The 115,343-nt window shown below is 68.3% G+C and carries 105 protein-coding genes, 4 tRNA genes and 1 pseudogene (1 of these 110 running past the window's edge); 52 read left to right on the top strand and 58 right to left on the bottom strand.

The annotated features are described in order from the left end of the window. The first annotated feature begins 118 nt into the window (after positions 1–118). Complete coding sequence (locus tag BOX37_RS20870) at positions 119–1,264, top strand: DUF4192 domain-containing protein (RefSeq protein ID WP_084759909.1); 1,146 nt, start codon at positions 119–121, stop codon at positions 1,262–1,264. Between the two features lie 10 nt (positions 1,265–1,274). Here BOX37_RS20870 and galE read toward each other — a convergent pair whose 3' ends face one another. Together galE and BOX37_RS20860 are read right to left on the bottom strand one after the other, a co-directional pair. Beyond that, positions 1,275–2,255: a UDP-glucose 4-epimerase GalE gene (galE, locus tag BOX37_RS20865; RefSeq protein ID WP_071929126.1), complete on the bottom strand. Its 981-nt coding sequence runs from the start codon at positions 2,253–2,255 to the stop codon at positions 1,275–1,277. A 3-nt stretch (positions 2,256–2,258) separates the two neighbouring features. After that, positions 2,259–2,945: an iron-dependent transcriptional repressor DtxR gene (locus BOX37_RS20860; RefSeq protein ID WP_071929125.1), complete on the bottom strand. Its 687-nt coding sequence runs from the start codon at positions 2,943–2,945 to the stop codon at positions 2,259–2,261. Positions 2,946–3,074: 129 nt separating this feature from the next. Here BOX37_RS20860 and BOX37_RS20855 point away from each other — a divergent pair, with 129 nt between their 5' ends. Further along, complete coding sequence (locus tag BOX37_RS20855) at positions 3,075–4,316, top strand: acetoin utilization protein AcuC (RefSeq protein WP_071931722.1); 1,242 nt, start codon at positions 3,075–3,077, stop codon at positions 4,314–4,316. After that, positions 4,309–7,053 (top strand): bifunctional acetate--CoA ligase family protein/GNAT family N-acetyltransferase, encoded by a 2,745-nt coding sequence (locus tag BOX37_RS20850; protein WP_071929124.1) that lies wholly within the window; start codon positions 4,309–4,311, stop codon positions 7,051–7,053. Before BOX37_RS20855 ends, BOX37_RS20850 begins: the two co-directional genes overlap by 8 nt. 108 nt (positions 7,054–7,161) lie before the next feature. Here BOX37_RS20850 and BOX37_RS20845 read toward each other — a convergent pair whose 3' ends face one another. The 3 genes from BOX37_RS20845 to BOX37_RS20835 all read right to left on the bottom strand — a co-directional run bounded on the left by BOX37_RS20845 (position 7,162) and on the right by BOX37_RS20835 (position 10,255). Beyond that, positions 7,162–8,130 carry a sigma-70 family RNA polymerase sigma factor gene (locus BOX37_RS20845; RefSeq protein ID WP_071929123.1) on the bottom strand — a complete coding sequence of 323 codons (969 nt, stop codon included), beginning with the start codon at positions 8,128–8,130 and terminating at the stop codon, positions 7,162–7,164. Between the two features lie 168 nt (positions 8,131–8,298). Further along, positions 8,299–9,816, bottom strand: coding sequence for a DUF7782 domain-containing protein (locus BOX37_RS20840; protein WP_071929122.1), 1,518 nt, complete (start codon positions 9,814–9,816; stop codon positions 8,299–8,301). Positions 9,817–9,895: 79 nt separating this feature from the next. Then, entirely contained in the window at positions 9,896–10,255 is a 360-nt protein-coding gene (locus tag BOX37_RS20835) for a DUF3099 domain-containing protein (protein ID WP_071931721.1), read from the bottom strand. 144 nt (positions 10,256–10,399) lie between these two features. Between BOX37_RS20835 and BOX37_RS20830 the strand changes: the two genes are divergently transcribed. Beyond that, positions 10,400–10,636, top strand: coding sequence for a DUF3039 domain-containing protein (locus tag BOX37_RS20830; protein WP_071931720.1), 237 nt, complete (start codon positions 10,400–10,402; stop codon positions 10,634–10,636). Here BOX37_RS20830 and BOX37_RS20825 read toward each other — a convergent pair. Beyond that, complete coding sequence (locus BOX37_RS20825; RefSeq protein ID WP_084759905.1) at positions 10,609–11,739, bottom strand: YihY/virulence factor BrkB family protein; 1,131 nt, start codon at positions 11,737–11,739, stop codon at positions 10,609–10,611. The two genes, BOX37_RS20830 and BOX37_RS20825, sit on opposite strands and share 28 nt — an antisense overlap. Positions 11,740–11,990: 251 nt before the next feature. On the opposite strand from BOX37_RS20825, the gene BOX37_RS20820 reads away from it, so the two are divergent. After that, the gene (locus tag BOX37_RS20820; RefSeq protein WP_071931719.1) at positions 11,991–13,670 is read left to right on the top strand and encodes a DEAD/DEAH box helicase; all 1,680 of its coding nucleotides are present in this window, start codon (positions 11,991–11,993) and stop codon (positions 13,668–13,670) included. Here the strand turns inward: BOX37_RS20820 and BOX37_RS20815 are convergent. Further along, on the bottom strand, positions 13,667–14,269 hold the full coding sequence (locus BOX37_RS20815; protein ID WP_071929120.1) for a TetR/AcrR family transcriptional regulator: 603 nt from the start codon (positions 14,267–14,269) through the stop codon (positions 13,667–13,669). The genes BOX37_RS20820 and BOX37_RS20815 overlap by 4 nt on opposite strands. A 149-nt stretch (positions 14,270–14,418) precedes the next feature. On the opposite strand from BOX37_RS20815, the gene BOX37_RS20810 reads away from it, so the two are divergent. Continuing rightward, on the top strand, positions 14,419–15,156 hold the full coding sequence (locus tag BOX37_RS20810; RefSeq protein ID WP_071929119.1) for an SDR family NAD(P)-dependent oxidoreductase: 738 nt from the start codon (positions 14,419–14,421) through the stop codon (positions 15,154–15,156). A gap of 63 nt (positions 15,157–15,219) precedes the next feature. On the opposite strand, the gene BOX37_RS20805 is transcribed toward BOX37_RS20810, so the two are convergent. Continuing rightward, a complete protein-coding gene (locus tag BOX37_RS20805) occupies positions 15,220–15,768 on the bottom strand; it encodes an SWIM zinc finger family protein (protein ID WP_071929118.1) in 549 nt (182 codons plus the stop codon). Further along, complete coding sequence (locus BOX37_RS20800) at positions 15,768–17,621, bottom strand: DEAD/DEAH box helicase (RefSeq protein ID WP_071931718.1); 1,854 nt, start codon at positions 17,619–17,621, stop codon at positions 15,768–15,770. The genes BOX37_RS20805 and BOX37_RS20800 overlap by 1 nt, the downstream gene beginning before the upstream one ends. Positions 17,622–17,745: 124 nt before the next feature. On the opposite strand from BOX37_RS20800, the gene BOX37_RS20795 reads away from it, so the two are divergent. Then, positions 17,746–18,501, top strand: a complete 756-nt coding sequence (locus BOX37_RS20795; RefSeq protein WP_071931717.1) for a TetR/AcrR family transcriptional regulator — start codon at positions 17,746–17,748, stop codon at positions 18,499–18,501. A 160-nt stretch (positions 18,502–18,661) separates the two neighbouring features. Here the strand turns inward: BOX37_RS20795 and BOX37_RS35465 are convergent, their stop codons facing one another. Beyond that, the gene (locus tag BOX37_RS35465; protein WP_029903635.1) at positions 18,662–18,856 is read right to left on the bottom strand and encodes a DUF7455 domain-containing protein; all 195 of its coding nucleotides are present in this window, start codon (positions 18,854–18,856) and stop codon (positions 18,662–18,664) included. 403 nt (positions 18,857–19,259) lie between these two features. Between BOX37_RS35465 and BOX37_RS20785 the strand changes: the two genes are divergently transcribed. Further along, positions 19,260–19,631 carry a DUF952 domain-containing protein gene (locus BOX37_RS20785; RefSeq protein ID WP_071929117.1) on the top strand — a complete coding sequence of 124 codons (372 nt, stop codon included), beginning with the start codon at positions 19,260–19,262 and terminating at the stop codon, positions 19,629–19,631. Here the strand turns inward: BOX37_RS20785 and BOX37_RS20780 are convergent. The 3 genes from BOX37_RS20780 to ppgK all read right to left on the bottom strand — a co-directional run bounded on the left by BOX37_RS20780 (position 19,621) and on the right by ppgK (position 23,080). Beyond that, a complete protein-coding gene (locus BOX37_RS20780) occupies positions 19,621–20,505 on the bottom strand; it encodes an MHYT domain-containing protein (RefSeq protein WP_084759903.1) in 885 nt (294 codons plus the stop codon). The genes BOX37_RS20785 and BOX37_RS20780 overlap by 11 nt on opposite strands. Positions 20,506–20,704: 199 nt before the next feature. Further along, entirely contained in the window at positions 20,705–22,075 is a 1,371-nt protein-coding gene (locus BOX37_RS20775; RefSeq protein ID WP_071929116.1) for an RNA polymerase sigma factor, read from the bottom strand. A 246-nt stretch (positions 22,076–22,321) separates the two neighbouring features. Continuing rightward, on the bottom strand, positions 22,322–23,080 hold the full coding sequence (gene ppgK, locus BOX37_RS20770) for a polyphosphate--glucose phosphotransferase (protein WP_071929115.1): 759 nt from the start codon (positions 23,078–23,080) through the stop codon (positions 22,322–22,324). Positions 23,081–23,177: 97 nt separating this feature from the next. Between ppgK and BOX37_RS20765 the strand changes: the two genes are divergently transcribed. Then, complete coding sequence (locus tag BOX37_RS20765) at positions 23,178–24,077, top strand: inositol monophosphatase family protein (protein ID WP_071929114.1); 900 nt, start codon at positions 23,178–23,180, stop codon at positions 24,075–24,077. A gap of 159 nt (positions 24,078–24,236) precedes the next feature. Here the strand turns inward: BOX37_RS20765 and cei are convergent, their stop codons facing one another. Further along, positions 24,237–24,920, bottom strand: a complete 684-nt coding sequence (gene cei, locus BOX37_RS20760; RefSeq protein WP_071929113.1) for an envelope integrity protein Cei — start codon at positions 24,918–24,920, stop codon at positions 24,237–24,239. 376 nt (positions 24,921–25,296) lie between these two features. On the opposite strand from cei, the gene BOX37_RS20755 reads away from it, so the two are divergent. Next, positions 25,297–25,599, top strand: coding sequence for a DUF4193 domain-containing protein (locus tag BOX37_RS20755; protein WP_071929112.1), 303 nt, complete (start codon positions 25,297–25,299; stop codon positions 25,597–25,599). An 18-nt stretch (positions 25,600–25,617) separates the two neighbouring features. On the opposite strand, the gene BOX37_RS20750 is transcribed toward BOX37_RS20755, so the two are convergent. Further along, a complete protein-coding gene (locus tag BOX37_RS20750; protein WP_071929111.1) occupies positions 25,618–26,154 on the bottom strand; it encodes a DUF3093 domain-containing protein in 537 nt (178 codons plus the stop codon). A 73-nt stretch (positions 26,155–26,227) separates the two neighbouring features. On the opposite strand from BOX37_RS20750, the gene dut reads away from it, so the two are divergent. Then, a complete protein-coding gene (gene dut, locus BOX37_RS20745; protein ID WP_071929110.1) occupies positions 26,228–26,698 on the top strand; it encodes a dUTP diphosphatase in 471 nt (156 codons plus the stop codon). A 5-nt stretch (positions 26,699–26,703) separates the two neighbouring features. After that, a complete protein-coding gene (locus tag BOX37_RS20740) occupies positions 26,704–27,600 on the top strand; it encodes a DUF3710 domain-containing protein (RefSeq protein WP_071931716.1) in 897 nt (298 codons plus the stop codon). Between the two features lie 176 nt (positions 27,601–27,776). Here BOX37_RS20740 and BOX37_RS20735 read toward each other — a convergent pair whose 3' ends face one another. From BOX37_RS20735 to BOX37_RS20725, 3 genes are all read right to left on the bottom strand, one after another. Beyond that, on the bottom strand, positions 27,777–28,505 hold the full coding sequence (locus BOX37_RS20735) for a serine aminopeptidase domain-containing protein (RefSeq protein ID WP_071929109.1): 729 nt from the start codon (positions 28,503–28,505) through the stop codon (positions 27,777–27,779). 108 nt (positions 28,506–28,613) lie between these two features. Next, positions 28,614–29,795 (bottom strand): tyrosine-type recombinase/integrase, encoded by a 1,182-nt coding sequence (locus BOX37_RS20730; protein WP_071931715.1) that lies wholly within the window; start codon positions 29,793–29,795, stop codon positions 28,614–28,616. Then, complete coding sequence (locus tag BOX37_RS20725; RefSeq protein ID WP_071929108.1) at positions 29,788–30,408, bottom strand: helix-turn-helix domain-containing protein; 621 nt, start codon at positions 30,406–30,408, stop codon at positions 29,788–29,790. Before BOX37_RS20725 ends, BOX37_RS20730 begins: the two co-directional genes overlap by 8 nt. A gap of 111 nt (positions 30,409–30,519) precedes the next feature. Here BOX37_RS20725 and BOX37_RS20720 point away from each other — a divergent pair, with 111 nt between their 5' ends. The 12 genes from BOX37_RS20720 (at position 30,520) to BOX37_RS36185 (ending at position 41,185) form a co-directional block, all read left to right on the top strand. Continuing rightward, positions 30,520–30,708, top strand: a complete 189-nt coding sequence (locus BOX37_RS20720; protein ID WP_071929107.1) for a helix-turn-helix transcriptional regulator — start codon at positions 30,520–30,522, stop codon at positions 30,706–30,708. Positions 30,709–30,750: 42 nt separating this feature from the next. Further along, positions 30,751–31,572, top strand: coding sequence for a hypothetical protein (locus BOX37_RS20715; RefSeq protein WP_156910473.1), 822 nt, complete (start codon positions 30,751–30,753; stop codon positions 31,570–31,572). Between the two features lie 17 nt (positions 31,573–31,589). Beyond that, positions 31,590–31,916, top strand: a complete 327-nt coding sequence (locus BOX37_RS20710; protein WP_156910472.1) for a hypothetical protein — start codon at positions 31,590–31,592, stop codon at positions 31,914–31,916. After that, positions 31,913–32,173 carry a hypothetical protein gene (locus tag BOX37_RS20705; protein ID WP_071929104.1) on the top strand — a complete coding sequence of 87 codons (261 nt, stop codon included), beginning with the start codon at positions 31,913–31,915 and terminating at the stop codon, positions 32,171–32,173. The genes BOX37_RS20710 and BOX37_RS20705 overlap by 4 nt, the downstream gene beginning before the upstream one ends. A gap of 49 nt (positions 32,174–32,222) precedes the next feature. Continuing rightward, positions 32,223–32,570 (top strand): hypothetical protein, encoded by a 348-nt coding sequence (locus BOX37_RS20700; protein WP_071929103.1) that lies wholly within the window; start codon positions 32,223–32,225, stop codon positions 32,568–32,570. Continuing rightward, positions 32,567–33,970 (top strand): hypothetical protein, encoded by a 1,404-nt coding sequence (locus BOX37_RS20695; RefSeq protein WP_240504963.1) that lies wholly within the window; start codon positions 32,567–32,569, stop codon positions 33,968–33,970. Before BOX37_RS20700 ends, BOX37_RS20695 begins: the two co-directional genes overlap by 4 nt. A gap of 270 nt (positions 33,971–34,240) precedes the next feature. Next, positions 34,241–34,534, top strand: coding sequence for a WhiB family transcriptional regulator (locus tag BOX37_RS20690; protein ID WP_167659969.1), 294 nt, complete (start codon positions 34,241–34,243; stop codon positions 34,532–34,534). 31 nt (positions 34,535–34,565) lie between these two features. Continuing rightward, on the top strand, positions 34,566–34,883 hold the full coding sequence (locus tag BOX37_RS20685) for a hypothetical protein (protein WP_071929102.1): 318 nt from the start codon (positions 34,566–34,568) through the stop codon (positions 34,881–34,883). Next, complete coding sequence (locus BOX37_RS20680; RefSeq protein ID WP_071929101.1) at positions 34,880–35,212, top strand: MerR family transcriptional regulator; 333 nt, start codon at positions 34,880–34,882, stop codon at positions 35,210–35,212. Before BOX37_RS20685 ends, BOX37_RS20680 begins: the two co-directional genes overlap by 4 nt. Positions 35,213–35,270: 58 nt before the next feature. After that, positions 35,271–39,962 (top strand): tape measure protein, encoded by a 4,692-nt coding sequence (locus BOX37_RS20675; protein ID WP_071929100.1) that lies wholly within the window; start codon positions 35,271–35,273, stop codon positions 39,960–39,962. Between the two features lie 42 nt (positions 39,963–40,004). Continuing rightward, positions 40,005–40,796 (top strand): hypothetical protein, encoded by a 792-nt coding sequence (locus tag BOX37_RS20670; protein ID WP_071929099.1) that lies wholly within the window; start codon positions 40,005–40,007, stop codon positions 40,794–40,796. Continuing rightward, positions 40,796–41,185, top strand: a complete 390-nt coding sequence (locus BOX37_RS36185) for an HNH endonuclease (protein WP_071929098.1) — start codon at positions 40,796–40,798, stop codon at positions 41,183–41,185. The genes BOX37_RS20670 and BOX37_RS36185 overlap by 1 nt, the downstream gene beginning before the upstream one ends. A 697-nt stretch (positions 41,186–41,882) precedes the next feature. Here BOX37_RS36185 and BOX37_RS20660 read toward each other — a convergent pair. Beyond that, positions 41,883–42,152 carry a hypothetical protein gene (locus tag BOX37_RS20660; protein WP_071929097.1) on the bottom strand — a complete coding sequence of 90 codons (270 nt, stop codon included), beginning with the start codon at positions 42,150–42,152 and terminating at the stop codon, positions 41,883–41,885. A gap of 166 nt (positions 42,153–42,318) precedes the next feature. On the opposite strand from BOX37_RS20660, the gene BOX37_RS20655 reads away from it, so the two are divergent. The 4 genes from BOX37_RS20655 to BOX37_RS20640 all read left to right on the top strand — a co-directional run bounded on the left by BOX37_RS20655 (position 42,319) and on the right by BOX37_RS20640 (position 45,582). Beyond that, on the top strand, positions 42,319–43,479 hold the full coding sequence (locus tag BOX37_RS20655) for a helix-turn-helix domain-containing protein (RefSeq protein WP_071929096.1): 1,161 nt from the start codon (positions 42,319–42,321) through the stop codon (positions 43,477–43,479). Positions 43,480–43,686: 207 nt separating this feature from the next. Then, entirely contained in the window at positions 43,687–44,094 is a 408-nt protein-coding gene (locus tag BOX37_RS20650) for an OB-fold nucleic acid binding domain-containing protein (RefSeq protein ID WP_071929095.1), read from the top strand. A gap of 3 nt (positions 44,095–44,097) precedes the next feature. Beyond that, positions 44,098–44,850: a DUF3159 domain-containing protein gene (locus BOX37_RS20645; RefSeq protein WP_084759895.1), complete on the top strand. Its 753-nt coding sequence runs from the start codon at positions 44,098–44,100 to the stop codon at positions 44,848–44,850. A 111-nt stretch (positions 44,851–44,961) separates the two neighbouring features. Further along, positions 44,962–45,582, top strand: a complete 621-nt coding sequence (locus BOX37_RS20640; protein ID WP_084760935.1) for a sigma-70 family RNA polymerase sigma factor — start codon at positions 44,962–44,964, stop codon at positions 45,580–45,582. A gap of 39 nt (positions 45,583–45,621) precedes the next feature. Here BOX37_RS20640 and BOX37_RS20635 read toward each other — a convergent pair whose 3' ends face one another. Then, entirely contained in the window at positions 45,622–46,293 is a 672-nt protein-coding gene (locus BOX37_RS20635; RefSeq protein ID WP_071929094.1) for a potassium channel family protein, read from the bottom strand. 5 nt (positions 46,294–46,298) lie between these two features. After that, positions 46,299–46,964 carry a potassium channel family protein gene (locus BOX37_RS20630; protein ID WP_071929093.1) on the bottom strand — a complete coding sequence of 222 codons (666 nt, stop codon included), beginning with the start codon at positions 46,962–46,964 and terminating at the stop codon, positions 46,299–46,301. Between the two features lie 172 nt (positions 46,965–47,136). Here BOX37_RS20630 and BOX37_RS20625 point away from each other — a divergent pair, with 172 nt between their 5' ends. After that, on the top strand, positions 47,137–49,134 hold the full coding sequence (locus BOX37_RS20625; RefSeq protein ID WP_071931710.1) for an APC family permease: 1,998 nt from the start codon (positions 47,137–47,139) through the stop codon (positions 49,132–49,134). Between the two features lie 27 nt (positions 49,135–49,161). Next, positions 49,162–50,529: a class I SAM-dependent RNA methyltransferase gene (locus tag BOX37_RS20620; RefSeq protein WP_071931709.1), complete on the top strand. Its 1,368-nt coding sequence runs from the start codon at positions 49,162–49,164 to the stop codon at positions 50,527–50,529. 149 nt (positions 50,530–50,678) lie between these two features. Here the strand turns inward: BOX37_RS20620 and BOX37_RS20615 are convergent, their stop codons facing one another. After that, positions 50,679–51,344, bottom strand: coding sequence for an SIMPL domain-containing protein (locus tag BOX37_RS20615; RefSeq protein ID WP_071929092.1), 666 nt, complete (start codon positions 51,342–51,344; stop codon positions 50,679–50,681). A gap of 69 nt (positions 51,345–51,413) precedes the next feature. Further along, positions 51,414–53,222: a glutaminase A gene (gene glsA / locus BOX37_RS20610; protein WP_071931708.1), complete on the bottom strand. Its 1,809-nt coding sequence runs from the start codon at positions 53,220–53,222 to the stop codon at positions 51,414–51,416. A 329-nt stretch (positions 53,223–53,551) separates the two neighbouring features. Between glsA and dxs the strand changes: the two genes are divergently transcribed. Beyond that, the gene (gene dxs / locus BOX37_RS20605; protein ID WP_071929091.1) at positions 53,552–55,450 is read left to right on the top strand and encodes a 1-deoxy-D-xylulose-5-phosphate synthase; all 1,899 of its coding nucleotides are present in this window, start codon (positions 53,552–53,554) and stop codon (positions 55,448–55,450) included. Between the two features lie 177 nt (positions 55,451–55,627). Here dxs and BOX37_RS20600 read toward each other — a convergent pair whose 3' ends face one another. The 3 genes from BOX37_RS20600 to BOX37_RS20590 form a co-directional block, all read right to left on the bottom strand. Then, positions 55,628–56,494: a class I SAM-dependent methyltransferase gene (locus BOX37_RS20600; RefSeq protein ID WP_071929090.1), complete on the bottom strand. Its 867-nt coding sequence runs from the start codon at positions 56,492–56,494 to the stop codon at positions 55,628–55,630. 285 nt (positions 56,495–56,779) lie between these two features. Then, positions 56,780–58,030: a ribonuclease D gene (locus BOX37_RS20595; protein WP_071929089.1), complete on the bottom strand. Its 1,251-nt coding sequence runs from the start codon at positions 58,028–58,030 to the stop codon at positions 56,780–56,782. 22 nt (positions 58,031–58,052) lie between these two features. Next, positions 58,053–58,604: a DUF3000 domain-containing protein gene (locus BOX37_RS20590; protein ID WP_240505435.1), complete on the bottom strand. Its 552-nt coding sequence runs from the start codon at positions 58,602–58,604 to the stop codon at positions 58,053–58,055. A gap of 371 nt (positions 58,605–58,975) precedes the next feature. Here BOX37_RS20590 and hemE point away from each other — a divergent pair, with 371 nt between their 5' ends. Continuing rightward, the gene (gene hemE / locus BOX37_RS20585; RefSeq protein WP_071929087.1) at positions 58,976–60,031 is read left to right on the top strand and encodes a uroporphyrinogen decarboxylase; all 1,056 of its coding nucleotides are present in this window, start codon (positions 58,976–58,978) and stop codon (positions 60,029–60,031) included. A 318-nt stretch (positions 60,032–60,349) separates the two neighbouring features. After that, on the top strand, positions 60,350–61,708 hold the full coding sequence (locus BOX37_RS20580; protein WP_071929086.1) for a protoporphyrinogen oxidase: 1,359 nt from the start codon (positions 60,350–60,352) through the stop codon (positions 61,706–61,708). Positions 61,709–61,887: 179 nt separating this feature from the next. On the opposite strand, the gene BOX37_RS20575 is transcribed toward BOX37_RS20580, so the two are convergent. After that, positions 61,888–62,295, bottom strand: a complete 408-nt coding sequence (locus tag BOX37_RS20575) for a MerR family transcriptional regulator (protein ID WP_071929085.1) — start codon at positions 62,293–62,295, stop codon at positions 61,888–61,890. 54 nt (positions 62,296–62,349) lie between these two features. On the opposite strand from BOX37_RS20575, the gene BOX37_RS20570 reads away from it, so the two are divergent. From BOX37_RS20570 to hemQ, 3 genes are read left to right on the top strand one after another with little or no spacing between them, the layout of a single operon-like run. Next, a complete protein-coding gene (locus BOX37_RS20570; protein WP_071929084.1) occupies positions 62,350–63,330 on the top strand; it encodes an oxidoreductase in 981 nt (326 codons plus the stop codon). Positions 63,331–63,339: 9 nt separating this feature from the next. Continuing rightward, the gene (locus BOX37_RS34160; RefSeq protein WP_156910470.1) at positions 63,340–63,495 is read left to right on the top strand and encodes a hypothetical protein; all 156 of its coding nucleotides are present in this window, start codon (positions 63,340–63,342) and stop codon (positions 63,493–63,495) included. Between the two features lie 58 nt (positions 63,496–63,553). Further along, positions 63,554–64,249 (top strand): hydrogen peroxide-dependent heme synthase, encoded by a 696-nt coding sequence (gene hemQ / locus BOX37_RS20565; RefSeq protein WP_071929083.1) that lies wholly within the window; start codon positions 63,554–63,556, stop codon positions 64,247–64,249. A gap of 45 nt (positions 64,250–64,294) precedes the next feature. Here hemQ and msrB read toward each other — a convergent pair whose 3' ends face one another. From msrB to BOX37_RS20545, 4 genes are all read right to left on the bottom strand, one after another. Continuing rightward, positions 64,295–64,723 (bottom strand): peptide-methionine (R)-S-oxide reductase MsrB, encoded by a 429-nt coding sequence (gene msrB / locus BOX37_RS20560; RefSeq protein ID WP_071929082.1) that lies wholly within the window; start codon positions 64,721–64,723, stop codon positions 64,295–64,297. 65 nt (positions 64,724–64,788) lie between these two features. Continuing rightward, positions 64,789–66,129, bottom strand: coding sequence for a glycosyltransferase family 87 protein (locus BOX37_RS20555; protein WP_420811545.1), 1,341 nt, complete (start codon positions 66,127–66,129; stop codon positions 64,789–64,791). Positions 66,130–66,212: 83 nt separating this feature from the next. Next, positions 66,213–67,766 carry an alpha/beta hydrolase gene (locus tag BOX37_RS20550; protein WP_071929080.1) on the bottom strand — a complete coding sequence of 518 codons (1,554 nt, stop codon included), beginning with the start codon at positions 67,764–67,766 and terminating at the stop codon, positions 66,213–66,215. Between the two features lie 32 nt (positions 67,767–67,798). Further along, positions 67,799–68,560 carry a pyrimidine reductase family protein gene (locus BOX37_RS20545; RefSeq protein ID WP_071929079.1) on the bottom strand — a complete coding sequence of 254 codons (762 nt, stop codon included), beginning with the start codon at positions 68,558–68,560 and terminating at the stop codon, positions 67,799–67,801. 35 nt (positions 68,561–68,595) lie between these two features. Between BOX37_RS20545 and zapE the strand changes: the two genes are divergently transcribed. Both zapE and BOX37_RS20535 read left to right on the top strand, forming a co-directional pair. Next, positions 68,596–69,615, top strand: coding sequence for a cell division protein ZapE (gene zapE, locus BOX37_RS20540; RefSeq protein WP_071929078.1), 1,020 nt, complete (start codon positions 68,596–68,598; stop codon positions 69,613–69,615). 62 nt (positions 69,616–69,677) lie between these two features. Then, a complete protein-coding gene (locus BOX37_RS20535; RefSeq protein WP_071929077.1) occupies positions 69,678–70,472 on the top strand; it encodes a tyrosine-protein phosphatase in 795 nt (264 codons plus the stop codon). Here the strand turns inward: BOX37_RS20535 and BOX37_RS20530 are convergent. After that, the gene (locus tag BOX37_RS20530) at positions 70,465–71,007 is read right to left on the bottom strand and encodes a GNAT family N-acetyltransferase (RefSeq protein WP_071929076.1); all 543 of its coding nucleotides are present in this window, start codon (positions 71,005–71,007) and stop codon (positions 70,465–70,467) included. The genes BOX37_RS20535 and BOX37_RS20530 overlap by 8 nt on opposite strands. A gap of 71 nt (positions 71,008–71,078) precedes the next feature. Between BOX37_RS20530 and BOX37_RS20525 the strand changes: the two genes are divergently transcribed. Together BOX37_RS20525 and BOX37_RS20520 are read left to right on the top strand one after the other, a co-directional pair. Beyond that, positions 71,079–72,584 (top strand): flavin-containing monooxygenase, encoded by a 1,506-nt coding sequence (locus BOX37_RS20525; protein WP_071931707.1) that lies wholly within the window; start codon positions 71,079–71,081, stop codon positions 72,582–72,584. Between the two features lie 67 nt (positions 72,585–72,651). Then, on the top strand, positions 72,652–73,587 hold the full coding sequence (locus BOX37_RS20520; protein ID WP_071929075.1) for a LysR family transcriptional regulator: 936 nt from the start codon (positions 72,652–72,654) through the stop codon (positions 73,585–73,587). Positions 73,588–73,613: 26 nt separating this feature from the next. Here BOX37_RS20520 and BOX37_RS20515 read toward each other — a convergent pair whose 3' ends face one another. Next, a complete protein-coding gene (locus tag BOX37_RS20515; protein ID WP_071929074.1) occupies positions 73,614–76,019 on the bottom strand; it encodes a hypothetical protein in 2,406 nt (801 codons plus the stop codon). 384 nt (positions 76,020–76,403) lie between these two features. Here BOX37_RS20515 and BOX37_RS20510 point away from each other — a divergent pair, with 384 nt between their 5' ends. After that, positions 76,404–77,357, top strand: coding sequence for a hypothetical protein (locus BOX37_RS20510; RefSeq protein WP_240504962.1), 954 nt, complete (start codon positions 76,404–76,406; stop codon positions 77,355–77,357). Here the strand turns inward: BOX37_RS20510 and BOX37_RS20505 are convergent. The 5 genes from BOX37_RS20505 to BOX37_RS20485 form a co-directional block, all read right to left on the bottom strand. After that, positions 77,329–78,519: a sigma-70 family RNA polymerase sigma factor gene (locus BOX37_RS20505; RefSeq protein WP_240504961.1), complete on the bottom strand. Its 1,191-nt coding sequence runs from the start codon at positions 78,517–78,519 to the stop codon at positions 77,329–77,331. The two genes, BOX37_RS20510 and BOX37_RS20505, sit on opposite strands and share 29 nt — an antisense overlap. 58 nt (positions 78,520–78,577) lie before the next feature. Next, positions 78,578–79,651: a phospho-N-acetylmuramoyl-pentapeptide-transferase gene (gene mraY / locus BOX37_RS20500; protein ID WP_071929072.1), complete on the bottom strand. Its 1,074-nt coding sequence runs from the start codon at positions 79,649–79,651 to the stop codon at positions 78,578–78,580. A 183-nt stretch (positions 79,652–79,834) separates the two neighbouring features. Then, a tRNA-Val gene (locus BOX37_RS20495) sits at positions 79,835–79,909 on the bottom strand. A 1-nt stretch (position 79,910) separates the two neighbouring features. After that, positions 79,911–79,981: transfer RNA gene (locus BOX37_RS20490), tRNA-Cys, on the bottom strand. Between the two features lie 39 nt (positions 79,982–80,020). Then, positions 80,021–80,092: transfer RNA gene (locus tag BOX37_RS20485), tRNA-Gly, on the bottom strand. 479 nt (positions 80,093–80,571) lie between these two features. On the opposite strand from BOX37_RS20485, the gene BOX37_RS20480 reads away from it, so the two are divergent. Beyond that, positions 80,572–80,643: transfer RNA gene (locus tag BOX37_RS20480), tRNA-Val, on the top strand. A gap of 590 nt (positions 80,644–81,233) precedes the next feature. Here BOX37_RS20480 and BOX37_RS20475 read toward each other — a convergent pair. The 14 genes from BOX37_RS20475 to BOX37_RS20410 form a co-directional block, all read right to left on the bottom strand. Next, on the bottom strand, positions 81,234–82,286 hold the full coding sequence (locus BOX37_RS20475; protein ID WP_071929071.1) for a C45 family autoproteolytic acyltransferase/hydrolase: 1,053 nt from the start codon (positions 82,284–82,286) through the stop codon (positions 81,234–81,236). Next, positions 82,283–82,897 (bottom strand): GNAT family N-acetyltransferase, encoded by a 615-nt coding sequence (locus tag BOX37_RS20470; RefSeq protein ID WP_071929070.1) that lies wholly within the window; start codon positions 82,895–82,897, stop codon positions 82,283–82,285. The genes BOX37_RS20475 and BOX37_RS20470 overlap by 4 nt, the downstream gene beginning before the upstream one ends. Positions 82,898–82,967: 70 nt before the next feature. Then, a complete protein-coding gene (locus BOX37_RS20465) occupies positions 82,968–83,237 on the bottom strand; it encodes a phosphopantetheine-binding protein (RefSeq protein ID WP_071929069.1) in 270 nt (89 codons plus the stop codon). After that, positions 83,227–84,744: an AMP-binding protein gene (locus BOX37_RS20460; protein WP_206045693.1), complete on the bottom strand. Its 1,518-nt coding sequence runs from the start codon at positions 84,742–84,744 to the stop codon at positions 83,227–83,229. The genes BOX37_RS20465 and BOX37_RS20460 overlap by 11 nt, the downstream gene beginning before the upstream one ends. After that, entirely contained in the window at positions 84,741–86,756 is a 2,016-nt protein-coding gene (locus tag BOX37_RS20455) for a class I tRNA ligase family protein (protein ID WP_071929068.1), read from the bottom strand. The genes BOX37_RS20460 and BOX37_RS20455 overlap by 4 nt, the downstream gene beginning before the upstream one ends. Next, positions 86,753–87,811, bottom strand: coding sequence for an NAD(P)/FAD-dependent oxidoreductase (locus BOX37_RS20450; protein ID WP_206045692.1), 1,059 nt, complete (start codon positions 87,809–87,811; stop codon positions 86,753–86,755). The genes BOX37_RS20455 and BOX37_RS20450 overlap by 4 nt, the downstream gene beginning before the upstream one ends. Next, a complete protein-coding gene (locus BOX37_RS20445) occupies positions 87,808–89,148 on the bottom strand; it encodes a lysine N(6)-hydroxylase/L-ornithine N(5)-oxygenase family protein (protein WP_206045691.1) in 1,341 nt (446 codons plus the stop codon). Before BOX37_RS20445 ends, BOX37_RS20450 begins: the two co-directional genes overlap by 4 nt. After that, positions 89,099–90,334, bottom strand: coding sequence for an acyl-CoA dehydrogenase family protein (locus BOX37_RS20440; RefSeq protein ID WP_071929065.1), 1,236 nt, complete (start codon positions 90,332–90,334; stop codon positions 89,099–89,101). Before BOX37_RS20440 ends, BOX37_RS20445 begins: the two co-directional genes overlap by 50 nt. Beyond that, positions 90,324–92,483: an iron-containing redox enzyme family protein gene (locus tag BOX37_RS20435; protein WP_071931704.1), complete on the bottom strand. Its 2,160-nt coding sequence runs from the start codon at positions 92,481–92,483 to the stop codon at positions 90,324–90,326. Before BOX37_RS20435 ends, BOX37_RS20440 begins: the two co-directional genes overlap by 11 nt. 32 nt (positions 92,484–92,515) lie before the next feature. Next, positions 92,516–93,199: an SGNH/GDSL hydrolase family protein gene (locus BOX37_RS20430; RefSeq protein ID WP_156910469.1), complete on the bottom strand. Its 684-nt coding sequence runs from the start codon at positions 93,197–93,199 to the stop codon at positions 92,516–92,518. Then, positions 93,196–94,308, bottom strand: coding sequence for a diiron oxygenase (locus BOX37_RS20425; RefSeq protein ID WP_071929064.1), 1,113 nt, complete (start codon positions 94,306–94,308; stop codon positions 93,196–93,198). Before BOX37_RS20425 ends, BOX37_RS20430 begins: the two co-directional genes overlap by 4 nt. After that, entirely contained in the window at positions 94,308–95,267 is a 960-nt protein-coding gene (locus BOX37_RS20420; protein WP_071929063.1) for a transglutaminase-like domain-containing protein, read from the bottom strand. The genes BOX37_RS20425 and BOX37_RS20420 overlap by 1 nt, the downstream gene beginning before the upstream one ends. After that, complete coding sequence (locus tag BOX37_RS20415; RefSeq protein ID WP_071929062.1) at positions 95,264–95,503, bottom strand: acyl carrier protein; 240 nt, start codon at positions 95,501–95,503, stop codon at positions 95,264–95,266. The genes BOX37_RS20420 and BOX37_RS20415 overlap by 4 nt, the downstream gene beginning before the upstream one ends. Further along, entirely contained in the window at positions 95,500–97,344 is a 1,845-nt protein-coding gene (locus BOX37_RS20410; RefSeq protein WP_206045690.1) for an AMP-binding protein, read from the bottom strand. The genes BOX37_RS20415 and BOX37_RS20410 overlap by 4 nt, the downstream gene beginning before the upstream one ends. A gap of 64 nt (positions 97,345–97,408) precedes the next feature. On the opposite strand from BOX37_RS20410, the gene BOX37_RS20405 reads away from it, so the two are divergent. Further along, entirely contained in the window at positions 97,409–97,741 is a 333-nt protein-coding gene (locus BOX37_RS20405; protein ID WP_206045689.1) for a DUF4442 domain-containing protein, read from the top strand. Positions 97,742–98,476: 735 nt separating this feature from the next. On the opposite strand, the gene BOX37_RS20400 is transcribed toward BOX37_RS20405, so the two are convergent. Beyond that, positions 98,477–99,409, bottom strand: coding sequence for a LysR family transcriptional regulator (locus BOX37_RS20400; RefSeq protein ID WP_071929060.1), 933 nt, complete (start codon positions 99,407–99,409; stop codon positions 98,477–98,479). 777 nt (positions 99,410–100,186) lie between these two features. Beyond that, positions 100,187–100,456 carry a hypothetical protein gene (locus BOX37_RS34155; RefSeq protein ID WP_156910468.1) on the bottom strand — a complete coding sequence of 90 codons (270 nt, stop codon included), beginning with the start codon at positions 100,454–100,456 and terminating at the stop codon, positions 100,187–100,189. 54 nt (positions 100,457–100,510) lie between these two features. Between BOX37_RS34155 and BOX37_RS20395 the strand changes: the two genes are divergently transcribed. Then, entirely contained in the window at positions 100,511–101,086 is a 576-nt protein-coding gene (locus tag BOX37_RS20395) for a TetR/AcrR family transcriptional regulator (protein WP_071929059.1), read from the top strand. Positions 101,087–101,109: 23 nt separating this feature from the next. Here BOX37_RS20395 and BOX37_RS20390 read toward each other — a convergent pair whose 3' ends face one another. Next, positions 101,110–103,596 (bottom strand): ABC transporter permease, encoded by a 2,487-nt coding sequence (locus BOX37_RS20390; RefSeq protein ID WP_071929058.1) that lies wholly within the window; start codon positions 103,594–103,596, stop codon positions 101,110–101,112. Continuing rightward, entirely contained in the window at positions 103,593–104,300 is a 708-nt protein-coding gene (locus tag BOX37_RS20385; RefSeq protein ID WP_071929057.1) for an ABC transporter ATP-binding protein, read from the bottom strand. Before BOX37_RS20385 ends, BOX37_RS20390 begins: the two co-directional genes overlap by 4 nt. Before the next feature lie 403 nt (positions 104,301–104,703). On the opposite strand from BOX37_RS20385, the gene BOX37_RS20375 reads away from it, so the two are divergent. From BOX37_RS20375 to BOX37_RS20335, 8 genes and pseudogenes are all read left to right on the top strand, one after another. After that, positions 104,704–105,300: a TetR/AcrR family transcriptional regulator gene (locus BOX37_RS20375; RefSeq protein WP_071929055.1), complete on the top strand. Its 597-nt coding sequence runs from the start codon at positions 104,704–104,706 to the stop codon at positions 105,298–105,300. A 458-nt stretch (positions 105,301–105,758) separates the two neighbouring features. Then, positions 105,759–106,857: pseudogene (locus tag BOX37_RS20365) on the top strand (MFS transporter); the annotation flags it as partial. Between the two features lie 359 nt (positions 106,858–107,216). Continuing rightward, the gene (locus BOX37_RS35460; RefSeq protein ID WP_071929053.1) at positions 107,217–107,429 is read left to right on the top strand and encodes a DUF1775 domain-containing protein; all 213 of its coding nucleotides are present in this window, start codon (positions 107,217–107,219) and stop codon (positions 107,427–107,429) included. Between the two features lie 221 nt (positions 107,430–107,650). Continuing rightward, positions 107,651–109,123 carry a PucR family transcriptional regulator gene (locus BOX37_RS20355; RefSeq protein WP_420811544.1) on the top strand — a complete coding sequence of 491 codons (1,473 nt, stop codon included), beginning with the start codon at positions 107,651–107,653 and terminating at the stop codon, positions 109,121–109,123. Between the two features lie 163 nt (positions 109,124–109,286). Further along, complete coding sequence (lpdA, locus tag BOX37_RS20350) at positions 109,287–110,738, top strand: dihydrolipoyl dehydrogenase (RefSeq protein WP_071929052.1); 1,452 nt, start codon at positions 109,287–109,289, stop codon at positions 110,736–110,738. A gap of 10 nt (positions 110,739–110,748) precedes the next feature. Next, a complete protein-coding gene (gene pdhA / locus BOX37_RS20345; protein ID WP_084759889.1) occupies positions 110,749–111,855 on the top strand; it encodes a pyruvate dehydrogenase (acetyl-transferring) E1 component subunit alpha in 1,107 nt (368 codons plus the stop codon). A 20-nt stretch (positions 111,856–111,875) separates the two neighbouring features. Further along, complete coding sequence (locus tag BOX37_RS20340) at positions 111,876–112,868, top strand: alpha-ketoacid dehydrogenase subunit beta (RefSeq protein WP_206045688.1); 993 nt, start codon at positions 111,876–111,878, stop codon at positions 112,866–112,868. Next, the gene (locus BOX37_RS20335; RefSeq protein ID WP_206045687.1) at positions 112,861–114,105 is read left to right on the top strand and encodes a dihydrolipoamide acetyltransferase family protein; all 1,245 of its coding nucleotides are present in this window, start codon (positions 112,861–112,863) and stop codon (positions 114,103–114,105) included. Before BOX37_RS20340 ends, BOX37_RS20335 begins: the two co-directional genes overlap by 8 nt. Before the next feature lie 26 nt (positions 114,106–114,131). Here BOX37_RS20335 and BOX37_RS20330 read toward each other — a convergent pair whose 3' ends face one another. Continuing rightward, a complete protein-coding gene (locus tag BOX37_RS20330; protein WP_071929050.1) occupies positions 114,132–114,764 on the bottom strand; it encodes an MBL fold metallo-hydrolase in 633 nt (210 codons plus the stop codon). Continuing rightward, positions 114,761–115,343 carry the 3' portion of an S-(hydroxymethyl)mycothiol dehydrogenase gene (locus BOX37_RS20325; RefSeq protein WP_071929049.1) on the bottom strand. 503 nt of this gene lie beyond the right edge of the window, so 583 of the gene's 1,086 nt are visible here — the last part of the coding sequence; the start codon falls outside the window, past its right edge; the stop codon is at positions 114,761–114,763. The genes BOX37_RS20330 and BOX37_RS20325 overlap by 4 nt, the downstream gene beginning before the upstream one ends.

The raw sequence follows: 115,343 nt of genomic DNA, 5'->3' as shown, positions 1-115,343 counted from the left end.
CGGCCGTCCCGCGACACGTGGACCGGGAACGCTCCACAGCCTCGGCGCTGTCAACAGGGCAGTCGAAGGCCGAGGTCGGCGATCGAGTACCGCGGACGGGGGTGGGCATCGTGGAGCCATGACGCCTTCGACGAACCATCCCACCCGCCGGATCCACCGCACCGGGCCGTTCTTTCGAGCGCTCGCCTGCGCCGAATCCACCCCGGGCTATCCCATCGATCCGCGGCTGCGGGTCGATCAGCCCGGCGAGCTGATCGCGGCCCTGCCCGCCATGCTGGGCTTCGTTCCCGAACGTTCGTTCGTGGTCGCCGTGCTGTGCCGGCCCAGCCCTGGCGCCGCCGCGGCGATCGAGGCGGTCGTGCGCTTCGACCTGGACGCGGTGAGTGATCCGCGGCACCGCGAGCAGTTCACCGAGTGCGTGGAGTCGATCTGCGCGCGCGAACAGGCCACCGGAGTGCTCGCGGTGCTCGTCGAGGACCGGCCGATTCCGGCGCACGCCGCCGCGCTGCTCGACGCGCTCGGCGCGACCGGGATCGGGGTACGCGGCGCCTGGTCGGTGCCCGCCATCGCGGCGGGCGCGCGCTATCGCAGCCTGTTCGATCCGGCCGCCGGGGGTCGGGTGCCCGATCCGGCGTCGTCGCCGGTCGCGCTCGCCCATGTCCTCGACGGCAAACAGATTCGCCGATCCCGGCGTGAACTGACCGCGGTGCTGCGGCCCGATCGGCCGCTCGGCGCACAGGTGCATCCCAGGATCGGGCCTGCCGTGGCGCGCTATCGCGACGGTCTGTCGGCGGCGACGAGGATGGGACGGGCGACGCCCTATCAGCGCGGGGCACTGGAATGGGTGCTGTGGCAGATCGCTGACGCGGCCTCGGGTGCACCGCGGGCCGCGCGGGAACTCGCGCGACTGGCCGCGACGCTGCGTGATCGATCGGTCCGCGACGCGATGTACGGGCTGGCGCTGGGCGATCACGCCGAGGCCGCCGAACAGCTGTGGACCCAGCTGGCCAGGGCGACATCGGGTACCGACCGGGCCGAAGCGGCCGCCCTGCTCGGATTCAGCGCCTACGTGCGCGGGGACGGGCCGTTCGCCGGGGTCGCGCTCACCGCCGCGGTCGAGGCCGACGCCGACCATCCGATGGCGGTGCTGCTGGAGACCTCGTTGCAGAGCGGCCTGCGGCCCGAGCGGCTGCGCTCATTGGCCCACTGCGGTCACCAGATCGCCGCCGATCTCGGGGTCGATCTCGGCCCGATCGCGCGGTGAGTCGGCCCGATCAGCGGGCGCTGTGCGCCCGCGAGCCGAGCGAACGCAGGAAATCCCAAGCGTCGGAGACGATCTCGTCGAGATCGTTGTGCTCGGGCCGCCAGCCCAGCTCGGTGGCGGCGCGCTCGCTCGAAGCGACCAGCACCGCCGGATCGCCCGCGCGGCGCGGTGCTTCGATCGCCTCGATCGGCAGACCGGTGACCCGCTCGCACGCCGAAATCACCTCGCGCACCGAGAACCCGGTGCCCGAACCGAGATTGAAGATCCGATGAGCGCCCGGCTGCGCCGAGGCCAGCGCGAGCAGGTGCGCCTGCGCCAGATCGCGAAGGTGGATGTAGTCACGTACACACGTACCGTCCGGCGTCGGCCAGTCGTTGCCGTACACGGAGATGGCCTTGCGGTGGCCCGCGGCCACCTGCAGGACGAGGGGGATCAGATGTGTTTCCACGACCCGGTTCTCACCGAGGCCGGCATAGGCGCCCGCCACGTTGAAATAGCGCAGGCTGGTCGCGGCCAGATCGTGGGCCACCGCGTAAGAGGTGATGGCGTGATCGATGGCCAGCTTGCTCGCCCCGTAGGGGTTGGTCGGGCGTGTCGGCGCGTCTTCGGTGATCGGCACCTGTTCCGGCTCGCCGTACACCGCGGCGGTCGAGGAGAACACCAGCCGCGGGGTCCCGGTCTCCCGGATCGCCTCGAGCAACGTCAACGTCTTCACGACATTGCCGTTCCAGTACTTCTCCGGCTGCTCCACCGATTCGCCGACCAGCGACTGCGCCGCGAAATGCAGGACACCGTCGAAGGATTCGGCACGCAGCAACCGCGGCGCCGCGACGGCGATATCGCCCTCGACGAACCTGGCGCCGACGGGGACGCCGTCGGGGTTACCGGTCGAGAGGTCGTCGACCACGACCACCTCGTGGCCCTGTTCGAGCAATACCGCGGCGCAGCCGCCGCCCACGTACCCGGCTCCGCCGGTGACCAGAAGTTTCACGAATCAGACCAGCCTCACCTGGACGGCGTGCGCCATCTCGTCGGACAGTTCGAAACCGCTGTGCCCCGGCACTGTGATGATCACCGCGCCCGGCTTGGTCTCCACAGTGACGCGCGCGTCGGGCACCACGCCCGCCTCGCGCAGCCGCCCGATCACCTCGGGATCGGTCTGGATGTGCTCGGCCAGCCTGCGCACCACGACCGCGTGCAGTGCGCCGTTGGGCAGGTCGGAGAGCCGGATCAGCGTTTCCTCGGCGAGCGGCGCGGTGCCGAGACCGAGCTCGTCGAGGCCGGGGATGGGGTTGCCGTAGGGCGAGGTGGTCGGGTGGTTGAGCACCTCGATCAGGCGCCGTTCCACCTCCTCGCTCATCACGTGCTCCCACCGGCACGCCTCGGCGTGCACGTTCTCCCAGTCCAGGCCGATGATGTCGACGAGCAACCGCTCGGCGAGGCGGTGCTTGCGCATCACCGCCACGGCCATGGAGCGGCCCTTGTCGGTCAGTTCGAGATGGCGATCGCCCGCCACGAGCAGCAGGCCGTCGCGTTCCATGCGCGCGACCGTCTGGCTCACCGTCGGACCACTCTGCTCGAGGCGTTCGGCGATGCGTGCCCGCAGGGGCACCACGCCCTCCTCCTCGAGGTCATAGATGGTACGGAGATACATCTCCGTGGTGTCGACCAGATCCTTCACCTGTTACCCCTTCGTCGGCACGAATTCTACCCACGCACGAACACCGGTCCGCGTGCCGGACCAGCGGCCCTATTTCTACTGCATGTCAACGCCACACGGGGTCCACTGCTTCCGGCTAGCGTGGCGACCATGGTCACGTCGCCGCGTAGCGAACACTCCGGCACCGTCGTGTGGACCGAGCGATTCCTCGGCTACACCTGGAGCCCGGACCATCCGATGAAGCCGGCGCGGCTGCGATACACCATGTCGCTGGCCGAAAGCCTGGGCTTGCTCGATGGTATCGAGCCGCTGGCGCCCGCCGCGGCAACCCAGGCCGATCTGATGCGGGTGCACACCAGCGCCTACATCGAGGCGGTCCATCGGGCCGGTCAGGGGCCACCGACGCCGGAGGACACCGCCTACGGACTCGGTACCGCCGACAACCCCGTGTTCGAGCGCATGCACGAGGCGGCGTCGGTCATCGTGGGCGGCACGCTCGCCGCCGCCGGGGAGATCGCGGCGGGCCGGACGCTGCGCGCGGTGAGCATCGGTGGCGGAATGCACCACGCCATGCCGAATTCGGCGGCGGGGTTCTGCATCTACAACGATGCGGCGATCGCCATCTCGTGGCTGCTCGATCACGGCTATGACCGTATCGCCTACCTCGATGTCGACGTTCACCACGGTGACGGTGTGCAGCGCGCGTTCTACGCCGACCCGCGCGTGCTCACCGTCTCGCTGCACCAGCATCCGGCGACCCTGTGGCCCAACACCGGCTGGCCGGAGGAGACCGGGCTCGGCGCCGCGGAGGGCACCTCGATCAATCTGCCGCTGCTGCCCGGTACGAGAGACGCGCAGTGGCTGCGGGGTTTCCACGCGGTGGTGCCCGGTGCGGTGGCGGCGTTCCGGCCGCAGATCATCGTCAGCCAGTGCGGCGTCGACACCCACCGCGAAGACCCGCTGGCCGATCTCGAACTCACCGTCGACGGTCAGCGCGCGGCCTTCCTGGCCATGCGCGAGCTCGCCGACCGTTACGCCGAGGGGCGGTGGCTGGCGATCGGCGGCGGGGGATACGGCGTGGTGCGGGTGGTTCCGCGCGCCTGGACCCATCTGCTGGCCGCCGCGCTCGATCGGCCGCTGGCCCCGGAGACTCCGGTGCCCGAGGACTGGATCGAGCAGGTGCGCGCGTCCGCGCCTCGCGTGCAACCGCCGACGACGATGGGCGACGGTGGCGACACCGCCTACCGGCCCTGGGACGGACCCGGCGGGACGCCCGAGATCGGCGACGCGGGTCAGATCCGCGCGCAGCGGGCGGTCGACACCGCCATCACGGCCACCCGGCGGTCGACCTTCGGCCTGCTCGGGCTCGACCCGGAGGACCCCCGTGACTGAACCACTGCTGCCCGACACCCCGGACACGCCCGCGAATCCGCCTGCGCCACCGCAACAGTGGTACGGCGACGTGCTCGCCGCCGACGGCGGGGTCGTCCGGGTGCGCCCGATAGTGCCGGCCGACGCCACGGCCCTGGCGACGTTCCACGCCGGGCTCTCCGACCGCACGCGCTATCTGCGCTATTTCGGTCCGTACCCGCAGATCTCGCCCAAGGACATGTACCGCACCACGCACGTGGACTACCGCGATCGAGTCGGGCTGGTCGCGGTTCTCGGCACGGCGATCATCGGCGTCGCCCGCTACGAGCTGCTCGCCCGGCCGGGTCCGCGCGCGGCGGAGGTCGCCTTCGTGGTGGCCGACGAGCATCAGGGCCGCGGGCTCGGCTCGGTGCTGCTCGAACACCTCGCCGGCGCGGCGGCCGAGAACGAGGTGGCCGCGTTCGTCGCCGAGGTGCTAGCCGAGAACGAGGCCATGATCACGGTGTTCCGCGACGCCGGATACCAGCTGCAGCGCAGCCGCGACGGCGCCGAGGTGCATCTGGAATTCGCCATCGACCCCACCGAGGCGCTGCGCACCGTGCGCGACGCGCGCGAGGCCGCCTCCGAGGCGCGCAGTGTGGGGAACCTGCTCGCGCCCGGCTCGGTCGCGGTGATCGGGGCCTCGCCCGAGCAGACCAGGGTCGGTGGCGCGGTACTGGCCAATCTGCTCGCCGGCGGTTTCAGCGGGCCGGTGTTCCCGGTGAACCCGAACCGGCGGTCGGTGCGCGGGGTCCGTGCCTACGCCACCGTGCGCGAGATCCCCGACGAGGTCGATCTGGCCGTGGTCGCGGTGCCGCCCGCCGCGATCGGCGCGGTTCTCGACGACTGCATGGCCAAGGGCGTCAAAGGACTGGTCGTGCTCACGGCGGGTTTCGGCGAGACCGGTGCGGCAGGCTTGGCCGCCGAGCACGATCTGGTTGCCGCGGCCCGTGGGCACGGGATGCGGGTGGTCGGGCCCAGCGCGCTCGGCATCGCCAACACCGACCCGGCCGTCGGACTCAACGCCACCCTGGCCCCGGTGCTGCCCGAGCGCGGCCGCATCGGATTCTTCTGCCAGTCCGGTCCGCTCGGCGCGGCGATCCTCGGCGAGGCCGCCGCCCGCAATCTCGGCCTGTCGACCTTCGTGTCGGCGGGCAATCGCGCCGATGTCTCCGGCAACGACCTGCTGCAATTCTGGGACACCGCCGCCGACACCGAGGTGATCCTGCTCTATCTGGAGAGCTTCGGTAATCCGCGCAAGTTCTCCCGGCTGGCGCGGCGGGTGGCGCGCGGCAAGCCGATCGTCGCGGTGAGCAGTGGGCGGCTCGCGGCGGGCACCGACATGGATCGCACGGTGGTGCGGGATCTGTTCACTCAGGCCGGGATCATCCAGGTCGACTCCATCTCGGAGCTGTTCGACTGCGCGGCGTTGCTGGCCTGTCAGCCCTTGCCGCGGGGGCCACGCGTCGCGGTGATCGGCAACAGCGCCGCACTGAACTGGCTCGCCATCGATGCCGCGCACAGTGAAGGCCTGCACGTGCACCGGCCGGTGACCGCGGTGGATCGCGGACCCGGTGCCCGGCCGACCGAGCGCAACGCCCGCAGCGCCGCGGTCGACGGACCCGTGGATCTGGGGCCGGAGGCCACCCCGGCCGACTACCGGGAGGCCGTGACGGCCGCCCTGCGCAGCGACGAGGTCGACGCGGTGATCGTCGTGGTCGCGCCGCCGGTCCCCGTGCCGATGGGTGGATTCGGCGACGCGTTGCGCGCCGCCGCAACGGCATCGGATCAGGACAAGCCGGTACTGACGACCTTCGTCGCCGAAGCGGGGATCCCGCATCAGCTGGCGGACCGCAGCACCGGCGGCGCGCCCGCCCGCGGTTCCATTCCGTCCTATCCCGACCCCGAGCGGGCCGCCAGGGCACTGGCCCGGGTCGACCGCTACGCGCGATGGCGCGACCGGCCCGTCTCGCCGGTCGTACGCCCGCCTGGCATCGACACAGCGGCCGCAGCGGCATTGGTCGAGGGCTGGTTGGCCGAATCGGGTGGGCGGTGGCTCAGCGACGAGGAGGCGGCGCGTCTGCTCGAGTGCTACGGCATCGATGTGGTGGAGTTCCGGGCGGTGCGCGACGCGGACCAGGCGGTGGTCGCCGCCGAGGAACTCGGCTATCCGGTCGCGGCGAAGGCCACCGGGGAGCTGTGGCGGCGCAGGCCCGACCTGCTCGGGGTTCGCCTCGATCTGTGGGGGCCCGACGCGGTCCGCCAGGCCTACACCGACCTGGTCCGGATTTGCGGTGACCCGCTGCTGCACGTGCAGAAGATGGCGACCAAGGGCGTGGGCTGCGTCTTGCGGGTCACCGACGACCCCTCGTTCGGGTCGGTGATCCAGTTCGGGCTCTCGGGCATGATCATCGACCTGCTCGGCGACCGCGCCTACCGTGCGCTGCCGCTCACGGCCGAGGAATCCGTCGCGTTGATCGAGGCGCCACGGGCCGCACCGCTGCTCTCCGGTGGGGCGGCGGGGACCGCGGTCGACAAGGCGGCACTGGTTGAACTGGCGCAACGCATCTCGGCACTGTTCGACGACCTGCCGCAGCTGCGGGAGCTCTCGTGTGATCCGGTGCTCGCCGCGCCCGCCTCGGCCGAGATCATCTACGCCAGGGCCCGCATCGGCCCCGAACCGAGCCGTTTCGACACCGGTCCGCGCCGGTTGGCCTGACCGTGCCGACGAACAACGCCGACCGGCTCGCGACCCCGGAGGGGTGGGGTCGCGGACACCGGTCGGCGTTTCGGAAGACGACCCCGCAGGGCCGTCGGGTTCTTGGGATCAGCTGGCGTAGGCGCGCAGCCGATCGGCGCGTTCACCCTTGCGCAGCTTGGACATGACCTCGCGCTCGATCTGGCGGACCCGCTCGCGGGAGAGGCCGAACAGCTTGCCGATCTGGTCGAGGGTGCGCGGCTGGCCGTCGTCGAGGCCGAAGCGCAGGCGGATGACCTGCTGCTCGCGCTCGTCGAGGGTGGACAGGACGCTGCGCACGTCGTGGTGCAGCAGGCCCGCGATGACCGCGCTCTCGGCGGAGGTGGCCTCGGAGTCCTCGATGAAGTCACCGAGGGGGGCTTCCTCGTCGTTGCCGACGGGCATGTCCAGGCTCACCGGGTCGCGGCTGTGATCGAGCAGGTCGGCGATCTTCTCCACCGGAATACCCGACTCGTTGGCCAGCTCGGCGTCGGTGGCCTCGCGGCCCAGCTGCTGGTGCAATTCCCGCTTGATCCGGGCGAGCTTGTTGACCTGCTCGACCAAGTGCACGGGCAGGCGGATGGTGCGGCTCTGGTCGGCCATACCGCGAGTGATGGCCTGCCGGATCCACCAGGTGGCGTAGGTGGAGAACTTGAAGCCCTTGGCGTAGTCGAATTTCTCCATCGCGCGGATCAGGCCCAGGTTGCCCTCCTGGATGAGGTCGAGCAATGGCATGCCGCGGCCGGTGTAGCGCTTGGCCAGCGACACCACCAGACGCAGGTTGGCCTCGAGCAGGTGCGAGCGGGCGGCTTGCCCCTCGCGGACCAGGATCGCCAGATCGCGCTTGCGCGCCGCCGTCAACCGCTTGCCGGTCTCGAGCAGGTTCTGGGCATACAGGCCCGCCTCGATGCGCTTGGCCAGCTCGACCTCGTCGGCCGCCGTGAGCAGTGCCGTGCGACCGATTCCGTTCAGGTACACGCGTACCAGGTCGGCGGCGGGGCTCTGGGCGTCGATATCGGACTCGCTGGGGCGCACACGAGTAGTGGCGGGGCTTGTCATGACTTGCCTCCTGTCGGTGGTGTCTCACTCCGATCAACGGACCCGACATACAGAAAGTTCCCGATCCCGCGGCCGGTAAACAGCTCTGAACTGCGGGTTCTGCCTTCGACGGCTGAGAAGTTCCTGAGAAGGGCACCGTGGTGGAACTCGCCCCCACCGGGGTGCGGCTCAGACGGGTCGCACCAGTCCGTGACGCACCAGTCCGGTGACCACACCGAGTGCTTGTCCGGCGAATTCCGGGCTCACCTCCTCGGCGCCCGTGGCGAGGGCCAGGAGTTCGATCAGTTCGTACAACGGCAGGCCATCGGGGCGCATTCCCGCGACCAGCGCGATCGTCGACTCGTCGACCTCGTGCTGCCAGCGCGGTCCGTCGCCGCGGTGCAGGCGCGCCACCTGCTCGGCCCAGCCGTGCTCACCGGGCAGGTACACCCGTTCCAGCGCGGTCGCCGGGCTCGGTGCGAACCGGGAGGTCCAGGCGAGGTTCTCGTCGGCGGCCACCGCGCGCAACCAGGACGAGCGGGCGAAATAGGCCGCCGCCTCGTCGCCGAGCGGGTCGTCGAAGCCGTGGGTGAGGTCTTCGGCGAGCAGTTCGGTGGGGCCGTTGATGGCGTGCAGGTAGACGAATCCGAATCCGATGCCTTCGACACCGGCGGCGTCGAAGGCTGCCAGCCAGGCCTCGGCGCGCTCCTGGGCGGCCGGATCGCGCGGGTCGAGGCCCGCGTCGCGCAGCCAGGTGCCGACGTAGAGCGCGGGGTCGGCGACATCGCGCTGCACCACCCAGGCATCCACCCCGCGCGCGGGCAGCCACGACGACACCCGCTGGCGCCAGTCCTGCCCCTCGACATGGACCCAGGCCGCCAGCATGGCCGCCGTGCCGCCTGGGGCCAGCAGTTCGGGCGCTTGGCCGATGACCAGTTCACTGGCGCCATCGAGGGCGAGGCCGGAGTCGCGATAGGTGTGTTCGACGCGGGCCGGGCCGACCACGAACGGGGGATTGGCCACGATCTGGTCGAAGCGGCGCCCGGCCACCGGCTCGAACCACGACCCTTCCAGCAGCTCGATGTCGAGTTCGTTCAGTGCCGCCGTGGCCTGCGCCAGCCACAGTGCCCGCGCGTTGACGTCGGTGGCGGTGACCCGGCCCGCGTGGCCGGCCACGTGTACCGCCTGCACACCGCACCCGGTTCCCAGATCCAGCACAGTGCCCACCGGGACGGTCGGCGTCGCCCGCAGCAGCGACAGCGAGGCGTGGCCCACGCCGAGCACGTGGTCCTCGGTGAGCGTGCGTCGTCGCATCGAATCGTCGAGATCGGACAGGATCCAGCGGGTTCCGGCGCCGGTGTCGAGCGGGCGCAGATCCAGCGCCGCCCTGATCTCGTCGCCGTCGCGAACCAGCAGACCCGCCGCCACGGCGTCATCCACGCGCACCGGCGCCAGCGTCTGCGCCACCGCCCGCTCCGGCAGCGGGTCGCCGAGCAGCAGCAGCCGGATCAGCGTTCCCAGCTCCCCGGCACCGCGCGCGGCCCGGCGCACCGGCACCGGCTCCGACCGGCTCAGCGCCGCGTGCACATCCGGCCCGAGCGCCTCCACCAGCGTGTCGGCGGTGTAGCCGACCCGGATCAGCGCGCTGCGCAGATCCGGGCACAGGGCGGTGAGCAGGGAACCGGTGGTGGTGGGGTTCGTAGGCACCCGACTACTGTGCCAGGACCGCTCGGGCCTCGAACCACCAGCTCGGGCCGCGTGTCGCCGGAACCACCCCCCTCGGCGCTCAGCTGTCGATGGCCTTGCGGTGCCCTGATTCCAGGGCCGTCCGGTCCCCGTGCCCGTCCCAGCGGCTCGGTTCGTCCTTGGTGCGCGGCGGCCGGTCGTTGGCGATGAGCACCGCGATCCACGGCAGCGGTACCGAGGCGGCGATGATCAGAATCGAGATCAGCGGATTCTCGAAGATGGTGTAGGTGAGCGCGGCCAGGAGCAGGCACGGGATACGGAATCCCATGATGATCATGTAGCGGCGCACTCTGGCGCGATGCTGCTCGTCGAGCGAGGGCGCCGCCTCGGTGATCAGCACCGGGTGGTCGGTGGGGGCGGCGCGGAAGAACCCCCGCGTCGCGGCGGACGCGGCGGGCATCGTGACCTCCGGGTCGGGGGTCGGCTCGTCGGCGCCGGGGGTCTCGCCGTGGGACTGCATGTCAACGAGTCTCCCACTCGGCGTCCGCGCCCGCACGCGCGGCTGGTCAGCGCGGGCCGTACCGGATGCGGCATCATGGAGAGCATGAGTTCAGACACTCTGGTACGCCCGGAAACCACGACCGATGAGACGACCGGTGACGACGTCCCCAAGTTCTTCCACTACGTGAAGAAGGACCGGATCGCCGAAAGTGCCGTGATGGGCACGATGGTCGTCGCCCTGTGCGGTGAGGTCTTTCCGGTGACCCGCTCGCCCAAGCCCGGTTCGCCGGTGTGCCCGGACTGCAAGAAGGTCTACGAGGGTTTGCGCAAGGGCGACTGAGCGGGTTCCGTGGTCGACGAGGTCGGCGCCTCCGGTGAGGCGTCGGCTTTTTCGCCGTGCTCGTCGTCGGCGCGAACCTTGGCCAGCCACTTCTTGACCTGCTCGATCCTGGTGGCCCGGGCGGGCCAGAACTCCTGCACGGCGGCGTTGAACTCCGCGCCGAGGATCACCGCGAAGCCGAGGAAATAGGTGAACAGCAGGAACGCGATCGGCGTGGCGAGCGCGCCATAGCTCACTCCGGTGGCGGTGACCGAGGACAGGTAGCGGCGCAGCAGGTCGCTGGCGCCCATGAAGAACACTCCGGCCACCAGCGCGCCGCAGAACAGCCGGTGCCAGGGCAGGGTCTTGTGCAGGGCCAGCTTGTAGAGCGTGGTCAGCCCGACGATCAGCAACAGCCCGACGATCGGGTAGTAGAACGTGTCGACCAGCCGGAGTCCGGGCTCGCGCCACGTGTCGGGCAGCGCCTGCCCGATCCGCGTCGGCCCCAGCGCGATCACCGGCAGGATCAGCACCGCGGCCACCAGGAACTGCACGTACAGCAACAGCGCGAAGATCCGCTGCCAGACCGGATGCCGCGCGTCCTGCTGATCGTGGGCCTCCACGATGGCGTCGACGAAGGTCGACATGGCCGAGGACCCCGCCCACAGCGACAGCACGAAGCCCACCGACACCAGCGCGCCGCGCCCGCGGCCGAGTACATCGTCGACGGTCGGCTCGATCAGGTCCGACACCACGGAGGGACTGAAGAACTCGCGGCTGAACGCGATGATCTTGGCCTCGACGATCTCCACCGTGTCCGGCCCGAACAGCCCGCCCACATAGCCGAGGCTGCCCAGCAGCCCGAGCAGCAGCGGTGCCAGCGACAGCGTCTGCCAGAACGCGGCGGCCGCGGACTTGGTGAAGATCGAGTCGTTCCAGCACTTCTGCGCCACCCGGACCACCAGCCGCCACGCCGACGCGAGCCAGCGCACCCACCGGGCGTGTTCGCGGGGACGTTGCCCGGCTGCCCGTGGCGGTACTGCGGGCGGCACGGCAGGACCGCTGGGCGGGGACGTCTGCGGCGGGGGTGCCGCGTCGGCTGCCCGGACCTGATCGTTGCTCATCTCGCTGTCAAGCATCTCGCACGAACGCGGTCCGTGTGGCGCGGGCCGGGCATCGTGTCGTGGGGTAACAGGTAAATGGGCGGTGACCTCGGGCAGGTTTGTGATGCCGGTCGCCCGTGTCGCGTCGGTTTGGCGACACGCCGTGCCGGGCGGCTAGGGTCGTCTGCGTGACTGGGTCGGGTGGCGCCGCTGCGGCGAAGGATGCGGGTACACCGGGCGAGACGGCCGCGGGAGGTGCGTCGGGGGGTTCCCTGCGTGCCTGGCAGCGTCGCGCCCTGACGAAGTACCTGGCCACCCGACCACGCGACTTCCTCGCGGTCGCGACTCCTGGCGCGGGCAAGACCACCTTCGCGCTGCGGGTTGCCGCCGAGTTGCTGGCCGATCGCACGGTGGATCAGATCACCGTGATCGCCCCCACCGAACATCTCAAGCACCAGTGGGCCGCCTCGGCCGCCCGCTCGGGCATCCAGCTCGACTCGCGCTTCTCCAACTCCACCGGCGGTACCTCCGGGGACTATCACGGCGTGGTGGTGACCTACGCCCAGGTTGCCGCGCATCCCACCCGGCATCGGGTGCGCACCGAGAACCGTCGCACGCTGGTCATCCTCGACGAGATCCACCACGCGGGCGATGCCAAGACCTGGGGTGAGGCCACCGAGGAAGCCTTCGGTGACGCGACCCGGCGGCTCGCGCTCACCGGAACCCCGTTCCGCAGCGACGATTCGAAGATCCCGTTCGTCACCTACGAGCCCGACGAATCGGGCTTCCCGCGCTCGCGTGCCGACCACTCCTACGGCTACGCCGACGCCCTCGCCGACGGCGTTGTGCGTCCGGTGGTGTTCCTGGCCTACTCCGGTGACGCGCACTGGCGCGACAGCGCGGGCGAGGAACACACCGCCCGCCTGGGCGAACCGCTCAGCGCCGAGCAGACCGCGCGCGCCTGGCGCACCGCGCTCGACCCGGCCGGCGACTGGATCTCGGCGGTGCTGCGCGCGGCCGACACCCGGCTGCGCCAGCTGCGCGCCTCCGGTATCCCCGACGCGGGCGGCCTGGTGATCGCCACCGACCAGGAACGTGCCCGCGACTACGCCGAACTGCTCGAACACATCTCGGGCGAGCGGCCCGCGGTGGTGCTGTCCGACGACCCGCAGTCCTCCCAGCGCATCGGCGAGTTCGCCGAGGGCACCCAGCCGTGGATGGTGGCGGTGCGCATGGTGTCCGAGGGCGTCGACGTCCCGCGCCTGGCCGTCGGCGTGTACGCGACCAGTGCCTCGACCCCGTTGTACTTCGCCCAGGCGATCGGCCGGTTCGTGCGTGCCCGTAGGCCGGGCGAGACCGCGAGTGTGTTCCTGCCCTCGGTCCCGGTGTTGCTCGACCTGGCCGCCCAGCTGGAACTGCAGCGTGACCACGTCATCGGCAAGCCGCACCGCGAGAAGAACGCGCTCGACGACGAGCTGTTGATCGACGCCAACAAGACCAAGGACGAGCCCGGCGAGGAGGAGAAGTCCTTCGTTGCCCTCGCCGCCGACGCCGAACTCGACCAGGTGATCTACGACGGGTCCTCCTTCGGCACCGCCACCATCGCCGGCAGCGACGAAGAGGCCGACTACCTCGGTATCCCCGGGCTGCTCGACGCCGAGCAGATGCGCGCGCTGCTGCGTGACCGCCAGACCCGGCAGCTGACCGATCGCAGCACCCAGGTGGTCACCGCGCCCCAGCCCGCCGCGGTCGCCGAACGCGTCGCCACCGCCGACAAGCTGGGCGAGCTACGTCGTGAACTCAACAGTTTGGTCGCCATGCACCATCACCGCACCGGCAAACCGCACGGGGTGATCCACGGCGAACTGCGCAGGGAGTGCGGTGGTCCGCCGACGGCCCTGGCGACCGCCGATCAGCTCGTCGAGCGCATCGCCGCCCTGCGCAAGCACTAGCGCACCACCGCGGCCAGCACCCGCAGCGCGCTGTCGACCGCCGCGCTGAGCTCGGCCTGGCCCACGCCGTCTCTGGCCTGGATGGACAGTCCGTAGAGCACGGTGCTGTAGAACGAGGCCAGTGCGGCCGTGTCGGTGTCCGGCGCCAGATCGCCTTCGATGACCCCGCGTTCGAGCCGGGCGCGGATGTCCTCGCCGGTCTCGCGGCGCGCCTCGACGAGGAACTGCCGGATCGGCGCGGTCCGGGTGGCGTAGGTCGCGCCCGCGAGCACGACCATGCAGCCGCTCGGCCGTCCGGGGTCGGTGTAGGCGGTCACGTTGTCGCGCAGCATCGCCTCGATGGCGGCGTAGGCGGTGGGTTCCGCGCGCAAGGCACGGGCAGTGTGGCCGCCTTCGGTGCGGGAGTAGAGGTCCACTGCCGCCCGGAACAGGGCTTCCTTGTCGCCGAAGGCCGCGTAGAGGCTGGGGGAGTTGATGCCCATGGCGGTGGTGAGATCGGTCATCGACGCGCTGTCGTAGCCGCGTTCCCAGAACACCTCCATGGCGCGCCGCAGGGCGAGATCGCGGTCGAAACCGCGGGGGCGGCCGCGATCTGCCATGGGAATCCTCTCTGTGCTGATCGCTGAAACTTACCGCGCGTCGGTGCGCTCCAGCAATTCTGTGTCAAACGATAAAAAACTATTGACATGCCGACCGCCCTGCGATTCCCTATTTATGTATCGACTACTACAAAATGGGAGCATGCCTGATGACGAGCACGGACACCGTGGCACTGGTGACCGGCGGCAGCCGGGGGATCGGCGCGGCCATCGCGCGCCGCCTGGCTGCCGCGGGCGCCGACGTGGCGCTGACCTACCAGCGTGACGAAACCGCCGCGAAATCGGTCGCCGCCGACATCGAGGCCCTCGGCAGGCGCGCGCTGCCGATCCGAGCCGACAGCGCCGACGCCGCCGAGGTCGTCGCCGCCGTGGAACGGACCGCGCGGGAACTCGGCGGGCTGAACGTGCTGGTGAACAACGCGGGCATCTTCCCGGCCAAGCCTTACGCGGAGTTCACCCTCGACGAGATCGATCAGGCGCTGAACATCCACGCCCGTGCCGCGTTCGTCGCGGGCCAGGCGGCGCTGCTGCATCTGGGCGAGGGCGGGCGGATCATCTCGATCGGCACCAACCTGGCCGAGCACGCGCCCTTCGGCGGCCTGTCGCTGTACAACCTGAGCAAGTCCGCGCTCAATGGCTACACCAAAGCCCTTGCCCGGGAACTGGGTCCACGGGGAATCACCGTCAACCTGATCCAGCCCGGATCCACCGACACCGACATGAACCCCGCGGACGCCGCCGACGCGGCCGGACAACGCGACCTGACCGCGCTCGGCCGCTTCGGCACGCCCGAGGACATCGCCGAGACCGTCGCGTTCCTGGCCGGTCCGGCGGGCCGGTCGATCACCGGCGCGTTCTTCACCGTCGACGGCGGCACCAACGCGTGATCGTCCGACGGGCACCGCAAGGGTCGCGGTGCCCGTCGGGCCGATGCGCGGGTAGTGGGTGGCTCAGTGCGCGGTGGTGAAGAACTTCGACGGGTCGAGGGAGTGCAGGCTGGTCCAGCGCGCCTCGGCGACGGGGACGTCTGTGTCGGCGGTGGTGTCGAAGAAGCCCTGCAATTCCAGTGCCAGGCGTGGGTTCTCGTCCACCTGCCAGGCGATCGCGTACAGCACCGCCAGCACGTGTACACACCGGTCGGTCCGGGCCGGACACGAGCAGTCGGTGCTGACCAGAGTCGGCGCGGGGGAGTGTCCGGCGTCGAGCAGGGCCCGGTGCATCCCGTCGGTGAGCACCCGGGGATCGGGGATGGTCCGCGCGATCGCGGTGACCGCGCCGCGCGTCAGCGGGGCCACCTCCACATGGGCGATCGAAGCCTGGCCACCGCGATGCAGATGCGCGCGCACCGTCCGCGCCTCTATCTCGGTGCGCACGCCGTGATTGCGGGCGATGCTGCGAGCTCGGGGCAGCAGCGGTTCGGGGCGGGCCTGGCGGATCGGCTCGGCCAGCCGAACCCAGTCCCGGCCCCACGCGGTGTACCCGAATTCGTTGTCGGCCATCAGTGCTCTCGCTTTCGTCGCAGGATGTCGACGAGGGCGTCGTCGTCGAGGCGGGCCAGCTCGGCGATGCCCGCCGCGTCGGACAGGTCGGTGAGCGCCGACTTGCGGGTGTGCATGGCCGCGATGTGTTCCTCGACGGTCGTGGCGCTGGTCAGTGTGGTGACCGTGACCGTGCGAGTCTGCCCGATCCGGTGCACGCGATCGGAGGCCTGTGCCTCGACCGCCGGATTCCACCAGCGATCGAAATGGATCACGTCGGCGGCGCGAGTGAGGGTGAGCCCGGTGCCTGCCGCGCGCAGACTCAGGATCAGCACGGGCGGGCCGTCGACGGACTGGAACTCGGTGACGATCTCGCCGCGCCGGGTCGCGTCGAGACCGCCGTGGAAGAACGGCGCGGGCACCCCGAACTGCTCGGCGAGATGGCGGACCAGCAGTTCACCGGTCTTGCGGTACTGGGTGAAGATCAGCGTCGGGTCGCCGGTGTCGAGGTTGGTGGCGACGATATCGGTGCACAGGTCGAGTTTGCCGGAGCGGCCGGCCAGTTCGTCCAGATCGCCGGACACCAGTCCAGGGTGATTACACACCTGCTTGAGCTCGGTGAGCGCCGCGAGGACCCGTCCCTGACGTTGCAGACCGGAACCGAACCCCTCCTCGACCGCCCGCGCGAGCGCCGCGTCGTACACCCGCTCCTGCTCGGCGGACAGGTCGCAGAGCAGGTCGGTGTGGATCTTGGCGGGCAGCGCGGCCGCCACCTGAATCTTCTTGCGCCCGAGCACCACCGGCTCGACGGCATCGCGCAGCCGGGCGGCCGCCGCGGCCGACCCCTCTTCGATCGGCCGGACGAACCGCCGCCGGAACTGGGTGCGGTGCGCGAACAGCCGCGGCGCGGTGAGATTCAGCAGGGCGAACAACTCGTCGAGATGGTTCTCCACCGGTGTCCCGGTCAGCGCGACCCTGGCCGCGGCGGGCAGCGACCTGGCCGCCTTCGACACCTGGGTGCGCGGATTCTTCAATACCTGCGCCTCGTCGAACACCACGGTCGCCCACTGGTGTTGGTGCAGGCGCGCGCCGTGCAGGCGCAGCGTCGGATACCCGGTGACCAGCACCGTGCCCGCCCCGGCCACCACCTCGCCACCGCGCCAGGCATGCGCAGTCAGGCCAGGAGCGAACCGCGCGATCTCGTGCGCCCAGTTGCCGACCAGCGAGGTCGGGCACACCACCAACTGCGGTCCGTCCGCGCGCCCTTGCAGAAAACCGATGGCCTGCACCGTCTTTCCGAGGCCCATCTCGTCGGCCAGCACGGCGCCCCCGTAGGCGGCGACAGTCTCGTGCAACCAGCTCACACCCCGCACCTGATAGGGCCGCAGCGTGGCGTCCAAGACTTGCGCGAGCTCCGCGCCGATCGCCTCGGTGTCGCGCAGCACCCGCAGTGCCCGCGCGGCGGAGACGATCGCGGCGCCCACCGCGTCGGGCACGGCATGGGCGGCTGGCGGGAGCGCGCTCGACGGCGCGGACGTGTCGCGGGTGTCCACGGGCGGCGCGAGGGTGTCCGGGGGCGGCGTGGCGTCCGCCCTCTCGGGTGCGTTGAGGTGTGGTGGGCCGGAGGCAGCCGGGGTGGGCGACGACGATCCGGTCGCCGGAGCGAGCAGCGCTCGCCATGCCAGGGCCGACGGCGCCAGCTGCTCGCCCTCTAGCGTGGCGAGCTCGCGGGGAGTCACCACGGCGGTCGGCGTCTCGACCGGTTCGATGGCGCCCCGCTCGCCAACGGGCAAGGCCAGGGTCAGCGCTTCGGGGTCGCCGAGGTCGGGCGCCGGGCCCGCGCCGTGACCGGTCCAGGTCCACAGAGCGAACAGGTGCCGGTCGGGTAGGTAGGTGGCCTGGGTGGCGGGCAGAACGGTCTCCTCAGATGGGCGGCACGAACAACCGAACAACGTACACTGTACTGAGTTTGTTCCCGTGTGCCAGAAAGGCAGGTTCGTGCCCACCGACGGCGACGAGAAATCCACCGCGCAGGCCAGCCGGATCCTCGAACTCCTGTGGCGCCACCACGTGCCCGCCAAGCCGGGCGCGCGGGGTCCGAAGCCCGGTCTCACGGTCGACGCCGTGGTGGCGGCAGGCATCGCGCTGGCCGATCGCGACGGCATCGCCAAGCTCACGATCCGCGCGGTCGCCGCCCAGCTCGGCGTGCGCGCGATGAGCATCTACACCTACGTGCCGAGCAAGGAAGCCCTGGTGGTGCTCATGGTGGACGCGGTCGCCGCCGAGGACGCCCCCATCCCGGCCGAGCTCCCGATCCGCGACCGCATGATCGCTGTGGCCGAGCGGATCCGCACCGAGTTGCTCGCCCACCCGTGGCTGCTCGAGGTGTCACCGTGGCGCCAGGTCCTCGGCCCGGCCCGGATGCGCCGCTACGAGCACCAGCTGGCCGCCATCGAGGGCGCCGGCCTGAGCGACCTGACGATGGACCGCGCCATCGCGGTGCTCACCGACTTCGCCACCGGCAATGCCCGCCTCGCGGTCGCGGCGGCCGGCGCGGCCGCGCAGCTCAGCGACGCGGACTGGTGGCGGGTGCACGGTCCACTGCTCATCCAGCTCATCTCGGCCGAGGAATTCCCGCTCGCCGGGCGTGTCGGCGCGGCGGTCGGTGAGCACTACCAGGCGCCCGCCGACCCTGACGGCGCCTTCGCCTACGGCGTCGCGACACTGGTCGACGGCATCCTCGCGGACTCCTGACCGCTCGCGGGAGCGCCGGTCACCGCGCTGGTCCACGCCTGATCCGCCGCATGGATCCGCGCGCAGGCCGTGGATACGGCGACAGCGGGCGCCCTGGCCGGGTCGCCCGCTGTCGGGATGTTCTGTTGTCAGATGTTGTTGTTTCGGACGCGAGGAGTGGTCAGAGAGCGGGAGCCGATTCCGTATCGATCACGGCTTCGAGCTCGCGCAGACGATCCATGTGTTCATTCGCGTGGTGCTGGCAGAAGAGCAATTCGCCACCCGCGGGAAGAACGGCACGCACTCGGGCAGCCGCCCCGCAACGATCGCAACGATCGACCGCGGTCAGTGGGGTGCTGGTCAGGGTTCCTGGCATGACTCCTCCGTCCCGGCTCCCGGCGCTGCGTGGCCGTTCGCCTAGGTGTGGGCCCCGTGGTCACTCCACGAGGCTCGCATCCGCTACTTCCCAGCAGGGGTACGACTACTCTGTCAGACGTTCGGGGTTCAGGCTTTGTTCCCGGAAGTGAATCTTTGTGTTTTCGATAACACGACCTGCGGTTTCGCTGAAAGCGAACATCCGCTGGTCGCCGGTATCGAGTACTCGCCGAACACCTGCGGAGCCGTATCTGCCACCTCCCACATGATCTGGTCACTCATCGATATGTCGCTCGCTGCGGTGTTGCCCGTTACTCGCGGGCCTAACCACCGAATCGAGCGACCCGACCGCTGAATGACCCGATCTCGACCGTCCGAACCTGTTGTCTACCCGGAGATTACCCGTGACATACGACACTCACACGCTTGTTCACCTGTGTACTTTCCAAGAATGGGAGCAGGCGCGTCCGGCCGGTGAGCGCAGGCCCCCTTCGCTGGCCGAGAGCGGCTTCGTGCACTTGTCCACGCCGGACCAGGTCCACCTGCCCGCCAACAGGCTCTTCGCCGGCCGCACCGACCTGGTTGTGCTGTGGCTGGACCCCGCCCGGTTCACCGGCGAGGTGAAGTGGGAGCCCGGTGTGCCGAGCGATCCGGCGTCGATGCTGTTCCCGCATTTGTACGCGCCGCTGACCTGCGCGTCGGTGCTCGACGTGCGGCCCTACCTGCCGGGTCCTGACGGCATGTTCAGCACCCCGGACCGGGGAACTAGTCGATGACCCGGCGCGGCCAACTGCCCACGCCGTCGTAGACCAACTCCTCGGTGCGGTACTCGATCTCCTCGCCCCTCGGGGGAATCGGCGGCGCGGGCTGGGCTGGGCGCGGTTGCGGCCGATGCCGGGAGGTCAGCCACATCCGCGGCAGCGCCTCCTCGTTCTCGATCTCGGTGAGGCTCACGCTGACCAGTACCAGCATGGTGATGACGCTGCTCACCCCGATCAGGGGGGCCAGCAGGTCCATCGCCGCGGCGCCCGTGGGCGGTGCGGCGTGGTGATCGGTGTGCGCGTGCATGGCGGCCATGCCGGTGTAGTGCATGCCGCATACCGCCACGCCCATGATCATCGCGGCGCCGACGGTCGCGAGGAATCCCTTGACGCGCAGGGTGAACCACAGCGCCACGATCGAGGCGACGACCGCGATCACGATCGACAGCGCGACGATCGCCGGGTCGTATCCCACGGTCGCCGTCGACCGCATCGCGCGCATGCCCGAGTAGTGCATGGTGCCCACGCCGAGACCGGCGATGGTGCCGCCCGCCAGCAGTGACCGCAGCGTCGGCTGGGGCTTGTTGACCATGAACAGGCCGATGCCGACGACCACCATCGCGGTGATCGCGCTGAACAGTGTCAGGGGGACATCGAAGCGGATCTCGGTGCCGCGGATGCTGAATCCGAGCATCGCGATGAAATGCATGACCCAGATGCCGGTGCCGCCGATGGCGATCGCCGCGCCGATGAGCCAGCCGACCCGTCCCTCGACCGCGTTGCGGCCTCTGGCCGCGCATTGCAGCCCGAGCAGACAGCCGGTGACCGACATGAAATACGCGAGAACAGGAGTGATCCAGCCGTAGCTGAAGTGATAGATGTCGAGCACGCCGCGAAAACCCTCAAACCAAGTACCGCAGACCGGCGGCGGTAGAACGAAGAACTGGATGTGACGATACGGTGACAATCATGAATCCGAGTGATTCGCAGCGAATTTCAGTGGTGTGGGTTTGATCACGGAGCGATCACACGCAGCGAGGCCCGTACCACCGTGGCGGTGGTACGGGCCTCGCTGGGCGTTCTTCGATCTAGTCGAGGTAGTCCCGCAGGACCTGTGACCTGCTTGGATGGCGCAGCTTGCTCATCGTCTTCGACTCGATCTGGCGGATGCGCTCACGCGTCACGCCGTAGACCTGGCCGATCTCGTCGAGGGTGCGCGGCTGACCGTCGGTGAGGCCGAAGCGCAACCGCACCACACCCGCTTCGCGCTCGGACAGCGTCTCGAGCACCGACTGCAGCTGATCCTGCAGCAGGGTGAAGCTCACGGCGTCGACCGCGACAACCGCCTCGGAGTCTTCGATGAAGTCGCCGAGCTGGCTGTCGCCCTCGTCGCCGATGGTCTGGTCCAGCGAAATCGGCTCACGCGCGTACTGCTGGATTTCGAGGACCTTCTCCGGCGTGATGTCCATTTCCTTGGCCAGCTCCTCCGGGGTGGGCTCGCGGCCCAGATCCTGGAGCAGCTCGCGCTGGATGCGACCGAGCTTGTTGATGACCTCGACCATGTGCACCGGGATACGGATGGTGCGGGCCTGGTCGGCCATGGCGCGGGTGATGGCCTGCCGGATCCACCACGTCGCGTAGGTCGAGAACTTGTAACCCTTGGTGTAGTCGAACTTCTCGACCGCGCGGATCAGACCGAGGTTGCCCTCCTGGATCAGGTCCAGGAACGCCATACCACGGCCGGTGTAGCGCTTGGCCAACGAGACGACCAGTCGCAGGTTGGCCTCGAGCAGGTGGTTCTTGGCCCGGTTGCCGTCGCGCACGATCCAGTTGAAGTCGCGTCGGACGGTGACCGAGAGCTTCTCGCCCGCCTCGGCGAATTCGCGCATCTTCTCCGCCGCGAACAGGCCGGCCTCGATCCGCTTGGCGAGTTCGACCTCCTCCTCGGCGTTGAGCAGCGCGACCTTGCCGATCTGCTTGAGGTAGGCGCGCACCGAGTCGGCCGAGGCGGTGAGTTCGGCGTCCTTGCGTGCCTGCCGCAGCGCTTCGGACTCCTCCTCGTCCCACACGAAATCGCCGGACGCCTTGTCCTTCTCGGTGGGCTCGGCGGTGTCCGCGGCTTCGGCGGTGTCGTCGGCGACCTCCTCGACGATCACCTCGCCCTCGGTGAGCTCTTCCTCGGCGACTTCGAGGTCACCGAGATCGTCGATTTCGATCGACTCGTCCTCGAGCTGCTCCTCACCGCCTTCGCCCGAGGTCGCCTTCTTGGCTGCGGCCTTCTTGGCCGGAGCCTTCTTGGCGGCAGCCTTCTTCGCCGGAGCCTTCTTGGCAGCGGCCTTCTTCGCCGGAGCCTTCTTGGCAGCGGCCTTCTTCGCCGGAGCCTTCTTGGCCGGGGTTGCGGCGTCGTCGGCCTCGGCGTCGGCCGAGTCGGCGGTCTGACGGGTATTCGTGGCTACCACGTACGCCCTTTCGTGACGGTCTCGTGCGGCGTCACGCCAGAGTGGTTTTCCGGCGGAGCGGTCGGTCGGGTTGCACCGGCGGTGCGTCGGTCGGGAGTCTCCGGCGCACGTTCACCGGCTTGTTCGCGACCGGCTGCGGCCGGAAGGTTTCACCGGCTCACCGCCGGACGTGTTCCATTGTAACGATCCAACCAGGGTACTCATGGCACGATGCCACCAAGGCGTTGCGCCGCGAGCCGCGCCGGGCTACGGCGCGAGCCCCAGATCGATGGCCATCGCCGCGCCGACGATACCCGCCGTGTTCTTCAGGACTGCCGGAATCACCGGAGTTCGGTTGGTGAGCAACGGAATCCACTGTTCGTGGTCACGGCTGATGCCGCCGCCCGCCACGATCACCTTCGGCCAGAACAGGTCCTCGATGTGGCTGAGTACCGTGCTCACCCGCTGTGCCCACTCGGGGTAGGTGAGGGCTTCGCGGTCCTTGATCGAGGCCGCGGCCAGATGCTCGGCCTCGACGCCGGCGATGTCGAGATGACCGAGCTCGGAGTTCGGCACCAGGGTGCCGTTGTAGAGCAGGGCCGAGCCGATGCCGGTGCCGAAGGTGAGCAGCAGGGTCAGCCCGTCGAGATCGCGGGCCGCGCCGTAGACGTCCTCGGCCAGCCCGGCCGCGTCGGCGTCGTTGAGGACGGTCACCGTGCGACCACCCAGCGCCGCCGAGAACAGCGCGCTGGCGTCGGTGCCGATCCAGGAGTGGTCGATGTTGGCCGCGGTCCTGGTGCGGCCGTCGAGCACCACGGTGGGCATGGTGATGCCGACCGGGCCGTCCCACCGCGCCGCGGCGACGAGTTCGGCGACCGCCGCGGCGACCGCGGCCGGGGTCGACGGCTGTGGCGTCGCGATCTTGATGCGGTCGTGGGTGAGCAGACCGGTCGCCAGATCGACCACCGCGCCCTTCAGCCCGCTACCGCCGATATCGATACCGAATGCGTGCCCCCGAGTGGACATGGTTCAACCCCTTGCTGACGCGGTCGATGTGCAGTGACACAGAGTAGCGGTAGTCACCGCCCGGGCGAGTCGAGGCGACATGTGATGCGATGGAGCCGTGCCCGAACCCACCGCCGCCCAGAGTTCCAGCGCCCCGACCTCCACCGCCGACTACGACGACTTGCGCCGCCTCGCCGTCGAACTCGCCGAAGCGGCTGCCGCGCACGTGCGCGCCCGCAGGCCCGAAGTCTTCACCGACGGCGAGGCGGTCGACGGCGCGGTGGCCACCAAGGGTCACGCCACCGACCCGGTCACCATCGTCGACACCGAATCCGAACAGCTGATCCGTGGCCTGCTCGCCACCCGCAGGCCCGCCGACGCGATCCTCGGCGAGGAAGGCGGCGGTGATGTCGGCGCGACCGCGCCGGGCACCGTCACCTGGGTCGTCGACCCGATCGACGGCACCGTGAACTTCCTCTACGGGCTGCCCGGTTACGCGGTCTCGGTCGCCGCGGTGCGCGACGGTGAGCCGGTCGCCGGTGCGGTCGTCGACGTGGCCGCCGCGACCACCTACAGCGCCGCGCTGGGGTGTGGTTCGTATGCCGTCACCGCCGACGGCACCCGGACCCGCCTGCGCTGCTCCCGCGAAGACTCACTCTCGCTGGCGCTGGTGGCCACCGGCTTCGCCTACGGCCGCGAGCGCAGGACGCAGCAGGCCGCCGTACTCACCCGGGTCCTGCCGGAGATCCGCGACATCCGCCGGCTCGGCGCCGCCGCCATGGACCTGTGCCACGTCGCCGCGGGCCGGATCGACGCCTACTACGAGCACGGACTCAACGCCTGGGACTGGGCCGCCGGCGCGCTCATCGCCGCCGAAGCGGGTGCCGTCGTCCGAGTCCCCCCGGTCACCGTCGGCGGCGCGGCGGGCGAACTCACCGTCGTCGCCGCCCCCGGCATCGCCACCGACCTCACCGCACTCCTGGAGCGCGCAGGCGCCACCACCGCCCTGCCCGACTGAACTGCTTCCGCGGCCGGAACCCGCGGCACCACCCGCCACAGGCACGGTTCTCGGCCGCCTCGATCTGGACTGACCAGAGGGTGCGACGAAGGAGTGCCCGGCGGGAGGGAAGATCGAGGGAACAGGCCGAGAACCCGCGCGCGTCAGCGCGCCGACAATTCAGCACTTGACGGTGCGAGCTGCGTCCAGGAGGTCGGGGTCGATGGAGGACGAACTCGAGTCGGGGGCGAGGTTCCTCAGCGAGCGCAGGACCTCTTCGGCATCGGCGCCGGGGCGCAGTGATTCGCCGAAGGCCAGGCCGAGGACCAGGTCGACGGTGTCGTCGGTGCGCGGGTCTTCGATCAGCTCGGCGCACGGGGCCACCAGCTGCACCGAGGCGGCCGCCGGCCTGCCGTTGACGCCGAACCGGATCTGACCGGTGCAGGTGAGGTCGCCGTTGACGTAGACCGGATCGTTACCTACCTGGGTGTCCGGCGCGGGGGCGAAGCCGAGGTCGCCGAGTGCGGAGGCGATGTTGCCCGCCTGGCCACTCTGGCCGTTGGCGTTGAACACGCGCACTTTCGACTCCGACAGTGCCGCGGGGTCGACATCGTCGAGGCGCGAGGGTCCGACCCGGGTGCCCAGCGGGGCGGGTTGGGGTGCGTCGACTCCGGTGGGCGTGCTCGGTGCGTTGCAGGCCATCGGCTCGTTGCTGTCGTCATGGGTGCGGAACGCCGTGATCCAGACGAACAGGCTCACCAGAGCCAGCACGAGGACCAGGGCGAGCCACAGCTCGGGCCGCCGTCGCGGAAAGGGTTTGCCGTCGCGATCGGTCGCGCTGCCTTCGGTGATCAGTGAAACCACGCGCTCACTCTACGAGGCCGGTGGCGGTGCGCGAGCGCTGGAGGTCTCGGCGAGTTTCCTGGCAGGTGAAGATTCGTCGTCGGTTTCGACTCGGCCGGGTTGTGATTGCGACATTTGTCCGCTGGTCCGCTATTGTCTGGCCGCCCAGATCGAATATTTGCCGGTGAAACGGTGGTCGGTCGCGGGAACAACAAGGGCATGTCCTGCGTTAACCGAACGCTGTCGGAGTAGATCCTCGCCGATCGAACCCGATAGGCGGACGGTGTACGTGTGAGGTGCACCACCGGCGGGGCGGTACGTACGCCGTATCCCTGCGGGGGATACGGCCATCGAACCGATCCGGGATATACGGAGTAAGGACTGAGGGGAAGACGACATGGCAACCGACTATGACGCACCGCGGCGCACCGAATCCGACGAAGTGTCGGAGGATTCGCTCGAGGAGCTGAAGGCCCGCCGCAACGAGGCGCAGTCCGCCGTCGTGGACATCGACGAGTCCGATACAGCGGAATCGTTCGAGCTTCCCGGCGCGGACCTGTCCGAGGAAGTACTCAGTGTTCGGGTGATCCCGAAGCAGGCCGATGAGTTCACCTGTTCGAGCTGCTTCCTCGTGCATCACCGCAGCAGACTGGCCAACGAGAAGGGTGGCCAGCTGATCTGCATGGACTGCGCCGCCTGAGACGGACGGCGCGACGGGTCAGCCCGCGCTCGGTAGTCCGAGCGCGGCCAAGACCTGGTCCGGCCTGCGTGTACTGATCAACCAGTACGGCGTCGGGTCGTCCGGGTCATCGAGAACCAACAGTGCCAGCGGGCCGATCCAGGCCCGATGCTGCACATACGCGGCGGGGTCGAGCTGTCGGCCCAGGGCCGCGCTCTTGGCCGTCTTGCCGACGGCCGCGGCGCGCGCGACATAGCTGACCGGCAGGTGGGCGCGGTCGACGCGCAGTTCCGCGGTACCGTCGGGCGCGACGGTCACTTCCAGGCGGTGCCTGCTCATCCACAGCAGGACCCAGACCGGCACCGGCGCGAGTAGCGCGTAGGGCAACCAGGCCCGCAGCCCGGGCGCGCCCATGTGGATCTCGGCGGCGAGCAGCGCCGCGATGGCGAAGCCGATCGGCCACCACCACAGCGGTACCCACAGTCGTTCGCGATAGGGCGACGGGCTCGGCGTACGCGGTGCGGGGCGGTCGGTGTCCGCGGTGTCGGTGGCAGATGAACGTGGCTGGTCGGGCACCCGTCCAGAGTAGGCCACCGCGCCGAGACGTTGACCGCAAGGTCGTGCGGTAGAACGCGTAGTCTCGACCGATGTGAACGCACTTGCACCGATTCCGCTGCGGCGGCTCGATCCCGGCATCCCTGTGCCGACGCGTGCCCATCCGGGTGACGCGGGCGTCGACCTCTGTACCACCGAGGATGTGATCATCGAACCGGGCGAGCGGGTGCTGGTCGGCACCGGGATCGCGCTCGCGCTGCCGATCGGCACGGTCGGGCTGATCCATCCCCGCTCCGGCCTGGCCGCCAAGGCCGGCCTGTCGGTGGTGAACACGCCGGGCACGGTCGACGCGGGATACCGCGGCGAGATCAAGGTGTGCCTGATCAACCACGACCCGCGCACCGCGATCGAGCTGCGTCGCGGCGATCGCATCGCGCAGTTGCTGGTGCAGCGGGTCGAGCTGGTCGATTTCGCCGAGGTCGACGACCTCGACGACACCGCCCGCGGCACGGGCGGATACGGGTCGAGCGGCGGGCACGCGAGCCTGTCCGGCGAGGAGGCGTAATGGGTCTGTTCGGCAAGAAGAAGCGCGCGCCGCGCGAGGACGTCGACTACGACGAACCCGTCGACTTCGACGACGACGAGTACGACGAGGTGGACGGCTACGACGAAGACGACTACATCACCGACGAGTTCCACCGTCCCGACTTCGCGCACCTGGACTTCGACGACGCGCCGACCGACGAGCGCATCTACGGCAACTTCGACCACGAGCCCGATGCCGCCGCCGGTCCCTACGACATCGACGAGGTGTCCGATCAGGTTGTCGCGCAACGCCTCGACCTGGGCTCGGTGCTGATTCCGGTGCCGCAGGGCGGTCAGCTGCAGGTGGAGATGAGCCCGGACGGCACCCCGCAGGCGGTGCACCTGGCCACCGAGCACGGCAGGCTCACCGTGGCCGCCTACGCGGCGCCGAAGTCGGCGGGTCAGTGGCGCACGGTGGCCGCCGATCTGGCCGAATCGCTGCGCGGTGACGGCGCGAGCGTGGCGGTGGAGAAGGGGCCGTGGGGCCGTGAGGTCAAGGCGATCACCGAGGGTGCCGATCTGCGCTTCATCGGTGTCGACGGCCCGCGCTGGATGATCCGGCTGGTCGCCGCGGGCCCGTCGGGCGCGGTGGACGAGCGCAGTCCGCTGATCACCGCGGCCCGCGCGGTGCTCGCCGACGCCGTGGTGCGCCGTGGCAGCGAACCGCTCCCGGTGCGTGACCCGCTCCCGGTGGTGTTGCCCCAGGAACTGGCCGAACAGCTGGCGGCGGCCCACCAGCAGCAGGTGCTGGCCCAGCAGCAGGCGGCTGCCGCGCAGGCCGCCGCCGCGCAGGTGCCGCCGCCCTCGGCGCCGCCGAAGCTGCCCGACGAGCCGCGCCGCGGCGCCGACGGCTCGGCGATGCAGCAACTCGGGCTCAACTAGGACGCGGATCGGCGAATCGCAGCCGGTGTCGACATTCGGTCGACACCGGCTGCGTCGTCTCGCCGGCACTCGCGAGAACGGGGCGAGGTGGCACGCGGGGCCTCGGCGCCGACAGCTGCCTGGCCGCCGTCGTCAAATCCGGATTCGCCGCGGCCGCATCGGGTCGCGACCTCGGCTCAGGCGCGCGACGGCGCCGATGTGGACAGCAGCGCGTCGAGTTCGGCGAATCCGGCCCGGCCGAGTATCGCTGGATCGGCGCCCAACTCGGCCAGCGTGACTCGACGCAAGCCCGCCTGCGGCAAGGTGGCCGTCCACTGCTCGGCGACGGCGATCGGATGCACCGGGTCGTCCTCGGCGCCGACCACCGCGACCGGTACGTCGCTGGCCGCCAGTTGCTCGAGCGTCGGCCAGGCGTAGCCCGCCGCCTCGTCCAGCGCCTGCGGCAGGTGCGGCCACTGCCCGCGCCAGGACTGGGTGAGCGCCTCGGCCAGCCACGCCGGACTCGAGGCGCGCATCCGCCCGATGACCGCTTCCAGCCCGTCGGCACGCAGTTGCTCGGCGGTAACCGCGGCGCTCAGCGCGGCGGGGCAGGCGGCGGTTTCGGCGCCGGTCCAGGCGGGTAATGCAGTGACTACACCGACCACCGCGGTCGGGTGCGCGGCTGCCCAGTCGAGCGCGATCGCGGCACCGAGGGAGATCCCTGCGGCGAGGACCGGTCCGTGCGCCGCGGCGGCGTCCAAAGCCGCCGTACAGCTCGCAATCACGGCCTTCGGATCCGGTTCGACGGCGCGCAAACGCAGTCTGTGCGCGGCGGCGGCGGGTCCGAAGGCACGGGCGGCGAAATCGGCGTCGGAGCCGGTTCCGGGCAGGGCGACCACGGTGACCTGGGGTGGGATGCGCGACACGGACCGAGCGTAGCGGCCCCGCGTTTGCCCATCTACAGTGGCGGTGTAATTGGGGGTGCTGGTGAGCGGTGGTTTTTCCCCGCTAGTGTGCCTAAAACGTGCCATCGCCTAGACCGCGTTCCCGAACATCACCGCGGCGGCCGTCGTCAGGCCCTCGTCGTAGACGCGGTTGTAGACGTTGGTCGTCATCCGAACATCGTGGCCGTGCCACGCCGCGACGGTCGTCGGTGGCACCCCGGCGTGCAGCATCACCGACACCGAGGTGTGCCGAAGGTTCCGCAGCGTGATGTACGGCAGCCCTGCTGCCTTCCTGACGATCTGGAACAGGTCGGTGTGCGCCTCGGGGCGCAACGACTCTCCCGACTCGTCAGAGCAGACGTGAGACGCCTCGACCCACGACACCCCCAGCGCGAGGCGTTCGCGCATTTGCCGAGTCTTCAACTCCCGCAGAGCTGAGACCACATCGGCGGGCAAGGGCAGCGTTCGCCCCGACCGCTCAGTCTTCGGACCGTCGATCACGATCTCGCCGTCGCATGTCCTCACCATCGTCTCCGCGATGCTGACCGTCGCCGCGGTGAGGTCGATATCGCACCACCGCAGCCCGCACACCTCCTCGCGCCGCAGGCCGTAGCACGACAGCAGCAGGGGCGCGTAGAGCCGCTGCGTTTTCGCCTTCGCGCTGAACACGCCGACCTGTTCGCGCGTCCACACGTCGTCGGCGGTGATCTTGCGGTCCTGCTGCCGCGGCGCCTCGACGTAGGCGGCCGGATCGCGGGGGAGCAGGCCCCTGCGGGTCGCGTCCTCGGTCACCTGTTTGAGCGTTCCGAGTGAGCGCTTCACGGTCGACACCGCCAGCGGCCCGCCGTTGGCCTTCCCAGACTCGAGCAGCAGCGTCACCCAATCGTCGATGTGCTCTTGCCGCAGAGCCTGCAACTTCATGCCGCCGAGGTGCTTGGTCACGTACTTGAGCGCGGCGCGATCCTGGCTGACCGTGTTCCGCCGCGGGCTACGCCGCGACTTCAGCCAGTTCTCGCACGCCTGCTCGACGGTGATGTTCGTCCGGCCGACGTAGGTCCCGGCCTCGACTTCCGACGAGATGCGCCGAAACTCTTTGCGCGCTTCGGTTTTCGTGGAGTAGGTGAAGCGTTCGCGGTTGCGCGACCCGTCCGGTTTGGTCCCGGTGTCGAGCTGGAATGTGTAGGTCTTGGTGCCGTTCTTGGCGGTGCGGGTGTCGATCGGCTCGGACCGGCGACGTTTCGGACCGGCGCCCGCCTCGTCCCGGCTAAGCACTGCTGCCGCCGTCCAACGTGCCGCCTTCACGCTCTAGCGACTGCTTGATCGAGAAGTGCCGCCGTTTGGCAGCCTCGGATGCCTGTTTCGTGGCCGCAACCAGCTCAACGTGGGCTGCGCGTTCCATGTCAGTCCAGCCCGCCGAGTCCTTCGCCTCGATGGCTGCCAGGTCGTCGAGGCGGTTATCGACCCGACCCCACGCCAGCCCGGAATTCTGATACTCGCGCGCCAACCAGACCGTCCTGTCGGCACTCGGCGGTGCGCTTGAGTCGATGTCCTGCGGATCGGTTTCGCCCGAAAACCATTGCAGTGCTTCGATACTCGAAGACTCGACGCCTGGCCAGACCTCGACCTTGCCGTCCGGCAATTCAGGGTAGAGCAGCTGCGCCGGCGGAACTCCGAGCGCCAACCCGAGCGCGACCAGCTCCGGCACCGTCACGGTCTTCTTGCGACCTAGCTCAAGGTCGCTGATCTGTGCCTTGGTCATCGCGTAACCGCATTTCTCTGTGGCTTCAGCGAGCTTGGCGGCGGACAGTTTCGGTGTCCGGCCCTCCCTCAGCGCCTTCACGGCCTGCCCGATCCGGGCCGCCATCTCCACATCCCATGTCGTCATGGGTACGACATTAGACGCACTACTTGCGTTTTCCATACGGCATCGCCTAGATTCGTGCGGACACCGACAAACGGTGCCGAAATGTCGTACGAGTAACGAAAGTGGGCTGAAGTGTCCAATCAGCAGAAGCGCCTGCACTCCATCGCTGTCGCCGCCGATCAGCTCGGAGTCGGCCGGTCGACGGTCTACGTCCTCATGAACGAGGGCAAGTTGCGATCGGTCAAGGTCGGCGCCCGCCGACTCATCCCCGCGGCCGCCATCGACGAGTTCATCGAGCGCGCCGAGCAGGGCGCCGCGTAATGCCCCTCACTCCCGACCCCTACAAAAAAGCCCTGGCCGCGGGTGGAGCCGCGAACCAGGGCAACGAACCCGCCATCCGCGAAGGAAGAAGGAGATTCACTCATGGAGTTTACGCCCAAGCCCCCCGGCTCCGCGCTCACCGTCCGCACGATTCAGTTCCTGGTCATCATCGTCAGTGAGGTCATCACCAACAGCTCGCTGACCCTCGACCAGCTCGCCGTCCGGCTGGGTCTCAGCCGCAACGACTTCGAGGCCAAGCGTGCAGGTGTCCAGGTCTGGCGGGTGGCGGAAGTGCTGAACCTTGCCGCGATTCACGGAGCCCTGGCCTCGGACTGGTTGGCGATAGCCGAGAGCATCGCAGCACTCGAGCCCGGGACCGAGGTCTGGTTCATCCCTGCCGCAACGCCCGGTAGTGCCCGTGTCGGCACGGTGGTGGAGGTCAACGGGGACACCGGCGCGGTGAAGCTGGTCGAACAGTCCGGCCGCATTCACTGGACTAAGCCTCAGGACGTGCTCGAACCGGTCGTCGACGAACTGTCGGTCGAATACGCGGCGGTGGCGGAAGAGGAAAAGTCTCGGCTCGAGCGCGAGGTACGCGCGTTGGGTGACGAACTGACGGGCATCCCCGTGAAGCTCACGGGCGGCGTCACGGGCGTCATCGTCGACAGTGACGAACATGGCTTGGTCATCGCCGTGAGTGACGAGGAGCGCCTGGCCCACCGTGCCGCGGTTGTCGGCGGCCGAGCGTGCTGCCGCTGCGGCCGCGCCTGGGCGATCGGCGAATCGTCGAAGCCTGCCGGATTCACCCTGGATGGCGACCAGTTGTTCCGCTGCAGCCGCGTGTGTGTCGAGGTGGCGCGGTGAGGACACCACTTACCCCCGTGATCTGCACCCCGAGCTGCGAAGACCGGGACGGGCACCCGCTGGCATTGTTTCGTGAGGATCAAATCTGCTTCGGGACACCACACCCGACGCCGTTGTCGCTGGAGGATGCCGAACGGTCCGGCGACCAAGAGCGTGCGGCCTACGTCGAGACGTACACCCAGCGCCACCCCGGTGGTGAGCCGTCGGTACACCTGTACGCCGCAACAGTTCGCGACGACATGTGGCTCGACTTGACGCCGGACGAGGCGCTGAAGCTCGCCGAGAGCCTGACCGCCGTGGCCACGCTGGTTCGTGCCGACGCGATCCCCGGTGAACGGTCATGACCACCGTGCGCGACGCCGCCGACGTGCGCCGCATCTGGGCTAGGCACTGCGGCGACAAGCCGGTGCCGACTCGCGATCGCAGCGCCGAACGTCTCCGCCGCGCCCTGGCCGACGCCGACCGCGAACGGGTCCGGCGAGACCAGCTCGAGGCCGCGCGCCAGCGCCTCGAGGGCGTGGACCGTGCGCCCTGGCCGGACGCCGAACGGGCATGGCTCGACGCCCTCCGGATCGCTCGATCCGTCTTCACCACCCCGTAGCTACGCAGGCCGCCCGCTCTCCGGAGCGGGCGGCCCGAGAGGAGTTCTCATGGAGAACGACGACATGCAGCCGCTCGTTATCGTGTCGGCTGCTGGCCTTCCCGAGGCCGTGATCGACCGCAATCGGCTCCGCGCGGATGGCCTGATCTTCGGGTTACAGCTGGCGATCAACGCGAACGACGCCGACGAGTGCGACCGGATCGCGTCCGATTGGGTCGAGGGGCAGCACCCGCAGTACGTCGCCGCCGTCCACGCTGAGGCGCTGCGCCACATCATCACCGCGGTAGTCGGCCCGCTGCTGGTCGCGCTGGACAAGGGGGGAGCGACACCGAACGCCCGCGATCTGCTCACCGAGGCCCTCGACGACGCCGTCGCGACCTTCGGGAGCAGCCAGTGACCGCGCTAGTGGTCGAGGCCGCGCCGCCCTCGGCCTGCAAGCGGCATCGGAATGAGGCGGGGCGGAATACAGCCTGCCTGGACTGTGTCCCGTTTTACGAGGAGTACTTGGCATGGGTCCAGGAGAACTACCGCAAGGACCCATCCTCCGACCACTCGGTCGCGCCCGAGCTCCACGTCGTCGCCGATCCGCTCGATTCGTTCTGGTCGATTCGGCCAGAGCTTGACCACATCCGAGCGTTCGCCCGCGCTCGGCGTGCCGGGCCGTGGGCCGTGCTCGGCGCCGTCTTGGCTCGTGCGATCGTCGCGACCGAACCGAACCTGAGATTGCCTGCGAGCGTCGGCCGGGCCGTGTCGCTGAATCTGTTCTGCGCGTTGGTCGGTCCGTCCGGCGGTGGCAAGGGTGCGGCGGAAGGCGCTGCGGCCGAAGCTGTCGTGTTCGTCGACGCGTCCGGTGCCCCGATTCCTCCGACCGAGTTGCCAGTCGGGTCGGGCGAAGGGCTCGCGCGAACCTTCCTCGACGGTGACGACGAGGACAAGACGACGCGCGCTCTGTTCTCCGCGCCCGAGGTCGACACCCTGGCAGCGATCGGGGCGCGGCAAGGCTCGACCATCATGGGTGAGCTGCGCAAGGTCTACATGGGCGAACAGATCGGTTTCGCCAACTCCAACAAGGCAACCCGTACTCCTGTCCCTGCACATGGGTATCGGGCGTGCCTGTTGGTTGGTGTCCAGCCGCTCAAGGCAGGGCCGCTGCTGGCTGACGCCGACGGAGGAACGCCGCAGCGGTTCGTGTGGCTGCCGGTCGATGACCCCGACGCTCCGGATGAGCGACCGTCGGCACCGAGGCCGCTGGAAGTCATGGTGGCTGTCGGTACGACCAACCCCGTTGAGATGTCCGTACCGCAGATCGCGCGAGATGCGATCGACTCGCACCGCCTGGCCGTGCTGCGTGGGGAAGCGGCCGATCCCCTCGACGGGCACAAGATGCTGACTCGGTTGAAGATCGCCGCCGCCCTGGCGATCCTGGCCGGGCGTATCAAGGTGAGCGCGCAGGATTGGACGCTCGCCGCGACGGTGGTTCGAGTGTCGGACCGGACCCGCGCCGCAGTGATCCAGGCAGCGACCGACCGAGCTCGCGAAACTGCCCGTGCCCGTGCCGAGGTACGGGCGACCGAAGCGAACGTGATCGCAGACCGGGCCGACGACCGTATTCGCGACCGCGCCCGTGCGGCCGTCCTGCGCTATCTCGATCGCCACCCCGGCGAGAAGGTCACCCGCAAGGACTTGCGCACGCACATGCGCAACGACCTGCGAGGAGACCTCGACGCCACCCTCGATGACCTGCTTGCCGATGCCGTTGTGATCGCGATAGGCGAAGGGGTGTACGCGCGTGCCTAGGGAGTACGGGGGTACGGCTGGTACCCCCACCAAAAACCAGGGCCTATCAGCGAAAACGTTGGGGGTACGTTCCGTACCCCCGTACCCCCACCATGTCGGGAGTACAGCGCCACGGCCGTCGACATCGCCAGCAGGGGAGCGGGGAGCACGGACTACGCGTAAGGCGCTTTCTGCCCTCGCATCCGACATGTGCCCGGTCTGCGGACACGAACTCGGACCGATCGCCGACGGCGTCCGCCAGCTCGAGCGATGGGCGACCGGGGGTGGCGTGTGAGCGCCTGGCCCACGATCCGCGAACTCGCCGCCGAGCTCGCCGACGACCGTCTCGACGGGGCCGCCTGCACTGGTCGAGCGTCGCTGTTCGACGCCGAGGTCGACGGAGAAGACGACACCGATCGCGCCTACCGCCTCGATGCCGCCGCCCGCATCTGCCACGACTGCCCGGTCCTGGTCGCCTGCAACATCACCGCGCGGGAGCTGGGCGGGCAAGCGGTCGGGGTGTGGGCAGGACGGGCACGCGGAGTACCGCGCCCCCATGGTCGGCCGAAAGCAGGCGCCGCGTGAAGGTCCACATCATCGAGACAGGGAGATACGAATGATCGACACCCCAGGGGATCGCGCCGAGCCCATCTCCGACGCCCACCGGTGGGCATGGATGCGGTTCGGCAAGCCTCTCGCGGCGCTCGACGCCGTGGAGCGCGAGGAGCTGTTGATGCGGCAGTTCCTCGACTACATGAGCCGGGAGCGCCTCGTCGAGATGGAAAGTGTCCGGCGCATCCTCAACGCCAAGGGCCTCCGGTGGATCCGCCAGCGAAGGGACGAAATCGGCGCGCTGGAGAAGGAGCAGGCCGCCGAGTTGGGCCGGTCGCTGGACCGGCTGGAGCGGTGGGCGAACGAGGAGCTGGAGCGATGATCCTTGGAGATGGCGAAGTACGTGCCGCGTACTACTGCGTGGCTGAGTTCGTCCACCGGCGCCGCCGCGCCGGGGTGCCGATCCCCGATGCCGTCCGCGGGCTGCTCGGTCGCCTTGACTGGGAGATCCAGATCGGTCCGACTGGATCCGCTCCGGCGGAGGCCGAGGACGAGCTGATCGACGTGCAGCAAGCCGCGGTGATCCTGGGGCGTTCCGACCGGGAGATCCGGCGCATCGCCAGGGACCTCGACGGCACCCGCACCACGGGTTCGTGGGTGTTTCGGCGCCGGGTTATCGAGGAGTACGCCGCAGCGCGGGGCGTGGCTTGACGTCCTGACCGCGCCGGATTCGGACGGGCGTTCCCAGTGACCCGCTGACACTCGAGGCATGGCGGTAGAGCTGGCAGTGGGCTACGTGGGCCTGGTCGTGGATACGTCCAAGGTTCCAGGGCAGATCGACAACGCGATCCGTGCTGGTGCTCGCGGTGCCGAGTCGACGGGTAAGGGCATCGGCAGCCGCATGGCCTCCGGTATCGGGTCTGCGCTCAAAGCTGGTGTGGCCACGGCCGGGCTCGCTGCCGGTGCGCTGATCGGCACCGCGCTGACGAAGGGCTTCGGTCGCCTGACTGCGATCGATGACGCCCAGGGCAAGCTGCGTGGTCTCGGCCACGACGCGCAGGCGATTACGACGATCATGGATTCGGCCCTCGCCGCGGTGAAAGGTACTGCGTTCGGTCTCGGTGACGCTGCGACCATCGCGGCCTCCGCTGTCGCCGCGGGTATCGCGCCGGGCGAAGAACTGACGCGCTACCTCACCCTGACCGCCGATGCTGCCACGATCGCGGGCACCTCGCTGGCCGATATGGGGTCGATCCTCAACAAGGCCACCACCAGCGGGAAGGTCTTCACCGATGACCTGAACCAGCTGTCCGACCGCGGCATCCCGATCTTCCAGTGGCTACAAGAGGAGTACGGGGTCTCCGCGGAGGCGCTGTCGAAGATGGTCCAGGCGGGCAAGGTTGACGCCGCCACGTACCGGAAGGTGATCACAGAGAATATCGGTGGCGCCGCCAAGGAGAGCGGCAGCACCATCAGGGGCGCGTGGGCGAACGTCGAGGCTGCCCTCGGGCGCGTGGGCGAGGCAGCGCTGAAGCCGTTCTCGGACATGATGAAGGGCTCGATGGGGACCGCCACCGAGTGGGCGGACAGGGTCGCTCCGAAGGTGGAAGCGGCAGCTACCAAGGTTGCCACGGGGCTACTCGAACTCGGTCGAGCTTTCCAGTCCAACGGGGCGTCTATCGAGGGCTCGGCGTCCATCTACGAGAAGTTCGGTGTCAAGGCTCGCGGTGTAGTCGACAGGGTCAAAGAGCTGTGGTCGGCATTCCAGGCTGGTGGCGCGTCTGGCCTGTGGGCCGAGATCAAAGAGGGCGCGGATAAGGCGACAGACGGTCTGAGGTCTGTCGACGATGCTGGGTCGTCGATGTCGGGCACCTTCTCGAAGGTCGCTACCGCCGCCGCGAGCATCGGCATGTCGCTGGTGTCGTTGACCGGGGACACGGGCACCGTACTCGCCCAAGGTATTCGCGGAATCGGGTCGGCCATGAAGTTCCTGGCCGACAACTCCGGGGCGGCCACTGCGGCGATGGTGGGGTTCGCTTCTGCCGTCGTCATCGCCAAGACCGTGCATGTCGCCTATGAAGCGTCACGTGTCGCCCAAGCCATCATGATGCCTGCCGACATCGCGTCGCGGTTCGCGCTGACACGGGCGATCATTGCGCAGACAGCTGTGATGCGGGCTCACATCGTCGCGCTCGGTGGCGAGGCTCCGATCCAGGCTCTGAACACTCGACAGCGGCTTGCCGCCGCGGCGGCCCGTGCCCGGGAAGCCATCGCGACCAGCGCCGCGACAACCGCCCTCGGTCAGTACGCGGCAGCACAGCGCACCGCTGCCGCCTCCTCGGTCGGCCTGGCTGCGTCGATGCACACCACCGCCGCAGCGGCGGCCGTGATGGGCTCGCGAGTCCAGGGCGCGGCCACAACCGCCCTGACCGGTTTCCGCACCGCGGCCGCGAGCGTGGTCGGTCTACTGGGTGGCCCGCTGGGTATCGCCCTGGCCGGTGTCGGCGCCGCCGTCATCGGACACGTGGGCGCGGCTGATCAGGCCAAGCGCATCCATGAATCGCTGGCAGCCGCGGTCGTGCAAGGGGCGAAGGCACAGAACGACTTCACATCGGCGGTGTCCGCGGCCAACGGCGCCCTCGACACCAACGCCATGGAATCGGCGACCAAGGTGGTCGAGGCGAACCTCGCGCGGATCACCGAGCTCGGCAAGGGCCATCACTGGTGGGACTCGCTCCGAAACACGTTCGGGGACAACCAGTTCCTCGGCGACATCGGAGGTTTCGACGTCGGCGACTGGATCGGCGATGCCGAGTCCTACGACCGCGTACAGCGTGCGATCGAGCAGGACCAGACCTTGAAGGACACCCTTCGGGACCTGAAGCTGGAGATGTCGGACCTGGGGCCCATCGTGGCCGCGGGCGGTTCGGAGTACGACCAGCTCATCGCCAAGCTCGAATCGACCGGTGATGCCGGCGCCGACGTCGTGGCCGTGCTGCGCCAGACCCGCACCGAACTGCAGTCCTCCACCGATGCGGTGCGCAACTCGACGCCGGGATTCTTCGACGTCGCCGCCGCGGTCCGTGTGCTCGCCGATGAGTCCTCGACGGCCTCGGACAAGCTCGACGCCATGCGGTCAGCGCTGGATAGCCTCACCGGGCGGCAAACCAACGCCACCGACGCACTTGCCACTTACCACGCCCAGCTGCGCACCGTGAACGACGAACTCGACGGGCTCGACGTCGCGGGGGCGCTCGGCGACGACGGGAAGATCGACGCCACCACCGAAGCGGGCAAGAAGCTGTGGGACATGCTCCGCAAGCAGGTCGACAAGTTTTCCGAGGCTGCGGTCACCGGCAACGATTTCGGCGAGACCATGGTCGGGATGGAAGACGTGTTCGCCCGGATCGCGACCGAAGCGAACCTGAGCGCCGAGCAGATCGCCGAGCTGAGGAAACAGGTCGGCTACCTGCCCTCCACCATCGAAATGTTGGCCACCCTCGAAGGCTCGGGCGATGTCGAGCAGAAGCTGGCTTCGATCGCTGCCATGATCGCCACCCACGCCGAAGGGTTCGAGATCCCGGCCGACCTGCTCGACGGTGACGTCCGGGCCCGGCTGACCGAGATCGGTGTGCACCTCACCGACATCGACAAGAACGGCAATCCGTTCATCAAGGTCTCCGCACCCGAGGCCCCCGCCGTCCTGGCCGAGCTAGAGAGGATCGCGGCGCTCAAGCTCCCAGACAAGACGCAGCGAGTCAACGTCGCCTACCAGTCCGCAACGGCTTCGGGTGAGTGGCGAGCCCCGATGGTGCTGCCTGGCAACGCTACCGGTGGCACGATCCGCGGACCGGGCACCGGCACGTCGGATTCCATCCTGGGCATCGACCGTGCGACCGGTGTGCCGACATCGTGGGTCTCGCGTGGCGAGGAAGTGATCTCGGAGCGCTCGGCGTCGAAGTGGCGCGGACTGCTCAAGATGATCAACCGCGATGACCCTGCACTGCAACGACTTCCGGCGTTCGCCGAGGGCGGCACCGTGCCGACCGGAGTATCCCGCGCCCTGTCGCGGCTGCGGTCGGTCACCGGCAACATCTACGAGTGGGGCGGCACCGGCCCCACCAACTTCGACTGCTCCGGCCTGGTCGGGTGGGCGCAACAGCTGCTGATGGGTATCGCGGCTCCGATCGGACGCCTCTACACCACTTACTCGCTGCTCGACGGCGCGACCGCGGACCTGGTCCGTGGCCTCGGCCCCGCGGGGACCTGGTTCCGGGTAGGCGTGAACCAGGAGCACATGGCGGCTACGCTCGCCGGTCAGCCGGTGGAGGCCGGCGGATCCCACGGCACCTCACGTATCGGTGCGCCTGCTGTCGGCGCGACAGATCCGCAGTTCACCACCCAGTTCCACCTGCCGAACGCCTTGATCGAAGGCATCGGCCGCCCCGGCGTGGGCCTGGCCGCCGATGAGGAGGGCTGGACCGACGAGGACCAGCTCAAGCTCGACGAGGCCTACCTCAGCGTCGACGAGGCCAAAGAGGCTCGTCGCAAGGTCTACGAGGACGCCGAGTCCTCCGACATCGACAAGCGGCGCGCCGACATTCGCGTTCGGAGCGCCGAGCAGTCGGTGGTGAAGCTGGAGGAGGAGAAGGACCAGGCAGGTACAGCGGTCGTCGATGACTACGTGCCCGAAGCGCCTCCGCTGGAACGCCGGTACACCGATGAGGAGTCCGAGCTCGAGCGGGCGAACCTCGCGGTGTCCTCAGCCGAGCAGAAGCGCAACCAGGCCTACGCCGACCCGGAGTCCACAGACGCGGACCTGAAGCTGGCAGACCTCGACTACTCCGACGCACTGAGCGCCCGCGACGAACTGCTCGAAGGCAGCGCGGAGTCGCTGTCGGGGTCGATCGCCGAGCGGATCAAGCAGTTCGGGTCCGCGGTATTCAGCCTTGCTGTGGACGGCTTCCGCGAGCACTTGCCTCTGGGTATCGGCAGTTCCCGCTGGTGGGATCTCGACATCCCGAACTTGAATGACCCTGATTTCACCCCCGCATCGGATTCGCTGATCGGCAGGCTGTCCTTCCCGAAGTCCGAAGTCGACCAGCAGCTGCCGGTCACCACCGATGGCGACTTGAGCCAGCTGGCGCCGTACCTGTCGATCGCGCCGCCCTCGATCGCCGAACTCCTCAAGGATCTGCCGCTGAAAGTCTTCGATCAGGGCGGCTGGCTGGAGCCGGGCGAGATGGCGGTCAACCTGTCACGGCGTCCGGAGCCGGTGCTGTCGAGCCCAGGGCAGATGCAGCAGTTCATGGGCGGAGACCTCCTGCCTGCCAGTACTCCGAACGACTTCAGCGTCCACATGCACAATCCGCAGTTCACCGACGGCAAAGCCATGTTCCGCACGGTGGACCAGCGACAGGAACGCCAGATGATGCGTCACGCAGGGCGCCCGTTCCGGTAGCCCTGGCTCCTACCCGACACCTCCGATCGAAAGGACACACCAATGAGCTTCAACCCCGGAAACGTGACCCCCGAACAGCAATACCCCCACACGGGCTTCAACCCCGGAAACATCACCTCCGAACCCCTCGCCGTGGACCGGCCGCAGCGCGCTGCCGAGACCCGTCAACAGGTGTCTGCGCAGTACTCGACTGCCCCCGCTGTTCCGACGGGGAGCACCACCGCGCGGGCGCAGGCCACCATCGAAGCGGTAGCCGGACAGTTTCAGAAGTACCTCGACAGCATCCATGCACCCGACTACACCGGTCCCGGCTTGCGCAACCGGATCGCCGCCTTCGGCGACACTCCCGCCGCACAGGCCATCGAGACCGCCGTCGAGACCGCCCGAGACCGCGCCGCATCCGCCCTGACCGCCGTCGAGACCGCCCGTCGTGAGCTCTCCCCGCAGGGAGACACAGCTACCGAGCTGCGCAACACTCGCTACTGGGATCGCGCACGCCGCATATTCGACAGCGTCCAGGACGGCAAGTTGGTGAGCGTGGCCGAGAAGACACTGAACCAGGCCCGTCCGGAGGAGCTGGGAGTGCTCATCGAGGAGCTCGGCCCGTACCTGGACAGCCGCGGCGCCGGTACCGCGTGGATCGCCCCCGTCCTGAGCAAGGTCGCACCCACCTACGCCACCGCCCGACAGCGGCTCACCGATGCCGAGAAGGCACTCACGATCACCGAGCACAACGCCACCCAGCTGCGCCGCCAGATGGGCACGACTCACGCGCCGGCCGGATACCGCAAGCCGACGTTCGTCGACGCTCGCGCCTACGACCCGGACCGCTGATGCCACGCGCCCCGCGTAAGTGCCCCAAGCCCGGGTGTCTCAACCGGATCACCAGCGCCGCCTACTGCCCCGACCACACCACCCACGGATGGGGCAGCGGAGCGGCACGCACCGGCACCCGAGAGCACCAGACATGGAGGGCGGCCGTCCTCGAGCGCGACAGCCACCGCTGCCAGCTCAGGTACACAGGCTGCATCGGCACCGCGACACACGCCGATCACGTCACGCCGATCGCCGAAGGAGGAGCGACAGACGAACTCGCCAACGGGCAAGCAGCATGCCGACCCTGTCACTCCAAGAAGTCCAGCGCCGAAGGCCACCGCGCCAGGCAACGAGGCAAAGGCCCGGCCACCCACCCCCTGCCCCCGGTCACACAGAAGCCCGGATAGGCACTGCTGCTTTTCCTGCCTACGATTCCCCCAGGTCGCGGGCGCGCCACGCCTGGGCCGATTTTTGAGCGACCACACAGCGACTCATCTGCTGGGCAGTCGATCTCTCTCTCCGATCTTTTCCCCCTCCCCCCTTGGCTACAAGGGGGTCAATCGGATTGACTCCCCGATGCCAGGAATTGGCTGATCCAGGGGTACTCAGGCTTGAGTACCCCACGGAGGAGGGGTACGGAGACGGCCGTACCCCTCCTCCGTGGGGTACACGAGTTCGTGTACCCCACGGGATTTGAGAGTGAGCCGAACTCACTCTCAACGGCGCCTTATTCCCCCGATGCCAGGAAAAGGTCCCGCCCGTGCGACTTTCCACGGCCAATCGTGAAAAGTCTGGCAGACACCCGCGCGCTGGTTCGGACGGTTCCGCCAACTTGGCGGAACCGTCGCGCCCGTGCGCGCGAGGACCGATCAGGTTACGGGCGTCCATAAGCTGCCGGACCGGCCAAGGGTATGCGGGATCCCGCAAAGTTTCCCGGCTCCGGGAACCGTTGGCTTGATGACCACGGTTGCGGTGCTCATCACCGCAACCGAGGTGCTCATCACCGCGGTTGCCCAACGTCGGACTCGTCGTCCTCTACTGCAGCGAGCACGGCCGCGACATCGGCATCCAGCTCTGCCAGCTCCCGCGCGGTCTGCTCGTCGGTCACATCGACCCGTTCGCCGGTCGCGGTACGACGTCGCCGAGCTCGACGAGCAAGGTCCACCCCGCGGCCTTGCGTGCGCACCGGACCCGATCGCACGCGCGATGTAGTTGCAGCACCCGGTGCGCCATGTCGCGCGTGAGCGGCTCGGTAGGTGCGGAGTGATCGAGCACCGGTGACGGTTGCCCGGTCTGCTCGGCCTCCTGTGCCAATCGCGCCATGATGTCCCACACGGTCGGCTGTTCCGGTACGTCTGCTGTCTGTCGCCACATGGTCGCCCCCTGCTGTTCGGGTTGAGGTGCCCCGCCGCCGGGGAGGTGAGTCGACCCGGCGGCGCGGCCTGAACTCAGGTTCGCCGTCGGCAAGTGCGTCGAGGGACAGTAAAGGGACAGCGACATCAGAAGACAGCGGCGCCCACCTGCAACTACCCTCGGACTCATGGGGACACACGTAGGCCAGGCCATTGCGTCCGAACGCAAGATCGCCGGATTTAGCCAGCGACAACTGGCGACCCGGGCCGCGTACAGCCTGTCCATGATCAAGGCTGTCGAGCAGGGCCGTGAGCTCGCCTCGCCGGGGTTCGTGTCCTCGGTGGCGCGCGCCCTCCGCGTGACCCCCGAACAGCTGACCGGGGCACCGTTCGACGACGGCAAGCCCCTGGCCGACGCGGTAAACGGGCTGTCGATACTGCTCGCCGAGGGCCGATACGCCCGCGCCGAGGAACCGGGCGAGCTCGCCGCGCTTGAGGCGGACCTCGCCGGTGCGCAGGAGCTGTACCGCCGTGATCGCACCCGCCAGACCATCGAGGTACTGCCCGGGATCATTCGCCGCCTACACGGCGCAGCGCGCGACCTCGGCGACGACGACCAGGCGCGCGCCTACTCGCTGCTCGCCTCGGCCTACATCCTGGCCGAGTGGTCGGCCCGGCGTACCGGCCATCTCATGCTGGCGCTGCCCGCGCTCGACCTCGCCGACAGCTACGCGCCCCTCGGCGACGACCTCAACCACGGAGCGTTCTCCGCGCTGGCCCGTGCCCGCATCCTGACCCACTACGGCGAATCCGAGGTCGCCGCACGACTCATCGAGCAGGCGATCGGCGCGGCCGACGACACCCGTCCGGGCATGGTCCTCGCCGGATACTCGCATTTGGCCGGCGCGATCAACGATGCCCGCCAGCTCGACTACTCCGGCGCCGTCGCCCATGTCGACGCCGCGCGGGACCTGGCCGCACACACCGGCGAAACCGATCTGTACATGACCGCCTTCGGTCCGCTGAACGTCGACATCCACGCGCACGCCATCGAACTCGAGGCCGGTGACCCGAACCGCGCCGCGATCGGTGGCGCCACACTGACGTACGGCACCGACGCCCCGCCGACGCGTGTCGCCCACCACTGGCAGGACAACGCCCGCGCGTGGCTCATGAGCGGCAAGCCGGATCGTGCGCTGTCCTCGCTCAACAAGGCCCGTGCCGCAGCGCCGCAGCAGACGCGATTGCATCCGTCGGTGCGCGAAACGGTCTACGGCATCGCTGCCGCCCAGCGCCGCCAGTCCGAGGGTTTGCTTGGGTTCGCGCACTGGCTCGGCGCGTCCCTGTAGGTCCGTCGGGCCGGAATCCCCGTTTCGGTTCGGTCGGATTTCAGTGTGCCGACAGTGTGCCTATGAGTGCCGAACATGCATGGAAACGCGCGGACGCGGGTACACGGGAAACATCGCCTGAACTGGGCGGAATACACGGTGACGGACGGCCTTGGATGGCCGCTGTTACTGTGGCGGTGTACGGCCAACTAGCGGGAGAAGCGTGACATGTCGTCATCCACGGGCGGACACAAGTCGGGAACGGGTCCGGCCTCGGGATACTTTCGACGACTCGGCCGCCGCCTGACCGAGGACATCAACGCGCTCGACGCCGAGGAACTGGCCGAGACGTCCGACGCCTCCGGTGCCCGGCGCGCGGTGGATTGCTGTCGCGGTGAGGAGGCCACCATTCTGGGCAGGCTCCGCAGTGTGGAAGCATGTCCCAAGTCCGCGGGCGCCACCGTGCAGGCCGAGTTCTTCGACGGCACCGACGCCATCACCCTGGTCTGGATCGGCCGGCGGCGCATTCCCGGCATCGAGCCGGGCAGGCGCATCCTGGTCCGTGGCCGCGTGGGCGACCGCGACGGCCGCAAAGTGATCTTCAACCCCTACTACGAATTGCGCGGGAACAGCTGACGTATGCCCTCCAGCGACGAGTACCGCACTGCCGCGGACCCCGAACCCACCGTGGCCCTGCCGGTGGCGAGGCCCGATGATCCGGTCGACCCCGAGGTCGACGCCGAGCTCGAGCGGTCCCAGACCCTGCTCGAGCAGATGGGCGGCCTCAGCGGCCTGATCTATTCCACCCTGCCGGTACTGGTCTTCGTGCCGGTGAACACCGTCGCCGGGCTCACCGCCGCCATCTGGGCGGCCCTGGGCGTCGCGGCGGGTGTGCTGGTGTGGCGGCTGTACCGCCACGACCCGGTGCAGCCGGCGATCTCCGGGTTCTTCGGAGTCGGCCTGTGCGCGTTCATCGCCTACCGGGTGGGTGAGGCCAAGGGATTCTTCCTGTTCGGCATCTACACCAGCCTGGTCTACGCGGGGGTGTTCGCGGTGTCGATCCTTCTCCGCTGGCCGCTGGTCGGCGTGATCTGGGGCGCGCTCAACGGGCACGGCACCGCGTGGCGCACCGATCCACGCATCCGCAAGCTCTACTCGCTGGCCACTGCCGTGTGGGTGGTGGTCTTCGGCGCCCGCTACCTGGTGCAGTCGCAGCTCTACGACACCGACCACACCACCTGGCTCGCGGTGGCCCGCATCGCCATGGGGTGGCCGCTGACCGCTGTCGCACTGGTGGTGACCGTATGGGCGGTGCGCCGTGCCGGCCACCTGCCCGCTGACAAGTCCGTCGCCGACAAGGCCGCCGCCGGAACGGAATCCACCCGCGCCTGACCGCCCGGAGGTGGGCAAGTACCCACCCTGGGGTACCTATCAGCGTCCGCCCGTTCGTCGCACGATCAATGCATACGCAACGCAGTGATCGTGAAAGGACCGGCGACCATGATGGCAACCGAGCATCGTCGAAGCGCACCGAAATCCGCGACGGCGCCCGTCCTGTCGGAGAGCAAGCGCATCGCCGCCGAACTCGACGCGCTGATCGGGCCCGCCGCCGCCGGCGACCGCGACGCCGTCAGCGAGATCGTGCGGCTGGTGCACCCGCTGGTCCGGCGCTACTGTTCGGCCAGGATGGGCGCCACCGGCCATCTGACCGTCACCGCCGACGACGTCACCCAGGAAGTGCTGATGGCCACGGTCACGGCCATCCCGCGCTACCGGGATCAGGGCAAGTCCTTCCTCGCCTTCGTCTACGGCATCGCCGCCAACAAGGTCTCCGACGCGTTCCGCCGCGGCAAGCACATCGCCTACCCGATGGCCGAGATGCCCGACACCGCCAGCGTCGCGGCCGGCCCGGAGGACTGGGCGCTGGCCTTCGAGCGCCGCGCCGCCACCCTCGAACTCATGCAGGTGCTGGCCCCCAATCACCGCGAGGTGCTGGTCATGCGGATCGTGCTCGGCTGGAGCGCGGCCCAGACCGCCGAGGCCATCGGGACCAGTCCCGGCGTCGTGCGGGTCATGCAGCACCGCGCGCTCAACAAGCTGCGCGCGCAGCTGAAGGTCGCGTGAGTCGACGGGCTATCGCCGAGGCATCGACGTATCGGGGTGTTACGGACGAATGCCGTGGGTGGCCAGGGACAGGCGCAGATCCTCTTCGGCCTCCACCGAGGTGACGAACAGCAGCTCGTCGTCGCCCTCGAACGGGTCGTCGGGCTGCGGCACGATCACCCGGCCGCCGCGCAGGATCGTCACCAGCGCGGTGTCGCGTGGCATCGCCAGGCTGCGCACCGGCTTGCCGGCCAGCTGGGTGTCGGCGGGCAGGGTGATCTCGACCAGATTGGCCTGGCCCTGTCGCAGCGTCATCAGCCGGACCAGATCGCCCACCGATACGGCTTCCTCGACGAGCGAGGCCAGCAGTCGCGGCGTCGACACCGCGACATCGACGCCCCACGACTCGTCGAAGAGCCATTCGTTGCGCGGATCGTTGACCCGGGCGACCACCCGGCGCACGCCGAACTCGGTCTTGGCGAGCAGGCTGTGCACCAGGTTGGCCTTGTCGTCACCGGTGGCCGCGATGACCACCTCGTAGGTCTCGAGCTCCGCGTTCTCCAGCAGCGACAGCTCGCAGGCGTCGGCGTGCACCCAGACCGCGTCGGGGATGGCGGCGGTGTCGATGTGGTCGAGCTGACGCTCGAGCAGCATCACCCGATGCCCGGCCCGCAACAGTTCCCTGGCGATGGAGCGTCCGACCGCGCCCGCCCCGGCGATGGCCACCTTCATAGTGCTCAGTCCTCGCTCACGGGGGGCTTGGCGGCCAGGGCGACGACCTCGCCGACACTGCCGGACGTGGCCGCGACGTACACGACGTCCTCGGCCTGGACGATGGTCTTGGACTCGGGCAGCACGCCGCGGCCGAACCGCAGGACGAAGGCCACCCGCACACCGAGGTCACGTTCCAGATCGCGCACCGTTCGCCCGAACCACTCCTCGTGCAGGGTGAGCTGGGTGATTGCCACCGCGCCGGTCGGGTCGCGCCAGGTGGTGGTCGAGTTGTCGCCGATGAGGCTGCGCAGGAAACGGTCGGTGGTCCACGGCACGGTCGCGATCGTGGGGATGCCGAGCCGCTCGTAGACTTCGGCGCGCTTGGCGTCGTAGATTCGGGCGACCACCCGTTCGACGCCGAACATCTCCCTGGCCACCCGGGCCGAGATGATGTTGGAGTTGTCGCCGGAGGACACCGCCGCGAAGGCGTCGGCGCGTTCGATTCCCGCACGGGTCAGCACATCCCGGTCGAAGCCGACGCCGATCACCTGCTCACCGGTGAACCCCTCACCCAGCCGACGGAACGCACTGGGGTCCCGGTCGATCACCGTGACCTCGTGACCGACCCGGGTCAGGGCCCGCGCCAGCGAGGAGCCGACGCGGCCACACCCCAAGATCACTACGTACACCGTGCACCCTCGTTCCTGGACTGCCCGTGGGGTCCGGCTTGGACCGTACTCGCCACCCGCTCTCCTCGCCCATTTTCCCCGTGTCGACCCCGGGCAAACAATCGCCACACCGGCGTCGGCATCGGGATGTGCGCGCGCGAAGGTACCCGTGAACTGCTCTATGCTCGGCCCGGTGTCCAAGTTGACGACGGCAGCCAAGCGTTTGCTGCTGGGCAGGCCGTTCCGTAGCGATTCGCTCGGCCGCACGTTGTTGCCCAAGCGTATCGCTCTTCCGGTCTTCGCCTCCGACGCGATGTCGTCGGTCGCGTACGCGCCGGAGGAGATCTTCCTCGTGCTGGCGGCGGCGGGGATCTCGGCGTATCTGTACGCGCCGTGGGTCGGGGTGGCCGTCGCGCTGGTCATGGCGGTGGTCGTCGCGAGCTACCGGCAGAACGTGCGCGCCTACCCGTCCGGGGGCGGCGACTACGAGGTCGCGAACAAGAATCTGGGCCCCAACGCGGGGTTGACGGTCGGCAGCGCGCTACTGGTCGACTACGTGCTGACCGTGGCGGTCTCGATCTCGGCGGCGGCGGCCAACATCGGGTCGGCGATCCCGTTCGTGGCCACCCACAAGGTGCTGTTCGCGGTGGTGGCGATCGTGGTGCTCACCGCGATCAACCTGCGTGGCGTGCGCGAGTCCGGTACCACCTTCGCGATTCCGACCTACGCGTTCCTCGTCGGCATGGTGGCGATGCTGGGCTGGGGGCTGTTCCGGGCGTTCGTGCTCGGTGAGGACGTGCGGGCCGAATCGGCCGGGTTCGGCCTGGATGTCGAGGACGAGCACCTCTACGGGCTGGCCTTCGCGTTCCTGATCGCGCGGGCCTTCTCCTCCGGCTGCGTGGCACTGACGGGCGTGGAGACCATCAGCAACAGCGTGCCCGCCTTCCGTAAACCCAAGGCCCGCAACGCCGCGACCTCGCTGCTGCTGCTCGGTGCCATCTCGATCGTGCTGATGATGGGCATCATCGTGCTGGCGCAGAAGGTGGGCATCGTCTACGCCAACGACCCGGCGAACCTGGTCGGCGCGCCGACCGACTACCAGCAGAAGACCCTGATCGCCCAGCTCGCCGAGACGGTGTTCGCAGGCTTCCCACTCGGCTTCTTCGCGATCACGATCGCCACCGCGCTGATCCTGATGATGGCCGCCAACACCGCGTTCAACGGGTTCCCGGTGCTCGGTTCGATCCTGGCCCAGGACCGCTACCTGCCCCGCCAGCTGCACACCCGCGGCGACCGGCTGGCCTTCTCCAACGGCATCCTGTTCCTGTCCGGCGCGGCGATCGCCTTCGTGATGATCTTCGGCGCCGAGGTGAGCAAGCTCATCCAGCTCTACATCGTCGGAGTGTTCGTCTCGTTCGTGCTGAGTCAGACCGGCATGCTGCGGCACTGGACGCGGCTGCTGCGCACCGAGACCGATCCCCGGCAGCGCTCGCGGATGCAGCGCTCCCGGATGATCAACGCGATCGGCCTGTCCGCGACCGGCATCGTGCTGGTGATCGTGGTCGGCACCAAGTTCTTCGCGGGCGCCTACATCGCGATCCTCACGATGGTGGCGATCTTCGTGGTGATGAAACTGATTCGCAAGCACTACGACTCGGTCTCGCGCGAGCTCGACGAGTCCGACTGGGACGGGGTGCTGCCCAGTCGCACCCACTCCATCGTGCTGGTCTCCAAACTGCACCTGCCCACTCGGCGGGCACTGGCCTACGCGCGCGCCACCCGGCCCGACACACTCGAGGCGATCACCGTCAACGTCGATGACGCCGATACCCGCAGGCTGGTGCACGAGTGGGAGAACAGCGAGATCAACGTACCGTTGAAGGTGATCGAATCGCCGTACCGCGAGATCACCAAGCCGGTGCTCGAGTACGTCAAGCGGGTGCGCAAGGACGCCCCGCGCGATGTGGTCACCGTGTTCATTCCCGAGTACGTGGTCGGGCACTGGTGGGAGCAGGTGCTGCACAACCAGTCCGCGCTGCGGCTGAAGGGCAGGCTGTTGTTCGAACCGGGTGTGATGGTGACGAGTGTGCCCTGGCAGCTGAGTTCCTCGACGCGGGCCAAGCAGTCCGCCGAGGTGAACGCGCCGGGATCGGTACGGCGTGGCTTCGAGCGGCCGGATCGTCGGGAATGAACGGCAACGAGGGAAGCGGGTGTGGCCGTGAGTGATTGGCGCGGACAGGAATTCCAGGTGCGGCTCGGGCCGCCCGGACACGGCGGCTTCTGTGTGGGCCGCCACGAGGGCAGGGTCGTGTTCGTGCGGCACGGTCTCCCCGACGAGTTGGTGCGTGCCAGGGTCACCGAGGATCGGGGCGGCTCGTTCTGCCGGGCCGATGCCGTCGAGATCATCGAGGCGTCCCCGGACCGGATACCGGCGACCTGCCCGGTGTCGGGTCCGGGTGGTGCGGGCTGCTGCGATTTCTCCTTCGCCACGCCCGCCGCGCAGCGCGCGCTCAAGGCCACCGTGGTGGCCGAGCAGCTGCGCAGGCTGGCCAAGGTGGAGCGTGCGATCGAGGTCGAGCCGATCTCTGGCGATGGCGGTACGGACACCGGCGGCTGGCGGACGCGGGTGCGGCTGGTGGTCGACCCGGCCGGTCGGGCGGGTGTGCACCGCTACCGCAGTACCGCGGTGATCCCGGACCTGCGTTGTCCGCAGCCGGTCGCGGGCGCCCTCGACGGTGTCGCCGATCGGATCTGGACCCCCGGCGCCGATCTGGTCGTCGCGGTGGACGGCGACGGCGTGCGCCACATCGTCGAACTGGCCGCGACCGGGGAGACCGATCGGCCCGGTGGCCGTCCCTCGACCCCGCGCGGCGCGACCCGCGGACGCGGTCAGCGCCCGGCCCGCCGCCGCGAGTCCGGCCAGCCCGTCGCTGACGAGCGCGGCGCCGTGCGCGACCGGGCCGCCGCCCGCAAGTCGGCCACCAACGCGCCGCGCGAGGAGTGGGTGATGGCCGGATCCGGTCGCGCCGTGGAGTATGTGGCGGGTCGCCGCTGGGAACTCGCGGCGACCGGCTTCTGGCAGGCGCATCGCGGTGCCGCGCAATGCTATTCGGACCTGATCGCCGAGTGGTCCGGGCTCGTCCCCGGCGGCTCCGGCTGGGACCTCTACAGCGGAGTCGGCGTCTTCGCCGCGCGCCTGGCCGAGCAGACCGGCCAGACCGGCGCGGTCGCGGCCGTGGAGTCGGCGCGTTCGGCCGTGGCCGACGGCACCGCCGCCCTGGCCGACCTGCCCTGGCTGGAGTTGCGCGCCGACCGCGTCGAGCGCTGGGCCCGCACCCACGCCACCGACAGCAGACCCGATGTCGTGGTCCTCGACCCGCCCCGCGTGGGCGCCGGCAAGGAGGTCGTCGCCGCCGTCACCGACGCCGACCCCCGGCGCATCGTCCACATCGGCTGCGACCCGGCCGCCTTCGCCCGCGACCTCGGCCTCTACCTCGACGCGGGCTACCACCTGGCCGACCTGCGCGCCTTCGACGCGTTCCCCGCGACACACCACGTCGAATGCGTAGCGCTCTTGGATCGTTGACGACGCACCGATCGGCGATCGCCCGCTCCGCCGTGCGCGGGTGCGCCCCGCAACGGTCGCGACGGGCGGCGCGCCTGCGGCGGGATGGCCCATCGGACCGGGAACGCGGTCGGCAGGACACGTTCAGTGCGACGGTGCGTCCCGCGTGCTCAGTCCAGCGCCCAGGTGACTCGCACGCTTGCGCCGACCTCGGTCTCCCCGGGCACCACCGGCACGCTGGAACTGCTGCGGGCCATCAGCATCGGTGCTTCCATGTCGCCGCTGATGTCGTAGGGGCGCGGCGCTGACGCGGTGTCCTCGGTGATCTGCAGGACCGCGCCCAACCGCACACCCGCACGGGTCGCGTACTGCTCGGCCTTGGCCTTCGCGTCGTCGAACGCGGCATCACGTGCCTGGGCGAGCAGGGGCTCGGGATCGGCGATTGCCCGGGTCAACCCGCCGAGGCGCACGTCATCACCGCCGGCGTTCACCGCCGCCGCCACGGCATCGGCGGGCTCGGTCCCGGTGCCGTCGCGCAGCGACACGCTGAGTCCGGTGGAGGCGAGATAGCCGGAGATCTCACTGCGCCCGTTGTCGGTGTAGACGGTCTCGGTGCGCACACTCAGCCCGCTGGTCGCCAGGTCGGCATCGCTCACCCCGGCCGCGCGCAACGCGGCCACGACCGCGCTGACCCGGTCACCGGCGCGCCCGTAGGCCGCGGCGACGGTGGCGGCGCGTGACTCCACCGACAGCGTCACCCTGATCAGATCGGGGACCGCCCGGACCGTGCCGCGTCCGAATGTCGTGGTGCTGGCCTGCCGGGAATTCTCGCTCACCACGCTGCTCCTGTCGGTCGAGGGATGCTGTGCTGCCCAACGTCTCGCGCCCGCCGCCGAGTTCCCGGCTCAGTAGTTCCCGGCGTTGCCCGAGATGGTCCGCACGGTGGCGTCCATCTGGGCGTAGGCCGCCGCCGCGAGTCGTTCCAGCAGCGCGAGTTTCAGTCGCGGATGGCTCTCGGCGAGTGAGTCGAACCTCTCGGGGCTCATCACCGCCACCCGTACCCGAGTGTCGGCGATGATCGCGTTCATGAACGGTTTCCCGATCAGCATCGGGATCTCGCCGAACGACATGCCCGCTGACAGGGTGACCAGCCGGTGCACCCGCCCGTCGGTGCCGGGAAAGGTCATCCGGACCCGGCCGTCGAGGATCAGATACAGCCCCGAGCGCGGGTCGCCACGGTCGGCGATCACCTCGCCGCGGGCTAGGGTGCGTTGCTGGAAGTCGGCGCACAGCAGGTCGCGCTCCTCGGTGCCGAGGCTGGCCAGCAGCGGATGTTCGTCGAGGGTGATGGAGGTGCGCGTGCTCGTGTCCGCCGGCCGGTGCCGGTCGAGCACGATGTCCTCGCACCATTCGGTGGCGGTGTCGCGGTCGATGAACACCCGCCCGCGTGGGTCGTGGGGATCCAGGCTCGACACCTCGTGCCCGAGCCGGGCATCGGGATCGACCAGCGCCACCCGGGTGCCCTCGCGCACGAGTTCGGCCTGCAGCCCCTCGAGCATGTCGCGGGCCACTGTGCTCACCTCACCGACCCGGCGCAGATCGATCACCAACGCGTCGAGCTCGGTGCCGTTGCCCTCGATCGCTCGCACCGCGCGTTCGGCGCCGGCGAAGAGCAGGTCGCCGTGCAGTTCGTAGACGCGGGCGCGCTCGCCGTGCTCGGCCAGAACGGCGGAGTCCTCGGGGGAGCGGCGCAACCGCGAGGGCAGCTGCGCCACCGTGTACTCGGCGCGGATGGCGGTGCGCGCCGAGCGCGTGACGTGACAGAAGTGCAGTTCCAGGCGCCGCGACAGCTCCCGGCACGCCGACACTCCGCGCACACTGTTGCCCTGCGGGTCCAGCCGCGGCGAATACACCGCGATCCCCAGCTGACCGGGCAGCACCGCGATGATCCCGCCGCCGACCCCGCTCTTGGCGGGCAGGCCGACCGTGGTCACCCAGTCACCGGCCGCGTTGTACATGCCGCAGGTGGTCATCACGCTGAGCACGCGCTCGGTCAGCGAGGTCGACAACGCCCGTTCCCTGGTCCGCGGATTCACCCCGTTGTCGGCCAGGGTCGCGGCCATCATGGCCAGGTCGTGGCAGGTGACCTCGATCGAACACTGCCGGAAGTACCGGTCGACGGCGTCGTCGGGGTCGACGTCGATGATGTCGACCGAGCGCAGCATGTAGCCGATGGCCCGGTTGCGGTATCCGGTGCGCGCCTCGGAGTCGTAGACCGACTCGTCCATGCGCAGTTCGCGCCCGGCGAAGCGGGAGTAGCAGCGCCGGACCCGCTCGAATTTCTCGCTGGTATCGCGTCCGGCGATCAGCGAGGCCGCGGTGATCGCGCCCGAGTTGATCATCGGATTGCTCGGTCGCTGGGTCTGCGGCTGGAGGCTGATCTCGTTGAACGGTTCGCCCGAGGGCTCCACATCGATGTGCTCGGCCACACCGTCGAGCCCGCGGTCGGCCAGTGCGAGCGCGTAGGTGAACGGCTTGGAGATGGATTGGATGGTGAACCCGATCTCGGTGTCGCCCACCTCGTAGACCAGGCCGTCGGCGGTGGCCAGGCACAGCCCGAACGAGTCGGGCGCCACGGCGGCCAGTTCGGGGATGTAGTCGGCGGGCGCGCCCGAGGTGTCGTCGCGGCAGGCCGCGAACACCTCGTCGAGCATCCCGGCGACCACACCCGGGTCGATGGTGCGCGTCACGCCGTCGGGTCGGTCCACAGCGCCACTGTAGGTCGGGTCGACGGGGTTGCCGGTGGGGCGCGCGGGGGGAGATAGTCCTCACAGCCGCGCGGGAGCCGACCTCGGCGCGGGTCCGGCGTGATCGGTGCCGGTGCGCGCACGCGCCCGCTGGTCGGCGGGTGTCGGCGAGCCGTGCTCGCCGAGCACTGCCGACATCGATCGAGGGCGTCCAGTAAGGGCCCGCGAGCTCGCGCCGCTCGCGGCGACAAATACACTGGGCGGATCACACTGTAGTCCGGAGGGAGCGAGTTCAGGTGGGAGTGCTGTCGCGGGTGGATTCACCCGAAGATCTGCGCCGACTGAGCGTGCCGCAACTGCGGGACCTCGCGGAGGAGATCCGCGAGTTCCTGGTGCAGAAAGTCGCCGCCACCGGAGGCCATCTCGGCCCGAATCTGGGGGTGGTCGAGTTGACCATCGCCCTGCACCGGATCTTCGATTCTCCGGCCGATCCGTTGATCTTCGACACCGGCCATCAGGCCTACGTGCACAAGATCCTCACCGGCCGCAAGGACCGGTTCGACTCGCTGCGCATGCGCGACGGCCTGTCGGGCTATCCGAGTCGCGCCGAGAGCGAGCACGACTGGGTGGAGTCCTCGCACGCCTCGGCCGCGCTGTCCTACGCCGACGGCCTGGCCAAGGCCTTCGCGCTCACCGAGCAGGACCGCACGGTCGTCGCGGTCGTCGGTGACGGCGCGCTCACCGGCGGCATGTGCTGGGAGGCGCTCAACAACATCGCCGGTGCCCCCGACCGCCCGGTGGTGGTCGTGGTCAACGACAACGGCCGCTCCTACGCCCCGACCATCGGCGGCCTCGCCGACCGGCTGACCGCGCTGCGCACCCAGCCCGCCTACGAGCACGCCCTCGACGCGGGCAAGCGCATCCTCAAGAGCATTCCCGCCGTGGGGGATTCGGCGTACTCGATGGTGCACGCGCTCAAGGCGGGCATCAAGGACGCGGTCAGCCCGCAGGAACTGTTCTCGGATCTGGGCATGAAGTACGTCGGCCCGGTCGACGGGCACGACCTCGTCGCGCTCGAGGCGGCCATGCGCCGCGCCAAGGACTTCGGCGGTCCCGTCGTCGTCCATGTGGTCACCCGCAAGGGCAACGGCTACGAGCACGCCGAGAACCACATCGCCGACCAGATGCACGCCTGCGACCCGATCGACCCGCTCACCGGCCGCCCGCTGGCCGGGAAGAAGGCCAAGGGCTGGACCGCGGTGTTCGCCGAGGAGCTCATCGAGCACGCGTCCCGGCGGGAGGACATCGTCGCCATCACCGCGGCGATGCCCGGCCCGACCGGTCTGGCCGGGTTCGGCGAGCGTTTCCCGGAGCGCATGTTCGACGTCGGCATCGCCGAACAACACGCGATGGCCTCGGCCGCCGGTCTCGCCCTCGGCGGCCTGCACCCCGTGGTCGCGATCTACTCCACCTTCCTCAACCGCGCCTTCGACCAGCTCCTCATGGACGTGTCGCTGCTGAAGCAGCCGGTCACCGTCGTGCTCGACCGCGCGGGCATCACCGGCCCCGACGGCGCCAGTCACAACGGCATGTGGGACCTGTCGCTGCTGGGCATCATCCCCGGCATCCGGGTCGCCGCGCCCCGCGACGGCGCCACCCTGCGTGCGGAACTCGCCGAGGCGCTGGCCGTCAGCGATGGCCCGACCGTGCTCCGCTTCCCCAAGGGCAGTGTCGCCGAGGACATCACCGCGGTGGAGCGGGTCGACGGCATCGACGTCCTCCGTCTCGCCGTGCCCGGCGCCGGGTCGGCCCAGTCCCAGCACGGCGATGTCCTGATCGTCGCCGTCGGGCCGTTCGCCGAGACGGCGCTCGCGGCCGCGGAATTGCTCGACCCGCAGGGCATCTCGGTCACCGTCATCGATCCGCGCTGGGTGATCCCGGTCTCCGACACTCTCGTCAAACTCGCCGAGAACTATCGCCTGGTCGTCACCGTCGAGGACGGCGGCCTCCATGGCGGCATCGGTTCGACGGTCTCCGCACGCCTGCGCGAGGCGGGCCTGGACGTTCCCACCCGCGATCTCGGTGTGCCCCAACAGTTCCTGGACCACGCCGCGCGCGGGGAGATCCTCGACGAACTCGGCCTCACCGCTGACGCCATCGCCCAGCGCATCAGCGGCTGGCTGCGCGCCCGCTGACACGCGGTCCCGTGCCCGCCGCGGTCGGTGCGGGGCCCAGGGCGCTCGCGCCGAGTGCGGGAGTCGGCCGATTCGGTGCGCGTGCCGATCGCGCTGCGGAACGAGGTCTTCGCGGAGCTCGCCGCGGCCCCCGCGACACTGATCAACGACGCGTGGCCGCCCGCCCGGCTGGGATGTCTAGCCCGCCGGGCGGCGGGCGACGACGGCGAAATTCAGCGGGATCCGCGGCGCGGTCTCCGGCAGCGTCCAGCCCTGCGGGCAGGCGACCAGGTCCCCGAACGCGGGCCAGTCCATGAACGGCAGCTCGTGCACCGCCTCGATCCGCAGCCCGGCACCGAGCAGTGCGGCGACGATCTCACCGAGGTCGTGGCGCCATTCGTGGTTGGTCGTGTGTGCGATCTGACCGTCCGAGTCCTCGGTGTAGGTGCCCGAGTCCGAGTAGGTGCGGGTGCCGCCACCGGACAGGTAGTCGTCGCTGATCGTCCAGGGTTCGTGATCCATGGCGCCCAGGATCGGGTGGTCGTCGCGGATCGCGAACACCCCGCCCGGTTCGAGCAGGTCGTGGATCGAGTGCGCCCACGCGGTGAGCTCCGGCAACCAGACGATGGTGCCCGCACTGGTCACGATGGTCTCGAACTGCCGGTGGATCGCCGCCGAGGCGAACCGCGCGTCCCCTTCGACCCAGGTGATCCGGCGCCCGTCGGCTTCCGCGATCCGGGCCGCGTGCCGTAGCGAGTTCGATGACAGATCGAGCCCGTGTACCTCGACCGCCCCCAGTCGCGCCCAGGAGACGGTGTCGGTGCCGATATGGCACTGCAGATGCAGCAGTGAGCGTCCGACGATTCCGGACGCGGGCAGGTGCGGCGCCAGCACCGCGAGGTCGTTGCGCACGACGGTGGAGATGTCGGTGGGATCGGCGAGAAAGGCGTCCACGTCGTACATCCGCGAGCGTGCGTGCACGTCGGCCCGGTCGTCCCAATTCGCCCGATTCGCGGCGATGGCGTCGTCCTCTGGCACGGCTGCCGCGGTCGGATTCGTGGTCATGTCCCAGGTATAGCCGAGAAGCCGTTACCGACGCGAATTGTTTTCGCGCCTGCTCGGTTGGCGCAACGTGCCGACAGCGAGCGCTGTACATCGCGAAATATCTTGGCCCAAAGCCTGTCCCGGTCCCCGGTCGCCCCGTGCGCAGGCGCATCCGCGGATCCCCGCTGGTGACCAGTGCGGTCCGGTGCGGACAGCGGGCAGCAGCGCCTCGAACGCTCACCTGCCGGCCCGAACGCCAGCTACACGATCGCAGTGATCGGCACGACGTGATTCGCTGACGACGTCCTATCCGGCAGCGGGCGTCAACGCCTCGGTCAGCGCGGGCACCGCAAGAGCCCGCTGCCACGGCCGCGCCCCACCCGCACGAAGGAACTCCTCGACACGAGCCGACAACTGCTCGGCCGCGCCGACGTCCTTGTAGTCCGGCAGCCCGTCCCAGCACAGCCGCCGAACCAGGTCGGGGGAGAGCAGGTTCTCCACCGGGATCGAGTGTTCGGTGGAGAGCTCGCCCATGGCACTGCGCGCGGTGGCGAGGCGGGCCGCGGCGGCGGGGTCGCGGCGTTCCCAACGATTGACGGGGGGTGGCCCGTCGAAAGGCAACGTCAGCGGGGGGAGTTCTTTGTCGGGGAGCGTGCGGGCACGTTCGACGGCGGCGAGCCAATCGCGGGAGTACCGGCGTTGCCGAGGCCCGCCGAAGACGGGCAGGGTGCGCAACTGGGCGATGGTGCGGGGTTCGCCGGTGGCGGCGGCCACGATGGCGGAATCGGGGAGGATGCGAGCGGGGGCCACGTCGCGGGCGCGGGCGAGTTCGTCGCGGGTGGTCCACAGTTCGCGCACGATCGCGAGCTGGCGGGTACGGCGCAGGGTGTGGATGCCGGAGGTGCGCCGCCAACGGTCGGCCTTGGGGGTGGGCGGGTCCATGGTGCGGATGTGCTCGAATTCCTCGGCGGCCCAATCCATCTTGCCCTGGGTGGTGAGGTCGCCGGCGACGGTGTCGCGCAGTTCCAGCAGCAACTCGACATCCAGTGCCGCGTAGTTGAGCCATTCGTCGGGCAGCGGGCGGGTCGACCAATCGGCGGCGCCGTGGCCCTTGCGCAGGGAGCGGCCCAGCAGGTTCTCCACCATCGCGGCCAGGCCGACGCGTTCGTAGCCCGCGATGCGGCCGCCGAGCTCGGTGTCGAACAGGCGGGCGGGGCGCAGACCGAGCTCGGCGAGGCCGGGCAGATCTTGATCGGCGGAGTGCAGAACCCATTCGAGGTCGTTGATCGCCTCGGCCAGCGGGGTCAGCGCCTCGGTGACCGGGATCGGATCGATGAGGAACGAGCCGGCGCCCTCGCGGCGCAGCTGGATCAGATAGGCGCGGGCGGAGTAGCGGAAACCGGACGCGCGTTCGGCGTCGACGGCCAGTGGGCCGGTGCCCGCGGCGAGGGATTTGGCGGCCGCGGCGACCTCGTCGGCGGTCGCCAGCACAGGTGGAACCCCCTCGGCGGGGGCGAGCAGGGGCTCTGCTGCGGTGGGTTCCTCGGCGACCGACATAGACGTGAACTCTACGTGGCGATCAAGGGTGATCGGTGCGGGTATAGGACTCCGGCCGTAAATGGGTGATCCCAGCGGGTGGGAGCCCGGCGGCGAAGGCCAGCACCTCGCAGAACGCCTCCACGTGTCGGCGCATCTCGGTGTTCATCGCCGTCCACGAGGCCCGCAACTCCAGCTGGTGGGCTCGTGGTGGGCCCGCGATGTCGCCGTAGCGGACCGAGCTGGTGGCGGTGACCGTGCCGCCGAGGGCGGTGAACGGCTCGCCGCGCGACTCCAGCGAATCGACCAGCCAGCTCCACGCGACCTCCGGCAGGAGTGGGTCGGCGGCCAGCGCGGCGTCGATGTCGGCCTGGATGTAGGCGACCAGGCGGAACACGCCGTTCCAGGCCTCGTCGCCGTCGGGGTCGTGGAGCAGGATCAGCCTGCCGAAGGCGTCGCCCTCGGAGTCGATGGGCACCACCGGGGTGTCGGGATGGGTGACCTCCGCTCCGAGCGCATAGGAGAACGGCGCCAACCGTTGCGGGGGACGGATAGGCGCCAGCTCGATTCGAGGGTGCACTGTTGCGGTGCCCATCGCATCGACCGCCGCCCGGAAAGAAGCAGGCTCGCGGGGCGTTCCCCCGGTCGGTGCGGCGCCGTCGCGGATGTCGAGCGGTGTCACGAGGGGCAACGGTAGACCGTTGGCGGCCGAGGCGGTCGGAGGCGCGCCGCCGTGCGCGTTGCGCGCGGGCTGCGTTGCGCAGGATGCATTCTCGAGGTCAGCGCGATGCGCGATGCGCGATGCGCGGTCTCGAATCGGCGACTGCCGAGAGCCCGCCGACCGGTTGGTTTGTGTTTCGTCCGATTCCGGTCGGCGGGCACGGTGACAGTGAGGCGGATCCGGGAAGGACAGATGGTTCGACCTACCGCCGAGCGTGGCGGGAAGTCCACCTAGGATGAACACCGATGAGCACTTACACTCGCCGCCGGTTGACCGATGCCCCGTTCCTGGCCGCCGCCACCGGCGCGACGCCGAGCAGGCGCCCCGTCTGGTTCATGCGTCAGGCGGGCCGCTCGCTGCCGGAGTACCGGGAACTGCGCAAGGGCATCGGCATGCTCGAGTCGTGCTTCGACCCCGAGCTGGTGTGTGAGATCACCATGCAGCCGATCCGCCGCCACGGCGTCGACGCGGCGATCCTGTTCTCCGACATCGTCGTTCCGCTCAAGGCCGCCGGCATCGACCTCGACATCGTGCCCGGCGTCGGCCCGGTCATCGCCTCGCCCGTGCGCACCGCAGCCGATGTGCGCGCGTTGCCCCGGCTGCGGCCCGAGGAGGTCGGCGCGGTCACCGACGGTGTGCGGCTGCTCACCGACGCGCTCGGCGACACCCCGCTCATCGGCTTCGCCGGCGCCCCGTTCACCCTTGCCTCCTACCTGGTCGAGGGCGGCCCGAGCAAGCAGCACGAGCGCACCAAGGCGATGATGCACGCCGACCCGCAAACCTGGCACGCCCTGCTCGGCACCCTCACCGACATCACCATCGCCTTCCTGCAGGCCCAGCTCGCCGCGGGTGTCGACGCCGTCCAGCTGTTCGACTCCTGGGCCGGTGCGCTCTCCCTGGCCGACTACCGCGAATTCGTCCTCCCGCATTCGGAGCGTGTCTTCGCCGAGGTCGCCGCCGCGGGCGTGCCGCGCATCCACTTCGGCGTCGGCACGGGTGAACTGCTCGGCGCCATGGGCGAGGCCGGTGCCGATGTGGTCGGCGTGGACTGGCGCGTCCCGCTCACCGACGCCGTGCGCCGCGTCGGGGCCGGTAAGGGTCTGCAGGGCAACCTGGACCCGGCGATCCTGTTCGCCGGTTTCGACGCCGTCGAAGTCGAAACCCGCCGGATCCTGCGTGAAGCGGATGAGGCGATCACCCTCGGCGCGTCCGGGCACATCTTCAATCTGGGCCACGGCGTCCTGCCGGACACCGATCCGGGTGTCCTGACCGCCCTGGTCGAGCTGGTCCACTCGCTGTAGCGAACCCCTCGACCTCTCGCCCGTACCGCTCCCGCCGACACAGAAGCGCACCCCCGTCAGCCGCACGCGCCCCAGACCGCCAGGGCGTGTAGCTGGACCGTTGATCCCCTGGCCTCGGTGAGTATCGGCCGGGATGCGACCGCCTCCAGCGTCCGGTGATCGACGGTCCAGGTCGGGTGCGAAGCGTCCGGTCGATGTGGGCGCATGCTGCGACACACTGGTCCATGCGGCAGCGTCGGTCTGGTGTGCGCCGCGCTGGCCTGCCGTTCGGTGGGGTGGTCTGTGACCACTCGTTGCGCGCGCGGCTACGGTCGAGGCATGCGGATCGCGGTCATCGGGGGCGGTATCAGTGGGCTCGTCGCGGCCTATCGGTTGCGGCAGAAGCTGGGGGACGAGGTCGACATCGTCGTGCTCGAGCAGAGTGAGCGCGTCGGCGGGGTCCTGCGGACGGGTGAATTGGCCGGGGAGCCATTGGATCTCGGCGCCGAGGCCTTCGTGGGACGCAGGCCCGAGGTGATCGAGCTGATGGGCGAACTCGGCCTCGACGACCAGTTGGTGCGGCCCGCGGGCAAGCGTCCGCTGGTGTGGGCGCAAGGGGCTCCTCATCCGCTGCCCGGGCGCACGCTGATGGGCATTCCGTCCGATGCCGAATCGCTGCGCGGACTGGTCGACGACGCGACCCTCACCCAGGTCGCCACCGAACCGGAACGATCCCTGTCCTGGGAGCCCGGCGCCGATGTCGATGTGCAGACCCTCGTCGGCGAGCGGTTCGGCAGGCAGGTGGTCGAGCGCAGTGTCGACCCGCTGCTCGGCGGGGTCTACGCGGGCATCAGTGCCGGTATCGGCGTTCGCGCGGCGCTGCCCACCCTGGCTACCGCCCTGGACCGCGGCGCCACCAGTCTCACCGAAGCGGTCCGTGAGGCCATGCCCGCACCCAGCACGGCCCCGGTCTTCGGCGGCCTGCGAGACGGCTACGGCGCACTGCTGACGGCGCTGACCGCGGCAGCCGGCGCCCGCGTCGTCACCTCGATGGCAGGCACCCGGGTCGCTCGCACGCCGCGCGGCTGGGTGGTCGACCCGCTCGGCGCCGTCGACGCCGTCGTCCTCGCTACACCGGCCCCGGTCATCGCCCGATTGCTGCACTACGCGGCGCCGGTCGCGGCCGAAGCCGCCGCGGGGATCGAACTGTCCTCCTCGGCGTTGGTCGCCCTGGCCCTGCCACGCGACACCGCCCTGCCGGACAACTCGGGCATTCTCGTCGCCACCGGAGAACCCTTGCGCGCCAAGGCGTTCACGCTGTCGAGCCGCAAATGGCCGCACCTGGCCGAACGTGACGTCGCCCTCGTCCGCGCCTCGTTCGGCCGGTTCGGCGACGAGTCCCCACTGACCTGGTCCGACGACGAACTCATCGCGGCCGCCGTCGCCGACCTGTCCACCGTCACCGGCCTCCCGATCACCCCACTCGAGGCCGTCGTCCAGCGCTGGCCCGGCGGACTCCCGCAGTACGCCCCCGGCCACACCGAACGCGTCGCCACCCTGGAATCCGCCATCGCCCCCCTCGACGGACTCGCCGTCGCCGGCGCCTACCTCCACGGCGTAGGCGTCCCTGCCTGCGTAGCTGCCGGCACCGCCGCCGCCGACCGCATCGTCACTTCGCTGGGCACCCGCGGCGTTTAGCGGAATACGCAGTGGCGCAGTCGCACTGGGCTGGGCGCCAACATTGATCCCGTGCTGGGTGACCTCGACACGACCCGGTCCTGCGCCGATCCGGCCACGACCCGCAGCGCGAGATCTGGCGGGTGCGTCGTGACGTCGCTGGCGGGATGGACCCGATGACCGTCGGCACAGCGGGAAGATCACTCCGGCGGTGTCGGCGCCCAGACTCCCGCCGCCGTCCCCTCCGCGACATGCGCACGGTAGGCGGCGACCTTGTCGTGAATGATCGACAGATGGGCCGTCAACTCGGCGAGCCGATCCCGCACTACCCGCTCGTGCGCCTCGAGTAGCGCGAGCCGCGCGCTCTCGTTGCCCGGCCCCGACCGGACCAGTCCAGCGAAAGTCTTCAACGCCGCGATCGGCATCCCTGACTCCCGCAGCCGATTGCACAGCAACAGCCACTCGACATCCGCCGGGTCGTAGACCCGCTGCCCACCGGAGGTGCGGGGGATGGGGCGCAGCAGGAGCTCCTCGCGTTCGAAATACCGCAGGGCGTGGACGCCGAGTCCGGTCGCCCGCGCGACATCGCCGATGGAGAGACCGTTCATGCGCACCGCCCAGACCTTGACCTAGATCGCACTCTAGCTTCTACGGTCGCGGCCATGACGATGACACAGCAGCACCGGATCGGCTCCGGGTTCGGCGCGCACAGCACCGCCGCCGACGTCCTCGACGGCATCGACCTCACCGGCCGGACCGTTCTGATCACTGGCGGCTACTCGGGCCTGGGCAAGGCCGCTACCGAGGCGATGGCGCGCGCCGGAGCCGAGGTCCTCGTCCCGGCGCGCCGACCGGAGACGGCCCGAAACGCACTGCGCGACTATGCGGAAGTGGCCGAACTCGACCTGGCCGACCTCGACAGCATCCGGATCTTCGCCGAGCGATTCCTCGACACCGGCCGCGCGATCGACATCGTCATCGCCAACGCGGGCGTCATGGCCTACCCGCGCGAGCGGATCGTTCCCGGCTGGGAGGCACACTTCGCCATCAATCATCTGGGCCATTTCGCCTTGGTGAATCAGCTGCAGCCGGCACTGCGCCCCGGGGCGAGGGTGGTCTCGGTCGCCTCGTCGGGACATTTCCTGTCCGACATCCGCTGGGGCGACCCGCATTTCGACCACGACTACGACCCCTGGCAGGCCTACGGTCAATCCAAGACCGCCAACGCCCTGTTCGCCACCCATCTCGACACCCTCGGCGTTCGTGCCTTCGCCGTACATCCCGGCAGCATTCTCACCCCGCTGCAACGCAACATTTCGCGCGCGCAGCAGATCGCCCAGGGCTGGATCACCGAGGACGGCCGCCAGGCTGCCGGGTTCAAGACCCCGGCTCAGGGTGCCGCCACCGCGATCTGGGCCGCCACCGCACCACAACTCGACGCCTACGGTGGCGCGTACTGCCAGGACTGCGATGTCGCCGAACCAGCGACGACCGAGGACATGCTCGTCGGGGGAGTGAAACCGTGGGCGGTCGACCCGGATGCCGCCGCCCGCCTCTGGGCGATGTCGCGCGAGTTCACCGGGCTGGACAGCTTCAGCGCAGACCGCGTGTCATCGCCAGACGGCGATAGCGATGTTGCATGATTGCCCGCTGTGACCATCACCGACGAACAGCGAATCCGCACTCTCGTCCTCGATCCCGACCTCGGACCCGTCGAACTGCACGCGGGCGGGGCGACGACAGTCACCTCGGTCTTCGGCAACGACGAGTCCTCGCCGTGGCGGGCGAGCCGGCCGCACGAGGACTGAGCACCGACAACGCCCGCCCACCCGGCGGCCGAAAACCCCGCAGTGGCACCATGGATCCATGGCGCGACTCGACTATCAGGCCCTCAACTCCACCATCCGCTACTTGATGTTCTCGGTGTTCCAGGTCCAGCCGGGCGTGCTCGGCGAGGACCGCACCGAGGCGATCAAACAAGCCCAGGCGTTCTTCGACGACCTCGCCGACAAGGGCGTGGTGCTGCGCGGGATCTACGACGTGGCGGGCCTGCGCGCTGACGCGGACTTCATGCTCTGGACCCACGCCGAGCGCGTCGAGGACCTGCAGGCCGCCTACGCCGACTTCCGCCGCACCACCGAACTGGGCCGTGCCAGCGCGCCGGTCTGGAGCAATGTGGCGGTGCACCGGCCCGCCGAGTTCAACAAGAGCCACATTCCGGCCTTCCTCGCCGGTGAGGACGCGGGCAACTACATCTGCGTGTACCCGTTCGTGCGCTCCTACGAGTGGTATCTGCTGCCCGACGAGGAGCGGCGCAAGATGCTCGCCGACCACGGCAAGGCCGCCCGCGGTTACCCGGATGTCCGAGCCAACACCGTCAGCTCGATGGCACTGGGCGACTACGAGTGGATCCTGGCCTTCGAGGCGCCCGAACTGCACCGCATCGTCGATCTCATGCGCGACCTGCGCGCCACCGAGGCCCGCCTGCACGTCCGTGAGGAGATCCCGTTCTTCACCGGTCCCCGCGTCGAGGTCGAGCAGTTGGTCGCCGCTCTGCCGTGAGCGGCGCGGTAGTCGATGGCCCGGTCGCCAGACCGGGCCATCATGCTATTCGGCAGCAGGCTGCAGCCGGAGGGCGATGGAGTTGATGCAGTAACGCTGGTCGGTGGGGGTGGGGTAGCCCTCGCCCTCGAAGACGTGGCCGAGGTGGCTGTGGCAGTTGGCGCACAGCACCTCCACACGGCGCATGCCGAGCGTGTCGTCGGCGCGCAGGATCACCGCGTCGGAGTCGGCGGGGTCGAAGAACGAGGGCCAGCCGCAGTGCGAGTCGAACTTCTCGGTGCTGCGGAACAATTCGGCGTCACAGGCGCGGCAGGTGTAGACACCCTCGGTCTTGGTGTCGGTGTACTCGCCGACGAACGGGCGCTCGGTGGCGGCCTCGCGGAGCACAGCGTATTCCTGCGGATCCAGTTTCGCCCGCCACTGCTGCGGCGTCAGCTGGATACGCGGCGTGGGCAACGAAGTATCGGAACTCATCACTCCACGCTAATGGTTTCGGCCGGGGTGTGCCGCGATCGTCACGGCACACCCCGGCCGGGGCGCTATTTGAGGGCGGGCTCGCGTTCCCCGGCGGGCTCCTCCGGGGCCACCGGATCGTCGCGATGCGCGGCGGCGGGTGCGGCCGCGACGGGCTTGTCGGGGTCCTCGGCGCCGTCGCGGGAGTCGGGCGCGTTCGCCATCCACGCCGGGTCGAGGCCGAACTGCAGTCTGCCCGCGCGACGGGCGGCCAGGTACCGGTCGCCGAGCACACAGAACACCACGATGAGCAGCAGGCCCCAGCCGAAGGTCACCCGCAGGTACTCGAGCGCGCGACCGGTGCTCTGCCAACGGTCCGAGAGCCACTTGTCGTAGGTCATGAACCCGAAGATGGCCAGCCAGGCGGGCCAGTTGCGCAACACCGAATTGCGCAGCACCACCGACATCAGGAACGGGAACAGCATCATCGAGTAGTACATCTGGCCCAGCGAGGGCAACAGGAACGACGCGGTGAGCAAGACCCCGGAGAACGTGGTGACGAAGAACAGGTCGTCGTGGCGGTAGTAGCGCCACAGCAACCACAGCGACACCGCGACCACGCCCGCCATCACGACCTGCGCGATCAGGATCAGCCAATGCGGCACGCCGTAGTAGAGACCGTTGCCGCCGACCGAGCTGTTGAAGTAGTCGCGGGTCTCCGACAGGTACGGCAGGACTTCGGTGAAGAACTTCTCCGGATCCTTCGACAGTGGCCAGGCGATGGCGGTCAGCGCCAGCGGCACACCGCAGGCAGTGATGAACACCTTCCACTGGCCCCGCACGGCCGCCACCAACAGCAGTGGCGCCAACGTCGGTTTGACCGCGATGCTCAACCCCAGCACGGCACCGGCCCACAGATCACGGCGAGCCAGCAGCAGATGGATGAACAGCAGCTCGGCCAGCAGCAGACAGCCGTTGACGTTGGTGAACACCAGCGTGTTGATCACCGTCTCGGAGGCGAACATGGCCAGCAGCAGCGCGGGCGCGGCGATCGAGCCGAGACCGAACTTGAACAGCCGCAGCAGCAGATACCAGGCCAGCAGGATCGCCGCGGCGTTCAGCGCGATGAACAGCCAGCGCGAGAGTTCGTATTCGATGATCGCGACCGGCGCGATGACCAGGGTTCCGCTGGGCGGATACAGGTAATGCGGGTCGACGGAGTCGAAGTTCGCCGTGTAGACGGGCCTGCCGTTCAGGAACTCGAACGAGGCGTTGTAGACCGGCTTGTAGTCGTCAGTGATGAAGCCGTTGATCGCCTTGATGAAGACGCGGTTCAGCACCGTCATGATCGCGAATGGCCACAGAGCGAACTTGATCACATCTGCGGTGGTGCGAGCGGTACGTGGCTCGAGCTGTCGGAACAACACTGGGGCACGGTACACCGAATCGGGTTGCGATGGTGTCGCCGGACCCGTCTGACGCGCCGAAACGCCGCCCGCCCACACCCGGATCAGGCCGGGCAGGCGCCGCCGTCAGCGGGCAATGTCGCCTCGGCGAGGTAGTCGTTCACCGCCTGCTGCGCACAGCCGGAATGGGCGACGACCGGGTGACCCCAACCCTGCCAGGTCATCGTCGCGTGCCGGGCGCCCGCCGAGCCGAGCGCCCCGGTCACCGAGGCGGCGGCCCCGCCGACGACCGGATCGGCGGCACCGGCGAACACCAGCACCGGCAGGTCGAGCTCGGTCGGTAGCGGCGCGGCGGTGGAGACCGGCCACGCCGAGCAGACCATCAGCCCGACCGCGGCCGTGCGGCCGAACACCGGATATTTGCCGGGCCAGGTCTCGGCGAGCTCGCGCGCCTTGTCCGGGGTCGGTGGCTGCTGACCGTCGGTGCACCGGTTCACGAACTCGCCGTCGGAGTTGATCGCCGCGGTCTCGCGGACCACCAGCGCGGCCAGCGGCGCGCGATCACCGCGATCGGCGGCGGCGAGGATGTCGGCCAGCGCGGTGACCCGGCTCGCCTGATCGCCGCGGGGGCTGGACAGGAATCCGGTGAGCGCGGTGGACAGGTCGGCGGCGGAGATGTCGCCCAGGTCGCCGCTGGTCGCCTTGCCCATCAGCCCGGTGATCCTCGCGCGCGGATCGTCGCCGAGCGCGCAGTCCGCCGCCTGGCAGCGCTGCGCGAACGCGGTGAGCGCCGCCTCGGCGCCGGTGATCCGTGCCTCGGTCATCGTGGTCATGTCGGCGCCGACCGGTTCGGGCGCGTCGAGCACGAGCCGGGCCAGGTGGTCGCCGTAGCGGCGGGCGTAGCTCAGGGCGACCTTGGCGCCGTTGCCGGTCCCGAGCAGGTTGATCTTGTCGACCTGCCATTGCTTGCGCAGCTGCTCGATGTCGTCGGCGGCGTGCGGTGCGTCGAAGGTGTTCTCGTAGGGCTGCAAAAAATCGCGGCAGGCGATGGTGGCGTCCTGGCTGTACTCGGCCACCGCGCCGATCTGGTCGTCGCTGCCCACGCCGAACTGGCCCAGATCGGTCATCACCGCGCGCAGCTGGGCGGGAATGCAGTCGATCGGCTGGGAGGCGCCGATACCGCGCCGGTCCACCGCGACGATCGGCTGCGCGGCCAGCAGCGCGCTGTTGGGGCCGATCGAGAGCCCGGCCAGAGTCGAGGCCGAGGAACGATCCGAACCGGAGGTGAGGACCAGCGGCGCCGCGTCGGCGGGGGTCTGCGGCAGCCGGGCCCGCAATGCTCCCGCCCGGAAGGTGCCGATCACGGTGCCCGCGGTGTCGATCGGGGTCGAGAAGTCGGCGCACTCGAGCACGAGGCCCTCGGGCGCATCGCCGAAGGCGAGCGAGCTGAGCGTGGCCTCGGTGCAGTCGCGCCAGGTCAGATCGGTCTTGGGGACCTCGGCCGTTGCCGGTGCGGTCGGGGTGGGCGCCTCGGTCTGGCCGCCGCCGCTCCCGGGTCGCTCGACCGCGACGGCAGGCCGATCGGACGGACCGGCCCCGCAGCCCGCGAGCATGATCGACAGTGTCGCGGCCGCCACCGCGGCCCGAGTCAAGCGCATGGACTACACACTGCCAGGTCCGGCGTCAGGTTTCATCGACGGGCCCAGCGGGCCAGCACGGTGCCGTCGTCGTCGAGCAGGAGCTGTTTGCGGGCCATCGCGGTGTCGAATTGCCGCGCCGACAGCGAGATTCGGCCACCGGCACCGCCGACCAGCACCGGCGCGGTGGTCACGCAGAGTTCGTCGACCAGTCCGGCCTCGGCCAGCTGCCCGAACAGATGCGGACCGCCCTCGCACAGCACCCGATGCAGACCGCGTTCGGTGAGCACCCGCAGCAGCGCGGTCGCCATGATCGCGGCCTCACCCGCGATCACCACCTCCGCACCCGCGTCCTCGAGCGCGCAGATCTGCTCCTTCGGCGCCTGCGTGGTGGTGATGATCAGCGGCGCCACCTCGGCATCGGTGAAGAACTTCGCGGCCGGATCGAGCGCCGCCCTGGCGGTGACGACCGCGACGGGCGGCGGCGTGCCGTCGGCACTGCCGCCGATGCCGTGCTGGAAATGCGTTCGGCGCCGGTCCGGGTCGGGGTGCGCGCCCCCGTAGTTCTCCGCGCGAACGGTGCCCGCCCCGATGACGATCACCTCGGCCAGTTCCCGCAGCACCGTGAACACCCGGTGATCGGCCGGGGTGCCCAGTCCGCCGGACACGCCGTCCACGGTGAAGGCCCCGTCGACGCTGGTGACGAAGTTCGCCCGCACCCACGGGCCGTCGAGGTGGCGGGGATAGGCATAGCTCCTGGCCAGTGCGTCGTCGTCGAGGTCTGCGAGCTGGGTCACATTGTGGATACGCTGCATAGGAACCGATGCAACCACGTCCGTACGATTCGTACATGCAAGAACGCCTCGTCGATCGCCATCCGGAGGTCCCGGCCGACCAGCTCGTCGCCCAAATGGTGCCCCCGCCCATGTTCGACGAGGTCAGCTTCGCCTCCTACATTCCCGACCCCAAGGAGCCGAGCCAGGCGGCCGCGGTCCGCAAGGCCGAGGAATTCGCCGGTCAGGTCGACAAAATCCACAAGGCGGCGTCGAAGAAGAGCCTGTTCGGCAAGAAGAAGGCGGTCTCGGGCGCCGGTCTGTATCTCGACGGCGGTTTCGGTGTCGGCAAGACTCACCTGCTCGCCTCGATCTTCCACAGCGCGCCCGCGCCCAAGTCGTTCGGTACCTTCGGCGAGCTGACCAACCTGGTCGGCGCGCTGGGCTTCGTCAACGCCGTCGACCGGCTCTCGGCCAACAGCCTGCTGTGCATCGACGAGTTCGAACTCGACGACCCGGGCGACACCACCATGGTCTCGCGCCTGCTCACCGAGCTCTCGGCGGCGGGCGTCTCGATCGCCGCGACGTCCAACACCTTGCCCAGCCAGCTCGGCGAAGGGCGTTTCGCCGCACAGGATTTCCTGCGCGAGATCAAGAAACTCGGCTCGATCTTCGAGCCGGTGCGGGTCGACGGCCCCGACTACCGCCACCGCGACCTGCCGCCCGCGCCCGAGCCCACCTCGCCCGACCTGCTGGCCGAACGGGCCGCCGCCACACCGGGTTCCACCCTCGACGACTACGACGCGCTGCTGAAGCACCTGAGCACTCTGCACCCGTCCAAGTACGGCGCGCTGATCAACGGCGTGTCCTCGGTGTTCGTCGCCGGCGTGCACCCGGTGACCGACCAGGCCGTCGCGCTGCGCATCGTCGTGCTCGCCGACCGCCTCTACGACGCCAGCGTCCCGGTGACGGTCTCGGGTGCCAAGCTCGACGAGATCTTCTCCCAGGAGATGCTCGACGGCGGCTACCGAAAGAAGTACCTGCGCGCGATCTCGCGGCTGCTCGCGCTGTCGCGGTTCGAGGCCGCCGCCGCGTAACCGGGCGTCGCGGGGTACGTTCCTGTCGTGCTCGTGTCCGGCGTCGTCCGAAGGAGTCCCGCGTGAGGCGTATCCGTGCTGTCCGTGCCGGTCTGGCCGTCGCGACCGGAGTGGCCGTACTGCTCGCACCGGTCGTCGGCAGTGCGGTCGCCGCGCCCCTGAACGCCGAGACGACGACCGTCGAACGGTCGCTGGGCCTGTCGGGCGTGCAGAACGCCAGGGACGCGGGCGGTTACCGCACCACCGACGGGCGCTGGGTGCGGACCGGGCTGGTCTTCCGCTCCGGGGCGCTGGATCAGGCGACACCCGCGGACCTGGCCCGGCTGAGCGCCCTCGGCGTGCGCGTGGTCGACGATCTGCGCACCGGCTACGAACGAAGCCTCGCTCCCGGCAGGCTGCCCGCGGGTGCGACCGGGAACGCCTACGACGTCATCGGACAGGCGCCGCCGCTGATCCTGGCCGGTGCGCTGTTCGGTGGCGAGGGCATGTACCGCGCCTTCATCACCGCGCCCGGTGCGAACGAGGCGTTCGCGTCGGTCCTGCGTGACATCATCGCCGCCGATGGTGGCGTGCTCTACCACTGCAGCGCGGGCAAGGACCGCACCGGCTGGGCCTCGGCGGTGCTGCTGAGTGTGCTCGGCGTGGACCGGGCCACCGTCACCGCCGACTACCTGCTGTCCAACACCTACCGCGACGCCGCGCCGGGTGACCCGCTCAACGGCGTGCAGGCGAGCTGGCTCGACGCAGCCTTCGACCAGGCCGTGCAGACCTACGGCAGCTTCGAGGGCTATGTGCGCGAGGGTCTCGGCCTGACCGAGACCGAACTGACCGCGTTGCGCTCGGCCCTGCTCAGCTGAGCGGCCGCTCGAACACGAAATCGTCGTGCACCTGGTTGCCGACGGTGTTGGTCTTGGTGCCCACCCGCACGAAACCGTGCCTGGTGTAGAACTTCTGCGCGCGGACGTTGGCCTGGTTGACACCCAGCCACAGCGCACCGGCGCCCGCCTCGCGCGCGGTCGCGATCGTCGCCGCCATCAGCGCGTTCGCCACCCCGCTGCCGTGATGACCCGGCAGCACGTACATCTTGCTCAGTTCGACCACCGCGCCCGGACCGACCTGCGCGGCGACCTCGGGATCGGTCGGCCTGCCCGCGACGAGCATCGCGTAGCCGACGATCTCGCCACCCTCGACCGCCTTGAGCACGGTGCGGTCGGGATCGGTGAGGTACTCGCCGAAACGGTCCCCCGAGAGCATCTGCTCGAGGAAGATCTCGATGTCGCCCTGGGTGGCCTCCGGTGGGCAGGCCAGCGGAAAGGTCGCGGCGGCGACATCGCTGAGCGCCTCGGCGTCCCAGAGCCCGGCTCGATCGACGACGACGGAACTGTTGGTCATCGTTCCAGTACAGCACGCTTCGATGTGGCGGCGGTGGCACCGTGACGGCGGTGCCGAGTACTCTCCTGCCCATGACGAGCGGTAGCCGCATCGGGATCGTCGGTGCGGGAGTTGCGGGTTTGGCCTGCGCGAAGGTGTTGAGTCAGGCGGGTTTCCCGGTCGAGGTGTTCGACCGGGCCCCTGACGTGGGCGGTGTGTGGAGTGCCACCCGCCGCTATCCCGGCCTGCGCGCCCAGAACAGCAAGTTCACGTCCCCCTTCACCGACCACCCGATGCCGGAGGACTATCCGCGCTGGCCCGACGGTCAGCAGATGCAGGCCTACCTGGCCGGATACGTGCAGCACTTCGGCCTGGGTCCGATGCTGCGGCTGGGCACCGAGGTGGTCGCGGCCGACCCGGTCGACAGCGGCTGGCTGCTCGAGATCCGCGACGCGATGGGCGTGCACCGCACCTCCTGCGATCACCTGATCGTCGCCAACGGTGTCTTCAGCGATCCGGTCATGCCCGATCTGCCCGGTGCGGCGGCCTTCCGCGCGGCCGGTGGGCATCTGTGTCACGTCTCGGAGTTCCACGACGTCGAGCAGGCGCGCGATCGATCGGTGGTCGTGCTCGGCTACGGCAAGTCCGCCTGCGATGTCGCCGAAGCCGTCAGCCACCTGGCCGACGAGACCAGCGTGGTCGCGCGCCGACTCACCTGGAAGATGCCGCGCACCTTCCAGGGCGTCGACTACGAGCGACTCCTGCTCACTCGCGCCGGCGAGGCGCATTTCCGATCCCGCTTCCCGCACCGGACCGAGCGGCTGCTCGACCGGCTCGCGCTGCGCGAGGCCAATCTGGACCTGCTGCAGGAGCGTGTGACGCGCAAACTCCGCCTGCGTGAACTCGACCTGCTGCCGTCGGGTCCGATCGAGGAGATCGCCACCAGCAGCGCGGGTCTGGTCACCGAGGGCTTCGCCGAGCAGGTCGAGGCAGGCCGGATCACCGTGCACCGCGACACCGAGATCACCGAACTGATCGGCGGCAAGCACGGACCCGCCGTCCGGCTCGCCGACGGCAGTCTGAAGCTGGCCGAGATCGTCGTGTGCGCCACCGGATATCGGCAGGAGGTGCCGTTCCTCACCCCGTTCGTCCGGCGTGCCCTCACCGACGAGGTGGGCGACTTCCGGCTCTACCGCCACATCCTGCCCGTGGACGTACCCAACCTGAGCTTCGCCGGATACAACAGCTCGAACGTGAGCGCGCTGAGCTCCGAGATCGGCGCGCATTGGATCGCCGGGCTGCTCACCGGCGAGTTCGTGCCCCCGATGCCCGAGCTGATGAACAACGAGATCGACGCGCGGCTGGCGTGGTCGCGCGAGCGCGGCGAGGGCAACCACGCCCACGGCGCCTCGGTGGTGCCGTTCTCGCTGGCCAATATCGACGAGATGCTCGACGACCTCGGCACGCCGTTGCCGTTGCGGTCCAGGCTGGCGCAGTGGGTGCGGCCGGTGCGGCCCGCCTCCTACCGTGGGGTGCTGCGTGACCGTACGCCCGCCGCGGCCCCGGCTCCCGCACCCGAGCCGGTAACCGACAGGTAGCCCGACACGCCGGCTCGCCGTCGGCGCCACGCTTGGCGGCGATCCGCGCATTGGTGATAATCCTCGCGTGGATGCGCTGGATCTGAACCTGCTGCTCGCCCTCGACGCGCTGCTCGACACCAACAGCGTCACCGAGGCGGCCCGGCGTCTGCACACCTCCACCTCGGCGATGAGCCGCACCCTCACCCGCCTGCGCGAGGTGCTCGACGACCCGCTGCTCGTGCGCTCCGGACGGCAGCTGGTGCCGACACCGCGGGCGTTGGAACTGCGACACGATGTGGCCGTGCTGGTCGAGCAAGGTCGTTTCCTGTTGACCGCCCGCGAAGGGAAAGGGCCTGGCCGGCACCGCGATTTCGTTGTCCGGGTCGGAGATTCGGTGGCGGCACGGCTGTCCGGACCGCTGCTGGCGGCGGTCAGCTCCCAGCTCCCCGGTGTGACGATCCGGCTGCTGGCGGCCGAGGACGCCGACTCCGCCCTCCGCGACGGCAGGGTCGACGTGGAGGTCGGCACGATCGGGCGCACCGACCCGGAAACGGTGGTGCAGCGCCTCTTCGCCGACCGCTGGATCGGCGCCGCCGCCGCCGGCCACCCCTTCGCCGCCGAGCGCCCCACCGTCGCCGCCTACGCCAGCGCCCACCATCTCGAGGTCTCCGCCACCGGTCGCACCCACGGTCCGATCGATGACCGCCTCGCCCTGCACGGCCGCACCCGCCGCGTCCTGGCCACGGTCCCCGACCTGTCCACCGCCCTGTTCACCGTCACCACCACCGACCTGATCTGTCCTGCCCCCGAACAACTCTCGCGCCCCGCCCGAACCGCACTCGGCTTGGCGACCTTCGAAATCCCCCTGCCACTACCCACCCCCGTCGTCGCCATGGCCTGGCACCCCCGCAACACCGCCGACGCCGGCCACCGCGCCCTGCGCGACCTGATCACCACCGTCCTGCGCGACACCCCGACCCTGCCGGAGGAGGACCTGGTCGCCGCGTCCACCTCGGCGTAGGTCCTCGCGTCGGGTCGCGGCGTCGGTCAGCCGGGCTCCGTGGTGGGCGGGCCGAAGACATCGTGACGACTCGGTGGGAGACCAGCCGAACGTTTCAATTCGTCGAGCATCGCCTGCAGCTTGTCGACATGCGCGCGTTCGATGTCGAACGCGCGGAAGGTACCGGTCACGGTGATTCCCGCCGCGTCGGTGGCGGTGGGCGGAATCGGGTCGGCGGTATCCGGATCTGCCGGGGCCGGAGCTGCGATCGAGGCCGGGGAACCCGGGTCCGCTCCTGTGGCCTGCCCCGCCACGGAGTGCTCCTTCGGCGGGGCGAGGCGGGCGGGCGGCCCACTCGGCGCGGTCGTGTTCGTGCCGCCGGTGGTCAGGCGGTCCCGGGGAGTGAACTCGTCGAAGATCGTCTCGGGGCGGCGATCGGGTTCGGCGGTGAACCCATGGTGAGCGTGTCCGTTTCGAACAGCTGTGGGCAGCGTGGCTGTCGTGTCGTCAGCGAATGCCCACTGGATGCCGTTGACGGTATTACCCGCCGGGGGGTCGGTCATCGGGGCCGAATGGTCGAACCCGTTGACCGCGTAGCCGTTCGTGCCGGTGTGGGTCCCCGCGGTGAGACCTGCCGCCCGGGGGTCCGGCACGGTTCGATCCAGGCCTTCGGAACCACTGCCGGTGCCCACCCCGAGGTCCGGCATCTCAGCGGCCTGCCCGATCGCTCCGCCACCGATCACACTGCTGGACGACCCATATGGCGGATTGCCGAACTCCTCGACCGGTGCGACGCCGCTGTTCGGCTGGGGCGCTTCGGCCCTACCGACCGGCCGCGCCCGCTCGACACCGCTGTCGGCCGACCGGTGCGACGCCTCGACAGCAGCATCCGCCGGTGAGTTCATGGTGCCGGTATGGGCCCCCGCGGAGGTCCCGCCGGCGACCACCTGCCCGCCACGAACAACATGGCCGACTTCCGCACTCCCCGGCAGCACGTCACCGTCACCCGCCGACGAATCCGCCGGGCCCGAAGCCGTCGGTCCCGAACCATCGAGCCCCAGCGTCGACAGCGAAACAGCCCGCTCCGAGCCCCCCACCGCCGAACCGCTGATCGACGGTGCGGACATGCCGGCGCCCGAAGGCGGTGCCGAATTGCCGATGACAGGCGTGGCTGTAGGGCCACCCGAGAGTGGCGCCGGACTGTCGACCGGCTCGGCGGCTGAATCCCTGACCGACGACGCGGCCCGGTTGCCGTTCGGCGGCGCTGCGGGGTTGCCGACCGACAGTCGGGCCGGAGCAGTCCGCGTAGGCGTTGCTGTGCCGCCGACCGACGGTGTGGCCGCACTGTCGAGCAGTGCCGGTGAGGTGTTCGCGGCGGCTGCTTGCGCCTCACCGTCGCGCCATGCCGCACCGCTGTCCACCGCCGTTCCATTCACGACATTGCTACCCGTCACGGCGACACTGCGGGCGCCGGTCGTCGCGCTCGCGCCGTTCACGGCATCGCCGCCTGTCACGGGCGACCCGAATGCCCCAGGTGGACCACTCGCGATGATCGTGCCGCCGGTGGGCGCGCCGTGTTCGTCAGTGGAGACGCCGGGGGCCATCGTGCCGCCGTCGACGGGCGCGCCGTTGGCGTTGGTCGCGCCCTCGGGGGCGACAGTGCGGGGGACAGCAGCGCCACCGACGATGCTCGTCCCATTCCCGGTGGGTCCGTTGCCCGCGGCGGCCGTGCCGTTCAGGACAGCTGTACCGCCCGCGGCGCGCGTGCCACCCGTGATCGAGGAACTCCCGTTGATCCCCACCCCGTGACTGTCGTGGCGAGACACCGCGATCTCGCCGGTGGTCGCATCGCCACCACCCGCCGACCCGTTCGCCCCGGAGCCGAAGCCGCCGAGCGGACCGACTTCCTCGCGGCCCGACGCGTGCCCGTTGACCGCACCGCCGAACGGATCGGCCGTCGCGGTGGTGCGTGGAACCGGCGCGGTGGTGAGCGGCCAGGTCGGGTCACCGAGGTGATCGGTGGAGCGGATGGGGGATTGGCGACGTTCCAGCGGCGGCCGATCACCGGCGGCCGAGTGGAACTGATGGGGCGTAGGGGACTCGCCCACTCCCGTGGCGTCGTCGAGACCCGCGGCCGCACGCTCGGCCGCCTCCCGCACCTCCCGGCGACTTCGGGTGCCGCGCGCACGGGGCGGCGGCTGCTCGGTGTCGCCGCCGTCGAGGGCATCGAGGCGTGAGCTCAACCGGGAGATGTCCTGTGAGGCATGGAATGCCCAGGTCTCGAGGCGACGGATCCGGGTCTGGTCGGGAAGGTCGTCGTCGGCGGGGAAGGTCGGCACCTCCTGCTGGACCCGCGCGGCGACGATATCGAGCTTCTCGCTGACCTCACGCAACGCCGCGGCGATACTCGCCAGCATCGACCCGATGGATTCGTCGTGCTCAGCGTGGTTCATGCACACCCTACTTCCCGTGGTCGGCGAGCGTGCCCGCCTCGGCCGCAGCGATCATATCCACCGACGTCGGCGCCCGTGGAGTGGCGATGGCCCTGCGTCCGGATCCGCGACGCGCCGAACGCCCGAGCAAACAGGGCAAATCGGGCAGTCAACAGGCCCGGTCTGTGTATCGAAATGATCAAGATCTTGCCGTCGTCCTGCGACGTCGGCGCGATGAAATACCTTGATATGCAAGGTGGGTCGCGTTTGTGATCACGATCACCACTCGGTGACGCACCCGAGCGCGGGTCAAGGGGGCTGGCGGCCAATCGGCGGCTGCGGGAACCTGGAGTCCGGGGCGTGGGCGCGGGCACACGTCAGGGCCCCGGGTGAGGGAGTGATGGTGTGAGGACGAAGCGGCGAAGCGACACCCAGGTGGTGTGCGGACGACGGGCGCTGCTCGACGAACTCGGCATCTCCGAAGGGGGCCGTCGCGCGACGACGGAGCGGACCGGATACGGCTGTGGTTGCCCCGATTGTGTGGCGACGCAATGGAATACCCAGCGCCTCCATCATTGGATCTGCGGCAGACTCCTCGCGGCCGGTGCCGACGAGGCCGAAGTGGACGCGCGCGTCGACGACATTCCGGTCGACGTCTACTGGCGGCGCGGCGACCGCCGTTGCGTGGTCGAGGTCCGCAGCGGCCCCCTCGACATCACCTCGGCCCGCGCGCACCGGAAACGACTGCAGGCCGCGGGTATCGATGACGTGCTGTGGGTGTGCCCGCAGGGGTACTGGGTCCCGCTCGTGCCCGCGGTCGGCGTCGCCGATTTCGCGCCCGCGGCCGCGGACTACCGCATCGACCAGGGCATGGTCGCTGCGGGAAGCACCGGTTTCGCCGCGCCGACGCGGGCGAACTGGGAATTGCGTGACTTCCTCCAGGGCTGGGTGAAGGACGAGATCGCCTGGGGTCACGTGGATCTGACGACAGGAGGGTGGGCCGAGGTGGGCACCTGGGAACGACACACCGCGGCGCAAGCAGCGATGATCGAGCAGCAGCGCACGGAGCTGCGCGATCAACGGGTCGAGCTGGCGGTGTCGCGCCAGACCGTGCGCGAGAAGCAGAAGCTGGTCTCGCGCCTGCACCACCGGATCGACCGGGCCGGTGTGTACGCCGACGCCGAGGCCATCACTATGGCCGGGCTGCGCAGCGAGCTCGTCGCCCAGCAGCGGATCGCGGCCGGCCTGCGCGCGACGATCGGCCGGATGGATCGCACGCTGAATCAGTGGCAGTGGCTGACCTGCTGCGCGATGCTGCTCGTGCTCACCGTCATGACCGGTGCGATGGTGATGCGCTGAGCCGCATCGGCGTTCGCTCCCACTGCCAGTCGTTGCGCAGCACGAGCCCGGCCAGATCGAGCAGGTCGAGGCCGGTCTCGGAGCGGACGGCAGCCAGCGCGAGGCGGTCGTAGGGCCCCTGGGTGAGTTCGTCGGCGATGCGCGCCTCGATCGCGGCGTCGACCGGTCGCCGCATCAGCTGTGCCGGGCCGAGCGCGCTGCCGGTCCAGGCCAGCCAGCCCCAGCCGTGCTCGCGTGCGTGGGTTCGGCCGAGTTCGGTCTGCATCCGGTTGTGCTGGAAGGCGATCCGGCCCAGCGGAACCACATCGATCAGCACGATCCGGCCGTCGGCGAGCTGCGCGGCGACCGCGGGATAGTGCACGTGGTCTGCACCCGCGAACTGGTAGGTGAGCGCAGTCGGCTCCTCCTGGAACGCCGCCACAGCCGCACTCGCGTCGAGGCTGCGCAGCAGACGGGCCATCAGCGCGGAGTCGTAGGCGACGTCGCGTCCGGCCTTGGCCAGGTAGAACCGGCCACGGCCGTCGTCGTCGCCGTCGGCGACCCGGGCCGAGGCGGTGGGCAGCGGGGCCGTCGCGCCGCTCGACCATTCGATATCGGGGAGCAGCGGGTCGAGATCGTCGGCTTCCTCGGGTGCGTGCAGTTTGGCCAGGATGGCAGCGGTCTTCTTCTGCCAGCCCAGGATTCGCTGCATCACATACCCGGCGACGCGCTTGGCGTCGGCTTGCTCGTGTCCGGCCAGCCGCAGCTTCAGATACGACCATTCCATCGCCACCAGATCGGTGTCGGTGGCATAGGTCTCGGCCAGCAGCGCCCGCACCAGGCGCAGATCGCCCGCCTCGCGGGGGTACCGGTGCTCGAACACGGCCGCCGAGCGGTGTCCTGAGCGGGCCGCCTCGCGCACGATCCGCCCGATCGCCTTGGTGTAGAGCTGGCGGACCCGGTCGCGGGCGAGGTCGTAGCGGGCCCCTATCCGGGTGAGGGTTTCCGGCCGTTGCCCGCCGATCCCGAGGCGCAGCGCGACGATCCGCGCATCACGAGCCGAGTGCTCGGCATGGTCGGTCAGCAGTTCGGCGACCAGCTCGTCGAGCTCTTCCAGTTCGAAGGAGACCTCGGCGGCGATGTCGTGGCCCGGCTGCATGACGGTCTCGCTCGCGGCATTCACTGTGCGACCTCCCTGGCTCGGTCGGGTCAGCGTAGCCGGGAACTCCGACACATCCGCGTCACAGCGCGGTCAGGTACTCGCTGTAGAACAGGCACAATCCCGTCGCCGAGGCGATGCCCGCCAACACCCAGAACCGGATGATCACCGTCGTCTCGGGCCAGTTGTTCAGTTCGAAGTGATGATGGAACGGCGCCATCCGGAACAGCCGGGTGTGCGTGGTGCGGAAGACCACGATCTGCAGCACCACCGAGGTGATCTCGGCGACGAACAGCGCACCGAGCACCACCGCGAGCAGTTCGGTGTGGCTGGTGATCGACAACCCGGCCAGAAGGCCACCGAGCCCGAGCGAACCGGTGTCGCCCATGAAGATCTTGGCCGGGGCGGCGTTCCACCACAGGAAGCCGATGCAGGCCGCGACACCCGCGGCACTGACCATCGCCAGGTCGAGCGGGTCGCGCACGGTGTAGCAGGCACGTCCCGGGTTGATCTCGCAGGAGTTGTCGTACTGCCACAGCGTGATCACCACGTAGGCGCCCAGCGTCAGGCTCATCGACCCCGCCGCCAGCCCGTCGAGCCCGTCGGTGATGTTCACCGCGTTCGACCAGGCCACCACGAGCAGGCACACGAAGGCCACGAAGATCAGCGAACTGAAGGTGATCGTGCTGATGTCGCGGACATAGGACAGGTTGCGACTGGCCGGCGTCAGCCCGGTCGCCCCCGGGAAGCGCAGCACCAGCACCGCGAACACGACCGCCGCGGCGATCTGCCCGAGATACTTGCCCGCCGCGGTCAGCCCGAGATTGCGGTGTTTGCGCAGCTTGATCGAGTCGTCGAGAAACCCCACGACGCCCAGCGCCGAGGCCAGCAGCAACACCAGGATTCCGGACGCGCTGGGTCCGGGCGCGTCCCACAGCAGCCCGATCAGATGCGACCCGAGATACCCGGCCCACACCCCGGCACCGATCGCCAGCCCGCCCATCGTCGGTGTGCCTCGCTTGGCCTGGTGGCTGGCCGGACCGTCGATCCGGATCTCCTGCCCGAACCCACGCCGCGCGAACACCCGAATCAGCATCGGGGTGAGGGTGATGGTGACGAACAGGGCGATCCCCGCCGACAACAGGATCTGCCTCAATGCTTGCCCTCCATGCTGACGGTTCCGCGCCACCACGCCCGCCTGGCGGCGCCGAGTGCCGATACTAGGGGAGGGCATCGGCGATCCGGGTCAGGAGTGACCTGGGTTACAGGTGCTCCGACGGAGACGGGCCACGCAAACAAGTCAGGCCCCCTCGAAAGGGGGCCTGACTTGGTACTACGGTGGTGCGCGATACTGGGATTGAACCAGTGACCTCTTCCGTGTCAGGGAAGCGCTCTCCCGCTGAGCTAATCGCGCGAGGTGGAGACGGGAATCGAACCCGTGTGCACGGCTTTGCAGGCCGTTGCCTCACCACTCGGCCACTCCACCGCGCAAAGGAGGATGGCATATTGCCTAACCTACCTCTCGAGCGGATGACGGGATTCGAACCCGCGACCCTCACCTTGGCAAGGTGATGCGCTACCACTGCGCTACATCCGCATTCACACTTCCGGAGGCAGTCCGCCTTGCGGCTTCGCTGTCCTCCGTGGTGCGAGACAGAACATTAGCCGACGTTCGGGGCAACCTACAAATCGCCTGGTAGAGGGGGTCGAATACGAATTACACGGGTGTCATCCAGTGGGGCCGTGGAGGTGCCTGTTCGTCCGAGGCGGGCGTGGAGGTGCGGCGCCACGCCGTCCGTGGTGTGCTGCGGATCGTGACGTGGGGGCAGAGATCGACGGGAAGCGTTCATCGACACACACCTGCCCTGTACGCGAAGGAATGTTCTAACGTAGATATTCGCATTAAAACATGTATGGAACCCTCGTGGGTCGCCGTTTCGTGCCGGTGAGCACCTCGACGGAATCACCAAGGACCCCGAACCTCCGCTTCACAAGGCGATTTGGTGTCTCCCGGGTCCCCCGTGCTAATGTTCCATCTCGTTCGAGCGGCTCTCCTGAGCCCTCGGCGCCGTGTTCGGTCCCATAGCTCAGCGGGAGAGCGTCCGCCTCACACGCGGAAGGTCGCTGGTTCGAAACCAGCTGGGACCACCTTAAAAGTGCAGGTCAGGGCCATTTGGCGATGGCCTGCACTTTTCGTGCAACATACGCGCAATAGCGTTCGTTGTTTGGGGGTCGGGGCCGAATCGGGTCGCCAAGGGCATCGGATGCCTCGTCAATGGGTTATTCCAGTCATAACGGCCTGGTGCCACTGTCTGATGCGTCACCGCTCGACGTGTCAGTCGATCGGCCACATCGCCACATCGCCGCATCGCCGCATCGATGTCTTCGATCGCGATCCGGATCTGACCACGGAATCTGTAGGCGGCGAACTTGATGGAGACATGGCGGCTCGGGTTCGGAGTCCGCTTGGGGCTACGCCGGGCCACGGCACACCGACCCGGCGTTCCGGGTGCGCACGTCGGTGCGGCAAACGATCTCCGCCGTCGTGCTCACGGCTGACGGCGACAGCCGAGGACCGTACTGAGCGAGGCCTGCTTGCCGGTTTCGGCGACTGGGACGGCCGACTCGTCGTGGGTCGTGAAGTATCCAGTTGGTACATCGCGGACTACGGCTACCACGCCCACTCATCCTTCCCCGCTTGATAGCGGCGAATCGCGTTCGCTTGAACCGAGGTGGTCTTACAGTGGGAACGTCAGAGTTTCGGTGTGAGACGGGTCGCCTGGACGTAGATGTAGTTGCCGGCGCGCGGGGATGAGGACGACCGCTGCCACGGTGCGTTCGCGTTGGATGTCACCGTGGTTGGGGATGCGGATGGGTGGTCTGCACAGGAGGTCGAAGTGGTCGGAGACGGCTGCGGCGGGCGGGAGGGTGTCGAGCGCCGCCGTGCAGGTGTCGAGGCGGCGGGTCGAGGAGTTGCGGGCGAAGATGTTGAGTTCGTCGTGATCGGTGAAATCGGGGTGTAGGAAATGGTTGGTGTGAGCCGAATCGCCGTGGGCTACAAGGCGAAATTCGTTGTTCATGGCCTCGATACACAGGGAGTTGTGGGGATCGACGAGGGTGAGGGATCGGGAGCCCGCCAGGGGCAGGGTGCGTAGTCGGTCGACGGCCTGCGATGCGGTGGCGCAAGTGTCCAAGAGGTGGCGGATGGCCAGATATGGGGGCACCCCGGGCTTCCAGTCGCCGCCGAGGACCAGGTTCAGCCCGATGGCCAGGCCGTCACTGTTGATGCCCAAGTATCCGAGCAGTCCGCCGAAGCTCAGGAGGAGCACTCGGCGTGGGGAGTCGCGGTGCGCGATTCGCAGCACCGCGATGTGGTCGTCGAGATCGCCATTGAGGTCGACGGTCTGGGCGAGCAGAGTTGGGTGCGTGGCGGTTTCGACTCGGGAATAGGTGGTGCAGTCGCCTCCGGTCGGCACTTTTCGGTAGCCCATGAGCTCGCGGCGGATCTGGAGCAGCCAGGCTTCCTCGGTGGTGATGCCCGCACCTTCGGCGAGCCCGTGGACCTCTTCCGCCAGATAGGGCAGTGCGGTGGTTATCGCAGTGCGGTAGGCGGCAATCTCGGGCCGCAACCCGGTCAGGGTGACCTGGCCGGGCATGACCCGGTTGAGCCGGCACAGAGCATCGTCGAGGAAGGAGCGCAGTCGCGGGGCCAATCGTGACCCGTGCTGGTATCCAATGCTGAACGAGTCTCCGGCACAATCGATGACGGGGACCTCATACGAGGCGGTCATCTCGAAGAGATCGCGGGTTCGACCTTCGGGTGGGTCATGAGCACCTGCCTGATCGGTGCCCATTCCACGGCGAGAATGCTGTAGTAGACGGCGTCGCGACGACGCCCGCCGGGCATGAAATTGAAGCTGCGCAGCGTGCCCTCCTCCGTCGCACCGATATTGCGTAAGGCGCTACGGGCCCGCATATTCAGCTGATCGGTCTTGAACTCGACCCGATGTGCTCCCAACGTCTCGAACGCATGCTCGAGCAAGAGGAGTTTGGCCCACCGGTTGAGACCCGCGCCGCGGAAATCGCGCCCCAGCCAAGACCACCCGATCTCGAGCCGGGCATCGGACTCTGCGAGATTGCCGAGACTCATACTCCCGGCGACTCGGCCACTGGCCTTGTCGGTGATGACATACACGACGCGCCGCCCCTCGCAGTCGTCGTCGAGACAGGCGTCGAAGAACTCGTCGAAGTCGGCGCGGGTTTCGATCATCGTGACGAAGTAGCGCCAGATCTCGGGGTCCATGGCGACGGCGTGCAGCGCCTCACGATCGCCCACGGAAATCGGTTGCAGCCGAACATGATCGTTCTCCAATACCCGATGTCCGAGAACTATCCAGCTCATGCTGAGGCCTTTCGCGCATGAGCGGAGCGCTCGGTGGTTGTGCTCCGCTGCCTCCTCCGCGCTTGACCACTCATGCGCTTCCGCCTACGGGTACGTACCGCGCGACGGTGTCGACCATTTCGCGGAGGGTCAGCATCCGCGCGAGATCGTCATCGGTGAGCAGGGTGAGGTCGACTCCGGCCCGGCGGCACACCGAGGTCAGCAGCACAACCTTGTTCAGTGAGGTCAGGCCGTAGGACGGCACCAGGTCGACGTCCGGATCCAACTCCCCCGGTGTCACGTCGGCGACGGTCAGTGCCGCGAGCCGGCGGCGCGTGAAATCTTCTATGTCAGCGTGCATGAATACCCTCCTCCGGGTTCGTCAGTGCGGTTTCGAAACGCGCGTAGATGCGCTGTCGGCGTGGCTTGTATTGGGATGTGAGCAGCCCGTTGCCGATGCTGAACGGCTCGTCGGTGAGGACGATCCGCGAGATACGTTCGTCGCGGTGCGCGTTCAGATTGGCGACAGCGAGCTGGGCGGCGACAGCGTCGCGATCCGCCGGAAAGCGGTCCGAAGACGCGACCGCCACCAATTCGGTTTGCGCACGGCAGAATACGACGCACTCGATGATCGTCGTTCCGGCACCGGTGAGGCGCTCTTCGATGGCTCTGACAATGATCTTGCGGCCGTTGTCGAGCACGATCGTGTCGTCGGCCCGCCCGAGGATGTACAGGTATCCGTCGCTGTCCAGATAGCCGACGTCCCGGGTGATCACGGTGTTGTCGCCGCAGAACACCCGCTCCGAGGCACCGGGCTCGGCGTACAGGTACCGATGGCTGACCGGATACTCGCTGCGGACCCGAACGACTCCCTCCTCGTCGATGAGCACCGTCTTTCCGCGCAAGACCCGGCCGACGCTGCCAACCCGTGCGGCACCGGGAGAGTTCTTCGCCACGATGCAGGTTTCGTTGAGGCCGTATCCCTCGAAGATCGCAAGTCCCACCGAGGCGAAGAAGTCCAGCAGCGCCCGACCGGCCGGAGCGGAGCCCGTCCAGAGGTATCGAATGCGCCCGCCGAACATTTCGTTCGCCGCCGCTCGCAGCGCCTCGTTCGCACCGTCGGTCTCGATCTCGGCGGCCGATTGTTCGATCTCGCGGCGCGCTGCCTCGAAGAAGGCGGGAACGCCCATGACGACCGTCGGCCGTACCGATGCCATGACGGCGAAGACCGATGTGTAGGTGCAGAGGGTGACATCGTGTCCGTAGGCCAGAGCCGAGTAGATCCAGTAGCGCTGCTGCAGCAACGACAGTGGGAGGAAGACCAGCAGATTGTCGCCGGGACCATGTCCGAACATCTGCTGGATCGCCGTCACGGAGCTGTCGATACTGCCCGCTGTCGCGGCGAGTCCCTTGGGCATTCCGGTGCTGCCGGAGGTGAACTTGATGGTTGTAATGCCCTCGGGCGCATAGCTGACGAGCGGAAGTACTTCTGATCGCGCACTGTCCGAATGGTTTTCGATGTCGCCGATAGCCAGAATTCCGGGCAGATCGACGGGTGTGTCGGTGAAGAGCACCTTCAGGTCGTACCGAGTGAGCAACTCGCTGGTCGGCTCGAATTTTCCAGGTTCCAGTCCAGCTGTCTCGACCTCGAGCCGCAGGGCTGCGAGGTCGAGCAGCACCCACTCCAGCCGGTTCGAGGACAGTATTCCGATGCGATCACCGGGACGAATTCCGAGGGCGCGCAGGTATGCCGCCACCCGGCCCGCGCGCTCGTACAGCTCTCGCAGTGAGATACTCTGCCGCGCAGTCGATGTCGCGATATGAATGCTCCCACCGGCGGGTGGAGTGGCGATGATGGCGTTGATCACGACGACACCGCATCGGCGACCGGGACCGCGGCGGCATCGCGGGACGGGCGAAAGAACACCGCTTCGGACAGGGCGATCGGACTACCGGCAGGCACCGGCTCGATGGTGTTCGGCCAGTCCCGGAGACCGGGTCCGCCCAGTGCGGCATCCAACTTGGCGGCGAATCGCGGCATGATCGGCGCGGACACCGCCGCGAGCAGTTTCGCGGCCGTCAATTCGAGGGCGATCGAGGTGCGAATCTCGCTGTCCAGCGTACCGATGTCGTCGAGCCGATCGCCTTCTTCCGCGAACCGCACCGCGTCCCGGACGATGCCGTCGATTTCGGCGGCCGCCGTGCGCAGGGAGAAGCCGTCCGGATCCAGGCTCGCCGCGGTGGCGTCGAGGCGAAGATACAAGCGGCGCAGGAAGGCCAGGTGCTCCGCGGTCCAGTTCCCCGCTTCCGGCGCGTTGCCGGCGAATAGTCGCCTGACTCGGCTCCCCAGGTCGACGAGCCAGCGCTGCCAGATGCCAATGAGCTGCTCGTCGAGGACTCGCTCGTACTCCGCGGTCGTGAAATCGGTTCGGGTGCGCTCGGCGCGCGTGCTGGCGAGAAAGAACCGCACCGCATCGGCACTGTCCCGGGACAGGATTTCTTTGCCCCAGATCGCATGTCGGCGACTGGTGGAGAACTTCTTCCCCTCGAGCAGGTAGAACTCGTTCACGTGGTAATCGATATCGGGCTGCCAGGCGGGGAACGCGAGCGAGTACAGGGTGGGGAAGAGGATGCCGTGGTAAAAGCTGTTGTCGTAGCCGAGGAAGTGCACGAGCTTCCACGCCTGCTGTGGCGCACTGGCTTTCCAGTCCTCACCGAGCCGTTCGGCCAGCCGCTGGATGCCGTGCAGGAATCCGTAGGACATCTCCGGCCAGACCCAAACGACCTGTCCGGCCCCCTCGGTTTCCGACGGCCGCACGCCCCAGTCACTCGGATGGGTGATCGCGATATCGAGCCGCTCGCGACGGAACACCCGGTCGGCCAGTTGCCGCAGACGTGCCGGTACCCGCCCGAAGCGGTGGTGCAGTAGCACCGCGTCGCGGAATTCGTGTAGCGGCAACATGAATCGGGTGGCGGTACTCGGGACTGGTGACAGACCGGACGCCACGGTGATCGGATCGAGCAGGTCGACCACCGCATTGGGCTCGCCACACTCTTCGCAGATATTGCCGCGCGTCGCCGAGGCACAGACCGGGCAGCCACCCGCGACGTCGACCTCGTACAGGTACGCGCCATCCAAGGGATCAGCCAGAGCGGGGCCTGCCACCGGCTTGATCCGTCCCGAAGCTACGAGTGCAGAGAAGAACTCCCGCAATCCATGGCGGTAGTCCGGGTCGGTCCCGGTGACGGTGTACTGATCGGGTTCGATATCCATCAGCGCGAGCGTCGCCGCGATCTCCGCACTGAAATGTGCGGCGATGTCGTCCGGTGCACGCTGCTCGCGGCGCGCCAAATCCTTGACGTAGCTTTGAAAATCATCGCTTCCGGTGAGATGCCAGGCTCGCGCACCGTTCATGCGCTGATACCGGACGTAGGCGTCGGCACCGAGGTAGGGCCCGGAAAGATGTCCGAGGTGGAGATCCCCGTTGGGTGTCGGCGGCGTGGAGAAGACAAAGATCGGGCGATCCGGGCCAGCGCGGCCTCCGCCGCGCACCGCGTCGCTGACCTGGGCGGCGTCGCGCCAGTACTGGGTGAGAAAAATCAGCTCACCATCGCCCGCATTGCCGAGTACGTGCGGTTCGAACGGCGCGAACACCGCCACGGTGCCGGGGACCGCCGGTATCCGCCGATCGTCGACGAGGAACTCGCCATCGCCGGAAACAATGGTGATCTGCTCGGTCTCGTCGTGCCGGTGCACCACCGTCCGGCCACCCGGCGGCACGCGCCCCCAGGCCGCCGCGGTACCGAGACCATCGATACCACTCATCTGAATGCCGAAGCTGTCGCCGAGTGCCTCGGCCTGGTATCGACGGATGATCATGCGGTGCGCTCCCGTTCGACATCGGCCCCGGATAGGGCCTCGAGCAGATCTGCGGTCTCGGCGGCGATAGCCGGGCCGAGGCGGTAGCCGGATCCATTGGCGGCCCCGGCGAACACGACTCGCGGGTCCGCCGGCGAGCTCCGAACCAGGGGCTCGCGGTCGGGACTGTAGGCGTCGCAGAACACGCGACCGGAGACGGTGGACGCGATCAGGTGCGGCGCGTACCTCTCCAGAATGCGATGCCCGGCAGCCAGATCCGCGGCCGTCAGCCCGGTCCCGGGCCGGTCGGGTGAGACGTCCCACTCGTCGCTGGTATAGCTCAAGAGCCAGTGGCGACGACGATGCATCGGCAGTAGGAAGGCGTCCTCGGTGTCGAAGATGACGGCGGGATCACCCTCGTCGGGGACTCGATCGAGGTGCAGCGCGACAACTCGCTTGACGCGAATGCCGAAGGAGCGGATGAACGACGGCCATGGGGGCGAGCCGGTCCAGGGCCCGGGGGCCACGACAACCAGAGCGGCACGGACGCTCCGCCCGGTACCGAGCCGCAACTGGATTCCGTCCGGATCCGGCTCGACAGCGAGCACCTCGATGCCTTCGTGGAAGCGGACGCGCGAACGGACCTCGCGCGCGACTTGCTGAGCAAAGGCGTGCACGTCGGTATACGCGCAGTTGCCGTGCCAGGCGATATGCCCGGGCGGAATATCGAACAGCCCGCGGTGCACCGCGGGCGTCGTCATCGGTCCGACACCCTCGAGATAGCGCTCACGAACGTCGGAGTCCCTTGTGCGGTGCGCGATTACGGTCATAGGAATCGCCCACCGGATGTCGGCGAAGTACCGCTGACCGTAGGCGGCCATGCGGCGCACCCGTTCGCTATTGCCGCGTGGAATGTCCAGTCCGGCCGAATATCGGCTGGCTCCACCACCGATCTCACCCCGGTCGACAACCACAATATCGAGATCGGGCCGACGCTCGGACAGTTCCCGCGCGATCAGGCAGCCGATCACCCCGGCCCCGACGATCGCCACATCCGCCCTGATCGGGTCCGTCATATCGGCATCGACCTTCCGGGTTTCGTCGACCATTCGACGAAGGCCGCCAACTGATCTCGGCTTCGGGTCCCTCGGATTCGATCGCGAATCCGCTGGCTGCGCCACGAATTCAGGCTCAGATTCGGATCGGCGAGGCCACGCTGGCGGGCGACGGCGTTCTGCAGGAAGATATTGCGATCCGGCGGGCCGTCCCAGCGCACGGCGAAGTCCTCGTCGACCGCGAATTCGCCGCCCGCACGCTCGAGCCGATCGGCCAGCGGCGCGAGGAAGTCCAGGCGGTTGGACCGGTAGCCAGTGGCCCAGATGACGGCATCTGCCTCGAAATACTCGATCTGGTCCGTCTCGTCGCGGTGCCGGACCGCGACCAACCACCGGTCGCCCTCCCGGGTCACGTCGACCACATCCCGATTCGGGTGAAGGCCGATCGCCTGTTCCCGCTGTTCGACGAATCGGTGCAAGTACAGGCGCTGGTAGATCTCGCGCGCGATGTGCTCGGAGATTCCGTCGCTGGCCAGCACGTGCTCCCGATTGAATGCCGCCCGGGACTCGGCTTCGAGGTTGTAGAAGTAGTCGGAGTGGCACGGCATGAAGAACTCGTTCGTGAAGGGTGAGTCGTCGATCGGGAAGAAGTTGCGCCGGCGCGATACCCACACTGTTTCGCGGGGCAGCTCCGGGCCGGTGCGGGAGATCAGATCCAGCACGGCTTCCGCGCCCGATTGCCCGCCGCCGATCACCACGACGCTGCGCCCGCCCAGTGCTGCCGCCTCGCCGGTGAAATCCGCGACGTGAAATTGGCTGTCACCGAGACCGTCGCTGGCGAACTCGGGAACCCAGGGCCTCGCCCCGACCCCGACGACGATATTGTCAGCAGAGAGCGTGCGCCGGTCCGTGCGAAGCGTGAAGGTCCCGTCGAAATGCACGGCGATCACCGCTTCCCCGAACACGACATTCGGATTGCGGCCGCTCGCCCATTCCAGGTAGTTCCGGTATTCGCGCCGGGGCACGCTCTCGAACCGTGCGTTCAGGAAGTGGTAGATCCGGCCCTGTTCGTGCAGGTAATTCAGGAACGAGAAGGGATTGGTAGGGTCGCTCAGGCTGACCAGATCCTTCAGCGGCGATACCTGCAACGTTGCCCCGCCCACGAGTTGACCGTCGTGCCAGCCGAATCGGCTTTTACGGTCGAGAAACAGATTCGGCACGTCGGAATCCGCGTGCAGCAGCGACGCCAGGGACAGGTTGGCGGGCCCCACCCCGATACCGACGCATCGAAAATGCGCGGGGCGCGATTCATGGCCTGACATGGGCCGCCCCGCGTTCCATCGAAACCGGTCCGGCACTGGCCGTTCGATGCCCGATGGTTTCGGCGATCGTGGCGCGCAGCACTTCCGAAGCGCCCTCGTAGAGGCGCAGGGATCGAATCTGCCGGTAGAGGCGCTCGGTCAGGCTGTCCTTGACCAATGCGGACGCACCACAGATCTGGACTGCGGCATCGATAGTGCGTTGCGCGTTCTCGGTGGCGTAGAGCTTCGCGATACACGCTTGCCTCGCGAAGTGCGGAGCGCTCCGATCGACATCCCAGGCGGCCCGGGCGACCAGCAGCGCCGCAGCATTGAGCGCGACCTCCGCATCGGCCAGCGAGGCGCGCACCGTAGGCAAGTCGAATAGCGTGCCGCCGTATGCTTTTCGATCGCGTGCATGGTCGAGCGCCGCGTCGGCGGCCCGGCGCGCGAAGCCGATGGCCGCAGCGCCGACCGTCACGCGGAATCGTTCGAGCAGATCCATGCTGATAATGAATCCACCGCCGAGTCGGCCCAGGACGGCGGCTTCGGGGACGCGGCAGTTCTCGAACTCCACGCGGGCGAAGGAGCGTGGGGCCACCATATCGATCGGTTGCACCCGCAGCCCGGGGGTACCGGCGGGAACCAGGAAGGCGGTCAGGCCGAATGCGCCCGGACCACCCGTCCGCGCGATCACGCAGAACACATCGGCCAGGGTGCCGTTGGCGATCCAGGTCTTGTGGCCGTTGAGAAGATAACCACCGGAATGGGTTTCGGCGCGCAGTTCGATGGCGGCGATATCCGAGCCGGCCTGGGCCTCGGAGAGGGCGAAGGCACCGATCACCTCACCGCGCGCCATCGGCGGAAGCCATCGTACCTGTTGATCGGTGCTGCCGTGCCGTCGAATCGGAGTGGCGGCCAACGCCTGCACCGAGAACGCGTAGTCGGCGAGATCTTCGCTGTAGGCCAGGAGTTCGCGCATCAGGCACAGGCCACGCCAATCCGATCCCGGCGCGCTCGCACCTGCGGCCGGGTCCAAAGCTGCCAGCCAACCAGCCGCGCCGAGCTCACGAATAATGCTGGTGCCCGCCACATCCGGAGCCACGGACCGGGCGCGTGCCCAGAGCTCAGTCTTCGCCGCACACCACTCGTCCATCGATTCGGCGACGGCGCGATGGGTCCGGTCGTAGAACGGGAGGGCGAGAATGTCCGGGTCGAAGGCGGGACGGCGTACCTCAGTTCGCATTGCGGACCATCAGCTTTCGCAGCAGATCCGCCTCGACGAACAGGGCGAACGAGGCGTAGCCGCGCCAGACTCGACGCCACTCTCCCACTAGCGCCGCCGATCCCGCGTTCCGCTCGACCGAGTCCAGATAAGTATTGATGATGTCGGCGGCTTGCCGGGCGTGCCCGGCGGACACATTGTCGATGGTCAGGTGTGCTTCCTCGTAGCAGGCATCGAGGCCGTGGTGACGTAGCTTCTGAATCTCGTGCAGCCGCACTTCGCCGAGTCCGAAAAGCTCTATGCCGAGGGTGAATCCGAGAATCTCGGGATAGCGGCTATCCGGGAAGAGCCCGAGGCTCAACTGGTGGTTGGCGAAGGCGTAGGGCAGCTCGGGCAGTACACGCTCATCGATGAACTCCCGCTCCCGAATGTGCGGCAGCTCGATCGCCATGCTCGCGAGCACCCGATTGATCAGGGTGATGTGGTTCTTCGCGAGATCGCCGCGCCCCATCTCGTCGGCGTGGATCGCGTGCACGGCAGCCACGCCGGGCCGGTCGAGCCGTCCGGCATTGCCGATGCGATGGATCCACCCGCCATCGACGAGCGCGACGAGCGCGTATCTCTTCTGGTTCTCGATCACCGCGTCGCGATCGGGTACCTCGTCGAGCGGTCGGTACGGGCCGACCAACTTCGTCCGGTAGATGTCCTCGACCCGATCGAGCAGTGCGCCGGCACTGTATTCGAACCAGCTCGCATCAGTGAAGCGGCCGCCCGCGCCATCGGCGAAGAGCAGCTCCGCCCGCTCGAGCACCTGGTCGGTGTAGTCGCGTGCCCGGGTGATGGTGCCGGGATAGTTCTCGATGTTCACCAGGCGGTGGAACAGCTCCCGCGGCCTCCACCGCGCCGAGTCTCGCGGATCCACCGTCACCAGTTCCACGTCCGCCGGGTGGAACGCAGCGATGGCGGCGTCCCAATACCGTGACTCGACGTTGCCAGCGGTACCTGCACCGGCCGCCGGACCAGCGGGTTCACCTGTCGCGACCGCTTCCGACCACGCGGTGAGCACCTCCGCTTCGGCATCGTCGAAGATGCCGAACATCGGTCCGCCGAACTTGATCGAGTCCAGCAGCCGATTGCCACCGGCCGGTCCGGGCCGCAGTTGGCGGGAACCACGCAGCTCTGAAACGAATTGCGCGACGTCAAGTTCCGGATCGGCGAGAGTGTCCGACAACCTCCGCCCGCCGATGCGCACGCCGCCGTGCTGATTACCCGCATAGCGCGCGTGCCGGACGATGATCTGGCCCACCCGCTCATCCAGGGAGAGACGGCCGTGCCACTCCGCCAGGTCCACCAGCGAGCCGACGTGCTCGGTCTCGAGCCGGATGACCAGACGGATGGCGCGCAGCAGTCGTCGCTGGTCTGCCGCCCCGGCGCCGGATACTCGGGTGTAGCCGAGGAATTCCGAGATGATCCGGTCGACACCCGGTCGCGGGCCGTTGCCGGCGTCGAGCAGGCGATCGTCGACAGCCATCATGCCGAATGTGTAGTGCACCGCGACGATCTCGGGCAGGAAGTTGGCGGGCAGGCGGCTCAGTGCGAGATAGAACGAGGCGCTGTGCACGGTCAATGGGCGAGCCTGCGTGGCGTTCAGGAATTCGCGGGCGGTGAGTTCGGGGAGAAATACGCCCTCTGCGGCCATGGCACGACGGCGGAGCTGTCCCACCCCGTTGCCGGGTTCACCGGCCCCGTGTAGGAAGAAGCTGTGTGCCACCAGCTGATTGACAATGGCGGAGGGCTGCGTAGCGGGCTGGGAGACCATGTCGTTCCAGCACCCGTCCAGCAGGGCGATCGGCGCACGCTGGCGCAGGACGATTCGTCTGGTCTCGGCATCACAGGCGCGCAGGGTGTCGATCAGCGGGCGCAACCGGATACGGGCCGTGGCGACTTCGCCGGCGATGTCCTCGGCCGTGATATCACGCGCGGCCGGTTGCGGGATGGCTTCGAGGAACGCACCGATGATCCGCCGGGCAATGAGTACCGACGCTTCGTTCTCCTGCTCCATGAGTAGCTCACGCCACACTGCCTCGGCGCCCGAGCCGAGTACCCGGTCGGCCTCGGCGGCAGCGGCGTGGCCGAATTCGAAACGGCGCGGCGGCAGAGAAGTCGACATGTCGATGGGGCGCGTCAGCGCGTCGGATGACATCAGCGCCGCGTTCCGGCGAGGTGACGAGCCAGTGCCTCGATATTCAGCGCGGCGGAGAACGCGTGGCCCCGGGTGTTGAAGTGCAGTTTGTCGCTGCTGTAAAGGCTCGGGTCGGCGGTCAGCGGGTGATCCAGGAACTGCACGAAGATGGCACCGAGCTCGCGTGACACCTCCTCGGTGAGGCGAGCGAGCGCACGGGTCGCGGCACTGACCGACTGCGCGTACTTCGCGGGCACCAGTTCCGCCTGGGTGAGGTCGAGCAGTCCGCATGTCACCACATCCGCGCCCTGCTCACGCAGCGCGGAGACAATGGCCGTCAGGTCCGCGCGCACCTGCACCGGGTCGAAATGGGGACGGAGCATATCGTTGCCACCGCAGGCGACGAAGGCCAGATCCGGTCTGAAATCGAGTGCGGCGTCGAGTTGGGTCGCGCGTACCTCGGCGGTGGTCAGATCACGTTTGCCGAGATTCATCGAGGCGAATCCCGGCTGGATTTCACGCATAGCTGTTTCAATGCGTTCGGACCAGGACAGGTCAGCGAAGCCCGGCGACGGCTCCCGAATACCTTCCGCCACACTGTCTCCGAGTGTCACCATCCGCCGCCACGGCGCGCCGTCGAGCATCTCGACGGCGGTGGCGGTGGTCATCGCGAAGGGGTCGGTTTCCTCGGTCGGAGTGATCATGCGATGTCTTCCTTTCCCACAGCGATGGTGTCGGCGATTTCCCTGCCTCGGACCAGGCGCTCCTGGCGGTCGATCTCCTGGGCGAGCCGTTCATCCTCGGCATTGATTGCGGCACCGTCGATCTCACTGAAACCGAAGACTCCGAGATCCTTCAGCGCCTGCTGCATGCGCGGTCCGAACAGGTTGATATCGCGCAGCGTCGGGACGACCCGGGAGAAGAGGCGGCGGCGAAACTCCCGCATGGCGGGTGAGCGCCGGGCCAGCGCGATGCAGTCCTCGGCCCCGTAATCGAGGTTGCGCCACATGTCCTCACCGGCGAAGCGGTCGCGCAAGGTCCAGCACGCCTCAATGGCGAACTCCTCGCGCTCGCGTAGCTCGGCGTCGGTGAGCTGGCGGTAGAAGTCGCGCAGGGCGAGGCGGCCGAACGCGACATGACGGGCCTCGTCCTGTAGCACGTAGGTGTTCAGCGTGCGTGCCAGGGGATCTCGCAGACGGTCGCGTTGAATGCTGAACGAGGCGAGCGCGAGCCCCTCGATGAGCACCTGGACGCCGAGATAGGTGATATCCCAGCGGCTGTCGCGCACAATCGTTTCGAAGAGCCCGCGCAGCGGGGTCGACATGCCGTACCGCACACCGATCTTGGTGTCCAGCATCCGCTGATACACCTCGACATGGCGGGCCTCGTCCATGACCTGGGTGGCGGCGTAGAACTTGGCATCCATATCCGGCACGGTCTGCACCACCTTCGCGGCACAGACGAGCCCACCCTGCTCGCCGTGCAGGAACTGGGAATACAACCAGCCTGCCAGGTGCTGCCGCACGGTGATCCGGTCGGCCTCCGGCAGCGCCCGCCAGAGGTCCGAGTCGGCAATCCACACGAATTCGTCGGGCATGCCGATCGGATTGTCTGGATCAACCTCATGCGACCAGTCCAGCCGGACCTCGGCGTCCCACTGTCGTTGCTTGCCTTTCCCGTACAGGGCGAGCAGCCGTTCGTTTCCGGCGTCGTAGTCCCAGCTGAACACCGTCGCGCCACCGGTTTCGAGCGCCCATGTCCCGCCGAGAGCGGCCATCCGATCGGCCTCAGTCGGCGAATTCTCGCTGTTCATCACCGGACTCCCGTCGCCGCGGCGCTTTCCATGCGCGAGGTCACTCCCGCGAATGCCCATTTCGGTCCCGGCCCGCCGTCGGTGTCGGTCACCAGCGGAGCGCCCGCCTTGACAGCGCCCGGCAGCAAGCGGTTGAAACGGCTGCCGCAGCAGGCTTGCCGGAATTCGTCGGCATCGTCGGCCGCCAGGTGCGCGAAGACGACATCCAGGGGCTTCCAGCGACCTTGTTCGTGCACCTCGGTCCAGGCATGGTCGCTGCCGAGCAGGCCGAGCAGATAGCCACGACGGGTTCTGGCGCGTAATCCGCTGTCCCGCAATCGGTCCGTGAGCACCGCGCTCGCGACCACGCAGTCGGCGATGCCCAGCTCCCACGCCCGCCGGTACTCGGCGCGAAGACTCTCGGCAATGGTCTGGTAGACGACCCGACCGGAAGTGAAGGCCTCGACGTGGTCATCGAATGCCGCACGGACGCTTGCGTTGTCGATGTCGAAACGCTCGCCTGCGAGTCGCACGCGGACCCGAAACGGTTCACTCTGGCGACCCGCCGGGACGGTCGGCGCCGGAACGTCGGAGTCCGCAGCGTCGAGGGCCTCGACTCCTTCGGCTCGTAGATCGGGTACGGCGGCGGCCAGGACACCCCGCCGACCGACGGGCAAATGCACCGTGACAGTCCAGGTAATCGGCCGTAGCCACGACTGCGACGTTCCGGCGGCGAACCGCATCAGCATCCGCTGCCCCAGTTCGGGCACGGTGAGTCCGCTGTTCGAGGAGGCCCCGGCATTGACCACGTCGGCGTAGTCGAACAGCATTCCCCGCAGGGGATCGAGCCGGTGCTGTAACCCCTCCGACGCCAGTGCCGCCACCTGTGCGGGGTCGATCTGTAGTAGTTCGGCCGCCGCCGAGACCGGGGTGTCGAAGACAGTCAGATCGGCCGGCGTCTGCACGAATCGGAGGTTCACGCCTGCTCCGCGATGAGTTTCGCGAGCTGCCGCACGGTGGTCGCGGCGTAGGCGGTGTCGTCGGGAATCTGTATGCCGAGAGCGGTTTCGACGTCGACGATGACGCGCAGCATGGCGAGGGAATCGATGCCGGGCAAGTCCGCGATCGCCTGGTCCGGTTCGATATCGGCGGGGTCGGATGCCAGCCGGGTCGCGAACGCGACGAGGAGGGCAGCTTCCACGGTGTCCGCGTTCATGCGAGCGCGCCTTCCTCAGTGATGCGGCGGCACAGTTCGCGAGCCGCTTGGCGGCGCACCTTGCCGGAACTGGTGTATGGAATCGTCTTGGGTGCAACGGGATACACCCGGGCGATACCGGGCCCCAGCGCTGCCCGGATCGCCGATTCGACGTCCGCGGCCAGATCGCCGGCCGCGTCCGGATCGAGCGGCGTTTCCAGCAGGACGGCAATGTATTCGGCCTGGGGTTCGGTGATACCGATCGCGGCGCAACGACCGTTGACCGCCTCCGGGAAGCGCCGGACGATCTCCTCGATGTCTTCGGCGTGGTAGTTCTGCCCGTGCTGGATGATCATGTCCTTGCGTCGGCCGACAATGTAGAGCTCACCGCCGTGCTCGAAACCGAAGTCGCCGGTGCGCAACCAGCCATCGCCGGTGAACGGTTGCTCGTCGTCCGGGACGCCCAGATATCCGCCCATAACCGCGGCACCGGATATCTCGATTTCTCCCACGCGGCCCGACTCAGCCACGCGCCAGCGCATTTCGCCGGCGGCACGGCCCACGCTCACCACCGTTCGCGCGGCGTCGGAGTTCTCCGACACTGCGCGGACCGTATCGCCGGGGCCGAGCTGGAATCGGTCCACGGTCAGTGCTCGTGGCAGCGACCCCGGTGGTTGACAAGTCACCATGAGGGTGGCTTCGGCCATGCCGTAGCAGGGGCGCATGGTCGCCGGACGGAATCCGTTGGGTGCGAATACTTCCGTGAAATCCCGGATGGTCTCCATGTGCACCGGCTCGGCACCGTTGAAGGCCAGCCGCCACCGGGATAGATCGACCTCGGCGGGGACCTCGCCCCGGAACGCGGTAGCGAGAGTTCGATAGCCGAAGTTCGGCATCGGCACCGCAGTGGTGGGCGATGCCGCGCACTCGGCCAGCCAGCGCCGGGGATCACGGACGAAATCTGATGGCCGCCACAGACATACCGGCGTGCCGTGGACGAGGCTGACGAGAGTCGCGAACAGGCCCATATCGTGAAACAGCGGCAGCCATAGTCCCATGCAGTCGTCGCCGGTCCAGGCGGCGGCATCGGCGATGACTTCCAGCCCGGCCACGATATTCGCCGCGGTGAGTGCGACGCCCTTCGGGGCGGAGGTGCTGCCGGAGGTGTACTGGATGACGGCGTATTCGTCCGGACCCCGGGTTCGATTCCGCCGGTGGGCACCCGGAGCAGTTGCCTCGGTGATGTCGTGGATCCGAACGCCCATGAGGTCGCCGTCGAGTCGCTTCAACAACCGGGTGCCGGTCTCGTCGACCAGCAGCGTGTCCAACTCGGCGTCGTCGATGATGCGGTGCAGGTGATTCAGATACGCGCCGCCGCTGCCGAATGCTCCAGGCAGGGCGATCGGCACTGCCGCGGCTCCGGTGCGCGCGCACGCCAGCAAGCCGCGCAACCACGGTTCGCCATTGGCCATCAGCACACCGACCCGGCGGTCGCCGTCTAGTATCGCGGCGGTCGCTTCGGCATCGCGCAAGACCCGCGAGATCGGAATGGATTGTCCCACCGCGGGGAGATGCAGCACCGTTCGCGGTTCTGCCGCACTGCTGATCGTGTCCCAGAGCATGGTGTCTGTCCTCCCTACGGCCAGTACGGACATTACCGACGGACCACCCTGCTGATCGGTGACGTTTGACAGGTCTGTCGATGGCGATAGGGCTTCCCAATAGGGATCCGCTCCAGCCCCCGGGCGCGGACATACTGCGAATTGAAAGCTCTTGCCAGAAGACTCGATTCGACCCGGTTGGGACCGGAAGAATGACCGAGACGTCGTTCTTCGACCGCGCGTTCGCGCCATTCGTGCCATTCGTCACCAAGACCCGGATTTCGCCGAGCTCACCGAGATCGCCAATGCGGCCGTACCGTTCGGTGTGTTCACCGGTGCCCAGGTCACCGCGCTGGACGCCGACCAGGCGCTCGCCGGGGTGCCGGACAATCCGGACTTGCGCAGTCACGTCAATACCGTGCACGCGGTGGCGCTGCACCTGGCCGCCGATATCGCCTGCGCGGTGGCCTTCGTCGGCGCGGCCACCCCGGGCCTGGGTGAGGTCGAATGGATGGTGGTGCGCGACTCGCACTCCGCGTTCTTCAAGCCCGCAGTCGGGCGCATCCGTGCCATCTGCGACGACAATGATGTGCTTGTCGGCAAGGTTTCGTTCCAGTACGTCACCAAGCTCGCGGCCTCGCAGTCCGCGGCCGTCTGATCCAGGAGCGATGCCTATGCTAGGTCCAGCCGAATCTCGGTTTCCGGTGACGCACCACGCCCGAAGAGCTAGCGCCCGTCGGAGTTCTCCACTTTGGAAGCGCTGCCGGCCACGTTCTATCTGCCGCTCGCCAAAGCCCTGCATGCGACCGGATTCTCGTCGGCAACAGTGGCTTTACGCGCCCAGGGGAGAGCACCCCGCGACTGGGCGAAGCGTCATCGCCACCGGTGTCGTCTACGGTCGCACGTTCGACCCGAAGCGCTGGGCGTCGGTCCTGTACGGCAGCCAGTACGTCGGCGTGGTCCCGTGTCTGCGCGGCATCTGGCCTGGCGACAAGGTGATGGGCGGCCCGAGGGCCGGCGGCGTAATGGTCGACTGGTCCTGGCACGCCCTGACCGGCCGCTACCAGCAGGCGGGCACGAAGCTGAATTATGATCGCCTTCTCGGTGATTCGCCGCTGCGCACCCTCATGGTCTCGTTCGAGTCCGACCCGCTGGGTCCGAAGTCGACCGTGGACCACCTCGCCCGCCGCCTGAAGGCCGCAAAGCTCACCCGGTGGCATCTGGGCCCGGACTCCTGCCTGGAGAATCTGGACCACTTCGCCTGGAGGCGCGAGGTCGTCGGTGAGCGCGCCACCGAAGTCGCACCAGATGACGAGTTCGCCGATCACGAACCAGCTCACCGCCTGCGATCCGGTCGGCAAGGTCGACAGTTCACACGCATGGATGCTGATTCCTATTGTGCCAGAAGGGATTGCAGCTTCGTTACGGATTCCGATGATCGCGCGGATTCGATGCATCCGAGGAACGATCGGACGATCGGACGGGTATCGTCGGCTCGCCAGACGATGCACAACTCGACCGTTGGCACCGGGTCGTGCAGCGCCACCGTGACCGTCTGGTTGTACCCGGCGGTGGGCGCGGCCCCGGCCCGCACCGAGGATGCGAACCCGACCATCGGCTTGACCGACACCATAATGGCGGTGGCATTGGGATCGTCGAGGTGATGCTCGACATTGAGCTTGATCCCGCTGCGTTCCGCGGCATGGTGGATGGCGTCGTACATAGCCGGGCATTGCTGGCGTTCGAACAGGATGCAGGACTGACCGGCCAGCTCGCTGAACGATGTGCGCGCCCGCCGGGCCCAGCTGTGCCCGCGGCCCACGACCGCCACCAGCGGCACCTGCAGCAGGGGTTGGCTGTGGAATTCGGTGGCCGCGGGACGGCCGTACACCAACCCGATATCCAGCGCCCCGGCCGAGAGCGCGGCCAGCTGCGGGCCGGTGCGCTGTTCGATCAGGTTGACCGTGACGTTGGGGAGAATCGTGTTCATCCGCACCAGCGCGGCGGGCAGGATGCGCTGGCCGGACGCGAAGTTGTATCCGATTTGCAGGGTGCCTGCGCGGCCGAGGGCCACCTCCCGCACCGTCGATCGGGCCTCTTCGGTCTGGGTGAGGATACTGCGTGCGAGATCGCGCAGCACCTCACCCGCCGGCGTGAGATTGACCTGGCGTGAGCTGCGCTCCACCAGTTGGACTCCTACACTTCGCTCCAGCCGTTGAATTTGCTGACTGAGCGAGGGTTGGGCCAAATGTAGTCGGGCAGCCGCGCGGCCGAAATGAAGTTCTTCCGCGACGGCCACAAACGACGCCAAGAGCCTGAGCTCCATGTCTACCTCCCCTTCGGGATGGAGCTCAGCGTATCCGGCCCGAATAACCAGGGGTGAACCTGCCGAACAGCGAGATGAACTGTAGGCGATACAACTGCGGCCACATCCGCCTTCGGCTAGCGCCCGACCTCCCGGGCCAGCCCCGGGTGCGCCAGTTGCACGCGGCCCGGAAACAGGTGCACCGCTTCGTCCAAGCGGCCTTCAGCCAGACCTCGTCACCGGTCGGCAGGCGCGTCAGCAACAGTTCGCGCGCGCCGCGCCGACATCAACCGGTAACGGTGGCAACTCGGGTGGCCTGCTCGGCGGTTTCGGTGGCGCCAACACCACGACCACGCCAGAGGCATCCGCCCACGATCAGGGGGATCGGCAAGGCCTCGATCCCGAGCAACCCGAACCCGCGGATGCTCGGCGCGGCGCCGCTCGGTGGGTGTTGCTGATCGTGATGACGCTGTTGCCCGTGACCGGTTCGCAGACAGCTGAGGAAGGTTTTGCACCCCGGCTCGCTACTTTGCGCGCCGCCCGCCCAGGACCGGCTACGACTTACATCGTCCCGACGATGGCTGGGGCCAGCCGCGTCATACCAGTTCGTTCTCTGCGCCCGGCCTTGACGTCGTTCGTCAGGGTAATGGTTCGTGACAATTCCGGCCCCCTGGTGTGGTTCTCCCGGTGCGGTCGGCACATTCATAATTCTGAGGCGTGTGCGTCGGCTGGCGAAGGTCGGCATCCACCTCGATGCGACGTGTACTTCGAAAGCATTGTGCGACCGCAGTGTGTACGTCAAGCAAAGGCGAGCCACGGCATTGAACAACGCGGCTGCAGATGGCGTTGGGCCAGCTCTCGGCTGTTCAAGGGAATAGTTCGGCAGTTGAACACACCCGCCGCAACTGGCTGTGATCGACGTTGTTCGGCGGGCAACCCGGCACTTGCCGCCTCTTCGCATTTGCTTTCATTCCGCTGTACATCACCGGAATCGTGATTGCTGATCGTCTCCCGGATCGGGACAGACGCCAGCGAGGCTGATAGCGTTTGTTTCAACGATTCCTTCATCGACCCGGAACCTGCTCGGGCAGAGCGGGCGATGGCACGTGAGATACTGCGATTGTGCCCAAGCTATGGAACGACACCATCACCGCGCATCGCCAAGCGGTGCGGGACGCCCTGCTGGACACGACGGCCTCGCTGGTCGCGGAGAACGGTCTCGCATCGGTGACCATGACTCAGATCGCGGAACAAGCGGGTATCGGCCGGGCCACGCTGTACAAGTACTTCCCGGACGTGGAGTCGATCATGCGGGCCTGGCATGAGCGGCGCGTTGGTGGGCATCTGCAGCAAATGGCCGAGATCGTCGAGCGGGGCGGCAGCGTCGAGCAGCGGCTGGAGAAGGTGCTCGGTACCTACGCGATGATCGATCACGAGCATCACCATGGCGAGCTCGTCGCGGTGCTGCATCAAGGTGGCCACGTCGGTCACGCTCAGGCACATCTGCAGGAATTGGTGCGGGCGCTGCTGGTGGAGGGTGCTGAGGCGGGTGTCGTGCGCTCCGATGTTCCGGCGGACGAGCTCGCGCGCTACAGCCTGTCGGCGTTGTCGGCCACGAGCTCGTTGCGTTCCAAGGCTGCAGTACGCCGCCTGGTCACCGTCACCCTGTCCGGTCTGCGAGCGCAGACGGACGGGTAATCGGTGACCCGGCGGCGTCGGTTCTACAGGTAGGCGAGTGCTTCGCGGACAGTGATCCGCGATGCCCGGCTTGCTGCTGCTGCGGTTGCCAGTGCTGCGCCGAGGATGGCGAGTACAACCCAGATGATGACCGCGGGCAGTGAGATCCGGAACGGTAGTGGCGCGGAGAAGAACAACGTGCCGAGTCCGTTTCCGAGCAGCGCGGTGAGTCCGAGTGCGGGTAGAGCCGCGACCAAGCAGCTGGCCAAAGCCAAGAAGATGCCTTCGGCCACCACGATTCGGCGAACTGACTTGGGTTGCGCGCCGATCGCGTGCATGACGCCGAACTCCCGAGTCCGGTCGATGATGTTGGCACTCATCGTCGAAGCCAGCCCGATCGCCCCGACCACACCCATGGCGATGGCGATGGCCATGATCACCGCGACCAGCGGACCCATGTGCCCCGCGCTGGATGCGTTGGCCCGGCTGACCGATTCCGATTTTTCGACGGTGATACCGCCATTGGTCAATGCCGTGCTCGCGGCCATGGCTACCGTGTCCCGGGTCTGTTCGCTGTGCTCGGATGTCGCGATGCGCAGCATGTTCACCTGCGGTGGCGTTCCCAGAGCGGCGGCGAGTCCCTCGGTGGTGGTGTAGACGCCGCTGCCGTGTCCTGTTTCCTCGGCGATGCCGACAACCTGCCAGCTCGTGTACTTTCCGCCCACCGACAGCTGGACCGTGTCGCCGGCTCCGACGCCGGGAAGGGTGTTGTTGCGGGTTATCTGATTGAGCACGATCGACCCGGTTTCGCCGGGATTGAGCCAGCGTCCCTCGATGATCTTCTTCGGCAGGGTGAGCATGGTGGCCTCGGCCGGTGCGGCACGCACCGAGACGCTGCCGTGCCCCTGGTCGGGATAGGTTCGGGTGAGCGGGACGCCGTCAGCGCCCGCGACACCGGTCTTGGCATTGGACATGCCTTCGACCCAGGTGATGTCACCGACCGGTTGCAGCAGGCTGCGTGCTCGGTCCATGGAAGCCGGCTGCGCGAGTTGGATCTCCACGTCCCAGACCCGTTCGGCCTCGGCTTGCTCGGCCACCGCGTCGACCCCGGAACTCAGTGACATTCCCGCCACGAAGACGATGCCCGCCGCGGCTAGTAGTCCGACCGACAGCACGAATCTTGCTGGTCTGCGAAAAGTGTTGCGCAGTGCCATGATCAGGCCACGATCCAGACCGCGGATGCGGCCCAGCCCGGCTAGTAGCGCGGTCGCCCGGCCCGGCTGGGTGGTGCCGCCGTGGTGATCGATGGCTGCTCGTACGGTGATCCGGCTTGCTCGCAGCAATGGCACCATGGCGACGAGCAGCGGCAGTCCGAGGCCTACAGCGATGATCACCGCATAGGTCCACGTCGGTGGGGCCAGGGTGGTGGCCTCGATGCCGAGCATGCTGAGCAGGTTCGTGACCAATTGGTTGCCGATCCAGGCAGAAGCCGGCAACGCCAGCACTGTCGCTGCCGTGGCGACGATGAGCACCATCACCAGGTAGGCCCGACCGATCCGGCCCGAGCTCGCGCCGATGGCCTTCATGATGCCGATCTGCGGGATCTGTTGAGTGAAGAGGTTGTTGAGCATCGACGCCACCAGGATGGTGCTGAGCAGCAGCGCGGCGGCGCCGCCCGCGAGCAATGACAGCAGTAGCGAATCGGCCTGCCACTGGTGCGGATGCGCGTAGGGCGGGGGGACCTGAACCTCGCGGATGGTGACGCCGTAGTCGCGCTGCAACGCGATGGACAGACGGCTCGCTACCGCGGTAGCGGCCTCGCGGCTGCGACTCGGCTCGGTCTGACCAGGCTCGGTGACCACCACTTTCACCTGATCGAACAGCACCGGACTTCCCGCCAGCGCCGCGGTCGAGACGTAGCCGCGCCCCCGCTGTTCCTGCGGGGACGGTGACAGACTCGGGTCGTATACCGTGTCGGCGACACGGAGCTTCACGGTCGTCCCACTGGCGGCTTCGGCGCCGTCGTCGCGGTGTCCGCCGGATGGCCAGGTGACCGTCACGGTGTCGCCGATCGTGGTCGTCATGAGTGCGAGCGCGTCTTTGCCGAGATAGATCTCGTCCGGCGCGGGCGGCCATGTGCCCTGCTGCGGAAAGAATTTCGCCATCTGCATGGGATCGTCGGGCGCGGCGACGAACACCTGGATCGGAATGTCTCGGTACTGATCGTTGATCCGGAATTCGCTGTTGAACTGAGTACGCCCGACTGCTGCGGTCACACCCGGCTCGTCGCGCGCTCGGTCCACGAGCGCGGCCATCACCTCAGCGTTGACGCCCTTGTCGAGCAGAATCGTGGCCGAGGCAGGCTCGGTGCTCATGTAGGCGCCACTGGTTTCTCGGCCGACGGTGGCCCAGCCGCACAGCACACCGCCGAAGACCATGAGGCTGATGGCGATCGCAACCACCATCAGCGCCAGCCGAGACCAGTTCGCCCGGAGATCCCGGCGAACCTTGACGGCCATCAAGTTGCTCATGGCTGGACCACCGTCATGGCGTCGGAGGCGAAGATGCGACCGTCTTGCAGGGTTATCTGGGTCTTGGTGATCGCCTGGATGTCGCGTTCATGGGTGACGACGACGACGGTTCTGCCTTCGTTGTTGAGTTCGGTGAACAATGACAGGACGGCATCCGCGGTCTGGGAGTCGAGGTTGCCGGTCGGCTCGTCGGCCAGGATCAGCGGAGGGTCGTTGGCCAGCGCGCGGGCGATTGCGGCTCGCTGTTGTTGGCCTCCTGACAGGGTCGAGGGGAGCTTGTCGGCCTGGGCTCCGATCCCGACTCGGTCGAGCAGCATGTGGGCGCGGTCGTTGCGTTCTGACACTGGGATCTTCTTGACGAAATCCATGGCGAGCAAAACATTTTCGACAACAGTCAACGTGGGTAGCAGTTGGAAGAACTGGAAGACCAGTCCCACGTTGTCGCCGCGCCATGCTGCGAGCCCTGATTCCGACAGCGAACCCAGTTCCGCGCCTGCCGCGTGGATTGTTCCTGATGTGGGCCGGTCGATGCCGGCGAGCATGTTGAGCAGGGTGGTCTTGCCGCTGCCGGAGCGGCCGACGATGGCGACGAAGTCCCCCTCGGGGATTTCGAGGCTCACGTGATCGACTGCGACGAACTCGCCTGCCGCTACTGGATAGGTCTTCACCACGTCATCGACGCGGATGACGTTCTTCATCGTCATGTCCTGTCTCCCAAGCTGATTTGGTGGGAATCGGAGTCAACCGTGCGCGCCCGAAGGCGGAATGTGGTCGGACGGCGGCGTGGCAGATGGTTGTGCTCCCGATGGCGACGGGGTGTGGCTGACGCTCGTGTACGGGTGGTCCGATCCGCCGCCGTGTCGGCCGGGGCCGTGTTCGCCTCCGCCGACGAGCATCACCACCACCACGATCGCAAGCACGGCGATGGCGACTCCAGACAGAATCGCCCAGCGCGGGACACCAGGGCGTGTGGGCGGTCCCGCGGTCTCGTAGTTCATTGTCGGCTCCTGGTTCGTGACGGTTCAGCGGTCACTCGCCAGTCTTTGCTAGACAGAGTGTCTCTGTCAATACATTACGTCATTATCGTGTCGATACGTATACTTGGGTATGCCGAAACTCTGGAACGACACCATCTCCGAACATCGGCGCGGTGTTCGCGAGGCGATCCTGGACACGACGTGGGAGCTGGTGAACGAGCTCGGGCCGACCGGGGTGAAGATGTCGGAGATCGCCGAGCGGACCGGGATCGGCCGGGCGACGTTGTACAAGTACTTCCCGGACATCGAGGCCATCCTCGCTGCTTGGCACTTTCGCCAGGTCACCAGGCAGGTTGTGTATATTGCTGAAATTCGCGACTCCACGACCGACCCCATGGGCCGACTGAGCGCGGTACTCGGCGCATACGGTCACCATCAACGGCACCGCGCGCAACACCACCGGCACCAGCCGCACGGAAGTGAACTGGCGATCTTGCTGCATCGGTCGGACGGGCAGGTGGAAGCGGCGCAGCGGCAACTGCACGCCTTGTTTACCGACCTGGTCGCCGACGCTGCCCGGGAGGGCGGGATCCGTACCGACGTGTCCGTCGGCGAGCTGGCCACCTACTGCCTGCACGCCCTCACGGCCGCGGACGCCATGGCCGACGATCAGGCGTTGGACAGGCTTGTCGCCGTCATTCTCAGAGGTCTGCGGCTCGCGGTGTGACGTGGTCAGGCTTGCGACGTCCCAGCGATAGGCTTCGGGCCATTCTGGCGGTCATGCCGTGATGACTCGCGCGGCCCAGCGTGATGAGGCCCCGCCCCGCCAGCGCGATCGTGGCGAACTTGAACACCAATAGCGCGAGAGCGAGTATTCCGACGGAGCTGGTCAGGCGCAGATCTGTGATCAGGCTGCCGCTGAGGGCCAAATGGGCGATCACGGCCAAACGCCGCGACCACGGTGATGGAAGCGACGCGGAGCTTCGGGTGACGCTTCGCTGTCGAGGCAGGCGGGCCGGGTTCTTCCGGATCCGAGGTCTGCGTGGTGTTGATTCGGATCCAGCGCACCGACAGAGGATTCCGATGGCTCATTCGTTCGAAGTTGTCTCCGACCAGTCGGCCTGGACTGTGACATCGCGGAGCCAGGGCGGGGAGTCGTGTGACAAGGCCTTCCCGGAGGCGACCATCGGCCTGGCGGCGTGGGCGGTCGGGCTGGTTTTGGGTGTTCGCAACTTCTCCCAGCAGGGCATGTTCCTGATCGGGGGGACGCTGGCCGATCGCCTGGGCTATAAACCGCTCATCATTGCAGGCTGTCTGCTGCGCACCGGAGGCTTCGCCCTTCTGGTGGTAGCGAATTCGCTACCGGGGGTGCTCATCGCTTCTGCTGCAACTGGTTTTGCCGGAGCGTTGTTCAATCCCGCGGTGCGCGCGTATCTGGCGGCCGACGCGGGCCGGGATTCTCGCGGGCCCGCTGGTGGGACTTGCGTTGATGGCAGTTGATTTCCGGGTCACCGCGGGCGTTGCCGCCATTGTCTTCGCCGGGCTGATGATTGCCCAACTGTTCGCGCTGCCTGCTCGGCGGGGCGAAACCTCGATGGCGAAGACCTCGGTTCTCGATGATTGGTGCACGGTGGTGTCCAATCGCCGGTTCCTGGCGTTCTCGGTGGCCATGATCGGCTCCTACGTCTTGTCGTTCCAGGTCCATCTGGCTCTGCCCTTGCAGGCACAGTTCATCGCCGGTGCGCAGGCGCAGATCCTGGTCTCGGCATTGTTCGTCGTATCCGGTGTGGTCGCAGTCGCAGGCCAGCTGCGCATCACCGCCTGGCTGCGAGCCAGATGGGGTTCCGGCCGGAGCCTGGCCGCCGGAACGGCTGTCCTCGCGGCGTCGTTCGTCCCGTTGATGGTGGTGTCCGGTCCGAGTCCGTTCGGGACGATCGTTGCCGTCACCGCTCTTCTGATCACGACGGCACTGGTGGCGGTCGGCACCGCCGCGGTCTTCCCCTTCGAGATGGATACCGTCGTCGCCCTCTCCGGCGACAAACTCGTCGCCACGCACTATGGGTTCTACAACACCGTCGTCGGTGTCGGCATTCTCATCGGCAACCTGGCCACCGGCGCCGTTGTCGGCGCCGCCCGTGCCGCCGACCTCGACTGGGCCGTCTGGGCGGGGTTGGCCGCAATCGGTGCTGTCGCGGCCTACGCACTGATGCGTATGGAACGAGCAGATACTGCACCCACTGGATCGGCATACGACGGCGGTCGCCACCAGATACCGGCAGGCCGCCAACGATTCGAAGAACGAGCCGCCCCGGCTCGAACCGGGTCGCAGCGGACCAACTCGCCGCGCACCATCCCATCTCGCACCAGTCCGCCAGTACGCCCACGACAGGACGCTGGCGAGGGCGCACCCTATGACAAAGACAAGGACAGACGACATGAACACCATTCTTCGGCGGATCGCCTTCACCACCAGTGTTGTCGCGGCCGCTACAACACTGGCCGCCGGCGTCGCCTCCGCACATACAGCAGTCGAGGCACCTGGCGCGAAGCAAGGGGCCACCTCGGTCCTGTACTTCCGGATCTCCAACGAATCAGATGTCGCCTCGACGACAATGTTGACTGTTCTTCCTCTACGCAGGTCCCATGCCCAAGCAGGACACAGTCGCCTTCAAAGCCGTGCAGACCTACAGCGACGGCAAGGTCGAAACCTGGGATCAGCCCACCCCTGCCGGTGCCGATGAGCCGGAGTTCCCGCTGCCCGTCCTGACCTTGGTCTCGGTGCGGCTGCGGGACTCGGTGCCCTGGCGCGCACCCGCCGGACAACCCGGTAACCAAGCCATCCGTGCGCAGGCCTGACAGCGGCGCCGAGTTCGATTCTCGAGTCCGGCGCCACCGCTGTACTGACCACAATTGCGGCGGCAGTGCACCGACCAGTCCGAAAGACATCGTCACCACCTGCCTCGAGCACGTCACTGGCGCGGGGTGCCTCAGTCTCCCGACACGGCGTCTTGTCAGGACAATCGAGATTGGTTGATGTTCAACAAGATTCGACATCTGGGCTTGCGGGGCACTGTCCGGTGGCCTCGCCGGTACGGCATCCGTCATGCGGGGGCAGTGCTTTGAGGAGTGCGCGTGTGGCTGGCCATGCGATCTCGGCGCTAGCTGTTGTGGCAGGGGTCGTCGGTCCCGAACGAGACGACCAGATCGCCCGCCGACGTGCCAAGGGATCGGCCGGTGGACGACCACCGGCGTTCGCCCCTGAGGCATACAAGCAGCGCAACGTGGTCGAGCGACGTTTCAACAGGCTCGAGCTGCACTCCCCAACGCCACCCTCGCGTAGCGTGAACAGGATGGCAGGGACATCCGAGTACACCGGGCCAGCAGCGGGGGCCCGGCGGCTGGCGGTCGAATGTCGAGCTGAAGTGCCTGCACTGACCCGGCGGCTGATGTCGGCGATCTTCACCGATATTCCCGAGTGGACCGATTACTCGCCGGTGAGTCGGAACGATTTGCGCGCTGGATGTCACAGCTATCTGGCCAGAGTGCTCGACCTGCTGGCGGGTGACGTTGTCGCGGCGGATCATGATGATGTCGCCACCGCGATTGGTCGCAATCGCGCGGCCCAGGGCGTGCCTTTGGAAGTCATGTTGCGGACTTTCCGGCTCGGGGGCCAGGTGGTGTGGGAGGCGCTCCTGGACCGGGCCGGCGAACTGTCCGCTGCCGAGGTTCGGACAATCGGTGCAGCGACCTGGGCGGCAATCGACGGAATGTCGTCCGCGCTGGTCACCTCCTATCGAAGCACCGAACTGGAGCAGGTGCGGCGCGACGAGCGGCATCGTCACGGCTTGATCGAAGATCTGCTCGCGGGCAGTGCGCAGGACGCGAACGTCGCCGCACGGGCGGCGCGCGAGCTGAATCTGCCCACCCACGGTGGCTATCTGGTGGTCGCGGTGCGTGGCGAACGGCCGAACATCGAGCTGGGTACCGAGACGGCGTTGGCTGCCGTGGGTATTCGTTCGGTGTGGCACGATCGGGTCGACATCATGGTCGGACTCGTTTCGATGGAGCAGCGCGAGAGCTCTGTGGTGCTCGATCAGGTCGAGAAGCGGCTTCGGGGGCCGGCTGCGGCCTCGCCTGTCGTCGCGGGGCTGTCTCAGATCGGTACCGCGCATGCGCTGGCCGTCCTTGCACTGGAGACCCTGCCCACATCAGCGCAGGGTCTGGTCTCGCTGGAAGATCGGTTTCCGGAGGCGCTGCTACTGCGTTCCCCTGATGTGACCGAGTTGATGATCACTCGCACGCTCGGTCCGGTTCTCGAACTGCCCTCGAAGGAACGCGAGATCCTGTTGTCCACACTGGCCATCTGGCTGACGGAGAACTGCTCGGCGGCCCACGCCGCGCCGCGGCTGCACTGCCATCGAAACACGGTGATCAATCGGTTGCAGCGGATCTCCTCTTTGTTGGGGCGACGGTTGGAGGGGCAGCGGTCCTACCTGGAGCTTTCGCTGGCATTGGCGGCCTTGGAGATGGGGTCCAGCAGGACCGACTGAACGGCCGATCACGGTTCTCGAATTGGGCTCTGCGCCCACTCTCAGGCGATGAAGTCTGGGCTGTCTGTCCGTTGATTGGGCAATCTTGGACCGCAAGACTCGATGAACAGCCCGTACTGCGACCGCGGATGGGGTTGATCCTTCGAGCTGAGGAGCACCACGAGTGCTGGAATTCGATCTACTGGTCATCGGTGGTGGACCGGGCGGATATGTGGCCGCCATCCGGGCCGCGCAACGCGGCCTGCAGGTCTGCGTTGTGGAAAAGGAACGCCCTGGCGGAGTGTGCCTGAACTGGGGTTGCATTCCCACCAAAGCGATGTTGCGCTCCGCGGAGGTATTCCACACTCTCACCGCCGCAGCCGGATTCGGAGTCATCGCCGACAACGTGCGCTTCGACTTCGCCGCGGTGCGGCAACGTAGGGACGCCATTGTCAAAGAGCTGACCGACGGTGTCGCGGGCCTGCTGAAGGTCAACGGGGTCACGCTGATCGAGGGTCATGCCCGGTTCGTCGAGCCGACCGTAGTCGAGGTCCATGAAGTCGGCGCCTCACCGATCTTCGACGGCGGGCCCCGCTACGCCGCCGCCGCTGGCCCGGCGGTTCGCCAGGTGTGCGCGCGTGATGTGATCGTCGCGACCGGTTCGGTGCCCGCGCGGCTGCAGACCCCGGGCGCGGAACTGCCTGGTGTCGTCACCTCTGACGGCGCGTTCGGGGTGACCGAGGTGCCGCAACGCTTGGTGATCATCGGCGGCAGCGCGGTCGGCGCCGAATGGGCCAGCCTGTTCGCCACGTTCGGCAGCCAGGTCACGGTCGTCGAGATGCAAGACCGCCTGGTTCCGTTGGAGGACGAGGAGATCAGTGACGCACTCGGCCGATCGTTCCGCCAACGCGGCATCACCGTCCTCACCGGTGCCACCGTCACAGCGATCACCGAGGGTGACCCGCTGCGAGTGTCGGTCGGCGGTCCGGCGGCACAGGAACTCGACGCCGATGTCGTACTCGTCGGAGTCGGCCGCCGCCCCAACACTGCGGAACTCGGTCTCGATGTGGCCGGAATCGCGACGGACGCCCGTGGTTTCATCGAGGTCGATGAACGCCTGCGGACCGGGGTCGAGCACGTGTACGCCATCGGCGACGTGACCGGGCGGGCGTTGCTCGCCCACGTCGCCTCACATCAGGGCATCACCGCGGCCGAGGTGATCGCCGGGCACGACGCCCACATCGATTACTCGGTCATCCCGGCCGCGACGTTCACCCACCCGGAGATCGCGAGCGTCGGTCTCACCGAGGAAGCCGCCCGCGCGGCCGGTCACGAGGTGATCACCGCCAAGTTCCCGTTCGCGGCCCTCGGCCGGGCCAAGACCTTCGGCGAGACCGAAGGGTTCGTCAAAATCGTTGCGGGGCAAGCGCATCAGGAAGTGCTCGGCGTGCACATCATCGGCCCGTCGGCCAGCGATCTGATCGCCGAGGGTGCACTCGCGATCTCACTGGAAGCCACGCTCGACGAACTGGCCGACACCATCCACGCCCACCCCACTCTCGGCGAGATCGGTATGGAGGCGGCCATGGCCGGACTCGGACTGCCGGTACACATCGCGCCACGTAAGAAGCGTTGAGGAGCCCGGCATGACCACGACCACCGCGCGGCGAAAGCCCGTCCGCAAGCCGACGAAAGCCGACCCTGTACCTGCCGTCCCGCCGGACGTCGAAGCCGCTGTCGCAGAAGAAGATCCGGAGAGCCTGCGCTGTCTCTACCGCGACATGCTGTTCATCCGCCGCTTCGAGGAGCGCACCGCCCAGAGCTACCAGCAGGCCAAGATCGGCGGCTACTGCCACCTCAATCTCGGCGAAGAAGCCACGGTTGTCGGCCTCGGCGCCGCGATGCGCCCCACCGACTACCTGTTCACCAACTATCGCGAACACGGCTACGCACTGGCCAAGGGTATCGAACCGGGTCGCGTGATGGCCGAGCTCTACGGCCGCACCACCGGCACGTCGAAGGGGTGGGGTGGTTCGATGCACATGTACGACACCGCGACCCGGCTGCTCGGCGGCTACGCCATCGTCGGTGGACAGGTTCCCCTTGCCATCGGCGCGGCGCTGGCCATCGACTACACCGACGGCGACGACGTCGTGGTGTGCCAGATGGGGGAGGGCACCACCAATATCGGCGCCTTCCACGAGTCGCTCAACATCGCGGCGCTGTGGCGGCTGCCGGTGGTGTTCCTGGTGATCAACAACCAGACTGGCATGGGGACCACGGTCGAGAAGTCCTCGGCTGAACCGGATCTGTGGAAACGCGCCGCCGCCTATCGCATGCGTGGTGAGCGGGTGGACGGCACCGATGTGCTCGCCGTGCGCGACCTGGCGAGCGAGCTCATCGAAGGCGCCCGCCGCAACGGCGAACCCGCACTGCTGGAAGCGGTGAGCTACCGGCTCAAGGGCCACTCGGTAGTCGACCCGGCCAAGTACCGCAGCACCGAAACAGTGGCCACGGTCCGCGAGCACGATCCGATCCTGCTGTGGCAGCAGCGTTTGCTCACCGCCGGGGTGCTGACCGACCAGGCGCTGGCCGAACTCGACCGCGAGGTGGCCGACGGTGTCGCCGCCGCCGTCGAATTCGCCGACGCGAGCCCACATCCGGAGCCGTCGAGCCTGTTCGACTACACCTACGCCACCCCCGTGCCGGGCGATTCCCGCCGCCTGCCCGCCGACCCGCTCTTCACCCACTGAGGACTCCCACTGTGTCTGTCATGACCTATCGCGAAGCGCTGCGCGAAACCCTGCGTGAAGAGATGCGACGCGACGACAATGTCTTTCTGATCGGTGAGGAGATCGGCGTCTTCGAAGGCTCCTACAAGATCACCGCCGGGCTGCTCAAGGAGTTCGGCGAGAAGCGGGTGCGCGACACTCCCATCGCCGAGGAAGGTTTCGTCGGCGCGGCGATCGGTGCCGCGATGCTCGGATTGCGCCCGGTCGTGGAGATCATGACGATCAACTTCTCGCTGCTGGCACTGGACCAGATCGTCAACCACGCCGCGAAGATCTACGGCATGTTCGGCGGGCAGACCAGCGTGCCCATGGTGATCCGGACTCCCGGTGGCGGCGGCCAGCAACTCGGGGCGACGCATTCGCAGAACATCGAGTTGTACTACGCCTTCGTACCCGGTCTGAAGGTCGTGGCACCGAGCACTCCCGCCGATGCGCGGGCCTTGCTCCAGGCGGCGATCGAGGACGACGACCCGGTGTTGTTCCTGGAGAACCTGTCGCTGTACAACACCAAAGGTGAAGTGCCCGAGGATCTTCCGCCCATCCAGATCGGCAAAGCCGCGGTCACCCGCACGGGCACCGATATCACGCTGATCGGCTACTCCCGCATGGCCACTGTCGCCAGTGAGGTTGCTGAACGCTGTGCCGGCGAGGGTATTTCGGTCGAGGTGATCGACTTGCGCAGCCTGCGCCCCTTGGATCGCGACACCATCGTGGCCTCCGTCCGCAAGACCGGGTGCGCGGTCATCGGCGAGGACGACTGGCTCACCTACGGCATCGGGGCGGAAATCGCGGCATCGATCTCCGATGGCGCTTTCGACTATCTCGACGCCCCCGTTCGCCGCGTCGCGATGGCGGAGGTTCCGCTGCCGTATGCCAAGCCACTGGAGAAGCTGGCGTTGCCGTCCGCGGAATCGCTCTACACCGCGGTGAAGGAAACTCTCGCCGCCGTCGGTAAGGAAATCAGCAATGCCTGACATCGTCATGCCCCGGCTCTCCGACACCATGGAAGACGGTGTCGTCTCCGTCTGGCTCAAGAAGGTCGGTGACCAGATCACCCGCGGTGAGATCGTCGCCGAAATCGAGACCGACAAGGCACTGATGGAGCTCGAAGCGTACGAGGACGGGATCCTCGAGTCGATCCTCGCCGAGCCGGGCGTTCGCGTCGCGATCGGTGAACCGATCGCGACGGTCGGTGACGGCACCGGATCGGTTGCGGCACCGACGAATGCGAACAGTGCCGTGCCGACGGTCGCGCCGACCGTTGAGGCGACTGCGCCAGCCGTTGCGTCACAGGATTCGCACGCCGACCTGCGCCGGACCAGGGTGGTCAAATCCTCGCCACTGGCCCGCAAGATAGCGCGCGAGCGGCAGGTCGATATCGACACCGTCGTCGGCACCGGTCCGGGCGGGCGAGTCACGAAACGCGACGTGGAGGCGGCGCACAGCAGCGAGCCCGACGCACCCGCCGACACCCGAGAGCTCTCGCGTGCGGCGAGTGCCGTTGCTGTACAACAGGTCGCGGGGTCCGGGGACTACGAGGAAGTCGCGCTGACGAACATCCAGCGTGTCTCGGCGACTCGACTCACCGAGAGCAAGCAGCAGGCACCGCACTTCTACGTCACCAGCGCGATCGACGTGACCGATTTGTTCGCCTTCCGGGCACAGATCAACGCGACGCTGGACGTCGGCAAGGTCAGTGTGAACGATCTGCTCGTCAAGGCGGTCGCCGTCGCCTTGCGTCAGGACGGTTCGATCAACGTCAGCTTCGCTGGTGACTCACTGTTGCGGCACAGGCAGATCCACATCGGCGTCGCGGTGGCGACACCGATGGGACTGCTCGTTCCGGTGATTCGTGACGCCGACCGTAAAAGCGTGTCCGAGATCGCGACCGAGAGCCGTGACAAGGCAACCCGCGCCCGTGACCGCAAGCTTCGTGCCGAGGAGATGTCGGGCGGCACCTTCACCATCTCCAACCTCGGCATGTTCGGCATCGAGCAATTCACCGCGGTCATCAACTCGCCCGAATCCGCGATTCTCGCGGTCGGCGCGGCAGCCGACGAACTACGTCTGGACAACGACGAAGTCGTCGCGCGCAAGATCCTGCGCGTGACCCTGTCCGCCGACCACCGTGCCATCGACGGCGCGCTCGCAGCCCAATTCCTCGCAACCTTGAAGGAGCTCGTCGAAAACCCCTTGCGGATTGTCGCGTAACGAATTCACCGGTCGCACTGTCTGGATCAGAAGCCGCGTGCTATCCATCCCTCGAGATGTGGCGCTTCGGTATCGATCGTCGTGGCCTCGCCGTGACCGGTATAGACGCTCGTGTGGCCGGGTAGCGTCAGCAGGCGATCACGAAGCGAGTCGATGATGGTGGGGAAATCGGAGAAGCTTCGCCCCGTCGCACCCGGCCCACCGGCAAACAAGGTATCGCCGGAGAACAGCGCGTCCGCCTCGGGCAGATGCAGGCAGACCGACCCGGGCGAGTGGCCGGGCGCGTGGATGACGTGAAGTTCGGTGCCCGCCACCGCGATCCGCTGTCCGTCGTGCAGTGACCAGTATTTGCTGTCCGGATGGGTGAGCTGCCAGAGCGGGTCGTCGCCGGGGTGGAGCAGCACCGGTGCGTAGACATCCTCGCCGAGTTGCGGTGCGAACGTCACGTGGTCGTTGTGTCCGTGGGTGCACACCACCGCGACGACATTGCGTCCGGCGATGGTGTCCATGATCGGCGTCGCCTCATGGGCGGCGTCGATGACGACGACCTCGTGGTCGTCACCGACGACCCACACATTGTTGTCGACTTCCCAACGGCCGCCGTCGAGTTCGAACACCCCCGACGTCACCACCCGGTCGATGCGCAGCGCGCCGCTCACAGCACGACAACCGAGCGCAGTACCCGGCCCTCGTGCATGGTGTGGAAGGCCTGCTCCACATCCTCGAGGGCGATGCGTTCGGAGACGAACCGCTCCAGCGGCAACCGGCCCTGCAGGTAGAGGTCGATCAGCATCGGGAAGTCGCGCTCGGGCAGGCAATCGCCGTACCAGGAGGATTTCAGGGATCCGCCGCGGGAGAAGAAGTCGATCAGCGGCATCTCCAGGCGCATATCAGGAGTGGGGACACCCACGAGGACGACAGTGCCGGCGAGGTCGCGGGCGTAGAACGCCTGACGCCAGGTCTCGGGCCTGCCCACCGCGTCGATGACCACATCCGCACCGAACCCGCCGGTGAGTTCTCGGACGGCGGCGACGGTGTCGGCGGTGGTGGCGTTCACGGTATGGGTGGCACCCAGCTCGCGGGCCCAGGCCAGCTTCTGCTCGTCGCGGTCCACGGCGATGATCGTGGATGCGCCCGCCAGCCGCGCGCCGACGATGGCGGCATCGCCGACACCGCCGCAGCCGATCACCGCGACCGAGTCGCCGCGGCCCACAGCGCCGGTGTTCACCGCGGCGCCG

Source organism: Nocardia mangyaensis (genome assembly GCF_001886715.1).
Taxonomy (GTDB): domain Bacteria; phylum Actinomycetota; class Actinomycetes; order Mycobacteriales; family Mycobacteriaceae; genus Nocardia; species Nocardia mangyaensis.
The sequence above is the reverse complement of the archived record's forward strand: the minus strand, read 5'-3'. Positions and strand labels throughout refer to the sequence as shown.

What these genes read in the sequence shown, in the direction of transcription:
- BOX37_RS20600 (WP_071929090.1), bottom strand. Translation starts at nt 56,494, where the DNA reads ATGACCACGAATCCGACCGCGGCAGCCGTGCCAGAGGACGACGCCATC.
- BOX37_RS20470 (WP_071929070.1), bottom strand. Translation starts at nt 82,897, where the DNA reads ATGAGCTGGATAGTTCTCGGACATCGGGTATTGGAGAACGATCATGTT.
- BOX37_RS20700 (WP_071929103.1), top strand. Translation starts at nt 32,223, where the DNA reads ATGGAGAACGACGACATGCAGCCGCTCGTTATCGTGTCGGCTGCTGGC.
- BOX37_RS20595 (WP_071929089.1), bottom strand. Translation starts at nt 58,030, where the DNA reads ATGTCGGTCGCCGAGGAACCCACCGCAGCAGAGCCCCTGCTCGCCCCC.
- BOX37_RS20680 (WP_071929101.1), top strand. Translation starts at nt 34,880, where the DNA reads ATGATCCTTGGAGATGGCGAAGTACGTGCCGCGTACTACTGCGTGGCT.
- BOX37_RS20385 (WP_071929057.1), bottom strand. Translation starts at nt 104,300, where the DNA reads ATGACGATGAAGAACGTCATCCGCGTCGATGACGTGGTGAAGACCTAT.
- msrB (WP_071929082.1), bottom strand. Translation starts at nt 64,723, where the DNA reads ATGAGTTCCGATACTTCGTTGCCCACGCCGCGTATCCAGCTGACGCCG.
- BOX37_RS20425 (WP_071929064.1), bottom strand. Translation starts at nt 94,308, where the DNA reads ATGAACAGCGAGAATTCGCCGACTGAGGCCGATCGGATGGCCGCTCTC.
- BOX37_RS35465 (WP_029903635.1), bottom strand. Translation starts at nt 18,856, where the DNA reads ATGCCAGGAACCCTGACCAGCACCCCACTGACCGCGGTCGATCGTTGC.
- BOX37_RS20550 (WP_071929080.1), bottom strand. Translation starts at nt 67,766, where the DNA reads ATGCGCTTGACTCGGGCCGCGGTGGCGGCCGCGACACTGTCGATCATG.
- zapE (WP_071929078.1), top strand. Translation starts at nt 68,596, where the DNA reads ATGCAAGAACGCCTCGTCGATCGCCATCCGGAGGTCCCGGCCGACCAG.
- BOX37_RS20650 (WP_071929095.1), top strand. Translation starts at nt 43,687, where the DNA reads ATGTCGTCATCCACGGGCGGACACAAGTCGGGAACGGGTCCGGCCTCG.
- BOX37_RS20335 (WP_206045687.1), top strand. Translation starts at nt 112,861, where the DNA reads ATGCCTGACATCGTCATGCCCCGGCTCTCCGACACCATGGAAGACGGT.
- BOX37_RS20340 (WP_206045688.1), top strand. Translation starts at nt 111,876, where the DNA reads ATGACCTATCGCGAAGCGCTGCGCGAAACCCTGCGTGAAGAGATGCGA.
- BOX37_RS34155 (WP_156910468.1), bottom strand. Translation starts at nt 100,456, where the DNA reads ATGAAGGAATCGTTGAAACAAACGCTATCAGCCTCGCTGGCGTCTGTC.
- BOX37_RS20515 (WP_071929074.1), bottom strand. Translation starts at nt 76,019, where the DNA reads ATGAACCACGCTGAGCACGACGAATCCATCGGGTCGATGCTGGCGAGT.
- BOX37_RS20670 (WP_071929099.1), top strand. Translation starts at nt 40,005, where the DNA reads ATGAGCTTCAACCCCGGAAACGTGACCCCCGAACAGCAATACCCCCAC.
- BOX37_RS20450 (WP_206045692.1), bottom strand. Translation starts at nt 87,811, where the DNA reads ATGACGGACCCGATCAGGGCGGATGTGGCGATCGTCGGGGCCGGGGTG.
- BOX37_RS20545 (WP_071929079.1), bottom strand. Translation starts at nt 68,560, where the DNA reads ATGCAGCGTATCCACAATGTGACCCAGCTCGCAGACCTCGACGACGAC.
- glsA (WP_071931708.1), bottom strand. Translation starts at nt 53,222, where the DNA reads ATGCTCGACGAGGTGTTCGCGGCCTGCCGCGACGACACCTCGGGCGCG.
- hemE (WP_071929087.1), top strand. Translation starts at nt 58,976, where the DNA reads ATGAGCACTTACACTCGCCGCCGGTTGACCGATGCCCCGTTCCTGGCC.
- BOX37_RS20530 (WP_071929076.1), bottom strand. Translation starts at nt 71,007, where the DNA reads ATGACCAACAGTTCCGTCGTCGTCGATCGAGCCGGGCTCTGGGACGCC.
- BOX37_RS20645 (WP_084759895.1), top strand. Translation starts at nt 44,098, where the DNA reads ATGCCCTCCAGCGACGAGTACCGCACTGCCGCGGACCCCGAACCCACC.
- BOX37_RS20870 (WP_084759909.1), top strand. Translation starts at nt 119, where the DNA reads ATGACGCCTTCGACGAACCATCCCACCCGCCGGATCCACCGCACCGGG.
- BOX37_RS20430 (WP_156910469.1), bottom strand. Translation starts at nt 93,199, where the DNA reads ATGATCACTCCGACCGAGGAAACCGACCCCTTCGCGATGACCACCGCC.
- BOX37_RS20705 (WP_071929104.1), top strand. Translation starts at nt 31,913, where the DNA reads ATGACCACCGTGCGCGACGCCGCCGACGTGCGCCGCATCTGGGCTAGG.
- BOX37_RS20415 (WP_071929062.1), bottom strand. Translation starts at nt 95,503, where the DNA reads ATGAACGCGGACACCGTGGAAGCTGCCCTCCTCGTCGCGTTCGCGACC.
- BOX37_RS20410 (WP_206045690.1), bottom strand. Translation starts at nt 97,344, where the DNA reads ATGGCACGAATGGCGCGAACGCGCGGTCGAAGAACGACGTCTCGGTCA.
- BOX37_RS20685 (WP_071929102.1), top strand. Translation starts at nt 34,566, where the DNA reads ATGATCGACACCCCAGGGGATCGCGCCGAGCCCATCTCCGACGCCCAC.
- BOX37_RS20475 (WP_071929071.1), bottom strand. Translation starts at nt 82,286, where the DNA reads ATGACCGCCTCGTATGAGGTCCCCGTCATCGATTGTGCCGGAGACTCG.
- BOX37_RS20855 (WP_071931722.1), top strand. Translation starts at nt 3,075, where the DNA reads ATGGTCACGTCGCCGCGTAGCGAACACTCCGGCACCGTCGTGTGGACC.
- BOX37_RS20465 (WP_071929069.1), bottom strand. Translation starts at nt 83,237, where the DNA reads ATGCACGCTGACATAGAAGATTTCACGCGCCGCCGGCTCGCGGCACTG.
- BOX37_RS20525 (WP_071931707.1), top strand. Translation starts at nt 71,079, where the DNA reads ATGACGAGCGGTAGCCGCATCGGGATCGTCGGTGCGGGAGTTGCGGGT.
- BOX37_RS20815 (WP_071929120.1), bottom strand. Translation starts at nt 14,269, where the DNA reads ATGGCAGATCGCGGCCGCCCCCGCGGTTTCGACCGCGATCTCGCCCTG.
- BOX37_RS20375 (WP_071929055.1), top strand. Translation starts at nt 104,704, where the DNA reads ATGCCGAAACTCTGGAACGACACCATCTCCGAACATCGGCGCGGTGTT.
- BOX37_RS20440 (WP_071929065.1), bottom strand. Translation starts at nt 90,334, where the DNA reads ATGCGAACTGAGGTACGCCGTCCCGCCTTCGACCCGGACATTCTCGCC.
- BOX37_RS20635 (WP_071929094.1), bottom strand. Translation starts at nt 46,293, where the DNA reads ATGAAGGTGGCCATCGCCGGGGCGGGCGCGGTCGGACGCTCCATCGCC.
- BOX37_RS20390 (WP_071929058.1), bottom strand. Translation starts at nt 103,596, where the DNA reads ATGAGCAACTTGATGGCCGTCAAGGTTCGCCGGGATCTCCGGGCGAAC.
- BOX37_RS20725 (WP_071929108.1), bottom strand. Translation starts at nt 30,408, where the DNA reads ATGACGACATGGGATGTGGAGATGGCGGCCCGGATCGGGCAGGCCGTG.
- BOX37_RS20590 (WP_240505435.1), bottom strand. Translation starts at nt 58,604, where the DNA reads ATGGGCACCGCAACAGTGCACCCTCGAATCGAGCTGGCGCCTATCCGT.
- BOX37_RS35460 (WP_071929053.1), top strand. Translation starts at nt 107,217, where the DNA reads ATGCCCAAGCAGGACACAGTCGCCTTCAAAGCCGTGCAGACCTACAGC.
- BOX37_RS20830 (WP_071931720.1), top strand. Translation starts at nt 10,400, where the DNA reads ATGAGTTCAGACACTCTGGTACGCCCGGAAACCACGACCGATGAGACG.
- hemQ (WP_071929083.1), top strand. Translation starts at nt 63,554, where the DNA reads ATGGCGCGACTCGACTATCAGGCCCTCAACTCCACCATCCGCTACTTG.
- BOX37_RS20845 (WP_071929123.1), bottom strand. Translation starts at nt 8,130, where the DNA reads ATGACAAGCCCCGCCACTACTCGTGTGCGCCCCAGCGAGTCCGATATC.
- BOX37_RS20580 (WP_071929086.1), top strand. Translation starts at nt 60,350, where the DNA reads ATGCGGATCGCGGTCATCGGGGGCGGTATCAGTGGGCTCGTCGCGGCC.
- BOX37_RS20655 (WP_071929096.1), top strand. Translation starts at nt 42,319, where the DNA reads ATGGGGACACACGTAGGCCAGGCCATTGCGTCCGAACGCAAGATCGCC.
- ppgK (WP_071929115.1), bottom strand. Translation starts at nt 23,080, where the DNA reads ATGTCCACTCGGGGGCACGCATTCGGTATCGATATCGGCGGTAGCGGG.
- BOX37_RS20575 (WP_071929085.1), bottom strand. Translation starts at nt 62,295, where the DNA reads ATGAACGGTCTCTCCATCGGCGATGTCGCGCGGGCGACCGGACTCGGC.
- BOX37_RS20810 (WP_071929119.1), top strand. Translation starts at nt 14,419, where the DNA reads ATGACGAGCACGGACACCGTGGCACTGGTGACCGGCGGCAGCCGGGGG.
- BOX37_RS36185 (WP_071929098.1), top strand. Translation starts at nt 40,796, where the DNA reads ATGCCACGCGCCCCGCGTAAGTGCCCCAAGCCCGGGTGTCTCAACCGG.
- BOX37_RS20570 (WP_071929084.1), top strand. Translation starts at nt 62,350, where the DNA reads ATGACGATGACACAGCAGCACCGGATCGGCTCCGGGTTCGGCGCGCAC.
- BOX37_RS20675 (WP_071929100.1), top strand. Translation starts at nt 35,271, where the DNA reads ATGGCGGTAGAGCTGGCAGTGGGCTACGTGGGCCTGGTCGTGGATACG.
- BOX37_RS20660 (WP_071929097.1), bottom strand. Translation starts at nt 42,152, where the DNA reads ATGTGGCGACAGACAGCAGACGTACCGGAACAGCCGACCGTGTGGGAC.
- BOX37_RS20755 (WP_071929112.1), top strand. Translation starts at nt 25,297, where the DNA reads ATGGCAACCGACTATGACGCACCGCGGCGCACCGAATCCGACGAAGTG.
- BOX37_RS20835 (WP_071931721.1), bottom strand. Translation starts at nt 10,255, where the DNA reads ATGCCCGCCGCGTCCGCCGCGACGCGGGGGTTCTTCCGCGCCGCCCCC.
- BOX37_RS20825 (WP_084759905.1), bottom strand. Translation starts at nt 11,739, where the DNA reads ATGAGCAACGATCAGGTCCGGGCAGCCGACGCGGCACCCCCGCCGCAG.
- BOX37_RS20435 (WP_071931704.1), bottom strand. Translation starts at nt 92,483, where the DNA reads ATGTCGACTTCTCTGCCGCCGCGCCGTTTCGAATTCGGCCACGCCGCT.
- BOX37_RS20400 (WP_071929060.1), bottom strand. Translation starts at nt 99,409, where the DNA reads ATGGAGCTCAGGCTCTTGGCGTCGTTTGTGGCCGTCGCGGAAGAACTT.
- BOX37_RS20640 (WP_084760935.1), top strand. Translation starts at nt 44,962, where the DNA reads ATGGCAACCGAGCATCGTCGAAGCGCACCGAAATCCGCGACGGCGCCC.
- BOX37_RS20455 (WP_071929068.1), bottom strand. Translation starts at nt 86,756, where the DNA reads ATGATCATCCGTCGATACCAGGCCGAGGCACTCGGCGACAGCTTCGGC.
- pdhA (WP_084759889.1), top strand. Translation starts at nt 110,749, where the DNA reads ATGACCACGACCACCGCGCGGCGAAAGCCCGTCCGCAAGCCGACGAAA.
- BOX37_RS20805 (WP_071929118.1), bottom strand. Translation starts at nt 15,768, where the DNA reads ATGGCCGACAACGAATTCGGGTACACCGCGTGGGGCCGGGACTGGGTT.